Annotated in this window: 116 protein-coding genes and 2 pseudogenes (2 of these 118 cut by a window edge); 10 read left to right on the plus strand and 108 right to left on the minus strand. The window is 51.0% G+C overall.

Going from position 1 to position 115343, the window contains the following annotated elements; all coding sequences use genetic code 11:
- Positions 1–873: the 3' portion of a tyrosine-type recombinase/integrase gene (locus D3P09_RS21445; RefSeq protein ID WP_120113472.1), read on the plus strand. It extends 57 nt beyond the left edge of the window; 873 of the gene's 930 nt are visible here — the last part of the coding sequence; the start codon falls outside the window, past its left edge; its stop codon occupies positions 871–873.
- Between the two features lie 203 nt (positions 874–1076).
- Here the strand turns inward: D3P09_RS21445 and D3P09_RS21450 are convergent, their stop codons facing one another.
- The 32 genes from D3P09_RS21450 to aroA form a co-directional block, all read right to left on the minus strand.
- Positions 1077–5168: a discoidin domain-containing protein gene (locus tag D3P09_RS21450; protein ID WP_120113473.1), complete on the minus strand. Its 4092-nt coding sequence runs from the start codon at positions 5166–5168 to the stop codon at positions 1077–1079.
- Positions 5169–5290: 122 nt separating this feature from the next.
- Complete coding sequence (locus D3P09_RS21455; RefSeq protein ID WP_120113474.1) at positions 5291–6835, minus strand: helix-turn-helix domain-containing protein; 1545 nt, start codon at positions 6833–6835, stop codon at positions 5291–5293.
- Positions 6836–7381: 546 nt separating this feature from the next.
- Positions 7382–7930, minus strand: a complete 549-nt coding sequence (locus tag D3P09_RS21460; RefSeq protein WP_120113475.1) for a flavodoxin family protein — start codon at positions 7928–7930, stop codon at positions 7382–7384.
- Positions 7931–7986: 56 nt separating this feature from the next.
- On the minus strand, positions 7987–9240 hold the full coding sequence (locus D3P09_RS21465) for an ATP-grasp domain-containing protein (protein ID WP_120113476.1): 1254 nt from the start codon (positions 9238–9240) through the stop codon (positions 7987–7989).
- Positions 9241–9360: 120 nt separating this feature from the next.
- The gene (locus D3P09_RS21470; RefSeq protein ID WP_120113477.1) at positions 9361–10599 is read right to left on the minus strand and encodes an MFS transporter; all 1239 of its coding nucleotides are present in this window, start codon (positions 10597–10599) and stop codon (positions 9361–9363) included.
- Positions 10589–11533: a transketolase family protein gene (locus tag D3P09_RS21475; RefSeq protein ID WP_243644375.1), complete on the minus strand. Its 945-nt coding sequence runs from the start codon at positions 11531–11533 to the stop codon at positions 10589–10591. The genes D3P09_RS21470 and D3P09_RS21475 overlap by 11 nt, the downstream gene beginning before the upstream one ends.
- A complete protein-coding gene (locus D3P09_RS21480; protein WP_120113479.1) occupies positions 11530–12333 on the minus strand; it encodes a 1-deoxy-D-xylulose-5-phosphate synthase N-terminal domain-containing protein in 804 nt (267 codons plus the stop codon). Before D3P09_RS21480 ends, D3P09_RS21475 begins: the two co-directional genes overlap by 4 nt.
- A complete protein-coding gene (locus D3P09_RS21485) occupies positions 12290–14179 on the minus strand; it encodes a M20/M25/M40 family metallo-hydrolase (RefSeq protein WP_120113480.1) in 1890 nt (629 codons plus the stop codon). Before D3P09_RS21485 ends, D3P09_RS21480 begins: the two co-directional genes overlap by 44 nt.
- Positions 14179–15231, minus strand: a complete 1053-nt coding sequence (gene argC, locus D3P09_RS21490; RefSeq protein ID WP_120113481.1) for an N-acetyl-gamma-glutamyl-phosphate reductase — start codon at positions 15229–15231, stop codon at positions 14179–14181. Before argC ends, D3P09_RS21485 begins: the two co-directional genes overlap by 1 nt.
- Positions 15228–16550: a DegT/DnrJ/EryC1/StrS aminotransferase family protein gene (locus D3P09_RS21495; protein WP_120113482.1), complete on the minus strand. Its 1323-nt coding sequence runs from the start codon at positions 16548–16550 to the stop codon at positions 15228–15230. Before D3P09_RS21495 ends, argC begins: the two co-directional genes overlap by 4 nt.
- Positions 16547–17209, minus strand: a complete 663-nt coding sequence (locus tag D3P09_RS21500) for a degT/DnrJ/EryC1/StrS aminotransferase (protein WP_120113483.1) — start codon at positions 17207–17209, stop codon at positions 16547–16549. Before D3P09_RS21500 ends, D3P09_RS21495 begins: the two co-directional genes overlap by 4 nt.
- 23 nt (positions 17210–17232) lie before the next feature.
- Positions 17233–18138 (minus strand): RimK family alpha-L-glutamate ligase, encoded by a 906-nt coding sequence (locus D3P09_RS21505; protein WP_120113484.1) that lies wholly within the window; start codon positions 18136–18138, stop codon positions 17233–17235.
- Between the two features lie 9 nt (positions 18139–18147).
- Positions 18148–18321, minus strand: coding sequence for a lysine biosynthesis protein LysW (locus D3P09_RS21510; protein ID WP_120113485.1), 174 nt, complete (start codon positions 18319–18321; stop codon positions 18148–18150).
- Positions 18322–18468: 147 nt separating this feature from the next.
- Positions 18469–20124 carry an ABC transporter substrate-binding protein gene (locus D3P09_RS21515; protein WP_120113486.1) on the minus strand — a complete coding sequence of 552 codons (1656 nt, stop codon included), beginning with the start codon at positions 20122–20124 and terminating at the stop codon, positions 18469–18471.
- An 86-nt stretch (positions 20125–20210) separates the two neighbouring features.
- Positions 20211–21134, minus strand: a complete 924-nt coding sequence (locus D3P09_RS21520) for an ABC transporter permease (RefSeq protein ID WP_243644377.1) — start codon at positions 21132–21134, stop codon at positions 20211–20213.
- 14 nt (positions 21135–21148) lie between these two features.
- Complete coding sequence (locus D3P09_RS21525) at positions 21149–22099, minus strand: ABC transporter permease (protein WP_207892536.1); 951 nt, start codon at positions 22097–22099, stop codon at positions 21149–21151.
- A gap of 25 nt (positions 22100–22124) precedes the next feature.
- Entirely contained in the window at positions 22125–23135 is a 1011-nt protein-coding gene (locus D3P09_RS21530) for an ABC transporter ATP-binding protein (protein ID WP_120113487.1), read from the minus strand.
- Entirely contained in the window at positions 23132–24157 is a 1026-nt protein-coding gene (locus D3P09_RS21535; RefSeq protein ID WP_120113488.1) for an ABC transporter ATP-binding protein, read from the minus strand. The genes D3P09_RS21530 and D3P09_RS21535 overlap by 4 nt, the downstream gene beginning before the upstream one ends.
- A 251-nt stretch (positions 24158–24408) precedes the next feature.
- Positions 24409–25740, minus strand: a complete 1332-nt coding sequence (locus tag D3P09_RS21540) for an LLM class flavin-dependent oxidoreductase (protein ID WP_120113489.1) — start codon at positions 25738–25740, stop codon at positions 24409–24411.
- Positions 25719–26264, minus strand: a complete 546-nt coding sequence (locus tag D3P09_RS21545; protein WP_341538303.1) for a GNAT family N-acetyltransferase — start codon at positions 26262–26264, stop codon at positions 25719–25721. Before D3P09_RS21545 ends, D3P09_RS21540 begins: the two co-directional genes overlap by 22 nt.
- 50 nt (positions 26265–26314) lie before the next feature.
- Positions 26315–26803 carry a DinB family protein gene (locus tag D3P09_RS21550; protein ID WP_120113491.1) on the minus strand — a complete coding sequence of 163 codons (489 nt, stop codon included), beginning with the start codon at positions 26801–26803 and terminating at the stop codon, positions 26315–26317.
- On the minus strand, positions 26800–27981 hold the full coding sequence (locus D3P09_RS21555; RefSeq protein ID WP_120113737.1) for an amidohydrolase: 1182 nt from the start codon (positions 27979–27981) through the stop codon (positions 26800–26802). The genes D3P09_RS21550 and D3P09_RS21555 overlap by 4 nt, the downstream gene beginning before the upstream one ends.
- 43 nt (positions 27982–28024) lie before the next feature.
- Positions 28025–29032: an MsnO8 family LLM class oxidoreductase gene (locus D3P09_RS21560; protein ID WP_120113492.1), complete on the minus strand. Its 1008-nt coding sequence runs from the start codon at positions 29030–29032 to the stop codon at positions 28025–28027.
- A 15-nt stretch (positions 29033–29047) separates the two neighbouring features.
- A complete protein-coding gene (locus tag D3P09_RS21565) occupies positions 29048–29800 on the minus strand; it encodes an amino acid ABC transporter ATP-binding protein (protein WP_120113493.1) in 753 nt (250 codons plus the stop codon).
- On the minus strand, positions 29797–30507 hold the full coding sequence (locus tag D3P09_RS21570; RefSeq protein ID WP_120113494.1) for an amino acid ABC transporter permease: 711 nt from the start codon (positions 30505–30507) through the stop codon (positions 29797–29799). The genes D3P09_RS21565 and D3P09_RS21570 overlap by 4 nt, the downstream gene beginning before the upstream one ends.
- Entirely contained in the window at positions 30504–31289 is a 786-nt protein-coding gene (locus D3P09_RS21575) for an amino acid ABC transporter permease (RefSeq protein WP_120113495.1), read from the minus strand. Before D3P09_RS21575 ends, D3P09_RS21570 begins: the two co-directional genes overlap by 4 nt.
- A 52-nt stretch (positions 31290–31341) precedes the next feature.
- On the minus strand, positions 31342–32142 hold the full coding sequence (locus D3P09_RS21580) for a transporter substrate-binding domain-containing protein (RefSeq protein ID WP_120113496.1): 801 nt from the start codon (positions 32140–32142) through the stop codon (positions 31342–31344).
- A 159-nt stretch (positions 32143–32301) separates the two neighbouring features.
- A complete protein-coding gene (locus D3P09_RS21585) occupies positions 32302–33210 on the minus strand; it encodes a LysR family transcriptional regulator (protein ID WP_120113497.1) in 909 nt (302 codons plus the stop codon).
- A gap of 258 nt (positions 33211–33468) precedes the next feature.
- Positions 33469–33933, minus strand: a complete 465-nt coding sequence (locus tag D3P09_RS21590) for a GNAT family N-acetyltransferase (RefSeq protein WP_207892537.1) — start codon at positions 33931–33933, stop codon at positions 33469–33471.
- A gap of 132 nt (positions 33934–34065) precedes the next feature.
- Positions 34066–34536 carry an SRPBCC family protein gene (locus tag D3P09_RS21595; protein ID WP_120113498.1) on the minus strand — a complete coding sequence of 157 codons (471 nt, stop codon included), beginning with the start codon at positions 34534–34536 and terminating at the stop codon, positions 34066–34068.
- A 174-nt stretch (positions 34537–34710) separates the two neighbouring features.
- Positions 34711–35304 carry a nucleotidyltransferase family protein gene (locus D3P09_RS21600; RefSeq protein WP_120113499.1) on the minus strand — a complete coding sequence of 198 codons (594 nt, stop codon included), beginning with the start codon at positions 35302–35304 and terminating at the stop codon, positions 34711–34713.
- 129 nt (positions 35305–35433) lie between these two features.
- Positions 35434–36786 carry a 3-phosphoshikimate 1-carboxyvinyltransferase gene (gene aroA / locus D3P09_RS21605; RefSeq protein WP_207892538.1) on the minus strand — a complete coding sequence of 451 codons (1353 nt, stop codon included), beginning with the start codon at positions 36784–36786 and terminating at the stop codon, positions 35434–35436.
- Positions 36787–36897: 111 nt separating this feature from the next.
- On the opposite strand from aroA, the gene D3P09_RS21610 reads away from it, so the two are divergent.
- Positions 36898–37782, plus strand: coding sequence for a LysR family transcriptional regulator (locus tag D3P09_RS21610; RefSeq protein ID WP_120113500.1), 885 nt, complete (start codon positions 36898–36900; stop codon positions 37780–37782).
- Here D3P09_RS21610 and D3P09_RS21615 read toward each other — a convergent pair.
- From D3P09_RS21615 to D3P09_RS21625, 3 genes are read right to left on the minus strand one after another with little or no spacing between them, the layout of a single operon-like run.
- The gene (locus D3P09_RS21615) at positions 37779–38234 is read right to left on the minus strand and encodes a GNAT family N-acetyltransferase (RefSeq protein ID WP_120113501.1); all 456 of its coding nucleotides are present in this window, start codon (positions 38232–38234) and stop codon (positions 37779–37781) included. The two genes, D3P09_RS21610 and D3P09_RS21615, sit on opposite strands and share 4 nt — an antisense overlap.
- The gene (locus D3P09_RS21620; protein WP_120113502.1) at positions 38231–38755 is read right to left on the minus strand and encodes a hypothetical protein; all 525 of its coding nucleotides are present in this window, start codon (positions 38753–38755) and stop codon (positions 38231–38233) included. Before D3P09_RS21620 ends, D3P09_RS21615 begins: the two co-directional genes overlap by 4 nt.
- A 20-nt stretch (positions 38756–38775) precedes the next feature.
- Positions 38776–39252 (minus strand): GNAT family N-acetyltransferase, encoded by a 477-nt coding sequence (locus D3P09_RS21625; RefSeq protein WP_120113503.1) that lies wholly within the window; start codon positions 39250–39252, stop codon positions 38776–38778.
- Between the two features lie 161 nt (positions 39253–39413).
- Between D3P09_RS21625 and D3P09_RS21630 the strand changes: the two genes are divergently transcribed.
- The gene (locus D3P09_RS21630; protein WP_120113504.1) at positions 39414–39956 is read left to right on the plus strand and encodes an NADPH-dependent FMN reductase; all 543 of its coding nucleotides are present in this window, start codon (positions 39414–39416) and stop codon (positions 39954–39956) included.
- Positions 39957–40028: 72 nt separating this feature from the next.
- Here the strand turns inward: D3P09_RS21630 and D3P09_RS21635 are convergent, their stop codons facing one another.
- From D3P09_RS21635 to D3P09_RS21680, 10 genes are all read right to left on the minus strand, one after another.
- Positions 40029–41735, minus strand: a complete 1707-nt coding sequence (locus tag D3P09_RS21635) for a hypothetical protein (RefSeq protein ID WP_120113505.1) — start codon at positions 41733–41735, stop codon at positions 40029–40031.
- 169 nt (positions 41736–41904) lie between these two features.
- Positions 41905–43176, minus strand: a complete 1272-nt coding sequence (locus tag D3P09_RS21640; protein WP_120113740.1) for an MFS transporter — start codon at positions 43174–43176, stop codon at positions 41905–41907.
- Between the two features lie 216 nt (positions 43177–43392).
- Positions 43393–45153, minus strand: a complete 1761-nt coding sequence (locus D3P09_RS21645) for a glycoside hydrolase family 2 protein (protein ID WP_120113506.1) — start codon at positions 45151–45153, stop codon at positions 43393–43395.
- 52 nt (positions 45154–45205) lie between these two features.
- Positions 45206–46018: a carbohydrate ABC transporter permease gene (locus tag D3P09_RS21650; RefSeq protein WP_120113507.1), complete on the minus strand. Its 813-nt coding sequence runs from the start codon at positions 46016–46018 to the stop codon at positions 45206–45208.
- Positions 46019–46033: 15 nt separating this feature from the next.
- A complete protein-coding gene (locus D3P09_RS21655) occupies positions 46034–46933 on the minus strand; it encodes a carbohydrate ABC transporter permease (RefSeq protein WP_165867533.1) in 900 nt (299 codons plus the stop codon).
- A 98-nt stretch (positions 46934–47031) separates the two neighbouring features.
- On the minus strand, positions 47032–48351 hold the full coding sequence (locus tag D3P09_RS21660; RefSeq protein WP_120113509.1) for an ABC transporter substrate-binding protein: 1320 nt from the start codon (positions 48349–48351) through the stop codon (positions 47032–47034).
- A gap of 218 nt (positions 48352–48569) precedes the next feature.
- A complete protein-coding gene (locus D3P09_RS21665) occupies positions 48570–50177 on the minus strand; it encodes a response regulator transcription factor (protein ID WP_120113510.1) in 1608 nt (535 codons plus the stop codon).
- Positions 50170–51993 carry a cache domain-containing sensor histidine kinase gene (locus D3P09_RS21670; protein WP_165867534.1) on the minus strand — a complete coding sequence of 608 codons (1824 nt, stop codon included), beginning with the start codon at positions 51991–51993 and terminating at the stop codon, positions 50170–50172. Before D3P09_RS21670 ends, D3P09_RS21665 begins: the two co-directional genes overlap by 8 nt.
- 90 nt (positions 51994–52083) lie before the next feature.
- Complete coding sequence (locus D3P09_RS21675) at positions 52084–54552, minus strand: family 43 glycosylhydrolase (protein ID WP_243644379.1); 2469 nt, start codon at positions 54550–54552, stop codon at positions 52084–52086.
- A gap of 77 nt (positions 54553–54629) precedes the next feature.
- On the minus strand, positions 54630–55697 hold the full coding sequence (locus D3P09_RS21680; RefSeq protein WP_120113513.1) for a GntR family transcriptional regulator: 1068 nt from the start codon (positions 55695–55697) through the stop codon (positions 54630–54632).
- Positions 55698–55981: 284 nt separating this feature from the next.
- On the opposite strand from D3P09_RS21680, the gene D3P09_RS21685 reads away from it, so the two are divergent.
- Entirely contained in the window at positions 55982–57580 is a 1599-nt protein-coding gene (locus D3P09_RS21685) for a discoidin domain-containing protein (protein WP_120113514.1), read from the plus strand.
- Between the two features lie 55 nt (positions 57581–57635).
- Here D3P09_RS21685 and D3P09_RS21690 read toward each other — a convergent pair whose 3' ends face one another.
- The 4 genes from D3P09_RS21690 to D3P09_RS21705 all read right to left on the minus strand — a co-directional run bounded on the left by D3P09_RS21690 (position 57636) and on the right by D3P09_RS21705 (position 63826).
- Positions 57636–59606, minus strand: coding sequence for a peptidoglycan D,D-transpeptidase FtsI family protein (locus tag D3P09_RS21690; RefSeq protein ID WP_120113515.1), 1971 nt, complete (start codon positions 59604–59606; stop codon positions 57636–57638).
- A 33-nt stretch (positions 59607–59639) separates the two neighbouring features.
- Positions 59640–60188 carry a GNAT family N-acetyltransferase gene (locus tag D3P09_RS21695; RefSeq protein ID WP_243644381.1) on the minus strand — a complete coding sequence of 183 codons (549 nt, stop codon included), beginning with the start codon at positions 60186–60188 and terminating at the stop codon, positions 59640–59642.
- Positions 60189–60330: 142 nt separating this feature from the next.
- Positions 60331–62307 carry a M28 family metallopeptidase gene (locus D3P09_RS21700; protein WP_165867535.1) on the minus strand — a complete coding sequence of 659 codons (1977 nt, stop codon included), beginning with the start codon at positions 62305–62307 and terminating at the stop codon, positions 60331–60333.
- 184 nt (positions 62308–62491) lie between these two features.
- Positions 62492–63826, minus strand: a complete 1335-nt coding sequence (locus tag D3P09_RS21705) for a lytic polysaccharide monooxygenase (protein WP_120113518.1) — start codon at positions 63824–63826, stop codon at positions 62492–62494.
- Positions 63827–64390: 564 nt separating this feature from the next.
- On the opposite strand from D3P09_RS21705, the pseudogene D3P09_RS21710 reads away from it, so the two are divergent.
- Positions 64391–65041: pseudogene (locus D3P09_RS21710) on the plus strand (SDR family NAD(P)-dependent oxidoreductase); the annotation flags it as partial.
- 36 nt (positions 65042–65077) lie between these two features.
- Here the strand turns inward: D3P09_RS21710 and D3P09_RS21715 are convergent.
- The 10 genes from D3P09_RS21715 to D3P09_RS21760 all read right to left on the minus strand — a co-directional run bounded on the left by D3P09_RS21715 (position 65078) and on the right by D3P09_RS21760 (position 76049).
- A complete protein-coding gene (locus D3P09_RS21715; protein ID WP_165867536.1) occupies positions 65078–67006 on the minus strand; it encodes an outer membrane protein assembly factor BamB family protein in 1929 nt (642 codons plus the stop codon).
- 374 nt (positions 67007–67380) lie between these two features.
- On the minus strand, positions 67381–68307 hold the full coding sequence (locus D3P09_RS21720; RefSeq protein WP_243644383.1) for a Gfo/Idh/MocA family oxidoreductase: 927 nt from the start codon (positions 68305–68307) through the stop codon (positions 67381–67383).
- Positions 68304–69506: a M20 metallopeptidase family protein gene (locus tag D3P09_RS21725; protein WP_120113522.1), complete on the minus strand. Its 1203-nt coding sequence runs from the start codon at positions 69504–69506 to the stop codon at positions 68304–68306. Before D3P09_RS21725 ends, D3P09_RS21720 begins: the two co-directional genes overlap by 4 nt.
- Positions 69503–70396, minus strand: coding sequence for an L-serine ammonia-lyase, iron-sulfur-dependent, subunit alpha (gene sdaAA / locus D3P09_RS21730; protein ID WP_120113523.1), 894 nt, complete (start codon positions 70394–70396; stop codon positions 69503–69505). Before sdaAA ends, D3P09_RS21725 begins: the two co-directional genes overlap by 4 nt.
- Positions 70393–71076 (minus strand): L-serine ammonia-lyase, iron-sulfur-dependent subunit beta, encoded by a 684-nt coding sequence (gene sdaAB / locus D3P09_RS21735; RefSeq protein ID WP_120113524.1) that lies wholly within the window; start codon positions 71074–71076, stop codon positions 70393–70395. Before sdaAB ends, sdaAA begins: the two co-directional genes overlap by 4 nt.
- 32 nt (positions 71077–71108) lie before the next feature.
- Positions 71109–72179: a dihydrodipicolinate synthase family protein gene (locus tag D3P09_RS21740; protein ID WP_120113525.1), complete on the minus strand. Its 1071-nt coding sequence runs from the start codon at positions 72177–72179 to the stop codon at positions 71109–71111.
- A complete protein-coding gene (locus tag D3P09_RS21745) occupies positions 72180–73196 on the minus strand; it encodes an NAD-dependent epimerase/dehydratase family protein (protein WP_120113526.1) in 1017 nt (338 codons plus the stop codon).
- A 111-nt stretch (positions 73197–73307) separates the two neighbouring features.
- A complete protein-coding gene (locus D3P09_RS21750) occupies positions 73308–74627 on the minus strand; it encodes a hypothetical protein (RefSeq protein ID WP_120113527.1) in 1320 nt (439 codons plus the stop codon).
- A 67-nt stretch (positions 74628–74694) separates the two neighbouring features.
- Positions 74695–75507: a GNAT family N-acetyltransferase gene (locus tag D3P09_RS21755; RefSeq protein ID WP_165867537.1), complete on the minus strand. Its 813-nt coding sequence runs from the start codon at positions 75505–75507 to the stop codon at positions 74695–74697.
- Positions 75508–75647: 140 nt separating this feature from the next.
- Positions 75648–76049 (minus strand): GNAT family N-acetyltransferase, encoded by a 402-nt coding sequence (locus D3P09_RS21760; protein WP_120113529.1) that lies wholly within the window; start codon positions 76047–76049, stop codon positions 75648–75650.
- 200 nt (positions 76050–76249) lie between these two features.
- Between D3P09_RS21760 and D3P09_RS21765 the strand changes: the two genes are divergently transcribed.
- Entirely contained in the window at positions 76250–76978 is a 729-nt protein-coding gene (locus tag D3P09_RS21765; protein WP_120113530.1) for a MerR family transcriptional regulator, read from the plus strand.
- A gap of 105 nt (positions 76979–77083) precedes the next feature.
- On the opposite strand, the gene D3P09_RS21770 is transcribed toward D3P09_RS21765, so the two are convergent.
- The 5 genes from D3P09_RS21770 to D3P09_RS21790 form a co-directional block, all read right to left on the minus strand.
- Positions 77084–77554: a hypothetical protein gene (locus D3P09_RS21770; RefSeq protein ID WP_120113531.1), complete on the minus strand. Its 471-nt coding sequence runs from the start codon at positions 77552–77554 to the stop codon at positions 77084–77086.
- Between the two features lie 531 nt (positions 77555–78085).
- Positions 78086–78292, minus strand: a complete 207-nt coding sequence (locus D3P09_RS21775; protein WP_120113532.1) for a helix-hairpin-helix domain-containing protein — start codon at positions 78290–78292, stop codon at positions 78086–78088.
- A gap of 38 nt (positions 78293–78330) precedes the next feature.
- A complete protein-coding gene (locus D3P09_RS21780) occupies positions 78331–79515 on the minus strand; it encodes an MFS transporter (RefSeq protein WP_279387142.1) in 1185 nt (394 codons plus the stop codon).
- 182 nt (positions 79516–79697) lie between these two features.
- Positions 79698–79985, minus strand: a complete 288-nt coding sequence (locus D3P09_RS21785) for a hypothetical protein (protein WP_120113533.1) — start codon at positions 79983–79985, stop codon at positions 79698–79700.
- A 71-nt stretch (positions 79986–80056) separates the two neighbouring features.
- Positions 80057–80500: a DUF6376 family protein gene (locus D3P09_RS21790; RefSeq protein ID WP_120113534.1), complete on the minus strand. Its 444-nt coding sequence runs from the start codon at positions 80498–80500 to the stop codon at positions 80057–80059.
- A 164-nt stretch (positions 80501–80664) separates the two neighbouring features.
- Between D3P09_RS21790 and D3P09_RS21795 the strand changes: the two genes are divergently transcribed.
- Positions 80665–81882 (plus strand): oxalate decarboxylase family bicupin, encoded by a 1218-nt coding sequence (locus tag D3P09_RS21795; protein WP_120113535.1) that lies wholly within the window; start codon positions 80665–80667, stop codon positions 81880–81882.
- 147 nt (positions 81883–82029) lie between these two features.
- Here the strand turns inward: D3P09_RS21795 and D3P09_RS21800 are convergent, their stop codons facing one another.
- The 5 genes from D3P09_RS21800 to D3P09_RS21820 all read right to left on the minus strand — a co-directional run bounded on the left by D3P09_RS21800 (position 82030) and on the right by D3P09_RS21820 (position 86884).
- Positions 82030–83181, minus strand: coding sequence for a serine hydrolase domain-containing protein (locus D3P09_RS21800; RefSeq protein ID WP_120113536.1), 1152 nt, complete (start codon positions 83179–83181; stop codon positions 82030–82032).
- A gap of 151 nt (positions 83182–83332) precedes the next feature.
- Positions 83333–83860: a YfiT family bacillithiol transferase gene (locus tag D3P09_RS21805; RefSeq protein ID WP_120113537.1), complete on the minus strand. Its 528-nt coding sequence runs from the start codon at positions 83858–83860 to the stop codon at positions 83333–83335.
- Between the two features lie 126 nt (positions 83861–83986).
- Positions 83987–84874, minus strand: coding sequence for a prenyltransferase/squalene oxidase repeat-containing protein (locus D3P09_RS21810; RefSeq protein WP_120113538.1), 888 nt, complete (start codon positions 84872–84874; stop codon positions 83987–83989).
- 32 nt (positions 84875–84906) lie between these two features.
- Positions 84907–85839: a helix-turn-helix transcriptional regulator gene (locus D3P09_RS21815; RefSeq protein WP_120113539.1), complete on the minus strand. Its 933-nt coding sequence runs from the start codon at positions 85837–85839 to the stop codon at positions 84907–84909.
- Positions 85840–85915: 76 nt separating this feature from the next.
- Entirely contained in the window at positions 85916–86884 is a 969-nt protein-coding gene (locus tag D3P09_RS21820) for an NAD(P)H-quinone oxidoreductase (protein ID WP_120113540.1), read from the minus strand.
- An 83-nt stretch (positions 86885–86967) separates the two neighbouring features.
- On the opposite strand from D3P09_RS21820, the gene D3P09_RS21825 reads away from it, so the two are divergent.
- Positions 86968–88149, plus strand: a complete 1182-nt coding sequence (locus D3P09_RS21825; protein WP_120113541.1) for a stalk domain-containing protein — start codon at positions 86968–86970, stop codon at positions 88147–88149.
- A gap of 51 nt (positions 88150–88200) precedes the next feature.
- On the opposite strand, the gene D3P09_RS21830 is transcribed toward D3P09_RS21825, so the two are convergent.
- The 34 genes from D3P09_RS21830 to D3P09_RS21995 form a co-directional block, all read right to left on the minus strand.
- Positions 88201–88923, minus strand: a complete 723-nt coding sequence (locus tag D3P09_RS21830; RefSeq protein WP_120113542.1) for a YebC/PmpR family DNA-binding transcriptional regulator — start codon at positions 88921–88923, stop codon at positions 88201–88203.
- 154 nt (positions 88924–89077) lie between these two features.
- Positions 89078–89728 (minus strand): carboxylesterase family protein, encoded by a 651-nt coding sequence (locus D3P09_RS21835; RefSeq protein ID WP_120113543.1) that lies wholly within the window; start codon positions 89726–89728, stop codon positions 89078–89080.
- Positions 89725–90363 (minus strand): HAD family hydrolase, encoded by a 639-nt coding sequence (locus D3P09_RS21840; protein ID WP_120113544.1) that lies wholly within the window; start codon positions 90361–90363, stop codon positions 89725–89727. The genes D3P09_RS21835 and D3P09_RS21840 overlap by 4 nt, the downstream gene beginning before the upstream one ends.
- A gap of 25 nt (positions 90364–90388) precedes the next feature.
- A complete protein-coding gene (locus D3P09_RS21845; protein WP_243644386.1) occupies positions 90389–90988 on the minus strand; it encodes a class I SAM-dependent methyltransferase in 600 nt (199 codons plus the stop codon).
- Between the two features lie 149 nt (positions 90989–91137).
- Positions 91138–91611 carry a hypothetical protein gene (locus D3P09_RS21850; protein WP_120113546.1) on the minus strand — a complete coding sequence of 158 codons (474 nt, stop codon included), beginning with the start codon at positions 91609–91611 and terminating at the stop codon, positions 91138–91140.
- Positions 91612–91768: 157 nt separating this feature from the next.
- A complete protein-coding gene (locus D3P09_RS21855; protein ID WP_243644387.1) occupies positions 91769–92143 on the minus strand; it encodes a GNAT family N-acetyltransferase in 375 nt (124 codons plus the stop codon).
- A 14-nt stretch (positions 92144–92157) separates the two neighbouring features.
- The gene (locus D3P09_RS21860; RefSeq protein ID WP_120113547.1) at positions 92158–92859 is read right to left on the minus strand and encodes a hypothetical protein; all 702 of its coding nucleotides are present in this window, start codon (positions 92857–92859) and stop codon (positions 92158–92160) included.
- A 41-nt stretch (positions 92860–92900) separates the two neighbouring features.
- Entirely contained in the window at positions 92901–93200 is a 300-nt protein-coding gene (locus D3P09_RS21865) for an antibiotic biosynthesis monooxygenase family protein (RefSeq protein ID WP_120113548.1), read from the minus strand.
- Positions 93201–93243: 43 nt separating this feature from the next.
- The gene (locus D3P09_RS21870) at positions 93244–93873 is read right to left on the minus strand and encodes an AAA family ATPase (protein WP_120113549.1); all 630 of its coding nucleotides are present in this window, start codon (positions 93871–93873) and stop codon (positions 93244–93246) included.
- Positions 93863–94369: a GNAT family N-acetyltransferase gene (locus tag D3P09_RS21875; protein ID WP_120113550.1), complete on the minus strand. Its 507-nt coding sequence runs from the start codon at positions 94367–94369 to the stop codon at positions 93863–93865. Before D3P09_RS21875 ends, D3P09_RS21870 begins: the two co-directional genes overlap by 11 nt.
- On the minus strand, positions 94366–95100 hold the full coding sequence (locus tag D3P09_RS21880) for a metallophosphoesterase family protein (protein ID WP_120113551.1): 735 nt from the start codon (positions 95098–95100) through the stop codon (positions 94366–94368). Before D3P09_RS21880 ends, D3P09_RS21875 begins: the two co-directional genes overlap by 4 nt.
- A 34-nt stretch (positions 95101–95134) precedes the next feature.
- A complete protein-coding gene (locus tag D3P09_RS21885; protein ID WP_165867538.1) occupies positions 95135–95803 on the minus strand; it encodes a 3'-5' exonuclease in 669 nt (222 codons plus the stop codon).
- Between the two features lie 25 nt (positions 95804–95828).
- Positions 95829–96650: a VanW family protein gene (locus D3P09_RS21890; RefSeq protein ID WP_120113553.1), complete on the minus strand. Its 822-nt coding sequence runs from the start codon at positions 96648–96650 to the stop codon at positions 95829–95831.
- Between the two features lie 127 nt (positions 96651–96777).
- Positions 96778–98565 carry a cellulose binding domain-containing protein gene (locus D3P09_RS21895; protein WP_165867539.1) on the minus strand — a complete coding sequence of 596 codons (1788 nt, stop codon included), beginning with the start codon at positions 98563–98565 and terminating at the stop codon, positions 96778–96780.
- Between the two features lie 115 nt (positions 98566–98680).
- Positions 98681–99067, minus strand: a complete 387-nt coding sequence (locus tag D3P09_RS21900) for a VOC family protein (protein WP_120113742.1) — start codon at positions 99065–99067, stop codon at positions 98681–98683.
- 52 nt (positions 99068–99119) lie between these two features.
- Positions 99120–99569, minus strand: coding sequence for a GNAT family N-acetyltransferase (locus D3P09_RS21905; protein WP_120113555.1), 450 nt, complete (start codon positions 99567–99569; stop codon positions 99120–99122).
- Between the two features lie 29 nt (positions 99570–99598).
- Positions 99599–100480: a PhzF family phenazine biosynthesis protein gene (locus D3P09_RS21910; RefSeq protein ID WP_120113556.1), complete on the minus strand. Its 882-nt coding sequence runs from the start codon at positions 100478–100480 to the stop codon at positions 99599–99601.
- 223 nt (positions 100481–100703) lie between these two features.
- A complete protein-coding gene (locus tag D3P09_RS21915; protein ID WP_120113557.1) occupies positions 100704–101510 on the minus strand; it encodes an HAD family hydrolase in 807 nt (268 codons plus the stop codon).
- Complete coding sequence (locus D3P09_RS21920) at positions 101507–102004, minus strand: DUF1572 family protein (protein ID WP_120113558.1); 498 nt, start codon at positions 102002–102004, stop codon at positions 101507–101509. Before D3P09_RS21920 ends, D3P09_RS21915 begins: the two co-directional genes overlap by 4 nt.
- Positions 102005–102007: 3 nt before the next feature.
- Positions 102008–102559, minus strand: coding sequence for an orotate phosphoribosyltransferase (gene pyrE / locus D3P09_RS21925; RefSeq protein WP_424452503.1), 552 nt, complete (start codon positions 102557–102559; stop codon positions 102008–102010).
- A 39-nt stretch (positions 102560–102598) separates the two neighbouring features.
- On the minus strand, positions 102599–103123 hold the full coding sequence (locus D3P09_RS21930) for a YfiT family bacillithiol transferase (RefSeq protein ID WP_120113560.1): 525 nt from the start codon (positions 103121–103123) through the stop codon (positions 102599–102601).
- 30 nt (positions 103124–103153) lie between these two features.
- Positions 103154–103705: a hypothetical protein gene (locus D3P09_RS21935; protein WP_120113561.1), complete on the minus strand. Its 552-nt coding sequence runs from the start codon at positions 103703–103705 to the stop codon at positions 103154–103156.
- A gap of 301 nt (positions 103706–104006) precedes the next feature.
- Complete coding sequence (locus D3P09_RS21940; RefSeq protein WP_120113562.1) at positions 104007–104462, minus strand: GNAT family N-acetyltransferase; 456 nt, start codon at positions 104460–104462, stop codon at positions 104007–104009.
- 23 nt (positions 104463–104485) lie between these two features.
- Positions 104486–104623, minus strand: coding sequence for a hypothetical protein (locus D3P09_RS27815; protein ID WP_165867540.1), 138 nt, complete (start codon positions 104621–104623; stop codon positions 104486–104488).
- Positions 104624–104938: 315 nt separating this feature from the next.
- The gene (locus D3P09_RS21950; RefSeq protein WP_120113564.1) at positions 104939–105484 is read right to left on the minus strand and encodes a GrpB family protein; all 546 of its coding nucleotides are present in this window, start codon (positions 105482–105484) and stop codon (positions 104939–104941) included.
- Between the two features lie 14 nt (positions 105485–105498).
- Positions 105499–106062, minus strand: a complete 564-nt coding sequence (locus tag D3P09_RS21955) for a histidine phosphatase family protein (protein WP_120113565.1) — start codon at positions 106060–106062, stop codon at positions 105499–105501.
- 32 nt (positions 106063–106094) lie between these two features.
- On the minus strand, positions 106095–106433 hold the full coding sequence (locus D3P09_RS21960; RefSeq protein ID WP_120113566.1) for a cupin domain-containing protein: 339 nt from the start codon (positions 106431–106433) through the stop codon (positions 106095–106097).
- Positions 106430–107089, minus strand: a complete 660-nt coding sequence (locus D3P09_RS21965; RefSeq protein ID WP_120113567.1) for a hypothetical protein — start codon at positions 107087–107089, stop codon at positions 106430–106432. The genes D3P09_RS21960 and D3P09_RS21965 overlap by 4 nt, the downstream gene beginning before the upstream one ends.
- 47 nt (positions 107090–107136) lie before the next feature.
- The gene (locus tag D3P09_RS21970) at positions 107137–107628 is read right to left on the minus strand and encodes a cysteine hydrolase family protein (protein ID WP_120113568.1); all 492 of its coding nucleotides are present in this window, start codon (positions 107626–107628) and stop codon (positions 107137–107139) included.
- On the minus strand, positions 107625–107792 hold the full coding sequence (locus D3P09_RS27820; protein ID WP_165867541.1) for a hypothetical protein: 168 nt from the start codon (positions 107790–107792) through the stop codon (positions 107625–107627). The genes D3P09_RS21970 and D3P09_RS27820 overlap by 4 nt, the downstream gene beginning before the upstream one ends.
- A gap of 300 nt (positions 107793–108092) precedes the next feature.
- Positions 108093–108557 carry a hypothetical protein gene (locus D3P09_RS21980; RefSeq protein WP_120113570.1) on the minus strand — a complete coding sequence of 155 codons (465 nt, stop codon included), beginning with the start codon at positions 108555–108557 and terminating at the stop codon, positions 108093–108095.
- Positions 108558–108613: 56 nt separating this feature from the next.
- On the minus strand, positions 108614–109291 hold the full coding sequence (locus D3P09_RS21985; RefSeq protein ID WP_133305043.1) for a VOC family protein: 678 nt from the start codon (positions 109289–109291) through the stop codon (positions 108614–108616).
- A complete protein-coding gene (locus tag D3P09_RS21990; RefSeq protein ID WP_243644389.1) occupies positions 109281–110000 on the minus strand; it encodes an HAD family hydrolase in 720 nt (239 codons plus the stop codon). The genes D3P09_RS21985 and D3P09_RS21990 overlap by 11 nt, the downstream gene beginning before the upstream one ends.
- 77 nt (positions 110001–110077) lie before the next feature.
- Positions 110078–110371: a hypothetical protein gene (locus tag D3P09_RS21995; protein WP_120113572.1), complete on the minus strand. Its 294-nt coding sequence runs from the start codon at positions 110369–110371 to the stop codon at positions 110078–110080.
- Between the two features lie 182 nt (positions 110372–110553).
- Between D3P09_RS21995 and D3P09_RS22000 the strand changes: the two genes are divergently transcribed.
- Positions 110554–111633: a T9SS type B sorting domain-containing protein gene (locus D3P09_RS22000; protein ID WP_120113573.1), complete on the plus strand. Its 1080-nt coding sequence runs from the start codon at positions 110554–110556 to the stop codon at positions 111631–111633.
- Positions 111634–111741: 108 nt separating this feature from the next.
- On the opposite strand, the pseudogene D3P09_RS22005 reads toward D3P09_RS22000, so the two are convergent.
- The 4 genes and pseudogenes from D3P09_RS22005 to D3P09_RS22020 form a co-directional block, all read right to left on the minus strand.
- Positions 111742–111888: pseudogene (locus D3P09_RS22005) on the minus strand (response regulator transcription factor); the annotation flags it as partial.
- A 389-nt stretch (positions 111889–112277) separates the two neighbouring features.
- Positions 112278–112751: a hypothetical protein gene (locus D3P09_RS22010; protein WP_120113574.1), complete on the minus strand. Its 474-nt coding sequence runs from the start codon at positions 112749–112751 to the stop codon at positions 112278–112280.
- Positions 112752–113012: 261 nt separating this feature from the next.
- The gene (locus D3P09_RS22015) at positions 113013–113672 is read right to left on the minus strand and encodes an HAD family hydrolase (protein WP_120113575.1); all 660 of its coding nucleotides are present in this window, start codon (positions 113670–113672) and stop codon (positions 113013–113015) included.
- Positions 113673–113915: 243 nt separating this feature from the next.
- Complete coding sequence (locus D3P09_RS22020) at positions 113916–114449, minus strand: GNAT family N-acetyltransferase (RefSeq protein ID WP_243644407.1); 534 nt, start codon at positions 114447–114449, stop codon at positions 113916–113918.
- A 176-nt stretch (positions 114450–114625) separates the two neighbouring features.
- Here D3P09_RS22020 and D3P09_RS22025 point away from each other — a divergent pair, with 176 nt between their 5' ends.
- Entirely contained in the window at positions 114626–115114 is a 489-nt protein-coding gene (locus D3P09_RS22025; protein ID WP_120113577.1) for a GyrI-like domain-containing protein, read from the plus strand.
- A 74-nt stretch (positions 115115–115188) separates the two neighbouring features.
- On the opposite strand, the gene D3P09_RS22030 is transcribed toward D3P09_RS22025, so the two are convergent.
- On the minus strand, positions 115189–115343 hold the final stretch of the coding sequence (locus D3P09_RS22030) for a DUF2569 domain-containing protein (protein ID WP_120113578.1). It continues 352 nt past the right edge of the window; the window shows 155 of its 507 coding nt (coding positions 353–507); its start codon lies beyond the right edge, outside the window; the stop codon is at positions 115189–115191.

Here is a 115343-nt window from a genome sequence, read left to right on the forward strand (position 1 = left end):
AAAGACCGGGAATATGCCAAGGATACCCAGACGGCTTATCTCCATGACCTGAAGCATTTTCTGATCAACATAGAGGGCAAGAAAATTACAGAAGTCACGAACATCGACATTATGAACCATCTTACCCTGGTGCGCGAATCCGGAGCGGGTGCCCGCTACCGCAACCGATGCCAATCCGCCATCCGCCTCTTCTATAAAGTGATGATCAAGTTTGGTGCGGCATCGGCCAATCCTGCCATGGATATCGAGAAAGCCAAGGTGGACAAAAACCGCAAGCCTGCTTTTCTGGAGAAGCGGTATCTGGACTCCTGCATGGGAATGATCGGAGGCAAATATCGCGTTCGCGACGTAGCGATTGTCGCGTTGATGGCGTACGCCGGCCTGCGCGTCAGCGAGATCGTAAAGCTGAATACGATGGACCTCAGCGGAACAACACTCAGCGTTCGCGGCAAGGGCGATAAATGGCGCTACATCCCCCTTCCCCGTGAATTGCTGGAGCTGCTGCAGCATTACATGTCCAGCGAGCGGATCGAACCTCGCAACAAAAAGGATGAGCATGCGTTTTTTATATCGCAATTCGGACGGCGCATTAGCAAACGGATGGTACAGACGATTACAGAAACGATCTTTGATGCGTTGAAGGAGCACTATCCGCATTTGAAGGGGATGCCGCTTTCCTCGCACAAGCTCAGACACTCCTTCGCTACGGATCTGCTTAGAAGCGGCGTAGACCTTCGCGCGGTTCAAGAGCTGCTGGGACATGAGGATATATCGACGACGCAGATCTATACGCATGTATTGGATGAAACGAAGCAGCGTGCCATGAGTGGCGTTCGCCCTTCCCTGCCGAGCTTTGCTGCAAATAACTCTTGAAACTATATATAGCAACCGCGAAAAAAGACTGGTTCCCTCTACCAGTCTTCTTTTCTTGCGGAAATGAGCAAAGGCTTCTTCAGTCTTTCGATTTAGATAGTGTTCATAATTATATTTATGTAAACTTAATTGCATTAATTAAAAAACGAAGAACGACTGCACCGATTAACGATGCAGTCGTTTGAAGCCTCATGTATTGCATTTTAGTAGCCGTATACCCCGAAGTTATAAAGTGAATAACCATATGCTGTTCCGCGCTCTGTCGCGGTAAGCCGTACATAACGCCCATTGCCGCTGACCACAATCGATTCCAATCCTCCTGGACCGGTTACCGTGCTGTACAGATCTGTCCAATTCGAGCCGTCACTAGAAGCTTGCAGCTTATAGGATTTGCCGTACGCCGTTTCCCAATTGAGCTCAATACGGGTAAGGGTGCGCGTCTGACCCAAGTCTACGCTAATCCACTCATTATCGCTGCCGAGCTGGGAGGCCCAGCGGGTTCCGCTGTCCCCATCGAAGGCTAAGCTCGCGGCAAACGGTACCTCTATGGAGGAGGCAGCGGCGGTTTTGCCTTGCGACAACAGCGACTCCGATGGCTGGCTGCCCCCGTCGTAAACCTCTAGCTCATAGATGGAATACCCGTAAGGCGTAGCGCGTTCTGTCGCATACACCCGCACATGACGGGCGCTGCCATTTACCGCAATCTCATCGACGCCGCCATCCCCTGTCGTTGTGCTATAGGCATCGTTCCAGTTAGAGCCGTCATTAGAGAATTGAATTTTATATGACTTGGCGTAAGCCGCTTCCCAAGTCAGCTTGATGGAGCTGATTGCTTTTTCGCTGCCAAGATCGACAGCAATCCATTGCGGCGCAGCGCTGTATTCGGATGCCCAGCGGGTTCCGAGATCTCCATCCACTGCGTTGCTGGCAGCAAAAGGCCCTTCAACGCTAGAAGCGGTTATCGGGCGATTAAGCGCCAGATTCACGCCAGGCTGTTCCCCGCCTGGATTTTCGCCGTTCGAGCCGTCTCCTCCATCCCATTCCACCCAATCGTCAGCGATCGTTGTGTTTTGCATCGGATTAACGGATACAAGAGATTTTGGCCCCACCACGGCTGTGCCAGTAATGCCGGAGCTGTTCCTGAACGTGACCGTTACCGGATTTGCTGTCGGATTCCAAATTTGCGCCGTGTATTGCCCGTTTTTCTTATATACCGAAGCGCCGCTCCAACCGGTCGCCCAGATCTCGGTTGTTCTCTCGCCGAGCGAAGCCATGCTGTTGACGAACCAATACGTATTGAAGATTTCGTTGCGCTGCATCGCCGTCGTCTGCCACTTGGCCAGTACGGCTTGCGGATCGCTGAGCGCTTGAATCGGCCATATAATATGCTGCCAATCCGTCTCTGGTCCGCCATTGTCAGCTACGAAGCCGGCATACAGCTCAGCGGCCTTGGATTTATTGAAAGCATAGCTCGTCAAGTATTCGCTGGTCGGCAGCCAGTGGATGCCGTAGATATGCTCATCCTCTCCGCTGAAGAAGGTGCCGTAGAAGTATGATGTGCCGTATACTTGGCCTACCGACTTGTGAGTCCACTCCGGCAGCCAATTGTCGCCGTCATAGTTGAACCAATATTGCTCGATTGCATTCAGCTCCGTTGTGAAGCCATAGATAGCAGCATCCCGGTTGGCGGTGTCGCCTGTCAGCAAGCTCCACATATATTGGCCAACCCAGCCGAATAACGATTCGCCAGCCGCTTCCTGGTTGTTGCCGTTCGGATTGTCTGCATATCCGCCAGCCCATGAATGGCCTTGATAAGGATCAAAGGCTCGGAAGCGCGGATATAGCGGGTCGCTGTCCGACGGATTCGCATAGTCGCGAATGAGATGATCGATCATCGTCCCATAGTCTTGGCGGAACCCGTCATCAAAGGTTGCCAGCACAGCCGAAGCGAACACGTAGTAGCCATACGTGAAATGATGATCCGTGATGCCGTAGTTGGCGCCGAATTCACTCGTCTTGTAGTACATCGTGCCCCAATGAGGGTCATAGTAGAAGAAATAGTCCTGCTCGCCGTCCGTGTACGTATACCAATCGATGAGAATCAATTTGATCCGGCTCAGGAACTTATCCCGCAGCGAGATTTCACCCATCTCATTGGCAGCCAGCGCCCCCATCGCGAGCGGATGCAGCCGCTTGCCTTGCCAGTAGGCGTCTGCCGCCATCAGATTGCCGGAGGTCTCTTCATCGAGTATATCCAGATACTCTTTCATTTTCGCGCGCGAGTATTCCGGATTGTCAGGTTCGGTGAACTGCGGAATCATGCCGTAGAACCGGTCTGAGGTTGTAAAAGCATTGCCCTCGCGCACCTTCAGCGTACCGCGGATCGACGGATACGTATAGGCAGTAAGCGAAGAGGCCGTATACTTCCATTGATGCGGATACAGGGCAAGCAGCGTCTGATTCGAGAAGCCGCTGCGCATCTGCTGCGTCTGCACCTCGAAATTCGTTGTTACGGAAGCATCCGCAGAATTGTAGCTGTACGTTACGCTCGTGTCCGTCACGAACGCATAAGCGTGCTGGTAGTAGAAATCAAGAGCCGATGCCGATGGCAGCGAAGCCAGCGATGCATAATGGCCGCCGCTTCCGAGCTGCAGCTTCAGCTTGGCGCCAGCCCTCTGGAACACTGTTCCAGGAGGTACGAACATGCCGTAATATCTCGTCTGAATCGTCCCTTGCGGACTGCCGTCTGCATTATCAATTCGGATACCGATCCGGTCGCCGGTGAACGTCGCTCCGTCAGTCGCAAGAATCGGCGCACCGCTGCCATCTGTAATTTGCGTAATGACGGATGAATACAGCTCTACCGAATTCGCGTCGCTAAAGCTGCTGAACACATACGGCGATCCTTTGACGAAGGTTACTTTCATCTTATCCGTAGTGTCGTCGCTCAGCACAGCATCTACGGCAAAGTCGCTATAGCCAGTTACGCGGCTGGACATTTTGGATGTGTTGATATTGTTCGCCATCAAATACAGGTCCGGCGGTCCATCCGCGTTCACTGCGTTGCCCGCGCTGTCGATCCATCCGGTGCCCGGATTCAGGATGCTGAGCCCTTGCGGGGTAAAATGGGATTTCAGCGGAAGCGTTATGATAGGATCGCCAAGCGGCTTGATCAGCATCGACTGCCACCAGTCGTTGGAGGCGATTGGCGTATTGATATTTGATGTTTTGTATTTGGGGTACTGGGGCTGAGGCATGCCGATATCATTAGTCAGGTAGCTGCCTTCACCCGCTTGTACGATGCTGCGCTGCGGCAAAGCCGGAATCGGATGCGATGGCTGCGGATGGCCAGCCACATAGTCGTACACTTCAAATTCGAAAAGCGAATAGCCGAAGCTGGTTGCGCGGCTAATGCCTTTCATCCGGACATATTGACCGGAGGCATAGACTTGAATATCCTGCTTGCCGCCAGCTCCATACAGTTCTCTGTAGATTGGAGTCCAGTTCAGGGCATTATCCGATACTTCCAGGTCATAAGCGCGGCCTGCGGCTTCCCACTGGAGCACGATTCGCCCAATTGTGCGCTTGCTGCCTAGATCGACGTAAATCCATTCGTTATTCGTATGATTGGAGCTCCAACGAGTCGATGGATTGCCGTCAGTCGCATGTGCCGGTAGCGTAGAATTTGGCGGCAAATAAGCGGATTGCTCATAGGAGGAAGCGATGACCGGCCGATTGAGCGCTACATTCGGACCATACTGCAGAGGCGGCTCATTGATGCCTCCTGTACCGTATACCTCAAACTCAAAAATCGAATAGCCGTATGCGCTAAGGGCTCTCTCCAGTCCCAATAGGCGGACGAAGCGGCCTTGACCGGCGAGCGCCAGATCATCGATCCCGCCATCGCCATTTACAACCGTATGAATGTCGGTCCAATTCATCTCATCATTGGAGGTTTGAATTTTGTATGCGCTTGCATAAGCGCCCTCCCATTGAATTCTGACTCGGTCAATCGTTGCTTGCGCACCCAGATCGACATAGATCCATTCGTTATCCGAGCCCCATGCGCTCGACCATCTTGTGCCTGTATTCCCGTCAACAGCCTGATTTGGCGTCATGCCGCTTTCGGTTGACGATGCGTAGGCGGTTCGGTTTTGAGACAGCAGATAGGATTCCGCTGCATGTGCCGCAGTCGGCGAAGTGAGACTAAGCAGCGGCGTGATGAGTGCCGCGGCAAGCATAACAAGCAGTGCCTTCCGTATGCCGGAAGGTTTCGTTCTCTTGATTGTCTCCATCTTGTACCTCCTTATTGGTTTTGAGCCAGGCGCTTACCTGCTCACTAAGAGTGTAAAAGGATAGAGACTCCGGTTGAACTGCACGAATCAACGGAAAATGTAACAATAATCTGGTCTTCCCGTTAAAGTCTCTTTCGATAATCGCCGGGCGACATGCCGGCATAGGTTTTGAACGCTCTGCTGAAATAAGTCAGACTGTTGTATCCGACGCGTTCCGCCACCTCGTATATTTTAAGCCCGGGTGACAGCAACAGCTCCTTCGCTCGCTTCATTCGTTCCCTGACAAGATAGTCGCTGAAGCTTATCCCGGCATGCTCCTTGAACAAATAGCTGAAGTGGCTTTGGGAATAGGAAAAAGCATCGGCTGTTTCCTTCAGCGATATGTCACTGGACAAGCGCGACTGCACATACTGCTCGATGTCCGGTAGGAGCGGCCATTTGTTGGCATCCTCCTTCTGCTGCATCGTCTCGGACAGCTCGAAAGCCGTTTTTCTGAGCCAGGATTTGATTTCTCCAATCGTTTCAAGCCGTTCGATGGCAGCAATCTCTGTATAGCCCCATGCTCCGCTTGCAAGCGAATACTCGCCATTATCTTGCACGAAGTCCTCCAGCCTGGTCATCAGCAGCATCGTAAAACGGCGGATTTTGGCGGGATCGCCATGGACGCTCGCTTGATTGTACAGCTCGTCGATCGTGTCGCATACGGCAACCAGGCGATACCGAGTAACGGCATCGAGCAATTCATCGGTCAGCTTTTTGACGTCGGGCGAGTCAGAATGGACCGCAAGCTTGATATGCCCAGGCGGAATAAGGCGGTTTTTGCCCGCGAACATTTTGCTTTCGATAGCCTCGGCAGCTTCACGGTAAGATTGCGGCAATTCGTTCAGCCCCCGGACCCCGCTGCCATAAGCCGCTGTTAAGGTAAAATCGGATTGGCTTTGAACGGAGAGACGTATGCGGTCTATCGTCTCCTCCAACGAATCCGGGCTTCCCGCATACACAAGCGCTCCGCGATTGACGGATAGTCTGCACCCAAAGCCAAAAGCCATGCCTCTTAGCAGATTGCTGAATTGAAGCAGCACCCCGTCCATTTTTTTGTGATTGTCCAGCTCCGTATCCAGATGATCGATCTCGATCAGGACCGCATAGTAAGGACCGGAATGAACAACGGGCATATAAGTGTCCAGCAGCTTGTGCAGTGTATCGTCTGCCATCGTCCCTTCCAGAAGACGGCGGAGCATGTCTTGCCTTATGAGACTATAATTCGGCATTGTCCGCTCAGGCTGGCGCTCCTCTTCCAGGTCCGTCAAGATCATGCGGACTTTCTCGGCGATCTCGCGTTCATCCACGGGCTTGAGCAAGTAGCCATCCGCTTTAAGATGCAGCGCCTGCTTGGCAAAGTCAAAATTTTGATGGCCGCTTATAAATAACGTTTTTAACGCAGGCTGCACTTCTATAGAAAGCCGGGCCAGCTCGATTCCCGACATTATGGGCATTTTGATATCGGTTATTAAGAGATCGATCTTATGATTCTGAATATAGCGAAGCGCAGCCGTCGAACGTCCCGTGCACAGCACAAGCTCGACGCCCAGCGTATGCCACGGCACCAGTTTTTGCATGCCGATCAGATCGTAAGGCTCATCATCAACAAGGACAGCTTTGTACATCCGTCAACACGCCCTTCCCCTATCATCGTGTGAATGCTTTCTGTTGCGCATCGTGGCAGTTAACAAAGCTATTTCGTCTATTTGAGAACGCTTTCAATCATCATAATCCCCCTTCCTCATCATTTAGTGCGAGATCATAATTACGTGATCTGTCATTTCCTCATAAATTGTCTTTATTGTCGCCTACCTGCTCCTTTTCCGTCAAATCAGGAGTAAGCCCTCTATTTCATTATCGAAGAAATCGAATGCGGAATGAAGATGCAGCTCCTATAATTAACAAGGTTAATTAATAATGATTAATGACACTAATCACTTTTCTAGTATGGGACAATCAATTTTAATTACATAATTATATTTATGTTAACTAAATGGATGAAGTTGTATTATTATGGTTAAACAAACATACCCGTCTGATTTATTCCGAAATGACAATAGAAGCTAATTACTGAGTCAACCGCCACATTTGAATGAAAAAAACCTTCCCGAATGGGAAGGCTTCATGCAAGTCCTTTTAAGTTGAACTGCCTTTATTTCACTTTTCAGCTATCACTCCTCTAATCGCTCCTCCCACCCCTTGCGAATGGCATCGACGGCTGCTAGCGCAGCATGGTCTTGTGAAATATCGCCGGGACGATTGCCTCTGCCCAGCACATATCCCTCAAAGGCTGTGCCCGTATACTGGAATATATACTGGAATTGCTGAACAAGCGGAATCCCTTTCAGATGGGGGGCATCATCGCCTACCCCAAGCACCCATGCGGATTTGGCGGATAGCTTGGCGAGAAATTCCGCTTTATTTTCCCTTAATGATTGGGACCAGCGATCTATGAAGGTTTTGGTCAACCCTGAAGGGCCATACCAATAGATTGGCGTGGCAAATACAAGTTTGTCCTGCTCCAGCACCCTCTTGATTATCGCATGATAATCATCATTGGGATAAGCTCCCTTGTCGCTATGCCGATAGTCTTGAATCGGTTGAATGTCGTACTCAGACAAATAGATATGATCGGCTTCGAAGCCGTCAACCAGCCGCTTGGCCAGCTGCTCCGAATTGCCGCTGCGGCGCGAGCTGCCGTAGATCACTGCGATTCCCATTGCAAGCCTCCTTATGATGGAGAAAGTGGTGTCTCTGCATCATTTAATGGCATTAACTATGCGATTCCCGCTTCTTGCTGCCGGTAGACAACCTGCAGTTTCCCCAGCAACTCCAGCGCAAGCTGCTTCGCTTCCTGTGCTGTGTCGGCTGTGAGGATGAAATAGCCGAGACGGTCGTCGGAGCTTTTGGCAATACCGACAGCTTGGCCGGGCTGGGATATAAGATGCGTGCGAACGATATGCGGATGGGCTTGAAGCGCGGCGAAACCATCGATGCTTTCGAACACGCCTTCCCGGTCTGCCGTCACGTATGCTATAGCCGCTGCTCGCTCATGCTTCCTCTCGATATGGATCGGACGGTTCAAGTAGTAATTGACAGTCGCTTCGAAGATATCGACACCGAATGCCTGAAGAAGCAAGTCGGATGAAATATGGTCGCCGCCGGGCCTTCCATTCACCTCGATAATACGCGGCCCATTCGCTGTCAGCTTCACCTCTACATGGCTTGGTCCGTCCACAATGCCGATTGCATGAAGGGCGCCTGCTGCGGTGCGGATCAAATCATCCTGATGTTCCCTATAGGAAGGAGCAGGAAGCGTGTGTACAAGCTCTACAAAATAGGGCAGCGGCGATGTAAGCTTTTCCGTTACGGTGTGGAACAACGGAATACCGTCGCTCAGGAACAGCTCAACGCTGAATTCTGGCCCTTCCAAATATTCCTCGATCAAATATTCATCGCGCACTTTAAAATCCATATATGTCACTTTGAATTCTACGATAACCTCGAATGCAGCTTTTAGATCCGCCTCATCATGGATGAAATAGACGTTTTGGCTGCTGGCTGCATTTGTTGGTTTCAGCACGACGGGAAAGCCGATCGATATGGAAGCGGCGAGAGCCTCTTCGTAGGTTTTCACTTTCTTGAACTTGGCGCTCGGCACCCCGTGTTCCGCATAGGCTTGGCGAGCCAGATCCTTATTGCGCGCCTTAAGCGCCGCTTCATATGGAATTCCCTGCAGCCCCAGCCGCTCGGCGACTCTGGCCGTCAAATGCGACGCGTAGTCGGTTGCCGGAATGAGCGCATCCAATTGTCCCGCATAGGGGGAAGCCTGAATGGCTTGATAGAGCGACTCTTCGTCCCGAATATCGGCTATGATCAGATCGTGATAGATGCCTTCATAGCCATACTTCTGCGGATTATCCGTAGAAGAGACGATCGATATGACTTTATGCCCTTGCTCATATGCGATTCGGGCAAAGCTCACCCCATAAAAGCTAGGCTCTACAAAAGCTACTGTTTTAATTGACATGCTGATCCCTCCTAAAAGGTTTGCGAAGCAAACCTACATCGTAAGCGTAGACTTAGGTTTGCGAAGCAAACCTCGCATCGTAAGCATGGGCTAAGGTTTACGTAGCAGTCATCGTAAGCCTTAACTTAGGTCTGCCCAATTGGCTTCCGCTTCCACCCGTTTTTTCTGCGAGGCTCTGCTGTTCAGTACAAAGTAGACAAGAAAGCCGGCGAACATGATGCCGCTCATGCACAAGAAGCCGATGCCGGGCGAATAACGGTCGATGATGACGCCAAGGCTGGTGGCCGATACCGTTTGCAGCAGCAGAGAGATCGCCATCCATACCGATGTCGCTCTCCCCATATACGACTTGGACACCGTCTCCATCAGCGTAGTTGTAATCAAGATTCGGAGCGACGAGTTCGTAAGTCCGATCAGCACGCTGCCGGCGTAAAGCAGCAGCACTGTGCTGTTCACCGCGACAGCAACCAGATTCAGCACGGCAACAAGGAAGAACAGCACGATGGCGCCATGCGAAGATACTTTTTTGGCTAGCGGGGCTGCCAGAAACCCTGACAGCAGTCCTCCAATGCCATAGCACATATCCGACAAGCCGAATACGACCGAATCGCCTTGTACGACACCGCTGACATACCCCGGAAGCACGACATTAAACACCATAGTTGAAACTAACGGAATGACGGATACGACTCCTAATAGGAAAATGAACGGCCTGTCAGCCAAATAGCGGATGCCGTTTTTGAACGTAACCAGGAAGGGCTCTCCCTCCTGCTCCGCCTCAATGGGCGTGTAGCGGATTCGGCTCAGGAAGCCGCTGCTCACCACAAATGCGGCAGCATTCAAGAGCAGTATGACTTCGAATCCGATATATTTGTACAAAACTCCCGAAAGCGCCCCCGCCATAAACATGCCGACCTGCAGGCTAATCTCAATCAGCGAATTGCCGTGAATCAGATCCTTCTCCGATAATAGCTCCTGGACAAGACTTCGCGAAGCGGACATATAGAGAGCCCAGCCCATTCCGTTAATGGCGGCAAAAGCGTACAAATATTCGATTCGGAAGCCAGACGTCAGGAACGCGGCGGCGATGAGAAGCAAGGCAATGGCGCGGATAATATTAGCCCACTGGATAATTGATCTGCGGTTCCATTTGTCGATCAGTGTACCTGCAAAGGAAGAGATGACAAAACCGGCAATGACATTGAGCGACAGCATAAGTCCGACGGATGTGAGCGAGCCGGTCTTATCCATCAGATACCAGTTGGCTCCGATGGTGCTCATGCCTACCCCGAAGCCCGACACGATATCCGCAATAAAATAATGCCGAAAGTTTTTGGGCCTTAATACGCTAAAGATCATGCGCAACACCCGCTTCTTCCAGCTGGCTGATTTGCTTGCGCAGCGGCTCAAGGCCAAAGCCCAAGTACTCCAGCACCTCCGTATGTGACCCGCCATAGACCGGCCAATGCTCGCCGCAATGATGGACATGGATTTCATGCTGAGGAAGCAGAAGCGCCAGGTAAGAAGCGGTGCCTCCTGTGGCGCGATGCTCCTCCACGACGAGGAAGCGGTCGGCGATAGCGGCCAGCATCGTGCTGTAGGACTTTAAGCTGTCGACATCGATATAACAGAGATGGACATGCGCAATCGACGGATTTCCCTCCACGATCGTCTTGCAGAGTTCAGTCGCTTGCTCCCCTACCGAAATGAGGCAGAGTGAGGAGCGCCCCCCGCCAGCGCTGTTCTGGAGCAGAAGCTCGCGGCAGCTTGCTTCTTCCGGCCGGCCGAGGCTGACGAACGTATCGTTGCGGGATAGCCTTATATAGTATGGCTCCTGTGATGCTGCCGCTTCGCGGATCACCCGTCTCGTCTCTTCTTCCCCGTGCGGAGAAGCGATGCGGATATTTTGGAACGACTGAATGACTGCGATATCCTCCAGCGTATGGTGAGTCGTGCCGAACCAGCCGCCCGATACCCCGCCATATGCGGCGACAACCTTGATATTTTTGCCCATGTAGCCCATTGCCAGCTTGATGCTCTCTGAAGCCCGCAGGGCGGCGAAGGAGGCAAAGGTGGAGAAGAACGGCACATAGCCTGCCTCCGCTAAGCCTGCGGCCATATCAATGCCGGCTAACTCTGCTATGCCTACATTGTAGAATCGATCGGGATGCTGCTTCTGGAACGGGTGATTTTTGCCTCCCAGATCAGCTTCCATACATATGATTCTCTCATCCGCATGAGCGAGCTTCGAGAGTTCATCCTTATAGGCGTCACGGCCGGATAGCGTCGTCATGGCAAGCTCCCCTTCCATCTTCGGGCCAGCTTCTCCGGAATTTTGGCATAATGCGCTTCCGGATTGCCCTCAAGCGCCGATACGCCTTTTCCTTTGACCGTGTGGGCCAGTACTGCAACAGGACGTTGGTGATCGGGCTCCAAAGCAGACAGGATTTGGTCAAACTGATGACCGTCAATCTCCCTGACGGCAAAACCGAACGCCTCGAATCGCTCTCTTAAGCTGCGAATTGGCGAGATATCCTGGACATAGCCGTCATTCTGCCCGCCGTTGCAGTCGACAACATAGATGAAATTAGTGAGCGACTGGGCCTGCACAATTTGCGCCGTCTCCCAGCATAAGCCCTCCTGCAGCTCTCCGTCTCCGCCGATGACGATGCTGATGCCATCCGTTCCCTTGAGCCTTTGGGCGAGCGACCAGCCTGCTCCGTATGCGATGCCGTGGCCAAGACTGCCAGTGGCGAACGGTATGCCGGGAAGCTTGTGATTGGGATGCCCAGTGTATAGCGATCCTGCGCGCCCGTATCCGAGTGCCGGATTTTCCGCAAGAATGCCGTTGACGTACAGTGCGGCGTATAGCGCTGCCGCGGCATGCCCCTTGCTTAAGACGATAAGCGATTCGGCTTCATGCCCTCTCTTCGCATAAGCGCCGATCAGCAAATCAATAACCGACAGGCTCCCGCCGATATGGCAGCCTGTTGGTGCCGCCGCCATATCGATAATCAGCTCTCTGGCTTCCCTTGCCCTTCTCAGAAGCTCAGGAATAGCTTCCCTGCTTTGCAGAGTGATCGCTTGCTCCATGACGCACCTCCGTTCGGAGCCGGAACCACTCGCTCACGGCTTCTCTAAGAATGGACCTTGCGGCTTGCGCTTCATAATGATGCAGATATTCCTTATTCGTATGATCCAGGCTGGAATCGCCCGGACCGTAAGCGACCATCGGCACGTCCGTCCAGGTAGTCGCGAGCGTATTCATATCGCTTGTGCCGCGCTTCTTGATGTATCGGATTGATTTGCCATGCTTGGCGAAGCTCCGGACGAATGACTTCACGAGTGCATCCGAACGCGGATTGGCAAAGCCCGGTGTCGCCCGCAGCACTTCAACCTCCACACCTTCGGCCAGGTTCAGATCTACACGGTCCTTATAGCTCCTCCCCGCAGACGGCGAGATGCGAAAATTCAGCGTGCCAATTACCGTCGAATAGCCTTGCTCCTGCCGATGCTCGATATCGATCAGCGAGGATAGACTTTCGGAATCGATGAGGCTGACCCGCTGGCGAATTTCGGACACGGCGCCATACAGCTCGTCGATGACGCTGATGCTGTCCTTGGCCGCTGTATGCTCCTGCTCCCTGCGAATGGTAATGAGCAGCTTGAATAGGCCGTAATAGCCGAGTGTCAGGCTGTCTTCCCCGCTCGGCTCGCCAATAATGACGGCATCAGCCGGATAATGGTCTCGAATGAAGAACGCCCCTTTGGAAGAGGAGATCTCCTCCTCCACCGCTCCGATGACGAGCAGCGAGCCATGCTGGGGCACTTCGACGTCCTCCAGCATGTGCAGGAAATTAACGAAGCTGCCCTTCGCATCCACGACGCCCCTGCCGCCGACGCCATCCGCATCCGTCCGTACCGGCCATACATGGGGGACGGTGTCGATATGTCCCAGCAGCAGCAAGGTATCCGGACCGCTGCCTTTCCGAAATACAATGTTCCCGGCATCGTCAATCTTGCCGGTTACGCCAGGCTGCCTTACCTCAGCGAGCAAAAAACGGGCAAGCTCTAGCTCATCGCGGGAAACGGACGGAATCGCGGCCGTCTTATGCAGCAGGTCATGCCCTGCCGCATCCCGGTTGAACGGCCAGAACCAGGTGCTTTCCCCCGCAAGCGAATGCGGGCCGGCTATGCTGACATCGGCTGTACCTCCCTCAATAGCAAGCCGCGCTGCCCGAACCTTCTGCTTCATTCGCCCTTGCGCCGCATTCACTTCGTCGTCCGCATAGATATGGCGAATCGTTGAGCTTGGCTTCTCAATATCGCGAAGCAAACCGGGCGTGCCCGTGACGAAGCGCAAATGATGGGCGTCTAGCTCATTGGCCAGATGGGCAGCCAGCACATCCGCATCGATGTTGATATAGGCAGCGAGTTCCGGATCCCAGATCGGCGGAGTCAGCACGACCACATCGAAAGCTTCCAGCGCGGAATGCAGAAACGGCTTCAGAGTATCGGTGAAGGCGCCGAATAGCGAATCCCGGACGATGACGGTTCGCCCGTCCCGAATCGCCTTGAGCGGCTTTGCCCTCCGCCCGCGTACAAGCGCTTGTTCCCCGCCAAGCTGGGCATAGACGGTCAACCCCAATGCCGAGAGCTGATCCCGAATGGCCGTTAAAATATATTCATGGTAAGACGCCCGGATATAGGGCATCTCCTCGGGCGAGCAATACCTGACTTCATCGCCGGACGGCAGCGTTAAGAAAGGCATCGGTCTGCCAATCGCCTCATATTTCTGGCGAATGGCCTCAGCTCCGCCGGCGACCAGCAGCAAGCGGCTGCCCCGTTGCACGATATCGCTGATTTCCGCGAAAATATCGGGATGATTCACGATGGTGCTGCTGCCCAGCTTTACGACATATAGGCTTTCTTTGCCCATCAAGGCCACGCTCCTTCGCCATTGAACTGCAGCCCTGCTTCTTCTGGATAACCGAAATATAAGTTGGCTGCCTGGAGGGCTTGCCCCGCTGCGCCCTTGAGCAAATTATCGATCGTAGCGATCGATACGCAGCTCCGCCCCTCCACATAAGCGCCGATCTCGGCAATATTCGTGCCGACAACGGTCTTGATCATCGGCGTGCTGCTGCCGGAGCTGAAGTAATGCAGGAACGGCTTGCCGGCATACGCGCTGTAAAATGCTTTCTTCACATCCGCGGCCGTTACGCCGTCCTTCAGATAGGAATAGGACGTCGCCATAATGCCTCGCGGCAAATCCAGGCTGAACACGGAAAATTGCAGATCAACGCTTTGCTTCGAATGAAGCGCCAGCGCATGCTCGATCTCCGGGCGATGCCGGTGGCCGTGCAGCTTATGAGCACGGAAGTTTTGGGAGCGCTCGGCGTGATGCTCTGTCGTCGACTTCCCTCCGCCGCTGGAGCCGGTCTTGGCGTCGGTAATGACGCGCGGCTCAATCAATCCTTCGGCTGCGAGCGGATACAGGGTGTAGATGGTCGCTACCGCCATACATCCCGGCAGATTGACGATCTTCGCGGACCGGTCGATCTCGCAGAATTCAGGAATAAAGTAATGAAAGCTCCCGTCGTAATCATGCTGAAGCGTCTCCGGATAATGCTTTTGCAGCAGCTCAGTATCGGACAGCCGATAATCGCCGCTGACGTTGAAGATATAGTTCGTATGCTGTGCAACGCGCTGAACGATTTTCGGCAATTGGCCTGTGGGCAAGCAGGAGAAGATGGCGTCGTAATGCCCGTCAAGCTCCTCCGCCTTGCTGAATTTCAGGGAACTCGGCTTTTTTTTGTGAATCGAGCCGATGAAATATTTGTCCACAGGAAAGCCTGCCTTCGACTCCGAAGAGACGAAGGCGACCTCGAATTCGGGATGCCGGTCGAGCAGCCGGTACAGCTCGGCGCCAGTGAAGCCGCTGCCGCCCAGTATGGCCGCCCGTCTTTTGCCGCCCTCTGATGCCGTCATCCGAGTCGCGCATCCCTTTCGTAAAGCACCGTCAGGTCGCTGCTTCTCGAGGCCAGTTCCCTGATGGCCTCCGGATTGGCATCGATTTTTTTGAAAGCAAGCGCATAGGCCTGGATTCGTTCATATTCAATCGGCGTCCGCAGCTCGCGGCAGATCGTAAGTGAATTGCGCAGCATGTTCAGCGTCTCGGGAAAGTGGCGCAGGTCGTAGCCGAAATCCTCGCGGTCTGACAGCGAGAACGGATAGCCGTTGCCGAAGCCCTTGCGGTTCTTGAACGGCAGATGTCCTGGGATCGGCACATTTTGCCACTCTCTGGCGTATACGCCTTCCTCATTAATGAGCTGCTGCACGGCATCCTTTACGCGAAAATCCTGGAGATCATCCAGCCCGAGCCGCTCGGGAGACAGCTTCACGCGGTACATATTGTAGCTGTGCTTGTAACCCTCGGGGACGAACGGGCCGCTGAACAGCCTTGTGCCCTCCAGCTCTTTCGTCAGATAAGCGGCATTGCGCGCCCGGATAGCGTCATAATACGGCAGCCGCTCCAGTTGACTTAGGCCAAAAGCAGCAGCGATCCACGACATGCGGTAATCGATGCCTGACGTGCGAAGGAAGCTAAGAGCGCGATCATAGTCGGCTTTCTCCCGGAAGAACGCAATGCCGCCCTCTCCTCCAACTGGGAAGTTTTTGTCCGCCATCAGGCTTTGTCCGGCTCCATCTCCGATGGAACCCGCTACCTGGCCGTTAATGGATGCCGAATGCGCATGGGAGGCATCCTCGAGGAGCCGCAGCGAATGGCGGTCGGCAATGCTCCGCAGCGCCTGCAGGTCTGCGGGCAAGCCATGCACATGCACGGGCATGATGGCTTTGGTCTTGCCTGTAATGGCACGCTCGACCTTCGACGGATCGAGGCAATACGTAACGGGATCAATATCGACGAAGATCGGAATCGCCTTCGCTGCGACGACCGCCTGCGCAGAAGCGATGAAGGTGAAGGCAGGGACGATGACTTCATCGCCGGGCTGCACGCCGACGCCAACGAGTGCCAGGTGCAAGCTTGCCGTCCCGCTTGCCGTCGCAATCGCATAGTTCGCACCGACATACTTCCGGTAAGCTTCCTGAAACTCCTCGACGACTTGCTCGCCGTCTTGCTGAATCGAGACGAACATTTGGATCAGATCTTCCTTCGTAATGATCGGGAAATTCGTTTTCCGGACATCCTCCGGTATAATAGACGGCCCGCCGAGGAAGGCAAGCGGATTCCTTGCCCACTCTTCCTGCGGCAGAGCCAGCGGCTTGCGTATGAAATCGGTCTTCATGAGGCGTTATTCCTCCTTAGCAGCGACAGCTTCACGCATGCGGCCACAAGGGGACTAAGCCGGTAATTGAACTGAACCGCCGGCTGAAGGTCGGGCTCGCTTTCCTCCTGGGTCCACATGGTCTGGAGATCGAAAGCGCCGAAAATTTTGAGCCGCTCCGCCTTCTTCCATACCAGCTCGTCGTTGGCGGCGATTGCGGCGACAGGTCCGAAGCCAAGTCCGGTAAAGTCCAGCACCAGCACAGGGGCTGACGCGCGCGCTTGGCTGATTGCCGGATCCAGCTCTCCGAGATTGTCCCAATTCACATCTACGGCTGCGTAGGGAAGCGGAACCTGCGGATTTTGCACCAAACTGATGCCCAGCCACTGGAGGAAGCTGCGCTCTTGCTCGCTCGGGTGAGCGAGCCTCGCCTCAGAGCCATGACCGATGTCTTGGCCCCATAGCGCGCCGTGCAGCGCGCCTGTATACGTATTGAATAAGGAAACATAGCGGGTCTGAGTCAGCTTGGCTATGCTTTTCTCCAAACCTTTCAGCTCTTGATCGTTCCTCTCGATACTCATAATGACGCCTGAATTCAGTACACGCGATAACACAAACGATAGCGAAAAGTAGTGCTCCTTTTGAATTGCCGTTTTTGGCTTTGTCAGCGTCTCTCCCATGAATCCGGTGGCTCCTCTCTCTATCAGGTATGAAGCGTAACGTTAGCTTGCTGCCCGCTATGAACGGGCTGGTGGATCGTTTCCTTGACGTATTGAGCGATATGATAGGCGATATCCACGCCATGCACCTTCCATGACTTGGCGAATTCCGGATTTTGATTCACTTCGCATACGACGTACCGCAAATTACTGTAGTCAAAAAACAAATCTGCGCCATATACGCCTTCACCCAGCACCTCGATCAGCTTGCGGCTAATGGAGGCAATCTCTTCATTAATCTCGATAGGCTCAATCTCGGCGCCGAGATGCGTATTGGTTTTCCAATTCTCCGCCGATACCCGGCGGAACGCCACGACCGGCTTGCGGCCGACAATGACGACTCTTATGTCATAATCCCCCTTCTCCACGTACTCCTGTACCAGTACCGGGAATGATTGATGGCTGGGGTCCACCGATTCTCTGGCTGCAATCCAGCCGTCGAGGCACTCTCTTCCCGTAATTCTTGCGATTCCCCTCCCCCATGACGATGTTGCGGGCTTAATAACATACAATTCGCTAAATTCATTCAGCGCGTCATACAGCTTGGCGGGCGTAAATACGACCTTAAACCTTGGCTGGGGCACGCCGTGCTTCTCGAATACGATCGCCTGATGTATTTTGTTCGTGCAGATTGTAATGGCTTTAACCGAATTTAAGGTGGGCAAGCCCGATAGCTCCAGCAGCCTTGACCGATGCAATGCGCTCCTCTGTGACAGGCACCGTATCAGGGCGATGGCGAAGGAGGATTCCTCTCCCGTGCCAAGCGGCAGCTCCATTGAATCCAGATTGACATGAACGCGCACGCCTAGCTCTTCCAGATAGCCTGCGATACGCTGTTCCTCTTCCCTGAGCTTCGTCACACATAACAGCACCGCATGAGATGGCGTCATAGTCTTCTTTTACTCCCCCCACGTTTCTTCAATTTCCGGAGCCAGGGCGATCGAGACCAGCTGAGACTCCACCTGCACTTCATGCTCTTGCCCGCAAGAAGCGCATTCCACGATCTCGCCAGTGGATGCCTGCTCCTCTACCTCAATATCTGATCTGCATACCAAGCAATTCAAACTTGCCATGTTACTTGCACCTCCTAATGAAATGGTTAAGCGATTTATTATAAAGGAATGATTCCTTTACAACCGTGAGTGATGGCGCATGCGGGACGGAATGCAGCCTCGCATGCGCGGATCGGGATGGACTGGTGCATGCCTTGATGCCGGCTGCTACTTCGCGGCAAGATCCCATTGGTTGACATTGTTGAACGTGCCCAGATTCAGCGGCTTGCCGACAAGGACATCCTTGGAGACGACTTGCAGCCGCTTCTCGGAGTAGACAGCCAGCGTCGGCACGTCTTCGTGCAGCACTTCCTGAAGCTGATTGTAGATTTCATGGCGCTTCGCCTCGTCGATCTCTTGCTCGCCCTTCTGAATCAGCTCGTCGACAAGCGGGTTGTTATAGCGGATGACGCTTTCGGGATCGTTGCTCTTGTAGGTGGTAAAGTACAGACTGGGCTCGATATAGTAGTCCCGCGTAAATATCGTAATATGATGCTCGCCCTTCTCAACCTTGTCGATGAGCGTAGGGAAATCGAACTTCTGCACATCGATCTTGAAGCCTGCCGCTTCCAGGTTTTGAACGAGAATGTCCGCCGCTTGCTCCCGGACTTTGTTGCCTACCGGGATGAGGAAAGTCAGCTTCTGGCTGGCATCCCAATTCGCTTCTTTTAGCAGCTGCTTTGACTTTTCGGGATCGTAATCATAGTTTTTGATATTGGCGTTGAAGTAGGGATGCTTGCTTGGAATGCCGCCGTCAATAATCTCGGCCTGCCCCTTCAGCAGCTTCTCGACAATCTGCGGGCGATTGAGCGCATGGGCGATCGCCTGCCTGACTTTCTTGTCCGGCAGCTTCTCAACATTGAAGAACAGCTCAGCAGGCTCGGAAGCGGGCGCGGAGGTCACATTCACATTGTCGAAGCCGATCACTTTATCGTAATCCGTAATCGGGACGAGCCCGACCGGCAAGGAATTCATCCCGATCTCCCCAGTCTGGAGCTGGGCAACAAGGTTCGCAGCCGGCAGCACTTTGATGAATATCGTATCGATTTTCGGCACATCGAGATAATAGTTCTCGTTCTTCGTCACCTCGACATGCTGTCCTTGCACATAGCTGGCGAATTTGAATGGGCCGATCGTTACGGCAGGCCGCTGGAAGTATTCATGCGTCGCCAGTTGCTCCGGGCTCACATCCTTCAAGATATGCTGGGGCAGGAAGTTGACCTTCACGCCAAAGCGTTCATTGAACACAAGCGGATCAATCGGCGATCTTGTCTTGATTTCGAACGTCGCAGCGTCGATTACGTTAAGGCCTGCAATTTCAGTTACGCCTTCGTCCAGCTTGCCGGCATCGTTCAAGCCTTCAATGAAGCTGAGCTGGAAGGAGGTATCGACCTTGGGATGCAGCGCCGCCTTTAAGGTGAATGCGACATCCGCTGTTGTGAACGGCGTACCATCGTTCCACCTGGCGTTTTCCTTTAGCTTAATGCGGTACGTTTGTTTGTCCGTTGTCTCAATGGATTCCGCCAGCTTCGGTATGAATTCGGCTTCATCCGTCACGTCGAGCAGTGCATCGTTAAGCAGATTGATAGGTGCGAGCGAAGCGGAGCTTCCCTGTGTGTTGATCTGATTCAATGTGACCGGCGCGTTGACGATGCCGATTGTCAAGATTTTTGGCGTTGCAGCGGGCGTTTCCTGTACGGGTTGCGTGACGCTCTCCCCGGCTGATTGGGCTGAAGGGCTGGCTTCCGGGCCAGCCGGCTTGCTGCAAGCCGATATCAGAAGCGCAAATATGGCGACGAATAGAATGAGTGATTTTTTCTTCATAGTTCTCTCCCCTTGTCTTTATCCGATGGATAGATATCCTCATTGGACATGTGATCCGGCTTGTTGCCAGAAGAGTATTAATGCCGCTAAAGCTGCCTGCCGTCCAGCGCATCCCGCAAGCCGTCGCCGACAAAGTTGAAGGCGAGCACGGTCAACAGAATGATGAAGCCTGCGGGCAGCCAGAGCCATTGCTGCTCGGTCAGAACCGTAAGCGATTGTGCGTCATGGAGCATATTGCCTAGACTTGCTTGCGGCGACTTCACACCCATGCCAAGGAAGCTGAGTCCGGCTTCTGCCAGGATGGTGCTGGCAACTCCGAAGGTGGCATTGACAATAATGGCCCCGGAAGCACCAGGCAAAATATGGCGAAGAAGGATGCGCGGCGTGCTATAGCCGAGCGCCACTCCTGCCCGCACATAATCCGCCTTCTTGAGCGATAAGACAATTCCGCGGACTAGCATTGCAATCGCAGGCCACTTGAATAGAGCCAGCACGATAATAATTGTCCATAGGCTTGCGCCAAGCACGCTGACCATGACGAGCACGACCAGCATATAAGGAAAGCTGAGAAAGATGTCGGTTATGCGCATGAGCAGCATGTCGATCCACTTGCCGTAATACCCGGCTATCAAGCCGACTAATGTGCCAAACAACACATAGATCGCTACCGTGGTAAAGCCGATCAGCAGAGATACTCTAGTTCCATATAACAAGCGGCTGAGCACATCCCGCCCTACCTGATCAGTGCCAAGAAGATAGTCGGCAGACGGGCCAGCCGAGAACGCATCGGTGATTTCGTTCGGCTGATACGGCGCGAGCCATGGCGCCAGCAATCCGGCAGCGAGCAGCAGCAAGGTAGTCGCCAGCCCCCATACGGCAACCTTATGGCGCATGAACCGCTGCCTCACTTGCCGGGCATAGCTTTCGAAGCTTGGCGGGTCATCAGCTCCATCATGTCTTCTCTCGGTGTCCATCGCATCCTTCCGCCAAGCAAGCTCCGCCTGATTCATCGTCCACCCTCCTCTTAGTTGAATTCAATCCGCGGATCAACCGCCGCATACAAGATGTCGATCAGCAGATTCGTCAGCAGCACCACGCTGGCGGCGACGAGATTAAGCCCCATCAGCGTTGGATAATCGCGTGACAGAATCGCTTCCATCGTAAGCTGGCCAATGCCCGGCCATTGGAACACTTGCTCGATGATGATGCTTCCGCCAAGCAGAAGCGGGATTTCGGCGCCGATGACGGCAATGATCGGGATAAGGGCATTGCGCAGCGCATGCCGGTTGGTGACGGCCCATTCGCTTAATCCCTTGGACCGGGCGGTGCGCAGGTAGTCCTGCCCCAGCACATCCAGCATGCTGGCTCGCACATACCGGACTTTCTTGCCCGCTATCGTCATGCCGAGCACCAACACAGGCATAATCAGATGAATAGCGATATCGGCGAATCCCCCGTCGCCGCCTAGCGTCTTCATGCCGCCTGTAGGCAGCCATTTCAGTTCTACGCCTAGGATATAGATCAGCCCTAGTCCCAGAAAGAACGGAGGTATCGACGTGCCGAGAAACGACAATCCCGTCATCAGGTAGTCGAGCCTTGTGTTATGCTTGACCGCGCTTAAGATTCCGATCGGAATAGCGATAATCAGGCCAACTGCCAGCGATGACGACGCCAGCAGCAGCGTTGGGCCGATACGAGCTCCGATGAGCTCAGTGACAGGCGCATAAGAGCTGAATGAATACCCGAGCTCTCCCCTCAGCACTCCGGCCAGCCATTTGAAGTACTGGACATAGACGGGATCGTTGAGGCCGAGCAGCTCCTTCCGCAGCTCCCGCATCTCTGGAGGAACATTCGGATTGATGAACATATCCACGGGATTCCCTGGCGCCATATTCATGATAAGGAAACTGAGCACGGTGATGCCCCAAAATACGGGGACGGCAATCAGCAGCCGCCGAACAAGGTAAGGCCCCACGGTTAGCCTCCTTTCTGCTTCATGGTCATGCCAGCGGATAATGGCATGCCACGGCATGCTCCTTCTCGCTAAGATGGGGCGTTTCAACCCGGCATCGCTGCTGCGCGTACGGGCAGCGGGTATGAAAGCGGCAGCCCGCTGGCGGGTTTGCAGGGCTAGGTATGTCGCCGTGCAGGATAACGCGGGACTGCTTCCGCCTGTATGCCGGGTCGGGCGGCGGATAGGCGTTCAGCAGCAGCTGCGTATAAGGATGCCTCGGACGGCGGAACAGCTCTTCCGTACCGGCAAGCTCCACGATTTTGCCTAAATACATGACCGCCACGCGCTTGCTGATTTGTTTGACAGCCCCGATGCCGTGTGCGATGAACAAATAAGTCAATGTAAGCTCCTCTTGGAGATCCTGCAGCAAATTCAGGATTTGCGCCTGGATGGATACATCCAGAGCCGATACGGGCTCGTCGCATACAAGAAGCTTTGGACGGAATGACAGAGCCCTGGCAATTCCGATCCGCTGCCGCTGTCCGCCCGAGAATTCATGGGGATACCGATTGCCGGCCGAAGACGGCAATCCGACCAGCGCGAGCAGCCGATCGACTTCCCTCCGAATTTCATGGCGTTCCACCAGCCGGTGGACGAGCAGCGGCTCGGACAGCGTGTCGACGATGCGCATTCTAGGATTCAGCGAGGCGTACGGGTCTTGGAAGATCATCTGCATGCGCATTCTTGCCGGGATCAGCTTCTTCGGCGGATCATGGGTAATATCGCGCCCCTCGAAGCGGATACGTCCGCCGCTCGACTGCTCCAGCCGAATAATAGTACGTCCCAGCGTCGATTTGCCGCAGCCGGATTCCCCTACAAGTCCGACGGTTTCTCCCTCGTATAACGTCAAGCTGACGTCGTCAACCGCTTTGACTGCCTTGTCGCGCCTTGAGAGGAAAGCCCCTCGCACGGGATAATGCGTGCTTAACCGTTCGATCTGCATGATCGGCCTTCTCTCGTCAACCGGTTCAGGAGGACGGAACGACGGTTCGCTCATAAGGCCACGCTCTTCCGCCTTTGATCGTCGGACGCGCTTGCACTCTCCAGCTCTTCCGATTCCGCCAGCCAGCATCTTACCTGATGCTCCTCGCCTGCGAAGCTAAGCCTCGGCTGCCGTTCTCTGCATCTGTCCTTTGCATAGGGACACCGCGGATGGAAGCGGCAGCCCGCAGGCATCTCGCGCAGCGATGGAACCTGGCCCGGGATGGCTGGCGCACGCTGTCCCTTGCCCCCATCCAGCCTTGGAATCGAATTTAGCAGGCCTTGCGTATAGGGATGCCGGGGCGAGCGGAACAGCGTATAGACATCTGCCGCTTCCACGATTTGACCGGCATACATGACGGCAACCTGATCAGCCATGGCGGCGACGACACCGAGGTCATGCGTGACAAGCAGAATGGCTGTTCCGGTCTCTTCCTGCAGCGACTTCATCAGCTCAATGATTTGCGCTTGAATCGTAACATCAAGCGCCGTTGTCGGTTCGTCGGCAATGAGCAGCTTAGGCTGGCAGATAAGTGCGATGGCAATCATGACCCGCTGCCTCATGCCGCCGGAGAGCACATGCGGATAAGCTTTAGCGATCGATTCCGGCCGCGGGATGCCGACCTTGCGGAGCATATCGATGGCCAGACGCCTCGCTGTCTTGCGCGGGCTCTTCAGATGCAGCCTGACTGCTTCCTCAATCTGCCGCCCGATGGTCATGACAGGATTAAGCGAGGTCATCGGTTCCTGGAAAATCATCGACATCTGGCTGCCCTTCAGCTTGCGAAGCTGGCGCTCGGGCAATGAGGCCAAGTTGGTATCCTGGAAGCGCACGCTGCCTTTGGCAATGGTGCCTCCAGCACCCAGAAGCCCCATGATCGCCAATGAAGTAACACTCTTCCCGCAGCCGGACTCGCCTACGATAGCCATCGTTTCGCCATGCCGGATCGTGAAGCTGACATCTTCAACCGAGACGGTCTCGCCTTGCTCGCTGCGAAACTTGATTTGCAGCTGATCCACCTTTAACAATTCCCCCATGTCCTCTCACCAACTTTCTTGCGGGGATAATCCTGTTTACTAATTCTTATAATTCCTATGAGATTAATAAACTTTATCTGTATCCAGCATACCGCAGCGGACAGGGTTTGAATAATAGAATAAATCTATCTATGAATAGAAAAGTTTTCCTGATTTTGATTAAGCATACAAGCATTTTTGGAACAAGAAAAAGCCGCTCTTTCCCGAATTGCGTTCATAGAACGGAATCGGAATGGAGCGGCTTAAGAAGGCTACGTATTCAATTGAACGGCTGCCGTATAGCGGTTAGCCGGCACGCGCAAGCCCAGATTGCCGCGCAGCGTATCGGATTCATATTCGGTACGGAACAGCCCTCTCTCCTGCAGGATAGGAACAACCAGCTCAACGAAATCCTTCAGCCATCCCGGCAGAGGCGGCGAGATGATAAAACCGTCGGCCGCTTCTTCCTCGTACCATTGCTGAATCAGGTCCGCGATCTTCTCCGGCGTGCCGATGAATGCTGTTCGCGGCGTTGCGGAACGGAGCGCAACCTGTCGCAGCGTCAAGCCATGCTCCTTCGCATAACGCTTGATTTTGTCCGTGCCGCTGCGGAAGCTGTTCGCTCCGATGTCTCCTAATTCAGGGAACGGATCGTCCAGCGGATATTGCCTGAAGTCGTGATGATCGAAGAAACGGCCTAGGTAATCCAGCGCTTTCTCGATGCTGACCAGACCGGCAAGCTCTTCATACTTGCGCTCTGCCTCCTCCTGCGTGCGCCCGATAATGGGTCCTATTCCCGGAAGAATGACGATATCGTCCCTTGAACGTCCGGCAAGGACGGTCCGGTCTTTCACGTCCTTGTAGAAGGCCTTCGCCTCCTCAATCGTGTCATGCCCGGTGAAGACGGCGTCGGCGCTAAGAGCGGCAAGCCGTTTGCCGCTCTCCGAAGAGCCGGCTTGGAAGACGACAGGATGCCCCTGTCTGGAACGCGCAATGTTAAGCGGCCCCTCAATGGAGAAGTACTTTCCTAGATGATTCAGCCGGTGAAGCTTATCCGGATTGAAGAAGACGCCGCTCTCCTTATCCCGGACGAAGGCATCGTCCTCCCATGAGTCCCACAGCCCGCGGACAACCTCCAGATACTCCTCGGCAATCTGGTAGCGCTCATCATGGGAAGGATGCTGAGCTTTGCTGTAATTTCGGGCAGAGCCCTCCAGCGGCGAAGTGACGATATTCCAGCCCGCGCGTCCGCCGCTAATATGGTCGATGGAGCCGAACTGCCTGGCGACGGTGAACGGCTCACTGTACGAACTGGACAGCGTTCCAACCAGACCGATATGGGTGGTTGCAGCCGCCAAAGCGGATAAGATCGTAATCGGTTCGAAGCGATTCAGGAAGTGCGGGATGGATTGCTCATTAATGTACAGGCCGTCGGCAATGAACAGAAGATCGAATTTGCCAGCTTCCGCCGTCTGTGCCTGCTGCTTGTAGAACGGGAAGCTGACGCTGGCATCTGCCGGCACATCAGGGTGGCGCCAACCGGATATATTGCCGCCAACGCCATGAATCAGCGCGCCCAGCTTCAGTAGCTTGCGGTTACCCATGAATATTCACTCCTTAGCGGAAGTCGGTAGCTTTTCACTATAGAATCGCCTTTAATAATATCCTTGTCGTACGCGCGCTGGAATCCAAGCCGCTCATACAGCTTAATGGCTGAGCTCATCATGTCGTTGGTATGCAGATGAAGCGTCTCGGCTCCCCATTGCAGGGAAAGGTTGACGCTGGCGCGTATCAATGCCGTTGCAATTCCGTGTCCCCGCGCTTGCGTCGAGACGGCAAGCAGGCGCATAATCGGCGAATGGATGCCGAGCTCAGGCAGACCATACGCGGCTTCAGAAGAATCATACAGGAATACGCTGCCTACCGGCTCTCCCTCTAGCTCTGCTACGATTCTTGCTTTTACTTTCTCGCTAGTCACAGCATGCTTCATATCCTCCTGGTATTGCACCCAGCGGTCTTGCGGCAGATGCTGCTCGTACTGGCTATAGGCGTTCAGAATAATGGATTGAATGATCTCAGCATCGGTCTTCTCCGCTTCTCGTATGACGATACGGCCCAAGACTCTCACCTGCCTTTCCAAGTGTGGAGGAGACGCTGCTCCTGGAAATCGGAATCTTCTTATTGCTGCTTAGCGGCTGCTGCTTCCAGAGCAGTCTTGATTCTCGCGATCTGTCCCAGATGATTTTGCACATGAGAGGTGAAGGATTTCACGATGACAGGCAAATTGACCGTATCTCCTTTGGCGTTGATCCCGGTCTTCTCCCAATCCTCCGGCCGCAACCGGCGGAAAATCCCGCTGTTGTACTCCAGCAGCGACTGGAACAGCTTCAAGTACTCATGGACATTCCCTTCATTCGAGCGCTGCCCGGTTACCCATTCATCCTGGCTAAACGCTGGCAATCTGGCCGCAGAGCCGGATAAGATCTCCCTCAGCCGGAAAGCAATGACGACGCTATGATCGACGAGATGGGCGATCACTTCCGTCACGCTCCACGATTCCGGTGCAGCTTTCCATATTAATTGATCATCCGTCCATCCTTGGACGGCCTCGCGAAGCTGCTCATGCGTATGCAGATAGGCTTCGATATCGACTGGCAATTGGCTCATTGCGATACCTTCCCTTTCGTACTGGATTGTCTCGTGCGCGATAACCGGTTCAAGGCGTCTTCAGCAAGCTCTGCAAAAAAAGCGGCGCCAAGCGGCAAAGCTTTCTCGTCGACGTCGAACGCGGGATGATGCCATTCTTGCGGGCCATTCGTGCCAAGAAAAGCGAACAGTCCGGGCGTTTCTCTTAAGTAAAAGGCAAAATCCTCGCCCGCAAGCGAAGGCTGCGGCACAATCGGGGTAAGTCCGGCAGCAGTCGCCGCCTCACGGGCCGCTTCGGCCCATGCGCCATCATTCACTACGGCCGGCGGCCCTTCCAGCCATCGAACGCTTGCCTTGCCGCCGAAGGCTTGAGCTACGCCTGTTGCGATCCCCTCGAAGCGCTCGCGGACTGTTGAACGCACTCGCTCGTCGAATGTGCGCAGCGTGCCGTCGAACACGGCTTTGCCCGGAATGACATTCCACGCCGTGCCGCTGTTAAGGCGGGTCACGCTGACGACAGCGCTCTCCAGCGCGCCGACATTGCGGCTCACGATCGTCTGCAAAGCCGTAATAATATGGGCGGAGATGACAATCGTGTCCACGGAGGCTTCCGGCACTGCCGCATGGCTGCCCTTTCCCTCCACTTCTACAATAAATCCATCGGCCGCTGCCATAATCGGTCCTTCCTTAATGCCGATTGTACCTACCGGCAGGTCGGGCTTATTATGCAGGCCGAATATGGCCTGCACACCTTCAAGCGCTCCGCTGGCAATGACCTCCAGCGCCCCCTTCGCCTTCTCCTCCGCAGGCTGGAACAGGAAGCGAACCGTACCGGGCAATGAGCTCTCCCGTTCCTTGAGCAGGAAAGCCGTACCCAGCACTACAGCCGTATGGAAGTCATGGCCGCATGCGTGCATGCGGCCGGCAATGGCGGATGCGTACGGCAAGCCCGTCTCCTCATGAATGGGAAGCGCATCGATATCCGCGCGAATGGCGATGAGAGGCCCTTCCTTGCTTCCGCCTACCTCGGCAACAATGCCGGTTCGCAGCGGGAACGGCACGATGCGTATGCCTGCCTCCTGCAATTGAGTGCGAATATATGCTGTCGTCTCTTCTTCCTCATGCGACAGCTCCGGATGGGCATGAAGATGCCGCCGGATTGCGATAAGCTGTTCCTGAATGGATTGTGCCGCGGATATGCTCACGTTGTATGCCTCCTTATGCTGTGGTGTCAACTGTCGATTAGACAGTCTGCTCTGCCATTGCTTCCTTCAGCAGCGTGAATGACCGGGCACGCTGCTCGAACCCTCCGGCCGCAGAAGTCACGATAAACTCTTCAACGCCGTACTGACGGCCTAATTCAAGAATTCGGCTCCGCACCGAATCTTTGTCGCCTGTTGTGATATCAGCGGCCCGCACCTCTGCCGTGTAGGCCTCGCCTGCTTGCCGGGCGAACTCCTGCGCTTGCTCCTCCGTGCTGACGTTGACCGTCTTGCCGCTAGCCAGAGTGACCCGGACGCTTTTCAATTCGCCTGCGAGCGCAGCCGCTTCCTCTTCGGTATCCGCCGCAATAACCGACAGTGCCAGAATGGGACGCGGAACAAATTTGCCCGTACGAATAAACCGGCTTCGGTATGTCTCGAAAGCCTTCTTCGCTGCAGCGGGATCATTGTTGATGAACAGGGCGAACACATACGGCAATCCGCGTTCCGCAGCCAATTCCGCGCTGGCGACGCTTGTGCCCAGAATATAGACATCTGCCGGATGCTCCGGAATCGGGCTCGCCTTCAACCCCGCAAGCGGATGGCCATCCGGCGCTGATCCGCTAATATACATCTCTACTTCAACCAGTTTATCGCTAAGCGATCTTGCGTCCTCTGTCCGCTGCAATGCTGAGGTCGAGCGCGGCAAGCCTCCCGGTGCGCGTCCGATGCCAAGCTCGACGCGCCCAGGCGCTAGCGAAGCCAGTACATTGAAGTTTTCCGCAACCTTGTAAGGGCTGTAATGCTGAAGCATCACGCCGCCCGATCCAATTGAAATCCGCTCAGTGCGCGCCAGCAGATAACCGATCAGCACCTCCGGCGAAGAGCCTGCAAGCTGGGCGGAATCATGATGCTCCGATACCCAGAAGCGTTCATAGCCAAGCTCTTCGGCAAGCCTGGCCAGCTTCACGGTGTTCGCTAGCGCTTCGGCCGGAGTCTGTCCGGCAGAGGCGACGCTTTGATCGAGGATGCCTAGCTTTATCGCCACGTAAATTCCCTCCTCCTAGATAGAATAAACACCGTCAGGCGTATATCGTTTCAGAAATTGCCGCGTCCGCTCTTCCTTCGGAAAATTGAATAGTTGGGCGGGTGTCCCCTCCTCCACAATAACGCCGTCATCCATAAAGATAATGTGGCTGGCCACATCCTGGGCGAACGCCATTTCATGCGTCACAATAATCATTGTGATGCCTTCCTTGGCAATCTTGCGTATGACCGACAGCACCTCGCCCACCAGCTCCGGGTCAAGCGAGGATGTCGGCTCGTCGAGCAGGATAACCTTCGGATTCAGCGCAAGCGCCCGCGCAATGCCGACACGCTGCTGCTGTCCGCCGGACAGCTGGCTGGGGTACGCGTCTAGCTTGTTCTCTAGGCCCACTTTCTTCAATAACGCGATGCTGCGCTCGCGTGCCTCTTCCTTCGGAACCTTTTGCACCACGACAAGTCCCTCCATCACATTCTCCAGCGCCGTTTTATGACGGAACAGATTGTATTGCTGGAATACCATTGCGGATTGCTTGCGCAGCGTATGAATATCCGATTTGCTCGGCCGTTTGCACTGTACGGTGATGCCGTCAATTTCAATTTCTCCATCGCTTGGCCGCTCAAGGAAGTTGATGCAGCGAAGCAGCGTTGTTTTTCCCGAACCGCTCGGTCCTAAGATCGCCACGACCTGCCCCTTCTCCACGTTCACATCAATTCCTTTGAGCACGTGATGGCGTCCGAACGACTTCTGGATTTGCTTCAGCCTGATCATGCTACTCCACCCCGGTTATACAGATTGATTCGTTTTTCAATAACGGCGGTAATTCGCTCGATTAAGATCGTAAGTCCCCAATAAATGATTGCGGCTGCGATATAAGCCTCGAAAAACTTCCAGTTCGATGATGCGATGATTTGAGACTTGGCGTTAATATCGACTACCGATACGGTGAAAGCAAGGGTCGTGCCATGCAGCATGTTAATGGTGCTGTTGGACAAGCTGGGCAGCAAAATCGCAAAAGCCTGGGGAAATACGATACGCTTCATCGCTTGCCTCGTGGTCATGCCGATCGAATAAGCCGCTTCAAGCTGCCCTTTGTTAACCGCAAGCAGACCGGAGCGGATCACCTCCGACAAATAGGCGCCGGCAGTAATCGAAAACGAGATATACGCGAAGCCGATCATCGGAATCGAGACAGAGCGGAACGACCACCCAAGCTGTATAGCAAGCCCGTCAATCAGGTACGGCAATCCGAAATAGATAAGCAGCAGATGAGTCAGCATCGGCGTTCCTCGAATAAATGTCACATATGCCGCAGCGAGCCCATGCAGGACGGGCACCCGATAAATTCGGATCAGCGCAACCGACGTTCCAATCATCGTGCCGCAGCCCATAGCAACCGCTGTAATCATCAATGTCGTCGGGATTGCCGACAGTAATAGCGTGAATGCCGTCCATATAAAGGAAGGATCGAGCCTCATAATCTGGCCTCCTTGTTGCGAAGCTTAGCCGCGCCCGCCACTCTGCCGAAGATGGAGCCTTCTATCCTCCGCAGCCTTCGCTCGGCATCCGATGATTGCTCATGACGGAGCAGCCTTCGCTCCAGCCGGAAGAACAACCGCTCCAGCACAAAGCATATGATAAAGTAGAGAAGCGCCAGCGACAGATAGATTTCGGCGAATCGTTGCGACAGCGTGCCGATCGTCTGCGCTCTTCCCGTAATCTCCAATATGCCTAGCGAGAAAGCCAGCGACGTATCCTTCAGATTGCCAAGCACGACATTGGCAAACACCGGGATGGAAATCGCCAGCGCTTGCGGCATCACAATGCGGATGAATGCCTGGTAGCCGTTCATTCCCATCGCATAGGCTGCCTCCACCTGTCCTCTGTCGACCGCCGTGACAGCACCGCGAATCACCTCTGAAATATAAGCCCCGCTATGAAGCGAATACGTTAGGATGACAAAAAACAAAGTCGGCGTCTTGCTCACATCGATGTGGGCCAGCTTCAGCAGCTCGGGCATGCCGTAATAGAACAGGAACAGCTGGATTAGAATCGGCGTTCCCCGAAAAAAAGAAATATAGATGCGCGACAACCGCTGCAGCACCGGTACCCGGTACAGCTGAGGCAGCGCGACCAGCAGCCCGACAATCAAGCCGAAGAGGATCGAGCTGCCTACGATATAAAGCGTTATGCGCAGGGACGGCAGCAATCTGACAAAATATTCGAATACATAGGAGAATTCAAACGGATGTTGCCCCATCTATCGTTTACACCCCACTTTCGGCAGCCCGGCTGGCGGACTGCCTGGCGCATTATTTCGAGAAGTCTTGGCCCAGCCAATCCTCGCTCAGCTTTTTGAGCGTTCCGTCCGCTTTCAGCTCTTTGATTGCGCCGTCTACGGCATCGGCAAGCTTCTTGGAGTCCGCATCGTCCTTGCGGAAGACGTACAGGATATTGCCTTCGTTCAATGATTCCCCTACGGTTTTCAGCTTGCCTTGCGGGTCCTTGATCGGCAGCAGGAAGTCCGCTCCGAGTGTGGCATAGACGCGGCCGGAAGTAATTTGGGCGACATCGTCGTTGGCATCGTTCTGCTGATACACGATATTGATGCCTTCCTTATGCTCTTTATTGTAGTTTTCCAGAATTTGCGCCTGAGCGCTGGTCGGTCCGACAAGCACCTTCTTCCCGACCAGATCGTCCAAGGTTTGAATGGAGTCGTTATTGTCCGAAGCGACAATGATTTTGTTTCTCCAATAAGCGTAAGGCTCTTCATTGAACAGAAACTTCTCGACGCGCTCCGGATTTTTTTCGAAGAGGTGAGCGGCCAGATCGACCTTCTTGGTCTCCAGGCTCAGCAGGATGTTAGAGAAATCCATCGTCTGAAATTCGAACTCGTAATTGTCCAGCCGTTTATCGATTTCACGCAGGAGCTCGACGTCAAAGCCGGTCAGCTTGTTTTTGTCGTCCAGGAAGGCGATTTGCTCAAAGTCATTGCCCGTACCGATAATAATTTTCTGGGCTCCGCTAGATGAGGCGGGTTTGGATTCGCTTGAGCAAGCGGATGCCGCAAGCGTCAAGACGAGCGCTAAAGCAATAACGGATATTTTTCTCAAGGCAGGTTCCTCCAATGGGTTGTTATTAAACTCATAAATCCTACTGGTTAAGTGCGGTTTATGGCTGACCTAACTTTAGCACTCGCCTTTCCAGGCGGTCAATCGGTCCCATAATAGAGAAAATCTATACGACGATCTAATAATTTGATAGGAAATTCGTTACCTGGCCGATGCGGTCAATCCTTCCTTCCGAGCCGCCAGCTCTTTGCTGAATTCGGTGATAGCTGAGAAGAACAGAGCGTTTTTGCCATGGCAGGAGATCAGATTCGTCTGCAGCGAGATTCCCTCCGTATCCGGCAGCTTAATCGGAATCAGCTTGCCGTCGCGGATTTCCTGCTGAACGCTTTGGCTGGGCAGGAAGCTGATACCGGCCTTCTGTATGACCAGCTTCTTGGCCGTCTCTGAATTATCGACCAGAAATTGAATGTTCGGAGGGCCCTCCAAATTGCCGAATATCCGGTGGATACGCAGCCAGTCAAGCGCTCCGCATTCGAAGAACACAAGCGGCTGTGCCGCAATGTCTTCGATTGTGGGCCGTGCCCCTGTCAAGAATGGATGTCCTTCATAGACATACAGTCGTATGGGATCTTCGAAAAACTTCACCGATTGCAGATTGGGATGGCTGACGTTGCGAATGAAACCAATATCCGCTTCCTTATTGATAACCTTATGAATGATCTCATCCGTCGTGCCGGTAATGAGTTTGAAGTGAGTCTTCGGAAATCGGTCTTTTAATCTTGGCAGCAAATCGGGGATGATGTAATTGGATACGGACAACGTACTTCCGATACGAAGCTCTTCAGGCAGCGACTTCTTCTGATTCGTGTGCAGCTTCCCCTTCTGATAAGTCATCAGGATTTGCTGCGCGTAAGGCAGGAATCTGCGGCCTTCCTCCGTAATCTGAATTTGCTTGCCCATTCTGTCGAATACCTTGCAATTCAACTCCCGTTCAAGCGATTGAATGCGGGCCGTTACGGACGGCTGCGACAAGTAGAGCACTTCAGCCGCTTTATTGAAGCTTCCATAATGATTAATAAATACAAACGCTTCGATATTTTCCAAATTCATAGCGCACACCTCCTGTTAATCGATAATCAGTTGCTCCTTATGCCAGACTTCCAGATATACAAAAAAGGGACTTCCTTTGATAGTACATAAGAAGTCCCCGGTTATCCGGTAGACGCGTATATGACGGTACCACATCTGTTGTAACGGTGAGTATCAGCATCTATTTATCCTACAATTCCAATGCAATTACTAAGCTTTAATCGATTATATGCCCGCTACCCAATTTATGTCAATGGAATATTTGGCGAATCGGACTGGCTACAACGTCAAGCTGTAATGAAGAAAAGCCTCGTCGCGCTCAAATCCGAATTTCTCGTACAAGGCTTGAGCGGTTGTGTTATCCGGCGCAGTCGATAGCTCGATCCCTTTCGCCCCCGTTAACTGCCCATAGCGCTTCGCTTGCTCCAGCAGCAGCCGCGCAGCACCGCGGTCGCGTGCATTCTCTTGCACATAAAGGTCATTCAAGATCCAGGCGCGTTTCATCGAGATGGACGAAAAAACGGGATACAATTGGGTAAAGCCAATAGCCCTTCCAGTTGCCTGATCAATGGCGATGAAGATGACGGATTGCATATGATCGAATCGGTCAAGCAAGAATTCTCTTGCGCCTGCCAGGTCTGATGACTGGCCGTAAAATCCGCGGTAAGCATCGAATAGCGAAGCTACTTCATCCAGGTGCTTCAATGCAGCTTGCTGTACAATAATAGACGGTTGATAGGACATGATTACTATACCTCCCTGCCTGCCGGCATGTAATGGCTTAATCATACACTTCAGACAGGGAGCCGCCTATGAAGTTCCTGCTCATTTCTTTGCATTCTTTTCCCCGATAGAAAAGGATAGGTACGTTGTCAGCTAGCCCTGCACATGCGCATCCGGGGCTTTATCCGCAACCAAATTCAATAGGATGCCATGCTCCAGATAAGCCTTGAGTCCGCATAGTACCATCGTATAGCCGCCCATGGAATCAATCGCCTGCAGCACAATTTCATCGCCCGCACCCGCGAAGCCGGAATGTGAGATCGTGACAAAAGTGCCGTCTTCATCCCTGGTTGTAAAGGTTACTTCAGTAATGGTATGGTCTGACGACCATTCAAGAAGCAAATACTCGTTTTTGCGGAGTTCCTTCACTTTCACGATATCCGACACTCCGTACATCTCCCAATCCCATTTCACATGACTGGCCTTCTCGAGTCTGCCGCTGCTTTTGGTAAACCAGAACTTTGTGGTCGCCTCTGGATTAACGAACGCTTCAAACACTTCGTACGCCGGCCTTCGGATAAGCATTTCCGCTTTTACAACAGGAAACTCATGAGCAATCGTCATATCCCTCTCCCTTTCATCAATGAAATAGCAGGTTACCCATATATCCATGTTGACTCACGATAAATAATTAATATTATTAATCATTAACCCTGATAATAGTTTAGTCTTATATAATAAGTATATCATTTCCGGGCATGTGTGCACAAAAGAAGATAGCGGTTCCAATCTGCCGATCTAGGAAGAAGAGTACGGCGCCCCATCGATCGGATAGACGGTTACCTTGTTCCAAATTCTTACCCAATTTTTCTTATGAATACGCTCCATGTAGATTTTCGCTCGTTCATCCGCTTCCAGAAAGTAAGGTGTCGGCTTTACATATAAACCTAATACATCTTCTATTCCGCAAGGCGCAGCGAGAATAACTTCACCTTGCCCGTTGAGTGACAGCCCCAATGCCGTTGCCGTCTCCGGAAATTTGGAGATGGCATCAACCGAGGAATCGTAGGGCGGAATTTGGTTCACGAGATGCATTCTCGCTTCATTTTTGACTGACCAAGGGATGGAAGGATCCAGCACTTTAAGTCTCTGCTCAAGCTGCTTTTCCGTTTCTTCATCGACATGAAGGCTGTCGAAGTAAATAACGTCCACATCAGGCAACGGCGTTCTGGTGGCGAATCCATGCAGAGTATCCCATATCTTCGAACGAACAAAGCCTGCACAAACCCACCAGTCCGGCAGACAAAGCGACTCTGCATGCCGCAAGATGGCCATCATCCACTTGTCCTCCTCAACGATTCTAATAACATCAGCTTCATTTTCTAATTTCATGACCATCCGCCTCTCCGAACATATATTCCCATTATACCATAAAAAAACACCCCTGCGATTCATGTCGCTAAGGGCGCTAACGAAGGGAGTTATAGCATTATGATCCCGGATGATGTGCCGTGTGATAGGTTATGATGAATAATCTACTCCTGCGCCAAGCAGACGCAGCCGCTCGAAGTAATCGGGACAAGTCTTCGACACGCATCCCGGGTCGAAGATAGCGATTCCGTCTGCTCTAAGACCGATGAGCGACAACGCCATGGCCATACGGTGGTCGTCATGCGAGTCAAGCACAGCCGGAACCGGTGTCCCCGGATAGACGGTCAACCCGTCGGGATGCTCCTCCACTTTAACCTGAAGCTTGCGCAGCTCCGTACATATTGCAGCGATACGGTCGCATTCATGATGCCGGATATGGGCTGCATCCTTTAGCCGGATAGGAGCATCTGCGAATAGCGCAAGGACCGCTATCGTCAGCGTCTGGTCGGACCATCGCTCCATGCTGAGCTCGAAGCCGCCGCGGAGCCGAGCTGTGCCTATAACTTCGACATAACCAATTCCGCGTGTTACCGAGCACCCCATTTGCTCCAATACGTCCAGCAATTCGATGTCCGGTTGCCGGGTAGCAGCCGCATCCATGCCCTCCGTCCGAATGCGTCCGCCTGTCATAGCTGCCGCTGCCCAGAAGTAACAGCTGGTCGATATATCCGGCTCGAGTTCGATGGACTGAGCGGCATATTTTCCTGCGGGAATAGAGTATGAGCTGTCCGCTTCTTGCACCCGGATGCCAAATCGGCTCATCAGCTCAATCGTCATGTTGACGTAATCCTTTTGTATAGTCGAGCCTTGAAGCTCTAACGTAATGGATTGTCGGGCATACGGTGCGGCTAATAGCAGTCCGCTGATGAACTGGCTGGATAGATGACCTGGAATCTCGACTCTCCCGCCCTTCAAGCCTCTAGCTTCCAGAATAAAAGGATACGCATGCTCCTGATTCAGAAAACGAATTTCAGCACCTTGATTGATTAATGCCGTTAACAAATGAGCAATCGGCCGCTCCTCCATCCGCTTGCTGCCTCTTAAGGTCCAGGAACCGTGTCCAGCCGCAAGCGCGCCTGGCAAGAAACGGGCTACGGTTCCGGCCGCTCCGACATACAGCTCTCCCTCCTTCACAGGCCAATCGCCACCGCAGCCGGCTACGATTGCTGATTCTCCTTCGACTGTGATGCTGATACCTAACCTTTGCAAGCTTTCGATACACCAATAGGCGTCATCGCTCCTTAGGATGCCGTTAATTCGCGAGGTGCCGTCCGCCATTGCCGCTAGAATTAACGCGCGATTCGTCAGGCTTTTGCTTCCTGAGATACGGACAATGCCCTCAACCTGCTGCTGCGGCGGGCTTAAGCTCACTTGCTTAATGCCTGAATTCGCAGACCACGGGGAACGTGCCGCCATATCTGGCATGCTGCTTATCTGATCCATATCTGCTCTCTCCTCTGCTCATTGATTGACTGCCCTGAGTTGATTATAATGAGAGCAAAGGAATAGAGGAAATACCAGTTATCTATATTTGTTATAAAGGCGGTCTATATCATGATTAATCTGGAATGGTATCGTATTTTTCTGCAGACTGCGAGGCAAGGGAACTTGACGAAGGCTGCCCAGCAGCTTCATATTACTCAGCCATCGGTAAGCTATGCGATCAAGCAGATGGAGGACGCGCTTGGACTGAAGCTGTTCCACCGCATGTCCAAAGGTGTATCGTTAACGGAAGAAGGCAGAGCGCTGCTCGCTTATGTGGAGCAATCCTTCTCGCTGCTGGATGCCGGACAGCATTACATTCGGGAGATGAAGCAGCTGAATGAAGGCGAGCTGCGCATCGGGGCAAGCGACTCCCTGATCAAGCATGTGCTACTTCCATATTTGAACCGGTATCATCAGCAGTATCCGGGCATCCGCATTCGGCTGTCGCACGGCAAGTCGCCGGATATCGCGAGCCGGCTGAAGGACGGCCTGCTGGATTGCGGAATCGTACATATGCCGCTAGTTGATCCTATGCTTCAAATTGAGGAGCTTGCTTCCTTTGAGCATTGTTTTGTTGTCGGCAAGCGGTTTAAGGAATGGTCGAATCGAGTACTCAATTCTCAGGAGCTGGCGAAATTGCCGCTGCTCATGATGTCGCCGGGCAGCAGCACCAGAAGCGCCATCGATGAGTGGCTGACACGCAGAGGCGTAGAGATGAAGCCGGATATTGAGCTTGGAAGCGTTGATCTGTTGATTGAATTTGCTATGCTGGGGTACGGCGCTGCATTTATCAACCGTTCGTTTATTCAAGAGGAAGTAAAGGCTGGCGAGCTGTTCGAGCTCCGGCTGGAGGAGGCCCTTCCCTCCCGCAGCATAGGGCTGGCCTTGCGCCGGGACATGAACCTGTCGATAGCGGCAGAAAGCTTCGTCCGGATGCTAGCGAGCCAGAGCTAAGCCTTAGATTTTGCGAGGTATACTAACGTGAGATTTTCGTTTATCGGAATCTCCTTGAGCTTGATATAGCCTAGCCGTTCATATAACGCCAGGTTTTTCAAGCTCTTATGTCCAGTGAACAATTCGCATCGATGAATGTTGGCATCCCAGCGCTCGATGGCTTGCATCAGCTTCGTGCCAATGCCTTGATTTTGGCGGGACTGAGCTACGATCAGCTTGCCGATCGACAGCACGCCGTCTTGAATCCGTCCCCTCACCGAGCCAACAATGCGTCCATTCAGCTCAGCCTTCAGGAAAACACCAGCGGCAAATTCCAGCTCCAGCTCTTCGATCGTCTGCGTAAGGGGCTGAATGCTGTAGTCTTGATACAGCTCCGCTTCGCTTTGGTAAGCTTCGTATTGCAGCTGCAAGATAGCGCTCAGGTCTGTCGACTGGGCTGCACGAATGCTCATGCCGGATTCCCCCAAATCTTTTCTAATAGAATATGAGTGCCGTAACCTAGCAGAAAAGCCGACCCCATTACAAGGAGATAAGCAATCCTCTGGAAAAGGAAACCATTGAACAGTGAGCTGATGCCAACTGCTGACTTTATAGTGAGCTTGGATGTGAGCTTGCGAAACAAAAAGAAGATATAGAGCATATAAGGCAATGAAGCTGTGATGACCAGCAAAATTTCATGGTCCCCACTATCCATCCGGCCATAGACAATACGGGACATGATTGTACTGCCGGTAAAAAGGGTAAAGAAAATCAAACGGTTGACGCGCTCGCTTGGCTTGTCGTCCATATAATCGTCCAACCATAAGACTAGAATGACGGTAACGAACATGTAGACGATGACGCCGCTTGTTTTCATGTAAACCGCAAATTCAGGGTAAATATAAAAGCTCACCCAAAAAGCCAGGCATGAAAAGAGAAGTCCATACCTGATAAGTCTAATTACCGTTAGATAAGCAATCCGTTCTGCAGCCAAGCTCGAACTCCTCCCCTGTCCTAGAGGTCCTTCATAAACCATGCGTCACATGCATAATGCTCTGAGCCGGCGAGCGGCTCGTCAAGCTGTTTGAATCCGTGTTTGGCATAAAAACGGTTAGCAGCCCCCATTGTCTGAAGCGTCTCCAGGTAACATTGCTTGTATTGCTGGCTTGCATAGTCTAGAGCCGTATGAAGCAGCGGTCCGGCTATCCCCGTCCCTCTAACCTGTGGCAGCAAATACATCTTCTGCAGTTCACAGAGCGTATCCGATTCCCCAAATGACGCAATTCCGCAGCCGCCTACAACTTGTCCATCCAGCTCGACGACCCAATAAGAGGCATGCTGATGCTGGTCATAATAATGAAATAAATCGGATAAGCTCGCATCCTCCCATGCCAAGCCCGCTCGATTGCCGCCGAATTCAATCAGGCAGCTGCGAACGACCAGCTCGATCGCCGTGTTATCTTCCTTGCGCAAATTCCGTATGATTGCCATGATGTCTCCCTTGTGGCTGATTTGCCAAAAAATCATGTATGAAATGAGGCATACAGCCGCATAATCTATAAGTATAAATGATTGGTTGGAACGATACTGCGTGCAGCGGCCCAGCGGCTAACGACAGTACCCTATCTAATGATAATAAGGAGGACATAACAATGTCAAAGCTGAATATCGGAATTATTCTCGGAAGCACGCGTCAAGGACGCGTCAGTCCGCAGGTAGGCGAGTGGGTAAAAGGAATTGCGGATAAGCGAGGCGACGCGAACTATGAAATCGTCGATATCGCGGATTATAAGCTTCCTCTGCTCGGCGAAGAAGATGCGACAGAACAAGCCACGAAGTGGAATACGAAGCTGGCGAGCCTGGACGGCTTCGTCTTTATTGTGCAGGAATATAACCACAGCATCAGCGGCGCGCTCAAGAATGCGATTGATTACGCGCGTGAAGCTTGGAACAACAAGGCTGCAGGCTTCGTCAGCTATGGCTCGGTCGGAGGCGCGCGCGCCGTAGAGCATCTGAGAGGCATTCTGGGCGAAGTGTCCGTAGCCGATGTTCGCGTTCATGCGGCATTGTCGCTGTTCACAGACTTCGAGAACGGTACGGTATTCAAGCCGGCAGACTTGCATTTGACCAATGTGAACGCCATGCTTGATCAAGTTATTGCTTGGAGCGGAGCGCTCAAGACGCTTCGTTCCTAGGCCAAAGCGAATGGATCAGCACCCCGCATATTCGATTGGGCGGGGTGCTTCTTTATGTTCCTTAGCCATTGGCTAGTCGATCGCTATATAGTCTACAGACTTTCTTTCCGTAGAATGCCAGTACACGATCTCCCCCTTTGGCGTCCACGCGATCACTGGCCCTGACCCAAGCTTGCGCGCTTGCTGCTCCTCCCGGTCGATAAGCCAGCTGCCTAAGCCGCCTCCCAAAGAAACAGCAGCAAACCGTTCCCCAGCCTCTTCGGACCTTGGAAGCATCCGATAGATATCCGTTTCACTCCATCCGTCGATAGATGCCCGTAAAATCGCGCTATCAGCTGCGGACAACGTTTTAATTCCTTCCTTCTTCTGCAATCCCTTCTTGTAATGGAACGTCGCTTTGCCTCGGAAAAACGCTTCATCCGGGCCGCCGACAATAGGCACCTCAATGGTCTCGTTGTCATTCCATCTCACCGGATAGATGAAATGCCAGCCGTCGCTATGGCCGCTATACGCCGCTTCCTTGAATTCTGCTACGAGCCCTCCGTCAGCATTAATAATGACCAGATCAGCATAAGGACCCAGGCTTCCGCTTGAATCGGCCAATATGGCTGCATGCTTCCCATCAGGCGATGCGGCCATGCCGTAGATCAGCCGATCTGTTGTGTAAACTTCCTGCCGCTCGATGCCATTTCCTTCTGCGCGGTAGACGCTCTTCCATCCCTCGGCTATATAATACCGTTCTTTCGTGCCGCTATATGAAAAAAGATAGGCCATTCCGTAATCGTTCACGTTCACGGCACGCTCAGCAGCAATAGCTATCTCCTTGGACATAATATCCTCCACATTGCCGGACACCAAATCCAGCCGGTATGCCGGTACATCAAGATTGTAAATGATGATCTCCGAATCTTGAGGAGCGGAGCTTGCCGGCATAATGGACGCAGCGGTATGGAAAGCATGCTCACGTACGATTTGGCCCTCTGGATCCAGCCATTGAAGGCCGCTCCAGGCGATTCCTTGGTGTATCTTAATCAACATGCTCTCTGATGGCGAATGGACTTGGAAGTCTTCCCCTGCCATCGTCATGATGCCCTCCAGCTTGAATTCAGCAGCCGAGCCTTCCGGCAAATGAGGAAATATAATGACGACCCTTCGAGGGTCAGTCCAATTAAGTTTATAGACAGAAGAAGCATCTCCAACAGGCGGTTGAATGAAGATAGTGGAATGGAGAGCCTCCTCTAAAGACGACTTGTCAATTGCGCGATTCGCTGCCAAGGTGACGGAATCATTAACCTCATCTAGCGTCAATTTAATGACAGGCTCAGCTTGCTCACCCGCGGGGTCAAGCAGCAATTGTGTCCATTCGGATGTCAGGGACCATGCTCTCGCCCGTTCCTCACCGGGCAATGTCAGATATACTTTGGCGCTGACATCGGTTGAGGCGGTAGCTGTCAAATCGTTCAGCTCCAGAACCAGCTTGTTCTTCGGAGAAGCCAATTCCAGCGTATATCGCGCACCGCTGTATTCAGGATCACCGATATAGGAAGGTTTTGCGTTCATTAACGATTCGAGCAATACTTCAATTTCATTAGAAGCAGTGTGCTCAGCGACTAGATTACGATGTTCATCGAATACGGTTATTGTCTCTATATTCGCAGGCAACGAAATCGCAACCGGCTTGTCATCCCTTTCCGTCTCAGGTTTAGTGCAAGCCTGCAGAATCAGAATAAACAGCAGCAGGACAACTCCGTATCTCCGCAGCTGTAATCTAGTTTTCATCATCCGTTCCCCCTGATCTCAATGCGTATTCATCCATCATTTTCTACTATTTCCTAAACGAAACAGCCCATTAGAAGGTTGCTAGAACATGAAAAAGGCAGCCATTCCTCTCGAATGGCTGCTTTATGTTCAACTGAGTGTACCCTGAATAACGCAATTAGAATTTATTCTAATTCGTAGATCTTGCTGACCAGAAGATGACCGGAATGAGCAGCAGAGACAGCAATCCGCCTGTGAGCGCAAGAGTCGCATAGCCGGATTGCGCTACGATCATGCCGGACAGCACTCCACCTGATGCGCCTGACAGTGCAATCAGTACATCGACTGTGCCTTGCGTCCTCGCTCTCGTTGCTTGGCTCGTAGAATCGACGATGAGGGCTGTTCCGCTGATTAATCCCAAGTTCCAGCCAAGTCCAAGCAGCGCAAGCGCCGTAATTAGGGACAGCATGGAGTCTGCAGGGCCGAATGCCGCGAGCAATCCGGACGAGAGCAAGACGACCCCGGATGCGCAAGCCATCTTGATTCTCCCGATCCGGTCAATCAGCATGCCGGTAAAGAGCGACGGCAAATACATCGCGCCTACATGGATACCGATAACAATGCCTACTTCGCCGAGACCGTGTCCATGATGCTTCATATGAATTGGCGTCATGGTCATGATGGCAACCATCACCATCTGTGTCAGAATCATAATAGCTGCGCCAAGCCTGATTCCTTTCTTGTTATAGGCAGAGGCCGGAGTGGCCTTCGATGGATTGGCTGCAGCTTGCGCTTCCGCGATTTTGGTTGCAATAACAAAGGGATCTGGGCGCAGCAAAAATAAAATAATGAGTCCTGCTAATATAAACGCGGCCGCCGCAAGCAGGAACGGTCCCGCCAGTCGCGGGACTCCGATCGATTCGGCGAAGTCGCCCATGACGCTGACCAGATTGGGACCGGCTACAGCGCCGAAGGTGGTGGATACCATCGCGATGCTGATCGCGGTAGCCCGCTGAGACGGTTTGGCCAGATCGGTGCCTGCGTAGCGGGCTTGCAGGTTGGTTGCTGTACCCGCACCATAAATCAATAGAGAGAAATATAGCAGCGGAATGTTGGCAGCGATAGCTGCTGCAATAATCCCGACCGCGCCGATGCCGCCCGTAAGGAAGCCTGCCGCGATGCCGGACCGTCTGCCGAATTGTTGGGTAAGACGCCCCATCAAGAAGGATGCCAGTGCGGAGCCAAGCGTAATAAGAGCAGCCGGTATCCCGGCATAACGCTCCGTGCCAAGCATATCCTGGGCAAGCAGCGCGCCTACTGTTACGCCTGCGGCAAGACCCGCGCCGCCGAATAACTGAGACAATGCGACGACGGCAAGCGTGCGTTTATAGAGCTGCTGCTGCTTGCCGGGAGCTGTCCAATCCTCAAGCTTCGCGGTCTTGTTTTCATGTTGTTTTTTCATATTGGCTTGAATATGCATGGACTCGAGTCCTCCTCCTATTCTTATGGTGTATTATGGAGGATCGGCCCATGGAGTTCAATAGCAAAAAAAGACCGTGCTCATGGCACGGTCCAAAGTAAGGGGATTTTGTAAAGTTGATGCCGGGCACAGCCCGGCGGTGATCAATCTGGTGCTCCCATTCCATTGTTCATCCATCGGTCAAGAAAGACCTGCCCGCTAAGGACGATTCAAGTCTTGTATGGCCTCCAAAGGAACCTTAAGTTCGCGGTTCTCCTCCAGCATGCCGTTCACTTCTTGCTGAACATCGGTAATCTGCGTGTAGCAGTAGCCAACGATGTAATCAATCGCCTTTACCGCCGCATGAAGCTCCTTGAGCCGGTTCAGATAGGATTCCTCCGTGGCTTCCTGATTACCGTAGCCCCAGCCTGCATCGTTCTTGAAGGCAACGCCTCCGAATTCGCTCAGTATAACCGGCTGTCCGCTGTAGCGGTAGCCATCGGCATAGGCATATTTCTTATTGTTGAAAGCAATCCGATTGTTCACGATATCATCCTTGTTGGTATAGCGCCGCCGAAACTCCTCTCCGCTCTCCACATAGTCATGAAGAGTCAGAATGTCCGATACGGTATGCTCCCAGCCGTCATTGGATACGACAAGCCGGGTTGGGTCTAACGACTTGGTCAGATGGTAGAGCGAAACAGTGAATGCCTGCTGCCTGCTGTCCTTCGCCACATTCATAATGCCCCATGATTCGTTGAACGGCACCCATGTAATAATCGAGGGATGATTGTAATATTGACGTACAATCTCAACCCATTCACCGGTGAAGCGCTGGATCGCTTGATCGTTGAATTCGAAGGTCGCAGCCATCTCCGACCAGACCAAAAGCCCTTTCACATCGCACCAATATAGAAAACGCGGATCTTCCACCTTCATATGCTTGCGCACGCCGTTATAGCCCATCGCGAGTACCGCATCAATATCCCTGAGAATAGCCTCTTCCGATGGAGGCGTCAGATGGCTCTCCGGCCAATAGCCTTGGTCCAGCAGCAGGCGCTGATAGATCGGCTCATTGTTCAGCAGGACTTGCCCGTCCTTTGTCGAGATCTTCCTCATGCCGAAGTAGGAATGGACATGATCGAGCTTATCACCTCCTTTATACAAGATAAACTCGATATCGTACAAGTTAGGTGTCGCAGGCGTCCAGTAGCTCATCTTCCATGGGCCGTTCATCTCATGCAGCAGATCGACGTCAAGCTGCAGCCACGGCCGGTCGATTGCAAGGCTGAACTGCTTGACGCGATTCCCTTTCAGGCTGATGATGGTCTCCAGCCGGATGTCTCCGGAGTCCAGATTCCCTCGAACCTGATAGTCCAGCTTCAAGCGGCGTGTGTCGACGTCCGGCGTCATCTTAACTGCTTCAAGATGAACAGGATGGACATACTCCAGCCATACCGACTGCCAGATGCCCGTCGTCTGGACATAGAAGCATTCGAAGCTGTCCTTCGTCCAGCGCTGCTTTCCGCGCGGCTGGGCTGCGTCCATGCTGTCCTCGGCTTTAACGGTCAAGCTGTTGCTGCCGCCGAAGGTTACATAAGGGCTTATATCGAAGGAAAATGCGCTATATCCACCCTGATGCATGCCGACATAGCGGCCATTCACCCATAGCTTGGCTATGTAGTCGACCGCCTGGAAATGCAGCATAACAGCTTTCCCTGCTTGCTCCTCTGGTATATCGATCATTCGTTGATACCATACCTGGGAATGATGCTCCTGTTCGCCGATGCCGCTAGCTTCAGTCTCGTAGCTGAACGGTATGGTAATGGTCCGGTCGCCGCCGAATTGCGCCGGCCAATCATCGCGTTCGCCGGAGTTCGCGTCATCAAATCCGAATGCCCATTCTCCGTTCAAATTCGTCCATTCATCCCTAACGAACTGCGGCCTGGGATAATCTTTGATATATCTGCTCGTTGTCATCTTCGCATCCAGTACTCCTTTGTCGTAGTCTGCCTGTCGATACAGCTATTCGCTAACCCTTCACCCCGGTCATCGCGACTCCCTGCACGATATGCCGCTGCAGAAGGATGAATACAATCATCGTCGGAATCGCCGCTATCGCGCTTGCGGTCATAATCGTGTTCACATGCAGGACGTTGTTCGCCAGGAAGGTCGGCAGTCCTGTCGCCAGCACCATGCTCTCTTCCGTATTAATGGCAATGTAAGGCCAGATGAAGTTATTCCACGACATGATGAAATAAAAAATGCCGATGGAAATCATGGCCGAGCGCGTCAGCGGCACGTAGATCGACCACCACATGCGCAAATCCTTGCAGCCGTCTATTTGCGCTGCCTCCTTGTAATCCTTCGGAAGTCCATCCATGAACTGCTTGATCAGGATCAGGCCGAGCGGATTCGTCAAGCTAGGCAGAATAATTCCCCATATATTGTCCAGCAATTGAATCTTCAGTACCGTCTCATATAGCGGAATCAGCATCGCCTCTGTCGGAATCAGAAGTCCGGAGACGCATAGCAGAAACCAGAAGCCTTTGGTTTTAAACGATTTTCGCGAAAAGGCAAATGCGGCCAGCGAGCTGATCGCAATCGTAATGATGGTCGTAATGACACCGATCACAAGGCTGTTCCAGGTCCATGTCAGGATCTGAGACTCCGTCAGCACCTTGGTATAGTTGCGCAGCGTCAGGTCCGAGAAATCAATCCATTCCTTGATCGTAATTGCGGATACGCCCTCAGGCTTAAAGGATACAACGAACATCCAGACTAGAGGAATCACAAACACGACGGCCAATAGCAGAGTCAATAGATAGATCAAAATACGCGCCATACGCATTCCCTCCTTCTAATCTGTTTTTCGATTCAAGAAAAAGTATTGAACAGCTGCGACGAGCAGCATAAATATGCAGAACATGGTAGATTGGGCGGCAGCAAGGCCGAACATGTCTTTTTTGAAGCCGGTGACGTAAATGTAGCGGATAATGGTATTCGTTGCATCCCCCGGGCCGCCGTTCGTCATAATTTGCACTTGTCCGAACAGCTTCAGACCGGCAATAATCTGGAAGAAAATCTGAATCTTCATGACGGGCATTAATCCCGGAAGCGTAATATAACGGAACTTATGGAATGCCGATGCGCCGTCGATATCCGCTGCTTCATACAAGTCAGGCGAGATTTCCTGCAGACCGGCCAGGAACAGCACCATAACAAATCCGACCGTCCACCAGACGGTGGCGATTACAATCGACCACCATGCGGCGCCAGGACTAGTCAACCAGTTGACTGCAGGCAAGCCGAGCGTATCCAGAATGACATTCAGAAGCCCGTTCTTGGAGTCGAACATCCTCAGCCAGATGAAGCTGATGACAGAGACGGACAAGACATAAGGCAAGAAGTAGATGGACCGGAAGGTCGTCTGAAACGGAATCTTCCGCTGGACCAGAAGCGCCAGCAGCAAACCAAGAGCAATAATAATAGGTACAATCAGCAGTACAAAATAAAAACTGTTCCACAAATAATGAAAGAAGTCGCCGCCTGTCAGAAGCTTCTTATAATTACTCAGCCCAACGTATTTTTGCATGCCGAGAATGCCCCAGGAATGAAAGCTGATCCACACGCCTCGCAGCAGCGGCCAAATATAAAAAAGCAGCAGCGGAATCAGGAACGGGGCTAAAAAGGCGAGCGCCGACAGTTCAAGCTTAAGATGTCTCTTCCACTTGAGGCCGGCTCCTTGCTGAACTTTCACAGTTATCCTCCTCCAACGGCCGGCAAGCCGAATCTGTCTCTGCCAGAAGCTGCTGCGGAGCGCATCCTTGAAGATACGGCCCCGCAGCAAACCATCCATTAGTTCTGTACAATCTCGTTAATTTCTTTCTCCATGCCTTTCAGGCCTTCCTCAGGTGTGACCGTCTTGAAGATGATGCCTTGCAGCACTTCCTTCACGACCGTATCAATCGCATTGTATTGATCGGTCTTCGGCGCATATTTCACTGTTTGCTGAGATTTAATGAATTCTTCGCGGTAAGGAAGGCTGAGGTATTCGTCGCTTGCAATTACAGCCTTGCCTGCAGGCACATGGCCCGCTTGCCCCCATGTCTTGCCGCCTTCCATGGTGAAATACTTCATAAATTTCATCGCGGCTACCTTCTTCTCATCTGTCGCATATGCCGGAATGACCAGTGTATGCGAGCCGGACCAATGCGACTCGCTTCCGAAGAACGGAGGAATGGATGTAATACCGACATTCAGTCCTTCTTCGCCCAGATGCCAGCCAGCTTCCCATACGCCGCCGAACCAAGTAGCGGCCTTGCCGCTATGGAACGTATCCCATGGCGTCTTGTCGTTGATATCGCTGAGGCCTTGGTCGTACAGATCCAGGTAGAAATTCAGCACGCTCAGCGCACTCTCGTTGTTAAGAGCCGCTTGGCTCAGATCATCGTTCAGGATGCTTCCGCCAGCCTGGTAGTAGAGATTGTAGAACGGCTCATGGAAGTAAGGCGTATTGACGCCGAATGGCGTAACGCCAGGCACCTTGCTTTTAATCTCGGAGAGGAATTGCTTGAAGCCTTCCGGCGAGATGTCGCCAAACTTCGGCGTGCCGTCATCATTCAGCAGTCCAGCCTGCTCCAGCAGGTCCTTATTGTAGTAGAACATATGGAAATGCGTATCGAGCGGCACTGCATAAGGCTTGCCGTCATAGCTGACGCTCTCGACGTTCGCGTCCGTAATCTCGGAGAAGTTGAAATCCGCTTGGCCTGCCAGCTCGTCAAGCGGACTAAGCTGTCCCGCCTTCACGAATGGAGCCAGACGGTCAGCGTGTGCGACGGCAACGTCAGGGCCTTTGCCCGAAGCAAGCGCGGTGCCAAATTTGGCGTAGTATTCATTGGATTCCAGTCTTAAGGTCTTAACCGTTACTTCCGACTGCGATTCGTTGAATCCGCTCACAATCTGATCGACGAAGTCGCCTTCGCCGCCGCCGAACAAGTTCCAGAACGTAATTTCGACTGGCTGGGCAGTCTCGCCGCCTGTGCCGCTGTTAGATGCTGCAGGCGACGGGCTGCTTGTATTCGCCGGCTTATTGCTGTTGCCGGAGCAGCCCGCCAACACCAGCATTACAGCAAGCGCTGTCAGAAGCATGTTGACCCATTTTTTCTTTCCTCTCATAGATGTACCCCTTTTCCTTATCGAATTCGGATGCGTGAATCCGCTGCCAGATCTTCATGAAAGCGTATCCACCGTATTCCTGTAACCATCTTATCGTTAGAACCGATACGCAGAAACGTTAGGATTAACGCAATTTGTCGTAATATCGCATCAACAAACAACCGCACGAACCCGACTCGCGATCCGTGCGGTGGAAAATATATCGGCAGGTGTCAAATCTACAGATGGGCGAGCGCATGGACGGCTTCACGGTATTCGCTTGGCGTGACGCCCGTCATTTTTTTGAACAGCTTTGAGAAATATTTGGAGTCCGGTATGCCGACCTTCAGGCTTATATCTGCGCTTTTCAAATCCGTGCCGCGAAGCAGCGACTTCGCCCGGTCGATGCGGACCCGGGTAATGTAGTCGATGACGCCTTCGCCCCTCTCTTTCTTAAACAGGTTGGCCAAGTAGTTCTTGCTGAGGTGGACTTGTGCGCTTAACACTTGCAAGGAGAGCTCCTGGTCGTAATTCTGCTCGATGTATGCTATGACCTTCGGAATGGTGCCTTGATCGCTAGAGTAGACGCTGCGCACCTTGTGGATGAGCTCCTCGTACACCTGGATGAACCAGCGTTTGCGGTCTGCAAGCGTCTCCAGCTCCTTGATCTGTTCGTACAGCTCCTTCTTGCGCTCATACAGCCACTCGTGGTCATGGGTTAAATCCGCATACATATTGGTCAAGTTCAGGAGCAGCTCTATGGATATCAGCTGAGCCCGCTCAACATCCAGCCTGGTCTCCGCATCATTGAAGACATGGTCCATGTACGCTCTCATCGCTGCGCTGTCGAGCGTGTACAAATAGTCGTTCAGCTTCTTGTTCGCTAAGGGAACCGGCTGCTCTGCGCAATCCGCTGCAGGCCTGACATCCGCTCGAATGACGCTGCCGCAGCCCAGGAACAGCTTCAGGCGATAGGCTTGCTCCGCCTCAAGATAGGCGTCCCGCAGCTCGGCAAGAGCGTAAAATGCGCTGCTCATCCCTACTGTCACAGACACGTTCAAGACCTCCGACACGCGTTGTATAATGGCTTGCCCAAGCCTTGCCGCCGCTTCGTCTCCTGCATTCCTGAGAAGGATATTCCACTCCCCCGTCCGGCTTGAGAATAGTTCCATGCTATGCTCCTCCGTAGAGCAAAGATGGCGCATGATAGCGGCACCTTCCGTATGAAGCCCCGTTAGCTCGTTCTCTGACAAACGCTGCGCTGCATTTTCCATATAATCAAGGCCGATATGAAGAAGGATGTGTTCTTCCCGGACATGCTTTTCCGTTACTTGCAGCATGGCTTCTATATGGCCAGCCGACAGCGTTCCAAGCGCCAAGCCCATCAGGAAGGCGTCCGTCGCGATCGTCTCGCGGACCCCGGCGGAAGACCTTCCTGCACCTGAAGCTCCCTCTTGCTCTCCGCGCTCCTGGTCCAGCGCGGCCTTCAGGTCCAGCATGACGGTCTCCATATCCTGCGGCATCATGTTGGATTTGATCAGGTAATCAGTCGTGCCGAGCCGAATCGCCCGCTTCGCGTATTCGAAGTCTTCCAGACAGGTAAGCAAGATCAGCTTCGCCTCCCGGTTAATCGCGCGGACCTGCGCAATCAGCTCCATGCCGTCCATGACGGGCATCTTAATATCGGTAATCAGCACATCGGGAGCAAGCTCATGGAACGCTTGCAGCCCCTCCTTGCCGTTGCTGGCTTCGCCGACAACCTGGAAGCCGATGCTCTCCCAATCGATCATCGCTTTAATTCCGTAACGGACCAAATGCTCATCATCGACAATCAGTACCTTATACATGGCTGCTCTCCTCCTTCATGATGGGCAGTGTGATCGTCACCGTAGTGCCGAGGCCTATCTTGCTTGTGATGCTCAGACCATACTCGTTGCCGCAGATCAGCTTGATTCGCTCCTCGACATTGGAGAGGCCGACGCCCAGGAACGATGCGCTCTTGGGCAGCTCGGCGGACTGGTCATCGTACAGATCCGGCATATCCGTCTCGAACCCGTGGCCGTTATCCTCGATCATGAACACTAATCGCCCGTCCGCGCAATGACAGCGAATGTGAATGACTGCGCCTTCGATTCGGTCCGCAAATCCGTGAAGAACGGCGTTTTCCACGATTGGCTGCAGAATGACCTTCGGAATGCGGTATGCCTTTGCTTCCTCTTCGATGTCGTAGAAGACTTCAATTCGGCCAGCCGCTCGCAAATTCTGAATGCCCATGTAACATTCCACATGTTCAAGCTCCTCATGGACCATCACCGTGTCGCTGCCTTTGCCGATACTGATATGAAGCAGCCTGGACAGAAGCCGGGCCATCTCTGCCGCTTGATTCGCCTTCTGGAATAAGGCGGTCCACTTGATCGCATCAAGCGTATTGTATAGAAAATGCGGATTGATTTGCGCCTCCAGCGCCTTCACCTCGGCGATCCGCTTGTTGTTCTGCTCCTGATAGACCGCCTGAACCAGCTCCTCAATTCGCCCAACCATATCGTTGAAGTGGTATTCCAGACTGCCGATCTCATCAATCCGCTTCTCGTCGCGATGGATTCGCGTTGACAGATTGCCGATATGAACCTGCTTCATCGCCTTCACCATCCGTTTCAGCGGGCTGGATACCGAATTGGCCATCGCAATAGCCGCAACGATGGAGAACAAGGCGCATACGGCAAGCAATATAGCAATGACCTGAATGACCTGGTCCGAATCCTTATAAAGGCTGGAGCGTTCGATTACATGCACGACCCGCCAGTCGCTGCTCTTGAGCTGCTGATAGTTGACCAGCACTTCTTTTCCTTTGTAATGAGCAACGAAGCTGTCCTCTCTGCCTTCGCGCAGCAGCAAGTTGGCTTCTTCCGCATGGAACCATTCCGCAACGGGAGTAAGCAGCATTTCCTTATTGCTATGAGACAAGATAACACCGCTGCGGTCGATGACGAAGCTCTCCGTCCGAAGATCGCTCGCAGCATTGTTGCGCAAGATCTCGCTTAGCATCTCCTCGCGGATATCAAGCACGACAGCCATGCCAAGCTGGCGGCCGTCATGGATATTGAACACTTGCTTGGAGACCGAGAAGACCACTTCCTCATGGCTGTCTGCCGTATCGGAGTAGTAGCCGCGCCTGGTCGGAAACCAGACAAAGTCATTGCCTGCACCCATTGTCTTGCTATAGAAATCGCTCTTAAGTTCCGCTTGGTCGTCCCAGCGGAAGATGCCTTTGATATACATGTCGTCAGTGACGAAGGAGACTGACTTGAACTCCGGGGAGACGGCAGTGAAATACGCCAGTTTGGACGTAAGCGAAATATGCTCGGCAACCTCCTCATCCCGCTGGCTGATGCGATGCAGAAGCGACATGATCTCCGGATTGGTAATCATCTGCATGACGATATCCTTGTAGCCCGAGAAGCGGATATCGATATTCTCCGCCGTCTGCCTGATCAGCTGCTTGGACGCGTCCGTTACCTTTTTGTCGATCGCATTTTTGGTAATGGAATACGAGACTGCTCCCAGCACCAACAGCGGAATCAATGTAATCGCTGCAAGCAGCAGCAGCCACTTGTATGTAATGCTGGACCGTAATTGTGTTCTGCCTTTCCCCAAAGCCGCCATGTTCCACCATCTCCGCATCTGTTCTATCGAACAAAGAAAGATCCGGCCGCTAGGCAGGATCCGTCTTTGCTCGTGCTCTTCTTCCCTGACTTATGGATACAAGATGACGTTATCGAACGACGTATTCTTGTATGCCGTTCTTAAGCCGATCTTCCCATGAGTGAACGCCGTAGGCGAATAATCGTTGTAATCCAGCTTCGGCGTCGTCATATCGTTCACGTACACTTTAATATTCGTGCCGTTCACGACAACCTTCATCTTATGCCATGTATTAATGGCAAGAGGTGTCGTGAATCCGGCGAGATTAGACCAATTGTAATTTTGCTTGCCGAGGTAGACCCCGTCCGTCTTAATATAAGCGTAATAGCCCTGCAGGAAGTCGGCATTGCCTTGTGCCCGCTCCAATCCGTCCGCCGGATTGGTCCCTCTCACAATAATTCCGGCGTCTCCGCCTGCCTCATTCATTCGAATATCGGCTTCAACCGTGTAGTTCGCCCAGTTGTCATTGCCGAATGTCGTCTTGGCGAAGGTGCCGCCTGCCGAATGGTATTGTCCACCGCTTACTGACCAGTTGCCCTCCCAGCGCTTCCAGCCGTCGCTGTTGTTGTCATTGAAGTTGTCGGTCAGGCTTGGCACTGCTGCATGTGTATGGAATTCCATGCTGGCGAAGTCTGCTTCTCCCGTCACGAATTCAACCCTTAGCTCGCGCAGACCTTGTGTCATCGGAATGTTCGTTACCGTGATGGAACGCCATGCGTCCCAGCCGCCGGTATTCGGAATGGAGACGACACCGGTCAATGCTGTTGCGCCGTCCCATAAGCGGATGCCAACGCCGTTCATCGTCGTCGCCATCCGGAATGTGACGTCATACGCGCCTGCAGCTGCCACATTGACCCGGTACTTCAGCCATTCTCCTGTTTGGTTCCAGCCGACGTTGTAGCCGCCCTCAGGGTTAACGCGGATATCCACCGCATCGCTGCGGTATTGACCGCCTAGGTTGGCAGGAGTCAGATCATGGTAACCGACGCCTTCTCCGCCGCTCATGTAATGCACCGCTTCAATCTTGCCCGGAATCGGCTTGTATGCATCCCAGTCGCTGCTTCCGCCTGCCTGGTTGCTGAACGCGACATAAGCGAAATCTGCATGCGTATCCTCAGTCAGATAACCTACCTTGCCGCCTCCCAGATTGGCTGATCTTGTCACCTTCAGCATATTGTCCACGTAGATCTTGAACGTGTTCCCAGACTTTTCTACCCGAATGTTATGCCACTTGCTATAGTCGTATCCGGCAGGCAGAGCCGCATTCACCCAGCCTTGCGATACGCCGCCAATCACAATATTTGTCTCCAGTCTGTTGTTCTTGGAGCTTAGCATGGCAACGCCATAATTATTCTCATCCACGTAGGAGAAGGTCGCGCCATATCTTGGAGAAGCGCTGGTCCCTCTCGCCATCTGCTTCGCATGGAATTCAGCCGTATAGTTCGATGCGGTAGCCGCATTCGTAATTTGCTTGTACGCAGTTGTGGTGCCAAGCGTATCCTGCCACATGAGCTCCTGATTGTAGATACCCCATGTGCCGCCGTTGACATTGGTCCAGCTTGATCCAATTGCCGTCCGGTTGAATCGGTCCTGGAAAGCCGGCAGCGCCGGGTCTGGCTGTGAAGTCGTCGTCGGGCCCAATACGATCATCTTGTCGCCGTTCCACGCTACCCGGTCCATATTAATGCTGCGAATCGGCCAGCCCTCAGGCGTATAACCCTTCCAATCATGATAGAACATGTACATGGAATCCAGATCCGGGCCTGTCACCAAGCCGTTATGCCCAAGGCCGATCGTGGGTCCCTCTGTCGAGATCAACACCGGATTCTGGTTCTGCACAGGCACGAAGCCGGTCAGCGGATTGTCGCTTACCGCGTAATCAACCCGATAAGCCGGGCTGTGAACATGATTGCCGGTATACGTCATATAATATTTGCCGTTGCGCTTGACGACGGTCGCTCCTTCCGTCCAGCCGCCATTGACAGTGGCGCCCGTATTGAATCCCGGGCCGAATGTGTACGGATCGCTCATCCGATGCGCGACCATCTGGCCGTGCGCCGCGCGGTAGAAGTACCACTGGCCGTCATCGTCGATGAAGACATGTCCGTCAATCGTCAGGCCCTTATTCGGAGTCTGGATCGTGAAGGGACCTGTCGGGCTTTCACTGCGAAGCACATAATGCCCTCCGCCTCCCGGTGAAGTATACATATAGAAATAGCCGTTCCAATAGATGACCTCAGGCGCGTAAGCGGCCTTCGTAATCGGGTCTGTCGCCACCAATCCGGCGTACGTCCAGTTCACCAGATCGGTTGAGCTCCATGCTTTGATGCCAATCTCGGAATCTTTGGTGCTGACATACAGATAGTAGACGCCTTTGTATTTCAGAATGTACGGATCGCCGGACCCGTAGGTCGGCCATTCATTGCTGAGCGGCCTTGGGTTCTGGTACGCGGTTGCCAATGAAGCGGGCAACATCAGGCATAAGACGAGGAGTGCTAGCAGCAGCTTCGATTTCTTCATAACTTCCTCCCTTTCCATCGGTTGATGTAATCGTTTTCATATTACGCCTACATCGTACCACCATGGCCCGTCCGGTTTTATATCTTATTAAGTATATTTTTGTGGAAAAGCGTGACAGGCACCGCCACTCTCCTAGGGTTGTACGTGCCTTGGATTTGCTCGACCAGAAGCCCGATCGTTATTTTGCACATCTCCTCCACATGTTGCTTTACATAGCTCACTTCCGGCCATTCCGACTTGTCGAAGCTCACAAGCTCCACCTTCCCGGCAGCCTGCGGATTCATCGCGTTCATCGCGCGCCTCGTATGGCCCGTAAGCTCTGCATTGCAGGTGAACACCGCGGTGATAGCGGGATTATCCTGCAGAAACTCCTGAATGATAGATACGCTTTTCCCTGAGGCAATATCCTCAATATCAAGCGTGCACCATAGATTCTTATGAATGGGCAGATTGCGGTCCAGGAATGCCTGCTCGAAGCCGGCGGCACGGTCTGCCGTCGCGGAGTTGGTTACTTTCACGGTCACAAACGCGATGTGCCTATGGCCTTTGCCCAGCAGATAGCTGACTGCGCGGTAAGCTCCGTCCAGATTGTCGGCAGCAACGCTATAGGTCTCGATTTCCTTCATATAACGGTCGATCAGCACAAGAGGAAACCGGTTAAGCGTCAATCGCAAGATATCATTGTTGTACATTCCTTGCTCGATCGGAAATATAATAAGCCCCTTCACGCGAAGCAGCATCAAATCATCGATTGCCCTGCTCTCCTCAAGCGAAGATTCCTGGGTAATCTTCACCAGCAAATAATAGCCGCTTTCTCTTACATATTGTTCGACCGCTTTCATGATTCGCTGATCGACCTTGGTTTTCATGCTGGGCAGAATAAGGCCGATAAAGCCTTTGTGACGGCTCATCGTCGGAAGATCCTCATGGCTTGCGCTGACGAACGTGCCTTTGCCGCGATGCCGGATGAGAATGCCTTCTTCGGCTAAGCCGTTAATCGCGTTTTTGGACGTGATTTGGCTGACATGATAATGCTCGGCCAGTTCCTTCTCCGACGGTACCCGGTCCCCGGGCCTCAGCTGACCCGTCCGTATCTGAAACCGGATATCTTCTTGTATCCTCTTATATAATGGAAGCGATTTCATAATAACCCCTCGTTGTAAGCATGATAGCTGTGGTTTGAATAGATCAATGCGCTGGTTTAGTAGAATTATAACATGATCTTGGTTAGATTCCGCCCCATAATTTGGCGATGAGTATGAAGATCCGATTATTATGAGCACCAATTAACCGAATTTCATTTACAAGAATTATACTATGAAAAATCGGATTTACATGATATATTTTACATGTTAGTTATTATTAGGGCTAGGAGGTGAGTTTTAGTCTATAGATTGACCGTATAAATAGAAAAAGGACGTGGAGAAGAATGAAGAAACTAGCAACTCTACTATTAGCGGCAATTATCGGACTGGGCTTCGGCAGCGATGCCGCTATTCCGACCGCAGCAGCTGCGGAGTCGGTTACGACTATTTTGCCTATTAATCTAGCAAAAGACGGAACAGTCACAGCTAGCGGCGAGTATGGCGAGCATCAAAGCAGACTTAAAGCATTCGATCAATTTGTTTTTTCCAAATGGCTGACGTTCAGTACTCCGGCATGGCTGCAATATGAATTTGCTTCCGCCAAGGTCGTTAACGCCTACTCCATCACTTCCGCAGAAGACGCGCCTGACCGAGACCCGAAGAGCTGGGTCGTAAAGGGCTCGAACGATGGGATTACGTGGACGCCGCTGGATACGCGGACTAATCAAAGCTTTGCGAAGCGCCATCACACCAATACTTACTCATTCGCCAATTCAACCCCTTACAAATACATCAAGTTTGATCAATTCGTGAATCAATATGAAAATTACGGACTCCTACAGCTGGCAGAGATTAAGCTGTTCGGTGACGAATCGGAGACCTACAAGACGATCAAGCCTACCGTTACCGCAAGCGGTGATAATGCGCCAACAGATGTGAAAGCCAATCTGGTAGATGGTAACAGCATGACCAAATGGCTGACCTACAACAATACGGCATGGCTGCAATTCGACTTCGGCGAAGCGGTCACCATCGATGGCTACGCTCTCACTTCAGCCAAAACAACGAATAACAGCCCCGATGCCGATCCCAAAAGCTGGGTGCTGCAAGGCTCTAACGATCAAATAAACTGGACCGTATTAGATACGAAGTCCGACGAAAACTTCAGGCTGCGGCATCAGCGCAAGCACTATTTGCTCGACAACAATACAACAGCCTACCGTTACTACAAGCTGAACAATATTCAAAATCATAGCGGATGGACGATTCAACTTAGCGAAGTAGAATTTTCGCGCACCAATGATCTATGGCATGCCGTTAACCCTGCTATCGAAATCCAGAATCTGGCGGGCTTCGCGCCTTTCGAACAGGCGCTTCCCAATGCTGAACAAGAGATATTGGCTATAACGCGCAAGGTCAACGAGCTTCTCTACTTAAACCCGGCGGACGCGCCGATCGAAGTGAAGAAAATACTGGTGAAGATCGAGTCTGGCGGTCCAGTCGCTTCCATGGGAGGAGACAGCGAGCTTAAGACATTAACCTTTAACTCGGACCATCTCGCAGGTGTAGCTGCTAATCCTAATCAATCCTTGCGCGACGAGATTATCGGCATTCTGTATCATGAGATTGGACATGCCTATCAATACGGCAATTTCGATGTGGAAGCGTTGACGGACAGCTTGCGCTATTCTGCCGGCTACCATGACCGGTATGGCGTTGCGCAAGGCGGCAGCTGGCACAATTATGGCACTGCCAACTTCATTCGTTGGATTGACGATACGAAGCATCGCGGATTTATCCGCAAATTAAACGAAGCTTCATTAGATACCTACGGGCTGACTGAAGCTCAAATCTTCGCATGGAAGGAAAGCCAGTTCCAGCTTATCACCGGCGTACCGGTAGGCACGTTGTGGTCGCAATACCAGCAATCGCTTGTGCCATAATCGTCAAGAGGGGGCCAATTGGCCCCCTCTCTTCTATTATTCTATAATGGCTGGCTTACTTTAATCCGTATACCTGGTCATAAGCATCGAATATTTTGCGGGCGATCGGCGCCGCTCCACGGCTGCCGTATCCGCCCTCCGGCACAACCACTGCTACTGCGAGCACTGGGTCATCCGCCGGCGCAGATGCGATGAATACAGAGTTCTCCACAATCTCCCCGGCAACGCTTTGCTCCGACGTACCGGTCTTGCGCAGAAACTCGTAGGGGAAGTCATCGAAGCCCGTCACGCGCACTTGACGCATGCCTGCTTCAATCTCATCCCAGAAGCTGTCTGCGAAGTCTACCGTATTCAGTACAACCGGCTCAAACTTCTGAACGACGTTGCCGTCCGAATCTTTGATTTCGGTGACGAATTGAGGCTTCATGCGTTTTCCGCGGCTGGCAAGCGTTGCCGTGTATTGAGCTAACTGAAGCGTAGTATAACGGCCTTGTTGTCCGAAGGAGGCATAGATCAGCGCGGACTGCGTGCTTGCATTTTGGGCCTCATTGAAATACTCAATGATACCCTTCATTTCATTCAATCCGCTTCCTGTCGAGATGCCAAGCCCGAACATTTTCATGTATTCATCCCATTTTTCTACGCCTTCCATGCTCCCTCTGTATTTAATATTGAGAGCATTGCCGACTTTTTCGGTCATAAATGGGTTAGATGATTTTTCGATGGCGCGTGCCGGGTCCATATTGCCATAGACGGCATTCTCCGCATTGCGAATGCTCTTGCGATGGATGCCGGCTTTACCGAATTGGAAGATGCCTGTATCTCTATAGACTGTATTGGGCGTAATCAGCCCTTCGTTCAATCCGACGAGTACGGTCAACGGCTTGATGGTGGATCCCAAAGGCACGATGGAGGAAGGATGTTTATCGCGGTCCTTCTTCTCAGCGAATGGCTGATAGGCATCGCGTATTGTGCCATTGTTGACGAAAAAATGAACTTCGTCCCAATCCTTGGTCGATATGCTGCCGCCTTCCCAAAGATTGGTGTCATAGTCCGGCATACTGGCCATTGCGATGATATTGCCGGTCTTCACTTCCATCGCGACCGCATAGCCGGTACGGGCATTTTTGCTGCGGGGATCATTTCCCTCTTGCAAAATCTTGATTTGGTCCATAATAGCTGCTTCAGTAAGCAGCTGGACTTTTTTGTTGATCGTCAGATGAAGATTATTCCCTTTGACCGGCGGGGTTACTTGCGGCTCTCCGAACACTCTGCCCATGGAATCAATCGGGATCATCTTGAGGCCGTTTTTCCCTCTCAGCTGCTCTTGGAACATATACTCCAGCCCGTCGAAGCCGACCTCTTCCTCTTCGATATAGTTAAGCAGAGGATTATCCTGCACCAGATTTTTATAGAACGACAAGTCCTTGGAGCCTTTAAATTTCTTCAAATAACCGATGAGCTGTACGGCAACGGTATCCGGATCATAATGACGAATGCTCTCTTCCACAATATCTACGCCATCAAATTTAGCCAAATTTTCAGAGAAATAGGCGACTTCCAGTTTGGTCAAGCCGGACTTTATTCTGCGGGGTACAGATCTCGTATTTTTTCGGAAAGTCAAATCCATATTTTCTTTGATTTGATCAATCGTCATACTTTTAGCCGGATCGCCGTATTGGTCGAATACCTCCTTGAGCTTTGCGGCAAAATCATCAGCATCCGCTGATTTGAAGCCCCGTTCGATGGAAAAATAAAGAGATTGCACAGATGTTGAATAAGCCAGCTGCACACCGTCAGCGTCATAGATATTCCCGCGGATAGGCGCTATGCGTACCGGTGTGTTGCCCAGCCTATCCTTCGCTTGCTGTAGAATCGTCGGTCCTTCGACAAACTGCAGGATCGCAAGGCGAATGATCAGGATCGCGAATAGCACAAACACCAGAAGAAAAAACAAGTTGAGCCGAAAATAATGCTGTCGCCGCAAAGCTATATCTTTTTTCTCTTTCTCCTCCGACACGGACACAGGGTATGCCTCCCTCTTCAGGTGGTTGCGGAATTATTCAATTGCTTCATTCAAGAGAACCATATGCACATGATCCTCCCACTTGCCATTTATCTTCAAATATTTGCGCGCCAATCCTTCGCTCGAGAAGCCCAGCTTCTCGACTACCCGGAATGAAGCGGCGTTATGCGGCATGATGTTCGCTTCAATCCGATGCAGCTTCAGCTCCTGGAACGCATAGCCGATCAGTGCTTGAAGCGCCTCCGTCATGTAGCCTTTGCCTTCCTCCGCGCCGTCCAGCCGATAGCCGAGATGACAGGACAGGAATGCGCCGTATACGATATTGCTAAGCGCCACCGAACCGATTATTCGTTCTTCGCCTGGCCTGCTGAGCCATAGCTTGACAAGCTGACCGGACGCTGCATAATTCATGTCGTTAATTAAAAGATCCTGCTGCGCTTGCAGCGTATAAAAGGAATCTTCTCTCGCAACCTCCCATGCTGACAGGAAGGCTTGGTTTCTTTTAAAATACTCGAGTACAAGCGGTGTCAGCGTTAGATCATCCACCGTGAACAGCCGCAATCTGGATGTCTGTAATTCCATTTCGATATCCCGCCTTTGCTTACTTATAAGAGATAGACGTTATACAGTTGTTATAACGAGAATTCCCATTATAAGGTTGCTTCAAATGAAATGCAACATCTAAAAAAGCGGTCTCTCGTTCCTTTCTTTCGCAATGAAAGGGTTAAATGCCAAGCTGTCGAATAATCGTCTCCAGCGGAATGGATTGTGCCCGTTCAATCAGCTTTTCCTTTTCCTCAAAGGAAGAATTAGTGCTGTAAAAAAGCTCTCCCTCCTGCTTGATTACTTCATAAACTCTGACGTAATAATCCTGCCCGTCTATGTTAACTAGTTTAATATAGGTTAGGCTTCTTTCGTATTCCGGGTAGTATTCCAAGTAATAACTGCCGCCCTCGTTATCTTTATATTCTTTTACCTTAACGCTTGCTGAAGAATAATTCATATCGAGGATCTCATCCTCACCGATGGGATAAAGACCGACGTATATCCCATGTTCTTCATCTGTATATTGAAGGCTGATCGAGGTAATGTCTTTGAGAGACAGATCTTCAACGGTATAAATAACATCCAGCTCAGGCGATTCTACAAGTCTGTCGAACAACTGCCCGTAATTCACATTAGCCAGCTGAAAAGGATACCCGGCTATATCATTCGGCAGCTTCGCCCCTTGCAGCTGCTCTTCAAACTCCTTCGCGTTTTGAATCGTTCCTTCAAATTTATAAATCGGCTGGGTCGTGAAGGTGATGGGATGCACAAAATATGTATATTGCCCCAGCTTCAGCTTTGCGAGATGCCGCTCCGCTTCTTCCTTCATAATACGAAGTTGTTCTGCGGAAAAGACATCTTGTTCTTGTCGAATTATCTTATAAGATCTGAAAAATTCCGGATGATGTTTAGGGGCAGTCAGGAAATCGGATAAGGCTTGCACCAGCTGCTCCAGATACTCATAATCGATATGCTCGGCAGTATCTTGACTAGTGTGAATGTTATCCAGCTGATCATCGGAGATCGTCACGCTTTGATAGACATCTTCCGAGAAAGACAGATGATCGCTAGAGCCGGCATCCTCGCTGTATTCGACAGTTATCCCGTTCTGGTTCAACGATTCGCCTAGCGCCATGGCCAGTTCGACACTATTGTTCGCTGACGAGATCACAGCAGATTTCCTAGATGCGCCTGCTATCGAATCCAGGTTGATATTATAGACGATATCATAGTAGTCCTTTAGCTGCTGTACAAAAGCGCGGCTGCCCTGCAGTCCGGATTCTTCCCCGTTGAACGCCGCGAATACGAGATCACCTTCCCCACGATCCTTGTTCTTCAAATTAGCGGCCAATTCCAGCAAAGCGCTTACGCCAGATGCATTATCCAGCGCGCCGTCAAATGGCGTGTTATTCGTCCAGCCTACCCCATCGAAGTGTGCAGAGATGACAATAGCCGATCGTATTGGCGAGTCTCTGTTGCTTTGACCGGGCAAAATTCCAACCACGTTATCCGCTTGAATGGGTTCCGGCTCCAGCTGAATGTTCAATCTGAGCCGCTCTATCTTCTCTTGCTCCTTGATCAGCTTGCGGTAACTGAGCGGACTGATCTGGACAATGGGCACATCCATGCCCGAAGGACGAATGGCATTTTTCTTGAACGCTTCCGTTTTGACTAATATGGCTTTGGGCTTGGCGCCTAGCCCGCTGAGAATCACAGCGCGGTCCGTAATAAGCATCTTATCGGCAAGCTCCGGATCGCTTGCGTTAGATGTAATCGGAGCAGACACATCGAAGCTCTCCGCATAAGCCTGGACGATGAAGGAAGCTCCATGCTTGAAGGTACTCCTCCGCTCGTTGGAATAAATGGCTTCCATAGCGATTTGCTGCTTATCCGGATCATAAAACTTATGATTATATGGTACGGCGAAGCTATTGCCTGCAAGCGGCGTCAGGCCCAAGGTTTTGAATTGTTCTTCAATCCATGCCTGCGCCTTTGCATTCCCTTCCGTACCCGTCAATCTTCCTTTCATCTCTGAGGCGGTCAAAGCCTTCACAGATTGCTCAAGGGGATTCTTCGGCACATCCTCCGTACAGCTTGCCAACATAAGGGTTAACCCAATAGTCGCGATCATGGCTGCTATTCGTTTCAGATTCAATGAAACTCTCTCCTGTCGTAATTTATAAAACATTTCTCCGTAATGACATTATATATAATTCTCTCTATTATGGATATCCTTAACATCGGACTGGTAGATTTACATACTATACCGGCGGTTCGGATAAAGGCAAAAAACCTGCATAGCGGAGGGCCGCTACACAGGTTTTTGTATTTTGCTTCGATTAAGGAATTACTTTCCATACATCTGCGCTGCCCGGTGTCTCGCCCAGCGTCCACCATTTGGCCTCGTAGTTAACGCCGTTATGCGTCACTTTGTTCCCGCCTACGTAGACAGTTGTCGAGCTCCAAGCAGGGTAAGTGCTAGGAATCGCTGTCGTTGTGACGCTCAGCGAATTGCTTGCTGCCGATACATTGCCCGCAGCGTCAATCGCCTTCACGGTAAAGACATAGCTTGTGCTTGGATTGAGGGCGCTCGCTGTGTATTGCAGCGTTGTGCCCGATACAGTCGCGAACAACGTGCCGTCGCGGAAAATTTGATAACCCGTTACACCAACATTATCGGTAGATGCATTCCACATCAGCGGCACGGAATTATGGGTGACTGTACCCATAACATGGAGGACAGACGGCGCTGTAGGCGCTTCTACGTCTGGTCCGCTGTTCGGAAGCGTCGTGAAAGAAACGGTATTGCTCGCACTCGACAGATTGCCCGCGGCATCGGTTGCTTTTACGGTCAGATTGTAAGTCGTATTGGCAGTGAGGCCGGTCAGCGAGGCGGATAGCGCGCCGTTCGTGCTGGCAATTTGATTCGAACCGTTGAAGATTCGGTAACCAGTGACACCGACATTATCAGTGGAAGCTCCCCACGATACCGTTGCCGTTGTTGTTCCGATATTAGATGCAGCGGCGTTGGACGGAGCAGTTGGGGCAACTACATCCGCATTGCCGCCAAAGTTTACATCAATGACATTGTAGAATGCATTATTGGTATCGTAGATTTCCCATACGGCCAGGATAATCTGATATCCTGTGCGGCTCGGGATGTTGCAAGTATTGGAGTAAGTGCTGCCCGGCATGGAGCCGCCGGAATTGACGCTGCAGAATGGCGTCAGGTCGAAGGAATCGCGAGTGAGCGGGGCATTGGGATTCCAGTTTTGCTTCGTCATGTAATATTTCCAGCTTGTCGTAGCGTGGGGAACCTTGATGCTCCAGTTGAAGGTATATGATCCGGGGCTAATGTTGACTTTCGTCCAGCGAGTTGCCGATTGCTGATCCAGCTCGGTGAACCAAGTGTTGGCGCTGGCGATTTTCCCATCTTGCGGGCCTCCAGCCGGGAAGCCTTTTGGTCCTTCTAAGCTATACGGCTCGTATATGATTTGTCCGCAATTCTGATTCTGGCCGCTGGCACACAAGGCGGCACGGCTATTCGTAATGTTGCCGTGTGCGGAAACCTTGCCCGAAGGAATTAGAAGCATAGATACCACCATAATCAGTGCAAGCAAGCCGGCCATTATCATTTTCGCCCGATTCGGCATGGTCAAACGTAATGTATTCATCTTGTTACCTCCTAATTGGATTGGGATGAACGTACGGTAAAGCCTAAGGTACTTGCGATGTTTAAGAGCCAAACCTAGTACTTTTCGTTGCATGGTATAAAGCTTATTCGAATCTCCTTCCAACGAACTGGAATCCCCTCCTTAACTGACATGCGATTTGCCCAGCCTAACCTTTCAAAAAAATACCGCTTCCCTCCTTTCCACTCAGATCTATATATAAACTCCCTAAGGAATTTATATCGAGCACCTCACTCAATAAAGCGTTTCCAAAACCAAATAAGTAAAATACTAGATATAACTTAATAGTAATCCTGCAGCGCTCAAGCGGCAATAAACAAGACGATTCAGTTTTATTCGGAATATTCTGATTCTGGAGTCATGTTGTGAATGTCAGACTATGCGGAAAGGCTTACTCTTTTCAAAAACGATAAAGCACTTTAGAACTAAAGTATTTGTGCTGACCTTTCACATAATTTTCAGAAATAGCCACAAATCCGTTGCAGTTCCTCCACTAATCCGCCATGACTTGCTCCACCCTTAGATGGAAGGTTTGCCAGATTCGTTCAATTGGACGTAACGGATGGCGGCGCATTCGAGAAGCTCGCGCGCGATGTGTATGAGGAATTCGGCAGGTTAGATTATTTGTTCAATAACGCAGGCATCTCCATGTACGGCGAGTTTCATCATATGAAGCCAGAGGATTGGAAGAAAATTGTGGATATCAACTTCTGGGGTGTCATTAACGGGACACGCGCTGCCTCTCCCATCATGCAGGAGCAAGGCTTCGGCCATATTGCGAATACCGCATCTGCTGCCGGACTAAGCCCTACTCCTATGGCATCCGCCTATGCTGCTACGAAGCATGCTGTCGTAGGTTTTACGACTTCGCTTCACTATGAGGCGGAAATTTACGGCATCAAAGTTAGCGCGATCTGCCCTGGCCACGTAGATACAGCCATCTATGACAACGGGTATGCGATCGGCCTGAATAAGTCAAAGATCAACGACTCTGTTAAACAACGTAAAATGATGAGTCCTGAGGCATTCGCGACTTATGCGCTTAAGGGACTTAGCAAAAACAAACCCGTCATTTGCCCGATTCCGATGCGTAAAACGATGGACGTATTCTTCCACCTCTTCCCCGCTGCTCATCGGAAGCTTATGCGGCTCGTATGCCGCGTTGTACGGGATGCTCAGATAAATTCATTGCTATAGAGGAACCGCCCAGGACAGCAATCCTGGGCGGTTCTATTAAGCTGCAGGCTGCAGTACAATCGGCTTTAATTTGCTGAACCAGCCGTTTGCTGAACCGATATATAGCGAGCCGTTGATATCTGTCAGATAGCCTTGCATGAAATAGGTCGGCGTTATATCGTATACTCCGACCTTTGTATCGAGCAGCCTTCCTAGCGGATCCATTGTATCCGGGTCCAGCACATATACGGTTCCACTCGCCGGATAGGCGCTTACCAGAATTTTGCCGTGAGCGATAACAGGGCCAGCGTCAATATAGCTTCCCTCGTATTCGAAGCCGATTTTCTTATTCGTTGTCAGATCGAAGGAAGAGGCATGATTGTGAAGGCGGAAATATAGCTTATTCCCGACTATTGTGCCGTATGAGGCGTATCCCTGCTCCGTGAATCGCTTCTCTCCTGTCTTCCTGTCAATGAACGAACTGGTAAATGTCCTGTCGTCGCCTGTACGATCCGTGCGGACCGAAAGCAAGTACTGGTCGTTTACCACTTCATACCAGCTATCCTGCTGGATCGGATAATGTTCCAGATCCGTCCCTGTCCGGACATCCGTCAGCCACAAACGATCCGTCGTGCTAGTCCATATTTTCCCTGATCCAGCTGTATAACCACTAGGGTCTTCCAATAGGTTGTACATAAAAATGTGGCGTTTTTCCAGCTTCCATTGCTCTTGACCCGTTGCTGGATCTAATGCAATTATGACCCCTCCTTCTGGATCATATCCCTCTCTGTAAGCCTGCAGGATTAGCTGCTCTTGGTCGCCTGCAATGGAAATATCCTTATAACCCGGAAGCTTGCTCGTCCAGAGAGATTGCCCGGTACGGACATCCCATGCCTGTACGGAATAATCATCGGTTACTGTACCGTTCGACAGATTGGAATACAGGACAACTGCCGAATTCCCGGATACGGTCAACCCTTGAACGTGAACATCGTCCATCTTGTGCTGCCATGCCAATTCGCCTGTTTGAGTATAAAGCGTCTCAAGCACATAGGGAATAGTGGCTGATTTTCTATCCATATCCTGCTTGAGAAGGGACATCCTGCGTTTATCCTTTGACATCCCATACATCGTGGCATGAGGGCCAAAATCATATTGCCAGATCTTTTCCCCTGTCCCCTTATGCAAGGCATACAGGATTGACTTCATGTGCATGCCGCTGAAGCCGCCGTCTTCCCCAGCAATGATTAACGCATCGCCTGCCGAGTCTATCAAAAAATTATAAGGCAGATCGGACTGAAACCGCCATTCCCAATCCGGCACGATGGAAGGCGCAAGGTAGGGTTCCCTGCCTATAGATCCGGTCCATAGATCCAAATTCAATAATCCGTCAGCATCTTGGTAATAGGCGGATTCCAAAACATCGGCTGCGTTCCATTCAAGGATCAAATGTGCCGTGCGAATTTCATATCGCCACACCGGAAGCGTGAGGGGTTTATCCCCAGTTTCGCCCTTGTTGCTTGATTGCTCAGTATAGGTAGGCTCGCCGAACAGCTCGCGAACTCGTGCCTGGCTGATGCCAGGAACTACTAATGACGATACGGCGGTTGCCAGAACGCGCATCGCTTCCTCCTCATCTGTGCCTATGCCAAACCAGCTCGGTGCAGGCCCTGATACTTCAGCATTGGCTTTGGGAATCCATAGCATGAACGGACTATGAGAAGCGTCATTCTTGCTCGAGGCGATGACTCCATACCAGTCTTCGAATTCCTGATAGGCGTATACCAGCTCTCCTGCTTTTAACGAAACTGCCGTTTCCTGGCCATTAGGATACCAGTAGGCATCCGTATACAGCTTCATGGATAATTCTTGCGGTTCAAGATTGCGAATTTGAGCGGATTCTTCGTTCAGATACCATGCCGGTATCCATCCTCCCTCTCCCTCGGCTGTTCGAACTTCCGAGAAATCGCCTTGCTTGCCATTCAAGAAATAGCCGCCTCCGGCTTGAAGCAATACACGAGATGACGGATCCGTCTCTCCATTAGGCGAGATTATTCCATTTAACGATAGGTACAGGTGAGCGGGTCTTGAGATATTCACGGATGATAAAGGACTGACATCAGGTGCTGCGGAATGAGGCGGGGTGACGGAACTTGCAATTGGCGAATTAACGGAGTCGCATCCGGCTAGAAACACTGTGCACAGGATGGTTGCAAGCAACATCCGTTTAATTGAATGCTTCATTAATGACATGCCACCTTTCTTCTATCCTGTCCCTTAGTAATTCAGCTTCTTGTTCGATACTAAGACGAGACAGGATAGGGAAAGGTTGCCAAGAATGAGAATGCTTCCATAAGAGATTAGAGTACACCTGCTACTGGCTGTGCAGCTCCGCCAGCAGCCAAGCTCCTCTCGGCCGCTTCGAGGAAGGCAATAATCTCCGTCGTCTCTCTCCAATGAACCGGAGATCTGCCTGTTTGGAGGAATGGTATAATCTGTGCTACTAAGCTTGCGTAGAATGGCGTAGCGCTGTGAGCCGCATCCAGCTTAGTAATGGCGCCGTGGCGGTCCAGCTGTGCCAGGAATCGGTCATCGCCATCGGAACGGCATAGGATTTCTCCTCTCCTTCCATCCCGCCAAATGCCAATCAAGCGCTCTCCCGCCGCTTCCCTCTCAGCACGAACCTCGCGGCAGCCCGGACCCATAATGGAATAAAGCATTTCGGCCGCATGAATGGCGTACCAGAAATATCTTGACTGCGTCGACTCGATCACAAGCGGACCTTGTACGGCAGCAGCCGTAATCGAATGCCGGCCGAAACAGTCAAGGTCATGGACAAGCGATTCCAAAAACCGCAGTGACGAGCTGCTCATAATAGGGACATCCCAATAGTTCGCCAGCTCGAAGATGCTTTTGGCCTCCTTGAGGGATAAGGCCAGCGGTTTATCGATAAATACGGGCCGGCGGCTATGAACAATCTCCCGCAGCTGATCGAGATGAACACGGCCATCGGCTGACAGAAGCAGATAAGCGTCGCATTGGCGGGTCAAAGCTTCCAAGGAATCCGCTCTCGCTACGCCGAAGTCGTCCTGGAGCGCCTCCATAAAGCCCTCCACTCTGGACGCACTGAGCGGGAAGTCTGAGGAACCTCCGGGATACGCGGCAATTACTTGGCCTCCCGGGATATAATAAGGATCGTTAATATCATTAATTATTCGCGTAAATGCTGCAGCATGGGAGCTATCTGTCCCGATTATTCCAATTCTCAACGTCGTCCGCCGCATCATTGCCCCCCTCCCGCCAGCTGAGCAAGACGCGATCGTGCGATATCGGCCAGCAGCGATGCGCCATAGGTTAGGCAATCCTCGTTCAGCCAATATTTCGGATGATGCAAGCCGTATGCTTGTTCGGCATTCTCGATCGGACCGGAGCCCAGCCAGAAGAAACAGCCCGGCACATCCTTAAGATAGATGGAGAAATCTTCGCCTGCGAGGGTAGGCTGGGCTGTGGCGCGGCTATGGCTGCCCAGCATATCGTCGATAACCGCTTCGACGGCCTTCACCTGCTCGTCATGATTCATTAAGACTGGCGTCTGCCGAATGTAATAGAGGGTCGCTTCGCAGCGGTATCCCTCTGCAATACGCTGCACGATGCGTTCAATACGATCGGGCAGCTTCGCTTGGACATCGGGATGGAATGTGCGCACAGTGCCAGTCATCCGGCAATAATGCGGGATGACATTGTTCGCTTCACCTGCGTGGATGCTGCCGATTGTCACGACTACGGGTTCGAATGGCGACACTTCCCGGCTGATGATGCTTTGCAGCGATTGGATGATTGCGGAAGCGCATACGATGGGATCAACGCTTTGATCCGGTATGGCGCCATGACCGCCCTTGCCCTCCAGTGAAATCTCGATGCGGTCTACCGAACCCATAAGCGCTCCGTATCTTGTAGCAGCCATGCCTGCCGGCAAGGTGGGCAAGTTATGCAAACCGTAGATTTCGCTTACGCCATCCAGCGCGCCATCTCTTATCATCGCTGCGGCTCCCGCATTCACTTCTTCTGCCGGCTGGAATAGAAGGCGCACAGTCCCATGGAGCTGCTCTTTGCAAGCCGACAGCAGCGCAGCGGCGCCAACCAGCATGGCGGTATGCGCGTCATGGCCGCAGGCGTGCATAATGCCGGGACGCTTGGACGGGAAATCAATCTCTGTCTCCTCTTGAATCGGCAATGCATCCATGTCGGCACGCAGCGCTATGATCGGCCCCGGCTTGGCGCCCTTCAGCTCGGCTATGATGCCATGCCCTCCTAAACCAGCCCGATAAGGAATATCTAACCGCTGGAGCTCTCTTGTCACTCTGCTTGCCGTCTCAGACTCTTCATGGCTTAGCTCAGGGTGCTCGTGAAGCTCTCTGCGGAGTGCAATTAATGCAGAGGACAACTCAAGAGCGTGGTGCCACAAATCCAATTTGCTCGTTATCATGTTATTGCTTGGCCTCCCTTCCCGTACAACCGATTCATTATGCTGCGCCCGGTTGGCGTCTGGGCAAGCCCGCCCTTTGCCGTCTCGCGATGCTTCTCCGGCATGGCGGACCCGACTTCCAGCATAACGTCGATGACTTCATCCGACGGTATCACGCTTCTTACTCCGGCGAGTGCCATATCCGAAGCGGCAAGCGCTGTGACCGCGCCGAAGCCGTTGCGAACGATACAGGGTATCTCCACCAGTCCGCCTACCGGATCGCAGATAAGTCCAAGCGAGTTTTTCAGCGCGAGCCCTACCGCATGTACCGATTGCTCCGGCGTACCGCCACGCAGCTCTGTCAGCGCACCGGCAGCCATGCCTATGGCAGAGCCTACCTCCGCCTGGCAGCCGCCTTCCGCTCCCGATACGAAGGAGTTGTTCGCAATGACGTAACCAATTGCTCCTGCAGCGAACAAACCGTATACCATATGCGAATCCTCCCACCGGAACCGCTCTTGCGTGCTGACGAATACGCCCGGAATAATGCCGCAAGACCCTGCTGTCGGAGTGGCAATGATCCGCCCCATGGAAGCATTCACTTCGGATACAGCCAGAGAGTATGCCATTGCCGTGCAGCTTTCCGCCCCTAACGACGGGGCCGTGTGGTCCATGTAGGAAGAGACGCGCTGGGCATCCTTCCCGGTCAGCCCGCTGCGGGAGGTCGTATCCTCGCTAAGCCCCCTGTGCACGGCTTCTTTCATTACTTCATAATATGCAGACATTTGCCCGATAACCTCAATCTCGGTCCTACCCGTTTCAAGCGCCTGTTCCTTCACCATCAATTGCCCGATGCTCAGCGACTCCTCCTTGCACAGCTCCTTCAGCTCTTCCAGCGTGGAGAATCTCATCGTGCTTCCTCCCTGATCGTTAAGTCGATTACGCTTATCTCCCGTACATCGGGCAGCAGCTCCAGTCTCGCAATGGCTTCATGCCTGAACGGCTGATCGCTTTCAATGACAGTTAATGCTTCACCATTCCTCGATTTGCGGTCGACTTCCATATAGCTTATGTTGATGCCGGTATATTTGGCGATATCGGTAATCTCCGCCAGAATGCCGGAGCGGTCGCGATGATAGATAAGCAGCGTCGGATAGATGGCGGTAAATTTGACGTCGAAGCCGTTCACGCCCACCATCTCGATATTGCCGCCGCCAATGGAGCATCCCGTCATGCGTACGCTGCGGTCCCCCTTGCGCAATAAGATGGCCGCAGTATTGGGATGAGGCCCGGGCTTCAGCTCGGACTGAAAGCTGATGGCAATTCCTTGATTAGCGGCAAGCCTGATGGAATCCCGGATCCGTTCATCATCCGTATCGTAATCCATGATGCCGGCTGTAATGGCCAGATCCGTGCCATGACCCATATAGGTGTCTGCAAAAGATCCATAGAAGCGGATAACAGCTTCCTCGGGCGAGGAACCCAGCGCTTGCCTCGCGCACCGTCCAAGCCTGACGGCCCCTGCCGTATGGGAACTGGAGGGGCCGATCATGCTGGGACCGATAATGGAGAATACATCCTTGAATCTCATGGGCTCTAGTCCCTTTCTGTAAGTGTTGTGCGTCAGCCGTTGCTCAGCCACTTCTCCAAATGGGCTGCTACGAACGCATCGTCATGAAGGTGAGGGTACTGTTCATACACCCGGTCAATCTCCTCCGATTGACCCGGAGACAGCTTCTCGTCCGGATTAAGGCACCAGGTTCCTTGGAGCAGGCCTTGCCTGCGAAGCACTTCATGAATGCCGGGAATACACCCTTCAAAATAGTTCGCCGGATCAAAAAACGCCGCATTGGAATCTGTCACTTGAATGTTGCGGGTGAGCCATTCCTTCGAAATGACGCCTACGCCGCGAACCGATTTGATCTCTTCCAGCAGCTCCACCGCCTTCTGCGTCCATACTGCCCAATGGCCGAGCAATCCGCCGACAATCGGCTTCTCGACGATCTTCCCGTCAACTTGGAAGCGATAGGTCGTAAGCAGGTCCGCTACGATATTGTCGTCATTGCCGGTATAAAGCGCAATCTCGTTCCTTCTTTCCGAATAGCAGACCGCCCGTACGACATCAATCGTTTGATAACGGTTGAACGGCGCCATCTTAATGGCGACTACATTCGGGATGTCGGCAAAAGCTCGCCAGAAGCTGTAGGTGAAGATACGTCCGCCGACAGACGGCTGCAGATAAAATCCGATGACCGGCATAATGGCGGCAATCTGCTCGGTCCGCTTCAAGATATCGGCTTCGCTCCAGCCAGAGAGCCCTCCCATGCTAAGCAGCGCAGCGTCGTAACCGAACGCCAAGGCTGTTTGCGCTTCGCTAACCGCTTGCTCCGTGCCGCCGCAGACGCCAGCCACCTTGATGAACGGGCGATCCAGCTTTGCCCTGTCCACTTCCTCCGCTGCCATCCGAAGCACGGTCTCGAGAAGCCCATGCTCCGGATCGCGAATTTCGAATTGGGTGGAGTGAACGCCGACCGCAATGCCTCCTGCGCCAGAGGCGATGTAATAACGGGTCAATGCCCGCTGATGCTTCTCGTCCAGCTTGCGGTTCTCATCAAGCGCCAGTGGATGCGCCGGAATAACCAGTCCATCATGAAGCGCGGCCAGCAGCTCTGGCGATAATTGTTGTGCGGACATCTAGAATTTCCCCTTTCGTTCCTGGAAGTGTGTCGGCTTATTCCAAGTTGCTCCGCCCTGAAGCACCCAATCCGCCGTCCAATCGATCATTTGCATCAAGGAGACGCTAGGATAGCCAAACAGCTGATGAGACTTCGACGCATTGTTAAGCAGCGCCGTCTCCGATTCCGTCCCTTCGAACAGCGCCTCCTTGCCAAGGCGCTTCGCAAGCTCGCTAGCCGCCCAGCGGATGGATACCGTCTCGGGACCTGTAATATTCATTATCGTTGGAGGGCTGGAGCAATGCGTCAGGCAGCGGATCGCCATTGAGTTGGCATCGCCTTGCCAGATGACATTCGCAAACCCCATAGACAGGTTAATGGCGCGGCTTTCATGGATAGCTCTTGCCAGCTCCAACAGCACGCCATAACGCATATCGATCGCATAGTTAAGCCGGTACATCACCATGGGGGTGCCATTGCGATGCGAGTGATATTCAAAGATCCGCTCTCGGCCGAGCGTTGATTGCGCATATTCACCAAGCGGGTCCGGCGCTATGCTTTCGTTCGCGCCGCCGCTGCTAACCGGTGAGAACGGATAGATGTTGCCGGAGGAGAAGACGACGATACGGGAATCCTTGAATTTCTCAGCGACTCTGCCAGGAAGATAAGTATTCATCGCCCATGTGAAATGCTCATTGCCCGTCGTGCCGAACTTATTGCCCGCCATATAGATGACGTTGGCAGTGTCCGGCAGCGCCGACAGCGCTTCATTGTCCAGCAGCTCGCAGGAAATCGTCTCGATGCCGGATGATTCAAGCTCTGACCGGGCTTCCTTGTTGGAGAACCGCGATACTCCGATGACACGCTTGTTCAGTCCGCCCTCGCGAATCGCGTTCATCGCGAGCCTCGCCAGGCTAGGCCCCATTTTCCCGCCGACTCCAAGCAGGATTAAATCACCGTCTACCTTTGCCAGGTCCTGTATCAATGCTTCTGAGGGCTGCGCCAGCTTTGCTTCCAATTCCGCAATCGTTTTCATCTTTTTCGTGCCTCCTTGGTTGTCGTTACCCCCATGATACGTCCCGATTCGATATAAAGACAAGTCTTTTAAATGACTTTAAATAGGCTATAAAAAAAGACAAGCCTCAGCTTATTGCTGTGACTTGTCCATCAGAAATGGAAAACGGTAGATTTGGCGAGGCCTTCCCTTCGGCACTTTCTCCATGCCGGCAATCTCGGCAAGGCCGTTGTCAATCCACAGAAGCAGCAGCCGGTGCGCGCTTCGTACAGATATGCCCAATACGGAAGCCAGATCATGAACCTTGTATTCATATTTGCCGAATTTGCTCGTATTCGCCAGCAGCCTGCTTAAATAAGCGCTTGTCATCCCGGAATCCTCCGCCAGCTTGATGAGCGCGGGTTCGGTAGGAGCAAGAATGGCCTGCACGGGATCAGCCATCTCCAGAGGTCCGATGACGGTCACATCTTCCCTGACGATAAAGCATGTATTGCCTCCGGCCTCCTTCGCTTTGCGGAGCGCGGCTCTCGCATTGGTACCGGCAGCATTTGCCGTCACGCCGAAGCCGATGCCTACGCTAAGCGATATCCCGTAGCTTTTGTTCGCATCCTTGGCCAGCGGAATGGTCTTGTAGCCGCCCGTCTCCCGCTCGAAGATCCCGCGGGTCGTGAAGAACAGGAACTCGTCGCCGCCAAGCGACATCGAGTAGCCGTCGAGCGATTCCACATAGCCCAGCACCATCCGGTGAATATCCAGCTTCAGCTTCTGCACTTCATGCTCATTATGCCGCTGCATCACAAGCTTGCCGAAGTCGTCGACATTAATCATTCCGACCACAATCTGCGCCTCCTTGTTGCGGCGGGATTCCGTGGACAGCAATGCCCTCTCCAGCGTTACGGTCATGTCTTGCTCCGACGGAAGCAGCCACTCGCTGGGCACTTGCCTCGCCTCCAGCTGCCGGGCGACATGCTCGATGCCAGTGAAGGCAACTGAGCAGCGGCCCTCTGCGAACTGGGACTGGTGAAAGGCAACCAGCTTATCCGGAGATGCATAGGCTGGACCGTCATATACGACGATGCGCGTATGCTCCAGACCCAGATCCTTTAATGTTCGTGTCACGATCGTTTTGGTCAGCGTATCGACAGATATGCCGCCCTGAAGCTTGCCGCATTGCATCGCGCGGAATAACGCCTTATACAATCCGGCGCCTGTTAACGGCAAATAATGAACCGGTATGGACGGCTGCAATTGTTCCTTCACAAGACGATGAGCGAGTGGCCCGGAGAGCAGAAGCACCTCTACCTCGCCGCTAACCTCCAAAGCAGCGGCAGGCGCTTCGCTTTCATGCTCGATCACGCGCGTAACAGGCACGAAGGTTGGAAATGCCTTCATCACCGAAAGCATCTTGTCTATGATGGACGCAGTGCCGATAACTCCGATTTTGATCTGCATGTGCTGCTCCTTTGTCAATTAAAAATGATTGTTCGATCGCATTTGTTCGTCCCTATAGTTAATGCTATTAATAAAATCGAATATCCGTGATTTTCCCTTGCTCGCGATAGCCCAAGCTGCGATAGACGCCATTGGAATGGGGGTTGCTTAAATCCGCATACAGCATCGGCGTAAGCCCCTCATTTAATACCTTGCGGGTAAGCTCGCCTACAAGCGCGCTTGCGTATCCTTTCTTCCGGTGTCTGCGTGGCGTGTAGACCGCATTGATGCGAGCATGTCTCGGCGATCTTTGAGCAATGTTGGCCATAGAGACCATCTCTTCGCCTACCATCCATAGATACAGGTTCTCAGCCGTAATTAATCGCTCCGCTCCCGGCAGTTGACTCTCAGCATCAACGGCAATGCCATAAGCATCTTCGGAGAAGCCGGCCAGAAATTCCGCTACATTGCGAATATCGTGACTTCCGGCAAGGCGTGATTCGCCAGCTACCCCGCTGACAATTCTGACGTGGGGACAAGCATAAGCCTCCATGCTCATTTCGACTTCGCAGTTCAATCCGTGCCGGCTTGTATAGGCGATGGAGAATTGTTCGGCGGTCTCCGGATCGGATATAATGCCCGGCAGGCCATTGGCCCCAAGCAAGCCGCATAAGGCTTCAATTCGCTGCCCGCGATCCTTCTCTGTAAGCTTCTTCGACAGCCACAACCAGCCTTTGTAGTCCACCGACTGTGCATACATCAGATTGCCGTCCTCCGACTTCAATCTGTGCGCACAATTGCCCTGGACAATCGTATGAAACAACTGATAAGCAGCTTCATCCTGCAAAAACCCGGGATGAGGCCGGTTCAAATCCTCTTGCAGCAATTCCGTAAAGCTCACACGCTTCCCCCTTTCCCCAGCGCCTAATCGAATAGCTCCATTCCCTTGCGGGAAGGAGCCTAATCTCGTGCGGGCCATGATTTTTATCAAGTTTAATAGCGCTGTTAGAAGTTGTCAATGTCCAATTACTTGACCGTCATTTATAGCGTCCGGCTTAGGCTGATCTTGTTGGGATAGGTGTAGGCAAAGCCCTGCTTCTGGTAAAGGGGGATGGACGGCACGTCGGACATGAGAGTGATCTCCGCGCCATCTGCCCCACTCGCTTCGATATATGCCATCAAGTCGTTCAGGACGGCTAGCGTATGCTCTGCATTAGCATATTCGGGATGCATGATGAGATCCGCAATCATAAACGTATACCTTCCGTCTCCGACCACACGTCCCATACCTATCGCTTCTTCCTCCTCTCCCAACAAGGCTATGCCGTACAGGGAATGTTTCAAAGCCTTCTGGAGCTGAGCTTCTTCCTTCACCGGCATTCCGTTCACGCGAGCGAGTTCTTGATACAATTCAGCACTTAGGATTACACGTCTCGGATTCATATTCGGACTCTCCTTTTCAATGTGGATACGATCCATCATACTACATTCATGCAAGTGCTAAAGTTGATCTACTATGAAGCGGGATACAAACGTTATTAAGATTATTTATGCACTTTAAGGTTTGAAATGAAGGCTTGCTGAGCGTGGCTCTGTCTGCTATAGTAGAAATCTACTTTTTTTGACAAAGGACGGTGCAATTTGTGCGATTCTACCGCCCCATCGATATTGCCCGGGAGCTTGGCATCAGTACAAGCGCTTTGCGACATTACGAGTCGTGGGGCGTCATTCCAAGTCCGGAGAGAGCAGAGAACGGCTATCGTCTCTATACGGAGGTTCATGCCGCATACTTTCGTTGCTTGCGGGCCATGTTCCCCGGCTTCGGGGTAAGCGTCACTTGTCAGACGCTGAAGCATGTCATGAATGGAGATATTAACGCCGCTTTTTGGCTGGTTAACAGAGAACAAGCTTTGCTGCATGAAGAGAAGACGGTCGCTGATCAGACGCTAGCGCTCCTTCAGCAGCCCGATCTCCCTCCTGTCCGCGGGAAGAAGCGGCTGGGACGAATGAGCATTGGCGAAGCGGCAGCCTACACGAATGTCCAGGCATCGGCCATCCGCCACTGGGAGAAAGAAGGATTGATCATACCCGAACGAGATCCGGAGAACGGCTACCGGATATTCGGCGCTACGCAAATCCGGCAAATCCTGCTTATACGAACCTTGCGCCGCACTGTATACTTGCTGGACCGTATGCGCGCGATTGTCAAAGCGGTTGAGCATCATGATGTCGAGAAAGCAAAGGAAGTGACAGAGGAAGCCTTGCATGTGCTGCATGGCCGCATCCAGCTTCAGCTAAGCGGAATCTATCATCTTATCGAGCTATGCCGAACGTCCGGTCACATCAAGCCTATGTATGGATGGCAACACTAGTCTCCGACTCCGTTGCAGCAGCTGCGTGGCAACTAAATAGGAGCTAGCCCAAAAGGGGCTGAGCTAAAAGGAAAATAAAGTATAGGTTGGTAGCAGACTTTCCGCTCAGCGCATACACTCTATGCCGAGTTTCTCGGCTTGCAGCTCAATTTCCAGCCCACGCACACGCTCTATGCCGAGTTTCTCGGCCTGCAGCTCAGTTTCCGCCCTACTCGCACACTCTATGCTGAGTTTCTCGGCTTGCAGTTCAATTTCCAGCCCACGCACACACTCTAAGCCGAGTTTCTCGGCCTGCAGCTCAATTTCCACCCTGCTCGCACGCTCTATGCCGAGTTTCTCGGGTTGCAGTTCAACTTCCGGCCCACGCACACACTCTAAGCCGAGTTTCTCGGCCTGCAGCTCAATTTCTGCCATACTCACACGCTCTATGCCGAGTTTCTCGGGTTGCAGATCAATTTCCACCCTGCTCGCACGCTCTATGCCGAGTTTCTCGGCTAACAGATTACCTTCCACCCAGTTAGCACGCGCTAAGCTATGTTTTACGGCTTGCAGATCAGCTTTCTCATCGGCTCCCACGAGATTGTCCCAAAAGGATACGTTTCATGACTGAGAAGACGGCTTCCAGCGCAATTTCTTTACTTTCGATGCGAAAGCGGTTGATTGTGCGGAGGTCTGTACGTTGCCTTACCTGACGGCAACGGAATCACTATGAACGAAGGAAACGACAGAAAGTCGATATGAAATGTGTAAGCATCTTTTCACAGTGAAGGCTGTGAAGGGCAGCGAGGGTTGTAAAGATTCTCCGCACTCAGCGGTTCGAAGGATGATGGAGCTGTGGAGTATATTTCGGCAAATTAAAAATTACCGGAGATTCAGACGTTTTATGGCTTCGAGGCTTTTCTAAGGAAAGCTAAAGGTCGGGCGACTTTCGCTCACCCATAATGCATTGAGGATAGCAGACGTGAATCTTAAACCAAAAATGACGATGCAAGGATACCTCCTTCGCATCGTCATTTTTGGTTTAAGCTAATCTCATTGTTTAGGCAAACTGTATATAGTGAGCCAACTTACTTTTGAAATAGCCCCTTTTGCCACAATGCAAATCTCCTACGGCTGCAGGCTCATGCCTTGTTCAGCCAAAGCCTGCTTAATCACGGCCATGGCATTAGGCCCCATGCCGTGAAGCTTCATCAGCTCGGCTTCGCTTTCGCCGGAAAGCTGAGACAGCCCGGTATAACCTGCATGTGCAAGAGCCCGCAGAGCAGGCTTTGCCAGCTTAGGAAAGCCGGATGCGGAAGATTGTTCACTCGGCATAAGAACGCCCCCAGTTCACTTCATATTAGCCCCTTCAATCAACCTTCAACTGGCAGCCGCTTTGGTCTGAACAGAAAACCAAGCAGCGCGAACGCCAGGAATGCCGTCCCCAAAAACAGAAAAATGCTATGGGTCGAAACATAACGAATGCCGAATCCGCCAATCGTTGGCCCCAATATGCTGCCTATGCTGAAGTGAATCGATGCGATCACGTTAGCGGCAGGCAAGATGGACTTGGGCAGCAAATCTGCCGCATATGCCAGTCCCAATGAATAGAATGAACCGACTACTCCCCCCGCCAAGGCAAAGAGTACGAATAGCAATGCAATCTCATTGCCTGCCGCGGGAATGGCAAGGAAAACAACTGCACCGATCATGCCGCATGCTATGAGAATCGGCTTACGGCCGACCCGGTCGCTCCAAATGCCAAGCGGCAGCTGAAGAATAAGGCTTCCTATGCCGAATGACAGCAGCAGCAGCGAGATCCAGTGCTGGCTTATGTCGATGCGCATGCCATACAGCGGAAAGTTGCTGTTCATAGACGATTCCATTAAACCGTACAGGAAACCGGGAATAAGGACGAACCATGCCACCCGGTAGGTTGTCAGGAACCGGTTCTCCGTCTTAGCTCCCCTGGCTGCCCGCTCAGGCCATTCATTCGCCGTGCGCAGCACCAACAGGAGTACCGTAATAAAGAAAACGCTGGAAACAAGAAACGGAACAGCTCTGCCGAGCGGCATCAGATTAATGCCCAGCGGTCCGATACTGAATCCAAGACCGTACGACATCCCGTAAAGGGAGATATAGCGGCCGCGTCGATCGGCTGGCGCAGTGCTCACAATCCAGAGCTGCGATGCATAATGCAAGGCACTGTCTCCCACGCCGACGATCAGGCGCAGCACGAACCATGCTGCCAATGAGTGAGTAAGCGGGAACAACAAGGTGGACAGCGTGACCAGCGTAATGCCTGCCACAATGACTTTCTTATAGCCAAACCGCAACACCGGCTTCTCAATGAAAAACATCGTACAGAAAATGCCAATGTACATCGCAGCGGAATTAATGCCGTTCAGATCTGACGAGACGCCGGCATCCTCCAGCATAATTGATAATAAAGGCAACAACATGCCTTGGCTCATACCCGCAACGACTACTACGAGCAGAAGCACCAGCAATCGGTAGGATGACGGATGCTGTGCTGATGATAATGAAGCTGATGACAAGACGATAGCACTCTCCTCGCAAATAATGCCTCCGTGAGGCCCTCACACATTGTAACGTGGCCGGCTCCGGTTGGCAACCTTGACTCGCTGGAAGTGACTAAGTCCATCAAACCTGTCTAAATGCTGTAAAATCAGCCCTTTTCTCTCTCGACATTCCGCATCCTTGAATTAAGCTTTTAAGCTCAAAGATCGGCTGTATAGATCTTAAACGTCTCGATAAATGCGGCGGGGTCCTCTGGCACCGTGTACGGGTAAACACCATGGCCGGTATGCACATACAGCATGCCTCCCCCGTCGCCTAGCGGCCGATACGAGAGATCATGCACCTCTTGCAGCGGAAAGCTGCGCCGCTTCGTCTCAAGGCGGTCGTGATACAGCAGCATCTGCCGAGGTTCTTTGACTGTTTTCATTTCAGTGCCCGTTAAGATTCGTTCGATTTTATAGTAGGACTGCACCGCAATCCAGGACATGTCTCGCTCTCCCTTCCTTTTGGCCTCAAGAGAAGAAGCCCCCAGGTCATGCCTTGGAGGCTCCAATTTAGTCAGCTAGGATTGAGTGCATTCAATTGACCAAGCAACTCGTTAATTTTGCCTACGGTGTCTGGAATGCCTGTTGATTCGAATGCAGCTCTGCCCTGCTCAATGTTGGTTAGAGCCTGATCGAGTCCTTGCTGAAGCTTCTCGTTATAACCTACGATGCTGGCATGAAGATCCTTGGCATAATCCGGCACCTCCAGGTTCTTATAGTTCATAATCTGATCCTTCAGTGTCAGCAGCCGGTTCTTCAGATCCGTCCTGGCATCCAGATCCGTTAAGGCTTGCTCGGCCAGTCCGTTCATATCCTGAGTAAAGCTTTCGAGTTTATTCATATATTCCGTCGTTTCAGTCGCAAAATTAACGCCCTGATTGACGCTCTCCAATATACCGCAGCCGGATGCGACGAACACTGTTAATGCCATTAATAAAGTCAAGCTCCACTTCTTCATCTTCCTTCTCTCCTTCTCCCAAACTCCCTCAATCCGCAGCTTCTTGCGTCTATTTCATTCTACCCATACATAACCATACGGAAACAAAGTCGTTACGTTCCGTATTTCGTGGACACAATCGGACTGCGCGCGGAGCTTAGCGAACATGGAAGGAGGTAGCTTGCATGAGTGAGGAGCGTCGACAGCCGGATTCCGGAATTCCTTCTTCTGAGGCCATTCCCCAGCCTATCAGGAGCGACGGGGCCGGCGGCATCGACAGAGGCCCGCGAGATATAATGAGAGATCGGCAAAATCCGGATATGCTTGTCCCGCCGGTTACGGATAACGGACTCATACCGAATGTCAGGTTTTCATTCTCGGATACGCATATGCAGCTTAACCAAGGCGGCTGGTCGCGGGAGATTACGATTAGAGAGCTCCCGATTGCTACCACACTGGCCGGCGTCAACATGAGCCTGACACCAGGCGGCGTACGCGAGCTGCACTGGCATCAGCAGGCGGAATGGTCGTATATGCTTATTGGGAGCGCCAGAATTACAGCCGTTGATCAGAACGGCCGGAACTTTATTGCCGATGTCGGCCCTGGAGATCTATGGTATTTCCCTCCCGGCATTCCGCATTCCATACAAGGGCTGGAGGATGGCTGCGAATTTCTGCTTGTGTTCGACGACGGGCATTTCTCCGATCTGAATACGCTGTCGCTCACGGATTGGTTCGCCCATACGCCGAAGGAAGTGCTGTCCGCCAATTTCGGCATTCCGGAATCGGAACTCGCCTCCATACCGCGTGACCAAGTGTACATTTATCAAGGAAACGTGCCAGGCCCACTTGCCACTGACGCGGTTCAGTCTCCATATGGTGAAATTCCTGAACCCTTTACGCATAAGCTGCTGGCACAGCCGCCGCTGAAGACGCCTGGGGGCAGTGTCCGCATAGTCGATTCCAGCAATTTTCCCATATCGAAGACCATAGCGGCTGCGCTGGTCGAGATTCAGCCTGGAGCTATGAGAGAGCTGCATTGGCATCCCAACAATGATGAATGGCAATATTATTTGACAGGGCAAGGCCAGATGACTGTATTCGGCGCTGAAGGCAATGCCCGCACATTTGATGTTCGCGCCGGCGACGTCGGCTATGTGCCTTTTGCCTTCGGACATTATATTCAGAACACCGGGACGGAGACGCTTTGGTTTCTCGAAATGTTCAAGAGCGACCGATTCGCCGACGTGTCGCTTAATCAATGGCTTGCACTAACTCCGCAAGATCTTGTGGCAAGCAATTTGAATGTAGGTGGAGACTTCCTGTCCCATCTCCGCAAAGAAAAATGGCCTGTTGTGAAAATGCCGGGCTTCACCTATGACAATCGTTCAAATAAGGAGTAACGATAATAAGCCCCCTCAGGCGAGGGGGCTTATTCAAGATGAAGGGTTGCGCTATTCAACTATAATGTAAAAGCCCGTTAATTCGCAGACTAATTGCCGTTAATTGCTGTTGCATTGAGCTTGGCTGCAAACAGACCTATTCCAGCACTATTTCAGACTCGACCAAATAATCTGCTTGGTGCCGAGCACCGATTCCGGCACCCAGGAATAAACGGATGGCACAAAAAACGTAACGACCAGCTTCTCAACAGGATCGACGAACATGGCTGACCTGCCGGCCCCCTCCATCTGGTACGTTCCGATAGATTCGTAAGACATATGATCAATGGCGAGATCAATGCCGAGCGCGTGGCCCTTATCCTTCACCTTGCCGCCCCAATGGAAAGCGGGAATCTGGAACAGATGGCGTTTCGTGAGAAGCTCGACCGACTTCCGTCCCAGAATGCGAGTTCCTTCGAATGCGCCGCCGTTCAGAAGCATTTGGCTGAATCTCCACAGATCATATAGGGTCGAGTATAAGCCGCTGGCCGATCTCGGCGGGTAACGGAGATCCTCGTCTTCCTGATCCTTCAACGCGTCCAGATCATATTGCGTGATCGTCAATACTTCGCCGTGCAAGTATTCCGGCACTTGGAAGAAGGTGCGGCGCAGCTTCAGCGGCAAAATAATATTGTCGATGATATACGATTCATAGCTTTGGCCGGATACGCGGCGAATCACTTCGCCAAGCAGCATGAACCCGGCCCCCGAATAGTTGTAGGCTGTGCCCGGCTCGCAAGCAAGCGTCCCTTGCAGTTGCTTGGCGATCCAGCCGTCCATGCCGTCCTCTCCCCACCATGGGCGAGGATACGGCTCGTTATAATAGCCGGTAACCGGCGAAAGCCCCGAGGTGTGCGTCAACAAGTGAAACAAGGTGATGTTCCCGTGCATCGGGTTGTCGAATTCCTTCAGAATCGACGCAACCGGCTGGTCCAGATAAAGCTTGCCGTCTTCAATCAGCTTGACGACAGCTGCTGCGGTAAAAGCCTTCGTAATAGACGAAATCTTCATAATCGCATCCGGCAGCAATTCGCCCCTGCCAGTCGTGCCGGTCAATGCCCCCATGGAACGCCAGGCAATAATCTTGCCGTGTCTTGCGACCAGGTAGCTGCCGCCCTGCAGCTTCTCGGCAGCCATAAGACCTTGGATATGAGCGTCCAGCTTGATCAGCTGGCTTTCATCCATATCGACCGAGCCGGGACTCGCATCAAGCGCGCCCTCAATGACCCTGGATTCCAACTCCAACTCTACTTCACTCATGTCTCCACCCACCCTTTTTATATACTAGAAATTCATTCTAAAGGATAGGTTTTGACCAGTCTACGGCTGAATCGACAATACATTGCAAAGTATAAAATATAATGAAATTATATCATATTTTTCATACTCTTCATGGTCATCGAGAGACTCTCTACCAGCCTTTGCGATGTTTCAAATGAACGATATGCGCGAGATGATGGCGGCCGTGCCAGGCATACATGCCCAGGTTCACATCGAGCGGGATCGATGTCCCCTGCTCCGGATGATAGAACGTGCGTCCATAAGCTTCCCCAGGCAGAGATTGCAGAAGCGTCGTCCATCTGCGATGCAGCGAGGCCAGCAATGCCAGCGATGTCTCCACAGGCTCCAGCTCAGTATCCTGAAGTTCAGCCCAACGATCCTCATAATACGGCTTAATGACAGGGTTATCCTCCGTCAGCGCCAGCTTCAGGCGAATGTAGGCGTTCATATGGCTGTCCGCGACATGATGGATGACTTGCCTGACTGTCCATCCTCCATCACGGTACGGCGTGCTGAGCTGCTCGCTAGACAAGCCAGAGACCGCCTCTCCAAGCTGCTCAGGCAATGAAGCGATCTCATAGATCCAGCTCTTCCGCTGGGCTGCGTCAATCTCTCCATCATGATGGAACGTACCTATCGGGTAACGAATATCTTCCATTTGGCTCATCTCCTCTTTGTGAATGATATTGACAACCTTGTGCTTATTGTAGATGAGACAGCCGTGATCAGCCCATGAATGAAGGCGATAAAAGTTTGCAGTACTTCACAACCAGCCGGCAAAATGTTATAGTCTGCCGAATGCTCTCAGTGTTCTGAGCCGATCTACCGTAAGCGCTCCGCGCCATTCCAGCTCGCCAAGCGGACTTGCCGCCGGAAAGCTGATCGGCCAGCCGCCGTCTTCCGACTGCTGCCGGATCAAAGCATCCAAGTGCTCATCCAGCTCGGCTTCCGTAACGAAGGATGCAGCATAGCTGTCTGGAGCAGTTACCCAATCCATGACCTTCTGCACATAACCCTCTGCATTCGGATTACGATCGATAACGCCGTCCTTCGCCAGCCACGCATTCAGCTTTTCCTTTGCCAGCGAGGTTTGTGGTGTAACAGGCGCATGCTCCAGGAAAGACACCCACTGAACGCCTTCATGATATTCGCCAGGTTCAGGCTTCTCCATGGCTTCCCAGACGAAACGCATACTCCGCTGAATCCATTCTACCTTCTCCCACTCCGGCCAGCGCGGATGCTTCATCAGCAGCCCGAGAATATGGCCTGTCGGATTCAAGTTGGCCACGTCGTCCCGCTCTATGATCCACCATGGCGCATGCGGATAGGCAAGCAGACTGCGGTAGGCAAGCGGAAAGCCGCCCTCAGGATGTGTGATACCTTTCAGATAACGTATTATCCCATCCATTAACTCCGAGTCATATGCTTCCAACTCATCAATCATGATGAGCGCATGCTCAGTCGGAACGGGCTGGCTCTGCGGACAACGAATATCAGGCTCCAGCGCATGTCCGAACCCTCCATCCTGGTTTTGATACGCTGCCAGCGCCTGCAGGACACACTCTTGGCTCCCGCCTTCGAACCAATAAGCGAACCGCTGGCGATCCAGCAATCTCGCATTTTGATAGATGAACGCTCTTGCTTTCTCCAACACATTTGATTGATTGATCATCCTTAACCGCCTCCCTTTGCTCTAAAAGGAATTCAAGGCCGGGCATACCGATCGGCCAGCTTGCAGCCCAGCTCATACAAATCACGCCTCAGTTCATCCGGTTCCAGAATAGTTGCATCCATCCCCATGCCATAAAAGAACTTGACGGCCCAATCCCGCTCACTCGCCGGACAATCAAATCGCAGCTCCCACTCGTCATCATCGATCTGCCTGACGTAATGCCCGACATGCATATCCTGCTCTGCAAGCAGAGCACCGCGATAGGTCAGCTTGGCATGAATCGGGATTGGCGCCTGATCCGAATTGGCGTGTTCCTTAACCGGTACAGACGCAGCAGATTCCGGCGGCAGCGCCGCTTGCAGCTCCAGAAATCGATCTACGCGAAAGCTCCTCTGCTCGCCATGCTCATGCGAATCAGCCTCGCAATACCAGAAGCCATGGGCCATATACACCCGTATGGGCCGCATATGCAGCCATCGCTGATGCTTCTCCGAGCGGTAATGCGCCAGAATCCAGGACGATTCCGCGGCATAAGCCAATAGTTGGTCCAGCAGTCGCGTGCGCTGCGGCCGGTCCGGAATCTCGATCTCCAGCCGGTTCAGCACGGGCTCGACTTCCTCCAGCATGCTTGGCGGCAGCGTGGAACGGATCTTGTCCATGACAGTCCATCTGGCCTGATGGAACGGCGTATCGGTCAACCGCGTCACTGCATTCAGCGCGAACAGAATGACAAGTGCCTCTTCCGAGCTGAAGTGCAGCGGCGGCAGCGAATACCCTTCCATTAAGCGATAACCGCCGGAAGGGCCGGACACCGCGTACAGCGGTATCCCGATCTCGGCAAGCGCCTGCATATCGCGAAGAATGGTTCTTTTCGATACCTCCAGCTTATCAGCAAGGGATTGTGCGGTTGCCGGCCGCTGCTGCAAAGTAATAAGTATGGCCATAAGCCTGTCCGATCGTTTCAACCTTGAATTCCTCCTATGTGCCTTCAGTATATCGGATAATTGGTGACAGGTTGGATGTCATCGATTTTGCGGCGGATTAGGATACCGTTAAAATAATTTTACCGATATTGCGATTGCTCTCCATATAGGCATGCGCCTCCTCTGCCCGGCTCCAATCCCATTCCGAATCAATGACAGGATAGATGTTCCCGCTTGCCAGAAGCGGCAAGAAGCGCGCTGCGAATTCCGCAGTCAATGCTTCCTTGCGGTCAGCCGACAATGTCCTGAGCGAAGTCCCAATAATCTGCAAACGGCGCGCGATAAGCTGTGACAAGTTCAATTCCTTCGCCTTGGCGCCGCCTAACAGGCCAATGATGATAAGCTTGCCGTCCAGAGCAAGCGCGGCCAGATTCTGTTCCCAATAAGACTCGCCGACAAAATCCATAATGATATCTGCGCCTTTGCCGGATGTAGCCTCCATCACCTTGGGCAGAAACGGCCCTTCTTTATAATCGATTGCTGCATCTGCGCCCATCTCCAAGCAAGCTTCCAGCTTGGCTGCAGAGCCGGCAGTCGCGATCACAAAACAGCCTGCCGATTTCGCCAACTGGATAGCAGCCGTCCCTACGCCGCTTGCTCCCGCATGGACCAGCACGGACTGTCCGGCCTCTAGGCGGCCTAATCGGAACAAGTTCAGGTAAGCGGTCAGGAATACTTCCGGGATGCCCGCTGCCTGAGCATAAGTGAGGCCTTGCGGAATCGGCATCGCCATGCCGGCAGGCAAGCGCACACGCTCCGCGTAACCGCCGCCCGGCAGCAAGGCCATGACGCGGTCGCCGGGCTTCCATGGGCCTGCCCCCTCCAGAACGATGCCCGCCATCTCCAAACCCAGAATCGGAGAAGCGCCTGCCGGCGGCGGATAATGCCCCCGTTTTTGCAGCAAATCGGCACGATTAAGCGCAGTTGCCTTGACCTCAACCAGCAGCTCTCCATAGGCTGAATCCGGCTCTGCCGCTTCCCCAATGATCAGACGATTCGTTGCCAGATCTTGCACAATAGCTTTCATAATGGACGCCTCCTGTACTATTTTATAAAGCGGAATATGCCGATAACTATAAAGTTGAATATCTTGTAAAAGGAGAGACTCTTTTGAAACAACTGCAACCCTTGTTCATCCTGCTTGCTTTAAGCTTAATCGTAACGTTATTTCCCCAGAAAAGCGACGCCGCTACAAAAAAATCCTTATCTATTGCTGTGAATGACTTGGTTCTTCCTGATGCGGAAGCTGTTTATCGGGATGATATGATTTATGTTCCTTTGAGGAGCGTGTTCGAAGGGCTTGAATATGAATTGTTCTATAATGAGAATGATAAAAGTATCCAGTTTGAGATCCAAAATAATGCGTTTACATTATTTATCAATGAGAATACTGTCTTAACAGCTGGTAGTATCTATCATAGTCAATATCCATTTGTATTAATAAAACAAAGAACATATATTCCACTCGCTATTTTTGAAAAATTATTAATTACTCAAGTTCATATGGATCAAAGTAACAACCTGCTATCCTTCCAAACTATGAACTTCTCAAATGATATAGATATAGAAAATCTTGTCGAAGCTTATTTTACAAGAAGTACAGATCTAATTGATATTTTTAGTCCAGACATTCCTCCGAAAGAAGTAGAGTTTTATGAGTTCCGTCAAACTGTATTGGAAAAAATGACTGACTTCAAAGTGATCGAAATCATATATGAATCCGTTACAGATGCATTGGCCGTTGTAAGCTATAATGCTGAAACGCCAGCAGTATATATTGAAAAGGTATTTGAATTCTCCTTCACCAACAATAACGGACAATGGCGATTAACAAGTCAATTGGAACAAGATGAAGAAACAATTTCAGTTGGAAACTACGATCAATTGGCACAAACTCTTGTTGAATCGAACCCTGATAAAGTGAAAATACTTCTTGATGACGTGGCCTTTCACTATACGGCTAATTATGATGGAAAAGATGTAGCAGCTGCAATGAGCACGTATTCCCCCAAATTTATTGAACGATGGAATAAAAGCATGCCTTGGATAAGCTTTGAGGATCAACTAAGAATGGAAATGGGGAGCTTACCTAGACATGAATTGTTAGAATCAAAAGCAATCTACATGGATGATGAATATGCAGCTGTCTACATACGAATAAGAATTCATTATAATGAAAAGAATGGGAATTCTGAAGAACAGAAACCAATGGTACACGAAGAAATTATTTACCTCGAACACACAAATAAAAACAGATGGACATACATTGACTTCGATGTATACAATAATTGAATGCCAACAAAGCCGCGACAACCGTCGCGGCTTTGTTCATGGGAGAAAAAATTAGTCTTCCTGCTCCACGTTATGATATACCTGTTGTACGTCCTCCAGATCCTCCAGCGCATCGATCAGCTTCTCGAATTGCGCCTCGCTCTCAGCGGACGGCATTGCGACATAGTTCTGGGCCAGCATGGTCAGCTCGGCAATGTCAAACTCCGTAATGCCCGCTTGCTTGAATGCTTCTTGAACGGCATGGAATTGGTCAGGCTCCGCATAGACGATAACCGACTCGTCTTCCTCGACGATATCGCGAACGTCAACATCGGATTCCAGCATCAGCTCCATCACTTCGTCCAGCGATTTGCCCGATACACCGATAACAGCAGTCGCATCGAACATATAAGCTACAGAGCCGCTCACGCCCATGCTGCCTCCCGCTTTGTTGAATGCAGAGCGTACAGCAGGTGCTGTACGATTCACATTATTCGTCAGCGTGTCTACAATGACCATTGAGCCGTTCGGGCCAAAACCTTCGTAACGCAGCTCTTGGTAGTTCTCGTCTCCCGCGCCTTTGGCTTTATCAATCGCGCGATCGATAATCGCTTTCGGCACGTTGTATGTTTTGGCACGCTCAAGCACCACTTTAAGAGCACGGTTGGACTCAGGGTCCGGCTCGCCTTTCTTGGCGGCCACATAAATTTCAACGCCGAACTTGGCGTATATCCGGCTTGTATTTGCGTCCTTGGACGCTTTCTTTTCCTTAATATTGTTCCATTTACGACCCATGCTGCTCCCACTTTCTTCTTTATGGATTCTTCATCATTATAACCGATTTTTGGGCAGATGTGGACAGGCTGTTGTGCAAACCAGTTGAAACCTGCTTAAAAGCGGCTTTAAGCTGCATTTTTGCTTATGTAGAAGGAGCAGCTGATGGAAAAGTCTATACCTTAAGCCTATGGGACAATAACCACTCCACCCATTCATCTTGATCGTAGGCATGATGCATGATACGGTGCCCCTCACCTGGAACAGTGGTCAACCGTATTTGCGGATTGATGTCCTTTAACGCTTCGACCATCTCGTGCGTTCTTTCGTAAGGAACAATATCATCGGCGTCGCCATGGAATGCCCAGATGGGAATGTCCTTTAGAAGCTCTGCCTGGTCGGGATTGAACCAGCCCGAAAGTGGCGATACTGCCGCGAATACCCCCTGCTGATGCGCAGCATAATACCAGGCGCCGTGTCCGCCCATACTGAAACCGGTTAAATACACACGCTGCCGGTCAATCGGATAGCGAACCAGAATATCTTCCAGCAGCAGCATGATATCGTCCATTTCATCCGTCCATGACGAGTCGCCCGGACATTGTGGTGAAAGGATGAGGAAATGCAATTCGTTGTCAGCTTGAATTCTCGTGTTCAATCCGTAATCTCGCAAAAGTGCAATGTCATCTCCTCGGCGGTTGGAACCATGCAGGAACAAAACGAGCGGCCATTCTGCCGCATCATCCCCTTCACAAGCCTCAGGCAATGCTAGCATGTAATTGATGCCTTTTGAAGGCAAAGCGAATTTTTCTTCCAGTACGATCATTCCGCAAGCTCCCTTCTATTTATTAATTCTAATAGCTCGATTGGAGAATTCAGCTTATATCTCGCTTCGATGGTATCCGGATTGCCGCAGCCCCACAGGGCAAGCGCAAAGTCGATTCCGGCATCGCGCGCGCATTGCGCGTCATAGATCGTATCGCCAATGTACAAGGATGCAGCCGGATCTGCTCCGGACAGCTCCAAAAACTTAAGCAGAGGTTCAGGATGAGGCTTGTGCCTTGCCGTGTCGTCTGCGCATACTACATGGTGCAGTTCACCCATCAGTCCATGCGGGACGAAATCCGCATGAAGCTCCTCTGTTGTTTTGGATGTAACGATACCCGTCATAACGCCTTCAAGATTTAATGCAGCCAACAAGTCCTTAATGCCGTTAAATACATGGATCGTATGAGCAAAATCAACCATGTATTCATTCCAACGCTCATTCGCCCGATCTATATCTTTTATTCCAAAACGAGGCAGGGCATCCGCTCCTGGGATGCCAAGCACAAATGTCAGCTGCTCCGTCTCCAGATGCTGTCCGTAATCAAGCATCAACATCTTCTGCAGAGATCCGAGCACTGCCTTTTCGGTGTCAATCAATGTGCCGTCTACGTCGAATATGAAAGTCTGATACATGTCTGCTCTCCTTTATAGTCACAATCTATTGGACCGGCTTTCGAACGACCAAAGTAACGCAATCTGAGGACAGTCTGACTGGCTCATCCCCTCTAGTAATCTCGAAAACAAGCGGTTTGACGAGCCGCTTCATCGTCTCCCAGCCATGATAGGTCTGATCAAGAAGTTCACGCATCGCTTTTGTCGACATATTGATCTCGAACATGGGATCAAGCGTTTCATTCATTCGAATAGATATTTCCTGTATATTGCTGCCAATAATGATGCAATGAATGCCGCCCGGCTTAGTGCCTGTAACCATCTCCATAAGCTTGCGCCTCAGTTCTTCCTCTGATCTCAGATGCTCTAAAGCAGATACTGCAATAATGGCGTCAAAGCTCTCCGCCTCTATGCGGTAGCTTTCAATGTCCGACTGTACAGCTTCTATGTTAGAGTCAACTTGATGAATGCGGCTGTAATTCATAAGACCCTCTATGGCTGAGCTTAGCATATCCACGGCCACTACCGACCCATTGAAAGCCTTCAAGTAACCGGCAATTGGAATCGTATTGCGACCGACGCCGCTCCCTAGATCAAGTACCCGCATCGCATCCGATTGAATCAGCTCCGGCAGGATTTCCAGCACCGTCTGAACCGGCGAATGCAGCCAAGATCCCGGCTCGAATAGCTTGTGCTGCCCATAGCATTGATCATGGTACTGCTTCTCCTCCGCGCGGATACGACTTATCCTATCCGATGGTTCTTGAACGGAATGGCCAATTATAAGAATCCCTCCTACTTGTTTGGTTCCTCCAATAGGTTTTTGGCGATGTCTTGGGCCTCTTCAATCGTTGCTGCCCCGTTCACAAAGTAACCGTGTTCTACAGGATAACGTTCCCTGAAGTCTTTAAGTTGCAGCCACACATGCTTAAAGTCGGTGGCCAAATACATCGTGCCTAGGCTTGTAACCGAACTGCCCTTCAATTCGGTTAATATGGCGAAATAAGATGCTCTGTTTTCTTTTAGAAGAACGTCATACGTCCTCTCTCCTGAAGTCAACGTTCCTTTAATACTGTCTTTGGCGAAAAGGAACCGTGATCGCTCTCCTTTGAAGTAGACGGTATCCGGAGCAATAAAGTTCAAGTCCGCGTCGTAGACAATGCCCTGATAAGTCTGCTCGATGGCGATCGGGCGGTGATATTGGTACATGAGCAGCGCAGCAACAGCTACGATCAGAATTGTGATGGACAGATATATTTTGCTTTTCATTGCAGCTTGTTCACACCTTTGCGCAATAAACTAACATCCGATTGACGGCTGGTTAGCCAGTACAACTGATTCCTCAATCTGCCGGTCGGGAACATTCCAATATAATCGAAGCAATCTCTCTTTCTCTTGGGCAGAGACAAGCCGGAACCCGTGCTTCTCATAAAAATCGAATCGCCCAGCTTGCATCCGCCCATGTGCCGATTAATACTGGCTGAGCTGTACGTTCCAGCAAGTCATGCAGCAGCTTGCCGCCTACGCCCTGATTACGGGCCGTCGTTCGGACGTAAGCATGGCGTATCAGACTGACTTCTCCCTTATCCTGCAGTCCCATCACACCAATCAGTTCACCGCCTTCATCCGTGCAGCCCCAGAACCGAACTCCCTCCTCCAGCTCCCGTTCAAGCTCTGACATGGTCATATAGGGTTCGCGGTAGCGGTCATTCGGAATCCTGCCTTTGTAGGCAACCGCCGCATCGTTAATAATGGCGTGAATGGCCGCCGTTTCATTCGTTTCACATACACGAATCATCATGGCTCTCTTCCTTTCTATTGCTCCGAAGCGGATTTGAAGTGGTTATTCGTCCATGCATAATGATTGGTGAACGTCTTTCCGGCAGAATTGTCGTAGTATTCAAGCTTGAAGCCAGCATCTCCCCATGGCTCGAATTCGATAGCATGACGGCTTCCGCCGCTTGCGAATAAGTGCTGTCGATCGGCGATATCCAATCTCTCTATCGAATAGTCTTCTCTGATCGTATAAAGCTGATAGTAATTGCCATTACTGGTTCCATATTGTCCAAGCGCAAAATCAATATCTCCATCTCCGTTATAGTCCGCGAATGACAGCTCGAAGATCTCATTCACCTGCTGAAAAAACGAACGGTCGATATCAAATTGCCGTAATACATTACCGCTACCATCACGAATGACGAATTGAAAGCTTCCTTGCCAATTCCGCCCCATAAGTGCCCCCGGATTCCAATCCTCATAGTAACTGCCTTCAATCAGCGCCACATCCAGATCGATGTCCACGCCCAAATAAGAGAATAGTGAATTATGGGAAACCGTCATCGGTCCAGATATCTGAATAGCGGCTGGATTGTTCTCTGCAGCCTGTGCAGTCCGATCGTTAGCCGCATGGCTTGCTCCTTGATCTGAGGGATCAGAGTCTGTAAGGGTACTCGCCTGGCATGCGGTAAGGAAGAACAGAAGGAGAGACAGCATGATGAATGCCTTTAAATAACGCAATAGGATTCCCCTCTCCTATTCATTGTTATTATGCTTCTAGCTTAACGGTCTAACAGAACTTGTTCATAATGCTGGACAACAGGGAACGGGTCATAGTAATGATGCAGCAACGCCTTCCACTCCTGGTAGGGCTGAGACTCGCGGAAGCCGACTGTATGGTCCTCAAGAGTCTCCCAGTGTACAAGCAGAATATATTGGTGGTCATTCTCGATGCAGGACTGAAGCTCATGCCTGATGTAACCTTTCATGCTTGCAATAATGCTTGACGCTTCCTTGAAGCTCGCTTCAAACTCGCGGGTCTGGCCCTGTTTAATATGCAGTACGGCTGCTTCCAGAATCATCGCTATATCTCTCCTTAACCTTCTATATAAATATGGCAACTAATCAAAACCATCTCATGTGCCTGAGCTGTGTGGACCATCTATCCTTCCACTTCTGCAGCTTGCTTCGGCGGTCGGGCAGAAGCTGAACGCCGGCAATATGAGCAATTTCTTCTACAACCTCTTCAATGCTCATAAAATCTGTATCGATCTGATGGCGGAAACTCTCATGCTGCAATCCTTGAATGCAGCGGCCAATTTGCTGCGCAGCCCATGAGTTCGGCCCCTCTCTTCTTTTCCCTAGCCGTTCCAGCAGAACTTCCTTTGACGCACATAAAGCTACATGTATAACCTCAATGCCTTCTGACCTCAACCGTCCTACGATATCCTCAAAGTAGCAGGTATCTACAACTGTCATGGGTATAATTACAGGCCCTTCGTACTCTTCATGCAGCATCTTTAAGACGGCATAATTGCATTCTCGCCATGCCGGATAGTCTTGGAAATCCCCGCGGGCAATCGAAGCAGGCATTTGCTTCCGCAGAAAATAGCCCATGTTCTCCGGATCATATAAATACGAGCCAGGAAGTCTTCTGTGCATCTCGTGCGATGCTTGCGTCTTGCCAGCTCCGAATGCGCCGTTAATCCAGATCAATTTGGCCGGACCCGCTTGTTCTCTGTTACTATAGGTCATAAGCCATCCATTCTTCGTCGTACCGGACTCCGTTCACGATAAGGGCATTTCGTTCCAAGCCGTAGTTCCGAAAACCAAGCGATTCGTACAAGTTCCGCGCCCCCGTATTCATGGTGACTACCGTCAATTGAATTTGCTCCAATCCGTCCATCTGGCGAGCACGCTCAAGGATCCCCCCGATAAGCGCTCTGCCAGCTCCATGCTTGCGATAGCCGGCCTTGACGTAGACTCCCCATATAAACCCCTTATGTCTTGTCTTGCGTGCAGTCTCTCTCAGGAATCCTGCCATCCCGATAACTTGCCCGTCTGCATAAGCGCCTAACACAAATTGATTGGCTGTCTCTTCAATCTTTGCCCGCACAGCTTCTGGAGGCGTCTCGAGCGCCTCCTCATAAGAGCTGCCGAATGCCTCTGGACTCGTGCGAAGCGCCTCCAGCCGAAGGTCCCACAATAAAGAGGCTTCTTCGACCGCAATTGACCGTATTTGCACCATCATGTTTCACTCCTTTGTGTCATATTCGCAACTGCGGCTGTATCGTATATGCCATCCTCATAAAGAAGAGCATTAAGCTGAAGGCCAATCGAGCAGCCTCCGTCGATGCCGATCTTATCTCCGCCGAACCACACATTTGGATGACCATGAAGCTTGGTCGCAATGGTATGTCCGAAGATGACAGTTTTGTCTACTGTTGTTGGATGGAGATAAAATTCATCCTTAATATACATAAAATCATGCTCGGACTGCAGCGTCCAGTCAAACAAGCCCGGCCGCAGTCCGGCATGAACATAGATATGGCGGTCATCTTCCGCATATAACGGCAAGCCTGCCAAAAAGTCAAGATGGCTTGCATACTCCGCTTCTATTCTTCTCCTTGCCTCTGCTCGGCTGCGCTCGGATACCTCAAAGCTGCCGACATAGCTATGCAAGGTAGGGGGGCCTCCATGCTCGGCAAATTTGCGAAGGACGTCAGGGTCGTCCCCGCGAACAAAATCGACGAGCCGCTGATCGTGGTTTCCTCTTAGCGCAATGGCTCCATGCTGCTGCACAAGTCGCATGACGGCATCGACTGCCTCGCGGCTCTGTGGTCCCTTGTCTACGTAGTCGCCAAGCAGAATAAGCCGATCCTGCTCCGGCACATATTTCACTTTCTCTAATAATCGCTCAAAAGGCTCGATGCAACCATGAATATCGCTGATCATAATCGTCCTGCTATAGTTAGCATCCATGGTATCCCCACTCCTTATCGGAATCGACTTTCTATTAGGTCTCAGGCAATTGGAACCGTTTGACCGTCATCGGATTGATTATCTTCAAACTATCAATGGAACGCTCGCGATACTGCTCCATTAACCGTACGAAAATTTTGGCAATTAAACGGCTGTCATCAAGAGCATCATGTCTGGCGAGCCCGCTATCATCTACTCCAACTCGCTTCAACAGCAGATTGGTAGAAATAACCTCTTTTTCCTCAGGATATACATATTGATAGAGTACTTTCGTATCCAAAATAGGCATGCTTAGCCCAGCTATCGAGCGGCGATAGCATTCCGCTTGTATAAGCGGCCAGTCATATTCATAGCCGGCTTGCGTTACGAGAACCGTGCCCTCGGCAAAATCAAGGAACTCTTTATACACTTTATCCCATCCAGGCGCATTCGCTATATGTTGATTCGTCACGCCGGTCAACTGTTCGATGAAAGGGGAAATCGGCACTGGCGACTGTACATAAGACATATAAGAAGCAGCGGATTCTAGATTGTTATGTCTGCCGATTGAGAAACGTACCGCACCGATTTGAGTAATATGATCCTTCTCAGGATCCGGTCCGGTCGCCTCAATATCGAATACACAATAATGATGGCTCATCAAGTTGTCCATCTGAAGCTCTGACACGGCGTATTCAGCCTCGGAAATTAGTTGAAGCTTCATGCTCCCACTCCCATCCATTACTTGATTAGCTGCTATTACATTTCACGTCACCCGCTTCAAGAAGCGGCTCGTACATCATCAACGCTTTGTTTTCCGTTACCAACTCGTCTGCGATGCATTCACGGTCCGTATTTAGGACACGCCGATAAATTTGATTGCATCTGGTATACCCGCCCCAATATTCTTGCGCCATCCGGTGCTCGCGTTCATACACTTCATATTGATAGATAGGCGGCTCCGTACATCGCCATTCCCCAACAAGCTGCTCATCTGTCAAATAAAGCGTCAACTGATAGGGCGTTTCAGTAGCATTATAGATTTGCAGATCCAAATAATTGTATGCGCAAGTCGCGCCGCTGCCGAACGGCTGTGTTCGGTTCGAATCCGGGAACACGTCATAGCTGTGGCGATGTCTCTCGACGACAGTAAGAGGCGTGTGAAGCGTAATCCAATATAGCAGATTCGACAATTGGCATAATCCCCCGCCTATCCCCTTCTTGAAACTGCCATAAAACAAGACCATACCCTCTACATACCCTTTTCTTTTGGTCGGCTTTCCGATCAGCTTCCAATAAGACAATGTCTCTCCTGGCTGTAGGATAACTCCATTCAACTGTTGCAAAGCTATTTTCAGATTAATTATTTTATTTTGCTGCAAGGACATCTCCACATCTCTTAATCGTCGAAGCAATGGCGTCTGATGTGAGCTGATGCGATAAGGAAGCTTTGACGTGCTTATCGTTCTCGTATAGATCCTGCCGCTGAACCGCCATGCAAGATGTCTTCTGAACCGATAATACATCGTGCCCGCCATTATTCTTGCCTTCGATCGCTTGATTGGCTTCATATCACTTCTCCTTTGCTTCCAAGTGAACCCAATGATTGGAAATGATTGTAGCTAAAAAAGCCGAAAGGTGTCAAGCACTATGCGGTCATTAGCGGACACCTTCGACTATTCGATTCGCTTCTAATCGTTAAGGCTCAATGCCCCATACCAGAACGCCGTTGTGATACAAAGTAATTTTGTCATGATCGGCGAATGATGTTAAGGACGGCGCATAAGAGTAATCATTGGCTTCGTTGAAATTCGACCAGTTGCTGTTGTTGATTCTGGCTTTGATGACACCCGTATCACCCGATGCCGCAATGCTGCCTGCGCCGGACAGAAATCCAAGCTCCAGATAAGCATCAGCCGTAGAGGTCGGAGACCCCATTATATAGAAGCTGCCCGTTATGTTAGTCTTGCCGATGACGGCATAGTCGATGGTCAGGTTTTGAGCTACAGCAGCTTCCCGCTTGTAATAATAGCGAACCGTTAGTTCGCTGAGCGGTATCGCCGCTGTACCGGTATTCACAATTTTGAGAAAGGGCTTAATCGCGTTATTGCCGACCACGCCATCTCCGTCCTCATATTGAATCTTAAGCGAAGAGCTTCCTCCGCCCCCGCCCGACGACAATGTTGTCGCACTGGCCGCAGCGCTGCTGGCGGACACATTGTTGAATGCATCATAGGCCCTAACTGTATAGGTATATGACGTGGATGAGCTTAACCCCGTATCGGTAAAGGATGTCGTATTTGTAGTTGCAAATTGCAAGCCATTCCGATAGATGCGGTACCCAATTACACCTACATTGTCGGAAGATGCGCTCCAAGCGAGCGTAATCGCACTGCTTGAAGAGGCAGCCGCGCTTAAGCCGCCGGGTACTGTAGGCGCTTGACGGTCCCAAGAGACAGGCGGATGTCCCGCAAAAAATTGATTATTCGTATACGTGTTGCCGTCGCTTGTATCCCCTAAGCTTTGATTTGAAGTCTCGTTCGCGGGACACCACGGACTGCTGCTTGTGCGATTCACTTCCGCAATATCGGCAGTTATGCCTGTGTTGTTCTGTCGGTAACCGATATTATTACGAATGGTCACATGGACGCCCTTCACATCGATGAAGCTGTCGGCAAAATTGAAGCCCGCTCCGGCAATGCCCGCGCCAAGAAAAAGATTATCCTCGATTAGAGTATGCGAAGTTCCTTCCTTAATATCTAGCGGTTCGGCAGCTACAGCCGGCCCTATCACATTGTTGCGCACAATCGTATGAAGCACAGCTCGATTATAGCCTTGACCCGGACCGACGCTGCTGCCCGGCATGCCTTCATTCACATCCCACACCGAGCGATCCGAGCCGATATAGATGCCTTCAGCAAAGCCTTTGTCCGTCGCATTGCCAGTCGCCCCGGTCTCGTCGACAACGCAATTCTCGATAATGGCATAAGAGCTTCCGTCGCGAACATGAATGCCTTCCTGCCCCACATGCCGCACCGTGACACCGTTCAAATGTACGTAATTGGCATTGTCGAGCACGATTCCCTTCTGGCCGTGAGTAATCATAATATTGTTGATGTTCCAATGGTCGCCGGTTAGATAGAGCGTATATCCCGGTGAGGATATGGAGCCGCCTTTCAGAACGGCCGGATTGGCTGGATTGGCGCTTTGAAGCGTAATAGGCGCAGCAGCGGTTCCGCTTGCCCCGGAGTAATAATAAGCTGGCCGTATACCTATCGCAGAAGCTGTTGTCAGCTCATATGTACCTGGTGCCACTAGTATGACATCGCCTGGTACCGCTTGCTGTAAGGCAGCCTGAATCCCCGAGACGGTATCAACCTGGATTACCGCTGCCGCTTTTGACTCAGGCGTTTGAAACGTAAAGGTGCCGAGAATTAAAACCAACCCTAACAGCCCTATCATGATGCGATGCAGAATCTTTTTCAATGACATTCACTCCCCATAGATTGGAATACTTGCATGACATCGTCGTCACTTTCCATCATATTCAGGCAAGCGAATGCCAAGAATGCTATCTTGCTGTTTCAAGACATGTATCTGTTTACTCAGTCATACAGCTGCAAACCATAATAGGATTGCCATCCGGATCTATGAAAGAAAATTCCGACAAATCCGGATAGACCTGAATCGGGCTCGTAATCTTAGCCCCTAACTCCTTCACATGCAGAAAGGAGGCATTAATATCATGGGTGCTAAGATTAAATAACGGATGAGAGGATGGCGTAAATTGATAATCTTGATCGAAGCAATGATTGTCAAGTGTAATACCCGGCCGTCCCTCTCCCATAGGAAAAGTATAGATAGGCCCGACATAATCCTTCTGCGGAACCTCTATGCCAAGCAGCCTTGAATACCATTGAATCGAATCGTTCAAGTTTCGAACATGAATAAAGATGGTATCAACGCGGCTCATAATCGGGCCTGCCATGAATAAATCCCCCTTCTCTATATGCGCCATTACATGACTCCCCCCAAAATATTTACAGCTTCAAGACATAGCCTGTCTTCACATCGCCCCGGTATCCAGCCGTCTGATAGAACTGATGGACGGCAATGTCCGTACGGCTAGTAAGCAGCATTATTTTGTAACAGCCGCTCTGTTCCGCTATTTCCTTGGCTTTGTTGAGCGCCAGTCGGCCCAGCCCCCTTCTTCTATACTCTTTATGGGTAACAACATTCTCAATTAAGGCGTAAGGTTTTGCTCCCCGTGTCAAATTTTTCAGGATATGCAATACGCACGAAGCGGCAAGCACGCCATCTTGCTCGACTGCGATCATTTTCAGCGATTCGTCTTGTATCATGGCTTTCCAATGAAGCCGCAGCTCTTCGCTGTCCTCCAAGGCAGGGTCATGCTCATTCAACTGGGCGTAGAGGGCGAGCAGAGCATCTCGCTCATCCTCTTGTATAAATCTGACGATTGTTTGTGTCATACCGTTTTCTCCTCGCATCCGAATTTCTATTATAAGACGATTGATAATTCTTTCACAAATACGGCATTGCCTGAGACAAAGACATTCATGCCTGTATCCGTACGCTGCACATCCACCTGCACTCTTCCGTCCCGCTGCACCTCATGGCCTTGTTCAATCTGGCAAGATAGCTGATTAAGCTCCGGATGGACATAAGTTAAATAGTAGGCGCCCATAACGCCCGAAGCCGTTCCCGTTACAGCATCTTCAATTGTACCCGAATAGGGAGAAGAGAAATGTCTTGCATGCATCATCGCTTCTGGAGAAGCTGTCTCGAAGCCGAATGGATGAATGGATGCCCGCGGCATCTCCGTCAATAGCACAGGAAACTGGGAGGAATCAGGGCGCATGTCGGCAAACGCGGATAGTTCCCGAATGGGAATCAGGAGCGTCCATGTTCCTGTACTTCCATACATAATCGGATATCTTTCATCCAGCTCTCCCATAGTGAGGCCGACGGCATTCATTAACCGCTCTTTATCCCCTTCGAAAGGCACAAATTCCGGTGAGCTTTGCTGCATACGGATCGTCAACAGCTCATTCGCATCCACCGCAATCGTAACAGGCAATATACCTGCTCTTGTCTCTATAGTAATTTCAGATAACATGCCCAGATACCCTCTTGTGCGCAGGCCGTAGATGGCCGCCATTGTGGCATGTCCGCATAAATTGATCTCGTGGCCGGGCGTAAAATACCTGAGCCGAACCGTAGCCTCGGAAGAGGATTGGACAAATACGGTCTCGTTAAAGCCGACTTTCGCTGCAATCTCCAGCATGACGGCTTCATCTAAGTGATCTGCCTCAAAAACAACACCTGCCGGATTCCCTTGGTTTGGAATATGAGTGAATGCATCGTAATGATAAACAATCATGTCGTACTTCCTCTCAGCAAAAATGATGTTCAACCTTTGAGTCGAGATGATGCTCCTCCTTCGGATGCATAGTTGCTAGCAAGCCCCACCCTCGGACTTGACCATGAGTGGGGCTTTGGTATCAATTTAGTATGAATAAGTACAAGGTTTTGTTATTGATTTCCATTATACCATTCCATTTTCCGGGATCCTATATCGATAGTTCGACTTTTTTTGATACAAATCAACGATTCTGGGCGAGATGATTTGCTTCCTTCAACAATCTCTCCAATACGATGGCTACTCCATCTTTCTCGTTGGTCTCTGTTATCTCCTTGGCCATTTGCTTTAGCTCAGGCACCGCATTGCCCATAGCGACAGGCCAGCCGCAGTTCTCGAACAAGCCCATATCATTAAAATCATCACCGAACGCTGCCACTTCCTCCAGCGGAATGCCATATGCCCCGCATATAGCAGCAACTCCCAGCTCCTTCGATGCTTCCCGCGAAGAGATTTGAATCAGCTCTCCTCCGTCTGTCTCCAGAATACGAAGCTGTGATGAATAAGCCCCCAACGACCGGTCAATATGAATCGGACCAGATATTAATACCTTTGTCGCGGCTTGCATACGCAGCTGCTCCAGTGAAGTAACCGAAGGGCCTTGCTTTACGCCTGCTCGTAAAGCTGCGTCAATCGGCTTCAAGCTCATCCATTCATCCTGCACCTCAACGCTAATTTCAATATCCGGATTATCATTCAAACAGGCATCCAGAATGACCGCAGTTAACGGCGCTGGAATCGGATGATGAATCTTCAGCCCTGTGTGAACACAGTCGATGTAAGCTCCGTTGTAATAGACAAAGGAGCCTATCTGTAACAGCTCGTCCGGCAAAAACTGTTTAACCGTACGCGGTGGTCGGGCCGTTGCGAATATCACTTTTAATCCTTGTGAATAGCACTGGCTCACTGCCCTAGCGTTACGATCGCTAATTTGTTTGTTGGACTGCAGCAATGTGCCGTCCAGGTCAAGTACGACTGCTGATAGCCTCATGCTTTGTCAGCCTTTCGTCGCGGAATCGAGGTTGCTATGTATGCATCGTCTTTTAGAAGCTTGGCGATATAGAGAATTTGGCCCATATGCTCGGAGAAGTGTGCTGCGCACTGGAAGAGCATATCAAGGTGGGATCTTTCTTTACCTCTTACAAGCTGAGTCTGCTGCCAATGCTTTTCGTTCAACTGCGCCACCGTACTGGTTGCGATAAGGAACGACTCTTCCGTCAGCTTGGTCAATTCCTCCTTGGATAGATATATCGGTTCGAACTCAGCATCTCTGTCGCGGGTTATGACATGGCCTTGGATGCCTGACACGATTCGTTCGTCAATATTCCCTCTGATATGTACGATAAGGTTCGCAATACTGTTGCTGGAATCATTAGGTCGCCAATTCAGCTCTTCATCATTCAGTTGATGGATCGCAAGCAGCATTCGCCGTTCAATTTCCCTAAATTTGTGTATAAGCAATTCGCGAATAACTTCTGTATCCAATCGCTATCCCTCCCTGCGGGCGTTCAATAATTGCTCCATCGTGAACAAGGCATGAACCCGGACACCAATCTCTTCCAGCTTGCGTCTGCCATCGGGGTTGCGTTCAATGACGCATATCACATCCTCTACAATTGCGCCGGCTTCGCGCAGCTCCTGAGTGCTGATGATAACTTGTCCGCCAGTTGTGATTACATCCTCGACCACACAAACACGCTTGCCTGCTATATTCGCTCCTTCGGCAAGCTTGCAGGTTCCGTATTCCTTTGCCTTCTTCCGCACAAATGCAGCAGGCACACCCGATTGAAGCGACAAGGCGGTTACAACAGGAATTCCCCCCATCTCCAATCCCGCAAGCACTTCGATGCCGCTTGGAATAAGCGGCTCCAATTGCTTGGCGATCATACGCAGCACGTCAGGATCTGCCTCGAACAAATATTTGTCGAAGTATTCGCTCGAAACTTGTCCAGACCGCAAGGTGAATGTACCGTTCAGGTGCGCCGTGTCATAGATTTGCTTAGCCAGAAGTAGTGTCATAGAAACCTCCCAAGAATAGATTTCTATTATCATACAATTGTTTACTTAATATGGGAATCGTTATTTTTCGTCTTTCCGGGTGATTGCTGCATGAATCTGGGCGAGGTGGTGCTGGTTATGCCATATGATTCGCTGCAGTGCTATATCTAGAGTTATACTTCCCAGCGCCTGAGTAATCAGGGTTCGCTTGAAGTCGCTCTCCTGCATATGAGTCATGATCTTAAAGAGGCGTTCGTGAATCAGCTCCAATAGCGCGATGGCATGAGCCACAGGTATGTTCTTGTAGTCGATTAGCCCTGCCCACAAGTCTTCACGGTACGAGTTCGCCTCCGGCGCTTCCTCCGTTAGTGCTCGTTTGAATCGCAAATAAGCATTCATATCGTTATCGGCCATATGATGAATGATTTGACGAATGGTCCATCCATCCGACCGATAGCTGTGCTCCAGTTGCTCTTCGGTCAACGAAGCTGCCACTCGGCGCAATGTCTTAGCAATCTCAGGCAGATCAGCGATTAGCTGCATCCGGTCGTATGTTGACAGCTCTTGCGGGTGAAACTTGCCGATCGGATAACGTATCAAATCCATAAGACTGACTCCTATTCTCTAGCTGTAATATTATAAGTGAACCCTTACATCAATTAGCTTTGACCAGCTCATATCGTTGCCGACCCAGCCTTCTTCACTATGTACATACAGAAGCTTTGCATCTTCCCACTGTTCTATCTTTTGATCCGAGTTAAAGTATGCGCGAAGCTTATAGGTCCCCTTCTGGACAGGCGCCCAGATTCCATAGAAGGTGTCTTTCTCCCAATACAAGAGATTATGGGTGGTAAGAGCGTCCATCATCCTCGGTTCATCCTTGTCGACCAGTGCAATGTTCGTAGGCAAAAAATAACCTAGTTCCTCATCCTTGGCATCATACGACAAACGATTGATTCCAGAAATAATTGGATACATAAGATGCGCACTGTCGTTATCCTGGGTGAGCGAAATCTCGAGCATATAGTCGTAATCCATATTGGGATTGGTGTTGGCCATGACGGTTGCCTCAAGCTTAATGTCATCCGGAACTGTACGAACCGTCGTTGTCGACTCATAAGCATAGAATCCTGCAGCCAGAATCAGTATAAGCGCGAGTACGGCCAGCACTGCTTTCTTATTATTCATAGGCATCAGCCCCTTTTGTGTTTATCTAGTGTCTAGTTTATTAGAACGTTACGAATTTGTAAGAAGTTTCAACAAAAAGTAAAAAAAATTTATAGAAACGGGCTGACTGCTCAGCATTCAGATTGAACAGCAGATGTTGCTTGGTAGGCTTGTATAGTGTGGCTAGAACGATTAGTGGAAGCAGTTTAACTGGCGCAGCGTATGCAGAAAGCGGCCTATCATCCGCTTACTTAGGAAGAAGGGGTATGTTCCCAATTAGGAGTGAAGACATTGGAATTCGAACTATAGTTATAGCCGAAGGTTAATCGGCTTCTATTTTCATTTGGATGGAATAAGGCCTGAAGCCAAGAGATGACCAGAATGCATGGCCAACTTCGTTATGATGGAGTACATCAATGGTGAGGCTGCTTCTTTTGGGGAATAACTCTTCTTTCAGCAGAGACATGCCCCGACGCCCCATCCCCTTCTGACGATAATTCCGAACGATAAAATACTGACGAATATATATTTCGACTCTTTCCGGCTGAAAAGGCTGCTGGCGTTCTTGATACAACGCATAGCCGATGGTTTCCTCTTCGCTAAGCAGGATCACTGCCTGCCATTCACTCTTCAGGAAGCCAGCCATCCGCTCAGACAGTTGCTCCAGATTCATAGAATTGGCGCTTCCTTCATCCTGAATCAATTGCAAGTTCATACCCGCCAATAGCGGTATATCCATTTCATGAGCGAGCCGATAGCTCATGGCAAGATCAGACATAGCATTCACTTCCTTTTGTTCGGTTAAATACTGTAGTCTTCCTCCAATATGACGGGTACAGCTATGATCGAGGTTACAGCTTTAGTCCGCTTGTAATAGCACAGCTCAATATGAACGTCCACTTCGATATGGTCAAATTGTTCATTCGGAAGCCGGAACATAGAGGGGTCTCCAGCTGCATTAGTAACAACAATTTTGTTTTGGCGCTTCTCGGTCATTATACCTCTGCATGTCTGCTTATCTTGATAGATAAGATCCAGGCTAATCATAATAATCACGAATAGTAACACGGTGATGCCTATGATGAGAGCAAAACTCAAGATTGCAGGATGATCATTGTAAATATTGAACCACAGAAAATAACATGCTATGATGATCATCCCTACTGATGAGAATAGGGATCTTTTCAAGCTTTTGGCCACTTTGTTTTGATCCAATCACAGCCATCTCCTTTCAGCGCAAAGCTGTCGCTTCCCCTAGAGATCAGACGGGCCTGGCTGCCAGCCGGATTGCTGGGACCATACGTGTGCCTTTTTTAAAATATCCCAAACGATAGGCCCTTTGCCTTCGACATACCGGGTACGCTCATCATAATATTGCTCGAAAAGCCGGTGCTTCTCCTCAGCATACCGTCTGCAATCGATTGGGTGCACACGCAAGTAGTCGCGAAACAGAAGGGATACCTGCTCCGAATAACTGCCAGATTGCCGCACATGCACATGTGTCCTCCGATTGCCCGGCAGCTCGCGGAAGTATCGTTTGGTACGATCGGGATTATCAGCACGGAGCAGCAACCCTGCCGACTCAATGTCACGTTGGTAATGCTCCAGATCCCTGTAATCCGCCACCGAGATTTGAATATCGATTATTGGCTTTGCATCCAGTCCTTCCACAGATGTTGAGCCGATATGATCAATCCGAATCGCTTTCTTCTGCAAGGCTTGTCTTAGGTGCGAGCCAGTCTGAAGGAATAACTGCTTCCATTCTGGATCGTAAGGTGCAATTATCCATTGATCCGTCATTCCAACCAACCTCCCTAATTAACCGCCCATAGTCTCGCAGCTTGCGTTAATTGCTTTTCGGCAAAAGTAAGCCGATATATATCTGGCATCGATAACGACGCCCAAAACGTATATTCATATTGGGAATCATAGTGCTGCATGATCAGCGTCATAATATCGCCGTGTGTTCCGATCGCAAGCTTTTTACCATTGTATGTCGACAGCAACTGCTCCACCACGCTTACAGCGCGCGCCTGAGCATCCCAGCTTGCTTCCCCTCCGGGATAAGCAAAGTTTTTCTCAGCGTATATCCTTTTTTTGGCATCCAGGAAGGCTGCCGGCTCAAAACGCCCCATAGCCCGCTCTCTCAAATCCTCATAGAGTGTAATCTGCTGGCCTTGCTGCTCTGCTGCAGGCCGAACCGTCGCTATGGCTCTTTCATAGGGACTGGAGAAGAAGGCTTCCACGTGCTCACTTTCCAATAATCCTCTTACTAAAAATGCATGCTTCTCGCCTTCTTCAGTTAGTCCTCTGTTTCGCTCATTGCCCTCAGCATAGATGGATTCTGCATGTCGAACCAAATAGATGACAGTCTCCATTAGAGTTCTCCTTTGCAATGCCGCCCTAGTTTCTAGTCGAGATTAATCCTGTCGCCTATTGTATTAGGCTGCGAGATGACAAGAAATTCGATGGCCTGACCGCTTTGATTGAGTACTTGATGCGGCGTGAAAGGAAGTACTTCTATTCCTTCTTGCGCATTCAGAATATGCACATTGCCGTCTACTTCAATTGCCATCTGTCCGGACAATACAAAGAAAAACTGCTTCGCTTTCTCATGCATATGTCGTGCCTCGCTTGTTCCTGCAGGCATCTTCTCATGAATAATGCTTTGGTCCTTAGTATTGACTAGGCGCCAGCCGTCGCATCGATCGCCCCAGATATAATGGTCAGCGTTATGTTTGCTAATCATGGTGTATACGAGCTCCCTTTTTTGATTCTGGATTTATACATGAACCAGGTTTTCAAGATGGATTCTGCTGAACGGTGTGCGGAAACCTGGTGCAGATAAGCGAAGTCAGATGGCTTTACACGAATATGAAACAACGGTTGAACGGGCTTTGAACTGGTCCATTCATCAAATACAAGAAAGCCTTTGCCCTGCTTCTTGAAGGAAACGCGCGGCAGGACATATACTGCGCCTTCGCACCAAGGATCATTTTGACAGGTTTCTTCACTCAGTGAGAAGAAGTAGTAACGATGATTATTGCATTCAATACAGCCGTTTCGGAAATTGCCATGAAGCTTAATGCGGTTAAATATAGCATAAAAGACAGGCCAAATGCCGTCAGAAGTTGCGAACACAGCTTCTGTCATTTGACCTGTATAGAGCGTCTGAGGACGCGGAATGAATTCCTGTATATCCGTTGCATTGGAGCCGTGGAACAAGACTTGGTGGTATTGAGACAAATACTGCAGAAAATGATCAACTTGAATTTCTGTATCAAGCTCGAGGCTTTGCTGCAATAAAGCTTGTTCATAGATATGGCGGTATCTCTTTATTTCTGCTTCGCTGAACTCCGGTTTTGCTCCTTGATAAAACAGCTTGCGCCATAACAGCCCTCTCATATCCGTCGCCTCCAATCCCAATGCTGGTTCTTAAGACGCGACTGTAATTATGAAGACTGCAGCATTAGCTGTATAACCGGATAGGACACCACATGCCGGTCGCGATAAGCAGCAGTGATGGAATCGGCATGCTCGCCCAATACGCCGCGCTGAAGCAGCGCAGCCGTGAATCCTCTCTCAAGAGCGCCATTGTAGGTGAACAGTACGCAATGCTCCATTGCAAATCCGGATATAACCACGAAGTCTATTTGATGCTCCCGAAGCAGCTGTTCGAGCTCGGTCTGCCAGAAGGAATTGGAATGCAACTTGGTAACCACGCGATCGGCCGGATCCATATGAATCCCCGGAATCGTAGCGTATTGATGCTGATTCGACTCATCCATGCCATCCACATCCTGTACATGAACGACCAACTGGTTGCTGGAGCGCAGCATTCCGGCAACATGATTAATATATTCGCAGGCGCTTTCGATCCGGCTGCTGTCAACTTGCTTGAGATAAACCTCTTGCATGTCAATCACGATAAGTGCTATATTCATCCTTGTCTTCCGCCTCTCTTCTCATTAATGTAGATATCAAGCGCGACAATTCCTCGTTTCGCCAATCGAATGAACATAATCAGCGCTATAACAAGCAGTACTATTCCACCTATGTATACTAAAACAAAGAGTAAAGGCCAAAGAACAAAAATTGATTTTTCCATTTCAATCTTCCCCTTTTTATTTATCATTGCCTGGCAGCGTTATTGAATAGTCTGCACCTTCATCAAAGGCTGCAGAAATTCCGATAATTCATGAGTAGTATGAAAAGCATAATATTTCCCTTGATGCATTAACCAAAACTGCTCGCCGTCTGGGCGGATAAAAAAATCCACTCTCCGGTATGACTCCCGATAGCTCTCCGTGTCTTGATGCAACTGCAGCCACCATTCATCTCCTTACTGAGAATATCAAGGATGGCATGACCAGACTCCAATAATAGTAAACCATAGTAACTCTCCAGTCTATATCCAGGTCTGATATCGGCCAGCCTTCACCTCAACCTGATTTAGCTCAGCCCATTCATGTAATGCTTTAATGCTGGCATCATGCTCCCGAAACGCAAAACACTGAGAGGCTGGCACAAAACGTTTGCCCCGAGGCACAATGCCAATCGACGGATTGAAATATCCTTGTACGATGATTTTCTCAATTTCGGCAGGTCGAATTTCCATGTTGTATATAGCTATAACATGATCCTGCAGCTGAAGATGACGGGGAGTGAAACGGATGAATTGTATGGCTGCAATAATAAACCAAGTCACGTGTACTGAAACCGCAAAGCTCAATAAAACAACAATAAACTGTGAGTTTGAAAAGTTAACTCGATTAAACAGCATCGCTACCAAACCCAGCATTAAGATTCCATAAGGGATCAAAGCATACTTGCCTATAGGCCTTTTTATCGCAAACTTCTTAGCATCTTCCATGACTTCACTCCCTTCGCTTGATGTAGCTGTAATCGTTCTTCTGCTTTCATATCCTGCTATTGCTGAACTATGATTTGATAGGGTAGACCGTTCAATTGAAAGCTATCTTGAATATTACCTTCCACCGCGACCGTAAGCGGAAAAACTTTGACCGGTTTATTGGAACCTAGCCACTGCCGTTCTGTCGAAGAGAGAATAAACAATCCCTCTTCATTCCCAATAGGCGCAAACAGATGATCGGCATGCAAATACACTTTTTCACGCAGCAAGGAAGTTAATGCTTCGGCAGTATCGGCAACGTTCGTTACCGGCAAGCCGATTTCACTGATGCTTAGCAGATCGCTTGCGTCGAACTCATCCCCTGCTCTCCCGCTTAGATCATAACGGGCTATATATTCTACAATATTGCCTGCCGGATCGTAGAAATAGACAGAATCCGAATTCCAGCTGTTGGAGTGTACAACCTCTTTGCCGTCGACCAGATTGATTGCAATGCCTAGCTCCTTAATCGAACGAATAGCCGAATCCAATTTGCCAGGTGAAATATTAAAGGCAAAGTGGTAGTACGGCGCCTCATCCTCATGATGAGTTTCAAAGGCAAGCACAGAACCGCCGCAACGCAATCGAAGAATTTTATTGGTATAGTCTAATACCTCCATACCAAGACGCAGGTGATAAAACTGATATTGCTGTTCTAATAGACTGGTTTGCAGACGCACTTCGCTAATCTTCATGTTTCTGCCGCTTCCCTTCATCTATAGCCGCTCGTAACATAGATAAAACCTCTTCCAAATTCGTGCATGTATAGTCCGGCCTACAGCCGTCCGGCTGCTGTTTGTTCAACCGATTGAGCCATATTGCCTTAATCCCTAGCTGTTGTGCACCGCCTACATCGCTTACGATAGAATCACCGATATGAATGACCTCATGGGGCTGCAAACTCAAACGCCGCAGCGCCTCCAGAAACAATTCCGGTCTTGGCTTATAAGAACGAACGTCTTCACTGGTTATCACGTCATCCGCTTGAATGCCATGATATTGTATCGCTACAGCAATATCGCCCGCATCAATGTTGGAAAGTATGTATACCGGCGTCCCTTGAAGCTGCTCCAGGAAAGGCAGCGTGTCCGCATAACATACAGGTCTCCTCCAGTGATCGAATTGCACTTGTATCAACTCTTCGGCATCTTCAGCAGCTTGAAAGTGCTCGATAGTCTGACTGAGCGATTGTATACCGATGGCTCTTTGCGTCTGAAACGTATCATTGTGGCTGCTCGTGAAGATTGCCGAGAACCGCTGCCACCAATAGTCCCCAATCTCGCGTTCACTGCAAGGAATAGAAGCAGATCGTTGAATCTGGCGATAAATGACAGGCAATATCTCATCATCCTCATAGACTAACGTTCCGTAAAAATCAAGAAACACTGCTTTATAATTCATCATTCTTTCACACCCTATCGTATTCGCTAATGAATATAACCCGCCGGCGGCAATTCACCATGGGCGGGTTACGGGAATCCCTATAACATTCGGCTAAGCAGCATTCTTACCGCATAATAGATCAAGGCAATCGCAATAAACCCTGCACCCATTAACAATATGGTTCTTAAGCCAAACGAACTCTGTATGAAGCCAAAAGAAACTTCTCGTTGCAAATAATGGACAGATTCATAGTTATTCACAAGATCAGGCACATATTTTTTGGCAGCGGCGTAGCCTTGAATTAATTTTTGCACAATATGCCATATTACACCGACCAAGAGGATGAGGATTGAGATGATAAGCGATTCTGCTGCCAATGATTTATTTATCATTCGAATGTTTCCTCCGATTAATTAGGAGCAAGCGCACTTCATGGATAGGCCGTCTTACGTCCCGCTACCTATTGTACCATCATATTCCAGTATGTTGAACCATAATATTGGATTCCGCCCGCAACTTTTCAATTTTTAGGAAGTATATACCACATGCAGGAGATATTGATTCTTGAAGGAGAGTGGCTATTATTAAAAAATTTCTATTGGGATTAATCTGCGGCATGGCGATTCTGGTCTTCACAGCTGCAGCCGTATCGGAGGAGGTCAGAGCGAAGCTAACGCCCGTATTCGTTAACTTTCATGTAAGTGGTGAACAACACGCGCTATCTTCTGAGGATACCACGATTTTGAATTACAAAGGCTCCCTGTACGTGCCGCTTCGTTCCTTCTCCAAAGAGCTGGGCGCATCCGTCTACTACACGGCCCCGACCAGCAGCGACCGCGCACAGGTGAATATCTACTATGAAGATGATCGCGATATGTCACTAAAAGACAAGGATGGCTACGTCAGACTAGGCAATCTAGACGTACGTTTTGCCCTGGATAATGATATGCCGGAAATTAAAGGTACGGTTAAGATCGATAAAGTGATACCGAAAGACCGGGATATTGTCATATCCGTACTGGACAGCAAGGGCAATACATTAGGCGTCAGCAGCGCTATCGAGCCGTATGATCCATACCATGTGCCCATCTCTCAGCTTAAGCAAGGGGATGCCATCAACTTCAAGACCTACTTCCCTTATATGGCGACACCTGAAAAGTACACACTTAAGGTTGAAGTGGTGAAGAAAACGGATTGGTCATACGTCCAAGGCCATGTAGCCACTGTCACAGGCGCAGGCGGATTCTATGGTTTTCCTCTCAATCCCGCTATCTATGGCACCAATCACCAGAATAAATGGGGCGAGCCTACTCCCATTTCAGTCAACATTATCAACCATAGTACTATCGACAACATCATTGTGACGGAACCAACCATTCTTACCGTTGAAATATCAGATAGCAACGGCAAGCTTTTGCGCACGCTTACTACAAAGCCTTTCAAAGGCGAGATTCAGTGGAAGCAAGGCGCGATGAGAACGACCATCATGTGGGATCAAAAAGACAGCAAGGGCAAGAAGGTTCCCAAAGGCGAGTATCATGCCAAAATATTAACAACGTCAACCGAGGGGTATTACAAAAAAAATCCCGACAAGATCGTATCGTTAGATTTGGAAAACTCCATGCAAGCAGGCATGCCATTGATGCTTGAATAGCATCAAAAAAAGCTTCCCGCACCGATTCCGGTTGTGTGGAAGCTTTTTTTATATCCCGATTGCCCGTTCTTTCCCCTGTATGATTTTCCAATCAGCAACTGCCTCTCCTCATCGCGATTTCCTCTGCCAATAGTAGATTGCCAGCTGTGTACGGTCGCGCAGCTCCAGCTTATCCAATATAACCGTCAACATATTGCGCACAGTACCAAGGCTTAAGTATAGCTGCTCGCTAATTTCTTTGTTGGACAAGCCTTGCGATTCAGCGCAACCTCTCGGTTGCGGTTACGAAGTGACTTCGCATTTTTTCCTCCCGCAGGCCTCCCCAGATAAGAACGCCATCTTTCTGCCCGCAACCACTGGAGTTTACAAAGATAGCCTTTGGTCGACTTCGGATTTCGTCATGTATAGGTGACTCATCCGGCTAGCCCTGCCTCAAATCCAGAACGCAAACCTTGGCTCGTGCATTTGCCTCCAGCTTCCTTCAGATTCCGCCTCGCGGCCGACACCCTTGCTCTTGGCTAACGGTAAGCGTTCGCCAGCCCCCGTTCGGGACTTTCACCCTAGAGATGACGCCCATGCTGGGCGTACTATAACAATGAGGAGTGGTTCTCGAACCACTCCTCATTCCTACTGTCATTTCGAGCTTAGACAGCCTCCTTTGATACCGTATGTGACTCAACCTTCAATTCTACAAGATGCTCGCTGCAAAACAATTGGAGTGCCCCATATAATGCTTTCGCTTCATTCTTATGCTTCAGCCTCAGGCGAAGCAGAGAGTAAGAGCGGATCTTATGAACAAGCTTGATCGTGATAAGATTCCCAGCTATGGCGATCTCATCAATATTGTCCAACGTTATGATCAAAGCTCCATATTGAAGCTGATCTTTCGCCATTTTGAATGGCTTTGTTTTCCTGGTCTCTATCACTTGCCACACCAAAGCAATAATCGAAATAAGAATAGTTAATGACATAACAGATACTTTCCAATTAGACTCTATCAAAAAAGCAGTCCATATGGATAGAAGCAAGCTCAATTGCATAATAACAGTTAGCGTGAATGTCCTCCACGTATGGAAATGATGCATATCAAACCTTGTGTCTCTCCATCTTATGCTCATACGCTATCTCCTTCATTCCCTTAATGCCTCGTACGAAAAACCCACCTGTTCTTTACGGGTGGGCTAACACACTCACTAACCTTCATCACACATATATATGGAGACGTCGTTAGCCTTTCTCTTTCGCTTTCTTCTTCTCTATCTCTATTTCCTTAATCATTATATCGGCTTCCTTCCAATTTTCATCAATAGTATCTAGTTGCTTCTTGACCAACTTACTGATGATCCTTATTCCATGAGTTCATATGCGAAGTAAAACTATTAGTATAAAAACCGTATAAGCTCCCGAATATCCGATATTTCGCCGATCGGAACCACTTCATGTTGTTGCATTTTGATAGGATCGCCATTATAAGCTACGAAAGAAATTCCCGCTGCTTGTGAAGCTTTCCCGTCGATCCACGCATCCCCTACTGAAATCCATTCCTCTGCGGTTGTATCGTTGAAATGCTCCAATACGTTCAAGAAACCGTTAGGGGAAGGCTTAATTCTGACCATTCTCTCTCTGCCAATAATAAGATCGAATAATGCACCAATATGATGTTCACGAAGCGCAGTCTCAGCTGCTTCTACAGCGTTGTTCGTAATGATAACCAATCTATATTGATGATGCAATTCATTCAAAAGCTGAACGACGCCTTCCTCAAGGCTCGCTCCTTTCATACCCTCCACTTCATGCTTTTTCGCAATATCCCACATCTCGCGGATGCGCTCTGGGCTCATGATATGGGTTGATAACGCTTCGGTTATGATCGTTGACGTCGTATGCTGGTCTAGATTCCAGCCAGGCGGCAGGAAATGAGCCTCAACCAGATAGCGGTACGTCTCCCGCTTCATCGATTGAAAATCAATGCGGGAACGAAGCAGTGTATTATCCATATCAAAAATAATGCCTTTAATTGCTAGCTTATCCTCATTCATTGCGTAATCTCCTTACTATCAAAAGTGGAAAGTTTCCGCAAACTAATTGGAATCATGTCAATCTTGCGATACCAAAGTTAATCCATTTCCTTCACAAGAGCGTATAATTTCAAATCTAGACAAGCGCCCTAACAAAAATCCAGGCAAGGACTCCCTTAACCCCATTAACAATCAGTGTAATTCTAAGATCGATCGCTGCGCTGCCAATTGCTTCTACCCGGTTAAACCTGTCCTGCTCGTTTTCTATTCAGCCAAATACTGATCCAGCTTACGACGAACCAGCGGCCATTCTTCCGACAGAATACTGTAAATGATGTAATCCAAATTGTGGTATTTCTTCCGAAGCACGCCTTCTTTGGTTGCGCCTAATCGTTCAATGGCTCGTTGAGACTTGATATTATCTGTCGATGTTATGATTTCAACTCGTATAACCTTAAGAGTCTCGAAGGCATGCTGGAGCATCAGGAACTTGCATTCCGTATTCACTCTCGTTCTCCACACTGCTGATGAATACCATGTCGTGCCTATATTAAAATTTTGATGGCTTTCCGCAATCCGCAAGAATCTAGTAGAGCCAACAAACTCCCCTAGTTCCATGTCATACACCGCATAGGAGAACTGTTCTTTTCGCTCTCTCATCACTAACGCTTGTTGTACGAAAGACTGCATCTCCTCCAAAGTCTCAATTCGATAGGGAAAATGAGCCCATATCTCAGGATCTCTTGAGCACTTATACAAAGGTACGATATGCTCTTCCTCTAATGGGACAAGCCGCACCCGCTTTCCTTCCAATTCAGCAAATGGATACAACCATAATCATCCTCTCTATGGAATAGATGCTTTAACGCTGCAAGGGTTTCCTCAAAATGGATTTTTCTAAAGAGGTAACGTATAATAGTTTTTCAATGCTTTTGTTGAGAATCGATTAATGGTCATGAAGGAGCTGAATCTCTATGATGCGGGAACAACAAACGGTGGAGCGGACTGAAACGAAGCTGGTTGGTTATCGTGTAGTCGTATCACTGAATCAAGATCTGGAAGAAGGCATAGTCGTTCAGTTGCGGGAAAAGCTATCAGCGAACCGCCCTGTCATTCCGAATCAGACGAATGAGGGCATGTATTTGGTGCAAATCTATCCGGATGGACAATGGACGCCAGATATCCCATTTACTAGTATTGTAGCAGTAGAAGTTAATGAATACGATCAGGAAATAGAACAATTTGCGAAATATACGATTCCAGCCGGAACATTCGTAGAAGTAACGCATCTTGGCCCAGAAGCCGACATCGGTGATACGTATGATTGGATTAGCGAACAAGAGCTTAGCAGCAGCCGTTGCTTTGATTTTGAATATTGGGCACCCAAGGCTGCCTTCGATCAAGAAGACAGTACCATTCATATTTATTTGCCTCTGGAAAGCAGTGAATCAAAACCCGCATAAGTCGCGGGTTTTCTTATTTCACTTTTAGCAATTAAAAAGGTGAGAGAAGTTTTCTTCTCCCACCACTCTAATCATTAATGGATAAACGTATTTTTTACACGAATTGATCTGATGAAATAAGGAATCCAGATCATGCAGGTAAATATCCCTCTGACGATTTCCTTGATGTAATTGAAACTATCCAGTTCACGCGCAATAGGAATTTGCATAAAGAGGATGTAATCAATAA

Origin of the sequence: Paenibacillus pinisoli (assembly GCF_003605435.1) — a bacterium.
Classification (GTDB): Bacteria; Bacillota; Bacilli; order Paenibacillales; family Paenibacillaceae; genus Pristimantibacillus; species Pristimantibacillus pinisoli.

Bases quoted from the DNA above. Each gene is read 5' to 3' on its own strand.
- D3P09_RS21450 (WP_120113473.1), bottom strand. From the start codon at position 5,168: ATGGAGACAATCAAGAGAACGAAACCTTCCGGCATACGGAAGGCACTG.
- D3P09_RS21455 (WP_120113474.1), bottom strand. From the start codon at position 6,835: ATGTACAAAGCTGTCCTTGTTGATGATGAGCCTTACGATCTGATCGGC.
- D3P09_RS21460 (WP_120113475.1), bottom strand. From the start codon at position 7,930: ATGGGAATCGCAGTGATCTACGGCAGCTCGCGCCGCAGCGGCAATTCG.
- D3P09_RS21465 (WP_120113476.1), bottom strand. From the start codon at position 9,240: ATGTCAATTAAAACAGTAGCTTTTGTAGAGCCTAGCTTTTATGGGGTG.
- D3P09_RS21470 (WP_120113477.1), bottom strand. From the start codon at position 10,599: ATGATCTTTAGCGTATTAAGGCCCAAAAACTTTCGGCATTATTTTATT.
- D3P09_RS21475 (WP_243644375.1), bottom strand. From the start codon at position 11,533: ATGACGACGCTATCCGGCCGTGACGCCTATAAGGATGAACTCTCGAAG.
- D3P09_RS21480 (WP_120113479.1), bottom strand. From the start codon at position 12,333: ATGGAGCAAGCGATCACTCTGCAAAGCAGGGAAGCTATTCCTGAGCTT.
- D3P09_RS21485 (WP_120113480.1), bottom strand. From the start codon at position 14,179: ATGGGCAAAGAAAGCCTATATGTCGTAAAGCTGGGCAGCAGCACCATC.
- argC (WP_120113481.1), bottom strand. From the start codon at position 15,231: ATGACGGCATCAGAGGGCGGCAAAAGACGGGCGGCCATACTGGGCGGC.
- D3P09_RS21495 (WP_120113482.1), bottom strand. From the start codon at position 16,550: ATGAAGACCGATTTCATACGCAAGCCGCTGGCTCTGCCGCAGGAAGAG.
- D3P09_RS21500 (WP_120113483.1), bottom strand. From the start codon at position 17,209: ATGGGAGAGACGCTGACAAAGCCAAAAACGGCAATTCAAAAGGAGCAC.
- D3P09_RS21505 (WP_120113484.1), bottom strand. From the start codon at position 18,138: ATGACGCCATCTCATGCGGTGCTGTTATGTGTGACGAAGCTCAGGGAA.
- D3P09_RS21510 (WP_120113485.1), bottom strand. From the start codon at position 18,321: ATGGCAAGTTTGAATTGCTTGGTATGCAGATCAGATATTGAGGTAGAG.
- D3P09_RS21515 (WP_120113486.1), bottom strand. From the start codon at position 20,124: ATGAAGAAAAAATCACTCATTCTATTCGTCGCCATATTTGCGCTTCTG.
- D3P09_RS21520 (WP_243644377.1), bottom strand. From the start codon at position 21,134: ATGAATCAGGCGGAGCTTGCTTGGCGGAAGGATGCGATGGACACCGAG.
- D3P09_RS21530 (WP_120113487.1), bottom strand. From the start codon at position 23,135: ATGAGCGAACCGTCGTTCCGTCCTCCTGAACCGGTTGACGAGAGAAGG.
- D3P09_RS21535 (WP_120113488.1), bottom strand. From the start codon at position 24,157: ATGGGGGAATTGTTAAAGGTGGATCAGCTGCAAATCAAGTTTCGCAGC.
- D3P09_RS21540 (WP_120113489.1), bottom strand. From the start codon at position 25,740: ATGGGTAACCGCAAGCTACTGAAGCTGGGCGCGCTGATTCATGGCGTT.
- D3P09_RS21550 (WP_120113491.1), bottom strand. From the start codon at position 26,803: ATGAGCCAATTGCCAGTCGATATCGAAGCCTATCTGCATACGCATGAG.
- D3P09_RS21565 (WP_120113493.1), bottom strand. From the start codon at position 29,800: ATGATCAGGCTGAAGCAAATCCAGAAGTCGTTCGGACGCCATCACGTG.
- D3P09_RS21570 (WP_120113494.1), bottom strand. From the start codon at position 30,507: ATGAGGCTCGATCCTTCCTTTATATGGACGGCATTCACGCTATTACTG.
- D3P09_RS21575 (WP_120113495.1), bottom strand. From the start codon at position 31,289: ATGGGGCAACATCCGTTTGAATTCTCCTATGTATTCGAATATTTTGTC.
- D3P09_RS21585 (WP_120113497.1), bottom strand. From the start codon at position 33,210: ATGAATTTGGAAAATATCGAAGCGTTTGTATTTATTAATCATTATGGA.
- D3P09_RS21590 (WP_207892537.1), bottom strand. From the start codon at position 33,933: ATGTCCTATCAACCGTCTATTATTGTACAGCAAGCTGCATTGAAGCAC.
- D3P09_RS21595 (WP_120113498.1), bottom strand. From the start codon at position 34,536: ATGACGATTGCTCATGAGTTTCCTGTTGTAAAAGCGGAAATGCTTATC.
- D3P09_RS21600 (WP_120113499.1), bottom strand. From the start codon at position 35,304: ATGAAATTAGAAAATGAAGCTGATGTTATTAGAATCGTTGAGGAGGAC.
- aroA (WP_207892538.1), bottom strand. From the start codon at position 36,786: ATGGATCAGATAAGCAGCATGCCAGATATGGCGGCACGTTCCCCGTGG.
- D3P09_RS21610 (WP_120113500.1), top strand. From the start codon at position 36,898: ATGATTAATCTGGAATGGTATCGTATTTTTCTGCAGACTGCGAGGCAA.
- D3P09_RS21615 (WP_120113501.1), bottom strand. From the start codon at position 38,234: ATGAGCATTCGTGCAGCCCAGTCGACAGACCTGAGCGCTATCTTGCAG.
- D3P09_RS21625 (WP_120113503.1), bottom strand. From the start codon at position 39,252: ATGGCAATCATACGGAATTTGCGCAAGGAAGATAACACGGCGATCGAG.
- D3P09_RS21630 (WP_120113504.1), top strand. From the start codon at position 39,414: ATGTCAAAGCTGAATATCGGAATTATTCTCGGAAGCACGCGTCAAGGA.
- D3P09_RS21635 (WP_120113505.1), bottom strand. From the start codon at position 41,735: ATGAAAACTAGATTACAGCTGCGGAGATACGGAGTTGTCCTGCTGCTG.
- D3P09_RS21640 (WP_120113740.1), bottom strand. From the start codon at position 43,176: ATGAAAAAACAACATGAAAACAAGACCGCGAAGCTTGAGGATTGGACA.
- D3P09_RS21645 (WP_120113506.1), bottom strand. From the start codon at position 45,153: ATGACAACGAGCAGATATATCAAAGATTATCCCAGGCCGCAGTTCGTT.
- D3P09_RS21650 (WP_120113507.1), bottom strand. From the start codon at position 46,018: ATGGCGCGTATTTTGATCTATCTATTGACTCTGCTATTGGCCGTCGTG.
- D3P09_RS21660 (WP_120113509.1), bottom strand. From the start codon at position 48,351: ATGAGAGGAAAGAAAAAATGGGTCAACATGCTTCTGACAGCGCTTGCT.
- D3P09_RS21665 (WP_120113510.1), bottom strand. From the start codon at position 50,177: ATGTATAAGGTACTGATTGTCGATGATGAGCATTTGGTCCGTTACGGA.
- D3P09_RS21670 (WP_165867534.1), bottom strand. From the start codon at position 51,993: ATGGCGGCTTTGGGGAAAGGCAGAACACAATTACGGTCCAGCATTACA.
- D3P09_RS21675 (WP_243644379.1), bottom strand. From the start codon at position 54,552: ATGAAGAAATCGAAGCTGCTGCTAGCACTCCTCGTCTTATGCCTGATG.
- D3P09_RS21680 (WP_120113513.1), bottom strand. From the start codon at position 55,697: ATGAAATCGCTTCCATTATATAAGAGGATACAAGAAGATATCCGGTTT.
- D3P09_RS21685 (WP_120113514.1), top strand. From the start codon at position 55,982: ATGAAGAAACTAGCAACTCTACTATTAGCGGCAATTATCGGACTGGGC.
- D3P09_RS21695 (WP_243644381.1), bottom strand. From the start codon at position 60,188: ATGGAATTACAGACATCCAGATTGCGGCTGTTCACGGTGGATGATCTA.
- D3P09_RS21705 (WP_120113518.1), bottom strand. From the start codon at position 63,826: ATGAATACATTACGTTTGACCATGCCGAATCGGGCGAAAATGATAATG.
- D3P09_RS21720 (WP_243644383.1), bottom strand. From the start codon at position 68,307: ATGATGCGGCGGACGACGTTGAGAATTGGAATAATCGGGACAGATAGC.
- D3P09_RS21725 (WP_120113522.1), bottom strand. From the start codon at position 69,506: ATGATAACGAGCAAATTGGATTTGTGGCACCACGCTCTTGAGTTGTCC.
- sdaAA (WP_120113523.1), bottom strand. From the start codon at position 70,396: ATGAGATTCTCCACGCTGGAAGAGCTGAAGGAGCTGTGCAAGGAGGAG.
- sdaAB (WP_120113524.1), bottom strand. From the start codon at position 71,076: ATGAGATTCAAGGATGTATTCTCCATTATCGGTCCCAGCATGATCGGC.
- D3P09_RS21740 (WP_120113525.1), bottom strand. From the start codon at position 72,179: ATGTCCGCACAACAATTATCGCCAGAGCTGCTGGCCGCGCTTCATGAT.
- D3P09_RS21745 (WP_120113526.1), bottom strand. From the start codon at position 73,196: ATGAAAACGATTGCGGAATTGGAAGCAAAGCTGGCGCAGCCCTCAGAA.
- D3P09_RS21750 (WP_120113527.1), bottom strand. From the start codon at position 74,627: ATGCAGATCAAAATCGGAGTTATCGGCACTGCGTCCATCATAGACAAG.
- D3P09_RS21760 (WP_120113529.1), bottom strand. From the start codon at position 76,049: ATGAATCCGAGACGTGTAATCCTAAGTGCTGAATTGTATCAAGAACTC.
- D3P09_RS21775 (WP_120113532.1), bottom strand. From the start codon at position 78,292: ATGCCGAGTGAACAATCTTCCGCATCCGGCTTTCCTAAGCTGGCAAAG.
- D3P09_RS21785 (WP_120113533.1), bottom strand. From the start codon at position 79,985: ATGTCCTGGATTGCGGTGCAGTCCTACTATAAAATCGAACGAATCTTA.
- D3P09_RS21790 (WP_120113534.1), bottom strand. From the start codon at position 80,500: ATGAAGAAGTGGAGCTTGACTTTATTAATGGCATTAACAGTGTTCGTC.
- D3P09_RS21795 (WP_120113535.1), top strand. From the start codon at position 80,665: ATGAGTGAGGAGCGTCGACAGCCGGATTCCGGAATTCCTTCTTCTGAG.
- D3P09_RS21800 (WP_120113536.1), bottom strand. From the start codon at position 83,181: ATGAGTGAAGTAGAGTTGGAGTTGGAATCCAGGGTCATTGAGGGCGCG.
- D3P09_RS21805 (WP_120113537.1), bottom strand. From the start codon at position 83,860: ATGGAAGATATTCGTTACCCGATAGGTACGTTCCATCATGATGGAGAG.
- D3P09_RS21810 (WP_120113538.1), bottom strand. From the start codon at position 84,874: ATGATCAATCAATCAAATGTGTTGGAGAAAGCAAGAGCGTTCATCTAT.
- D3P09_RS21820 (WP_120113540.1), bottom strand. From the start codon at position 86,884: ATGAAAGCTATTGTGCAAGATCTGGCAACGAATCGTCTGATCATTGGG.
- D3P09_RS21830 (WP_120113542.1), bottom strand. From the start codon at position 88,923: ATGGGTCGTAAATGGAACAATATTAAGGAAAAGAAAGCGTCCAAGGAC.
- D3P09_RS21835 (WP_120113543.1), bottom strand. From the start codon at position 89,728: ATGATCGTACTGGAAGAAAAATTCGCTTTGCCTTCAAAAGGCATCAAT.
- D3P09_RS21840 (WP_120113544.1), bottom strand. From the start codon at position 90,363: ATGTATCAGACTTTCATATTCGACGTAGACGGCACATTGATTGACACC.
- D3P09_RS21850 (WP_120113546.1), bottom strand. From the start codon at position 91,611: ATGAAAAGCAAAATATATCTGTCCATCACAATTCTGATCGTAGCTGTT.
- D3P09_RS21855 (WP_243644387.1), bottom strand. From the start codon at position 92,143: ATGATGATTCGTGTATGTGAAACGAATGAAACGGCGGCCATTCACGCC.
- D3P09_RS21865 (WP_120113548.1), bottom strand. From the start codon at position 93,200: ATGATTCTGGAAGCAGCCGTACTGCATATTAAACAGGGCCAGACCCGC.
- D3P09_RS21870 (WP_120113549.1), bottom strand. From the start codon at position 93,873: ATGACCTATAGTAACAGAGAACAAGCGGGTCCGGCCAAATTGATCTGG.
- D3P09_RS21875 (WP_120113550.1), bottom strand. From the start codon at position 94,369: ATGATGGTGCAAATACGGTCAATTGCGGTCGAAGAAGCCTCTTTATTG.
- D3P09_RS21880 (WP_120113551.1), bottom strand. From the start codon at position 95,100: ATGGATGCTAACTATAGCAGGACGATTATGATCAGCGATATTCATGGT.
- D3P09_RS21885 (WP_165867538.1), bottom strand. From the start codon at position 95,803: ATGAAGCTTCAACTAATTTCCGAGGCTGAATACGCCGTGTCAGAGCTT.
- D3P09_RS21890 (WP_120113553.1), bottom strand. From the start codon at position 96,650: ATGAAGCCAATCAAGCGATCGAAGGCAAGAATAATGGCGGGCACGATG.
- D3P09_RS21900 (WP_120113742.1), bottom strand. From the start codon at position 99,067: ATGGCAGGCCCGATTATGAGCCGCGTTGATACCATCTTTATTCATGTT.
- D3P09_RS21905 (WP_120113555.1), bottom strand. From the start codon at position 99,569: ATGACACAAACAATCGTCAGATTTATACAAGAGGATGAGCGAGATGCT.
- D3P09_RS21910 (WP_120113556.1), bottom strand. From the start codon at position 100,480: ATGATTGTTTATCATTACGATGCATTCACTCATATTCCAAACCAAGGG.
- D3P09_RS21915 (WP_120113557.1), bottom strand. From the start codon at position 101,510: ATGAGGCTATCAGCAGTCGTACTTGACCTGGACGGCACATTGCTGCAG.
- D3P09_RS21930 (WP_120113560.1), bottom strand. From the start codon at position 103,123: ATGGATTTGATACGTTATCCGATCGGCAAGTTTCACCCGCAAGAGCTG.
- D3P09_RS21935 (WP_120113561.1), bottom strand. From the start codon at position 103,705: ATGAATAATAAGAAAGCAGTGCTGGCCGTACTCGCGCTTATACTGATT.
- D3P09_RS21940 (WP_120113562.1), bottom strand. From the start codon at position 104,462: ATGTCTGATCTTGCCATGAGCTATCGGCTCGCTCATGAAATGGATATA.
- D3P09_RS27815 (WP_165867540.1), bottom strand. From the start codon at position 104,623: ATGTTCCGGCTTCCGAATGAACAATTTGACCATATCGAAGTGGACGTT.
- D3P09_RS21950 (WP_120113564.1), bottom strand. From the start codon at position 105,484: ATGACGGATCAATGGATAATTGCACCTTACGATCCAGAATGGAAGCAG.
- D3P09_RS21955 (WP_120113565.1), bottom strand. From the start codon at position 106,062: ATGGAGACTGTCATCTATTTGGTTCGACATGCAGAATCCATCTATGCT.
- D3P09_RS21960 (WP_120113566.1), bottom strand. From the start codon at position 106,433: ATGATTAGCAAACATAACGCTGACCATTATATCTGGGGCGATCGATGC.
- D3P09_RS21965 (WP_120113567.1), bottom strand. From the start codon at position 107,089: ATGAGAGGGCTGTTATGGCGCAAGCTGTTTTATCAAGGAGCAAAACCG.
- D3P09_RS21970 (WP_120113568.1), bottom strand. From the start codon at position 107,628: ATGAATATAGCACTTATCGTGATTGACATGCAAGAGGTTTATCTCAAG.
- D3P09_RS27820 (WP_165867541.1), bottom strand. From the start codon at position 107,792: ATGGAAAAATCAATTTTTGTTCTTTGGCCTTTACTCTTTGTTTTAGTA.
- D3P09_RS21980 (WP_120113570.1), bottom strand. From the start codon at position 108,557: ATGGAAGATGCTAAGAAGTTTGCGATAAAAAGGCCTATAGGCAAGTAT.
- D3P09_RS21985 (WP_133305043.1), bottom strand. From the start codon at position 109,291: ATGAAGATTAGCGAAGTGCGTCTGCAAACCAGTCTATTAGAACAGCAA.
- D3P09_RS21990 (WP_243644389.1), bottom strand. From the start codon at position 110,000: ATGATGAATTATAAAGCAGTGTTTCTTGATTTTTACGGAACGTTAGTC.
- D3P09_RS21995 (WP_120113572.1), bottom strand. From the start codon at position 110,371: ATGATAAATAAATCATTGGCAGCAGAATCGCTTATCATCTCAATCCTC.
- D3P09_RS22010 (WP_120113574.1), bottom strand. From the start codon at position 112,751: ATGAGCATAAGATGGAGAGACACAAGGTTTGATATGCATCATTTCCAT.
- D3P09_RS22015 (WP_120113575.1), bottom strand. From the start codon at position 113,672: ATGAATGAGGATAAGCTAGCAATTAAAGGCATTATTTTTGATATGGAT.
- D3P09_RS22025 (WP_120113577.1), top strand. From the start codon at position 114,626: ATGATGCGGGAACAACAAACGGTGGAGCGGACTGAAACGAAGCTGGTT.